Genomic DNA, 115,343 nt, shown 5'->3' on the forward strand with positions numbered 1-115,343 from the left:
TCCCGTCCGTCCCCACCCGCCCCCCCCCCCCGCCGCCTGCTGACTCGTGTCAGGGTCGCGGATGACTCGTGTCAGGGTTGCAGAGGAAGGGTGGCGCAGTTGGACGTGGCCGGCCTGCCGTTGAGCCGGTCGGCCAGCCAGGAGATCGCGTCGCCCTGGTCGACGAGCAACGGCGTGAAGTGGTTGATCAGGGACCGGCCGAGCCCGGGCAGGATCACCGGCTTGTAGGTGACGTCGGCGCCCTTGGCGCACCAGGCGACGGCGAGAGCCCGCGCCTGCGCGTGCGGTACCAGGTCGTCGGCGGTGCCGGTCGCCACCCGGACCGGAGACGCAGGCTTCAGGGTGCCGATGCGCTGGTCGGCCAGGAACGCCTTGAGAGCCGGCTCGGACTGGACGACGTCGCTGAGCGAGCGCCCGTCCGTGGTCCAGGCGGTGCTGCTCGCCGAGTTGTAGGAGAGGAGGGCGTCGCCCACGCACATCGTCGACAGGTCCTTGAGCGCGGCGCGGCCGGCCGCGTTCAGGTGCGCCTCGGCGATCGGCACGAGCGCGGGATCGGACTCCAGGAAGCCGTTCACCGACCAGCCGAGGGCGCCGGCCAGGTCGCTGCCGTCGATGGCCTCGGTGACGGCGACCAGGTCGGCGGGCGGAGCCCCGGCGTAGGTCCCGGAGAGGGTGACGTCGGGGGCGTACGAGGGCTGGAGTTCGGCGGCGGCGGCCGTGGCGCCGCCGCCCTGGCTGTAGCCGAACAGCGCCACGCGGGAGCCGGCCGTCAGCGATGTGGTGTCGAGGGAACGGGCGGCGCGCACGGCGTCCAGGACGGCGTGGGCCTCGTCGACCCGGTTGACGTAGGTGTGCAGCCGGTCGGTGGCGCCCAGCCCGGTGTAGTCCGTGACCACGACGGCGATGCCCCGGGCGAGAAGGCGGTAGATCGCCAGGTCCTCGTAACCGACCGACAGCGTCTGGCCGTTGACGAGGAGCGGGTGTTCGAGGCCGAGGGAGGCGGCGCACTGGTCGCCCTGGCCCATCGTGCCGGGGGCCACGGCGACCAGCGGCCGTGGTCCGCTGCCCGTCCAGCGGGCGGTCGGTTCGATGTAGGCGCCGGTGACCGCCGTGGGGCGGCCGGCCGAGTCCGTGGACTTGTACATGAGGCGGGTCGCGGTGCCCGGCAGCGGTCCGTCGACGCCCGGCAGGCTCAACGCCAGGGCGAGCGGTTCGGAGCGGATCAGGGCGCCGTCGGCCGCCGGAAGGGCTGCGGGCGGGTTGTAGAACGTGGGGATGGTGACGCCGCGCGAGACGACGGCGTCCGACTGCGAGGTCGCGTCGGCGGGTACGGCGGTGACGCCGAGGCAGGCGGCAGCGGTGACGGCTGCGGCCAGCAGGCGGGTGGGGGCGGGCATGGCGGACCTCCGGTGAGGGGGAGGCCGAGCCTTCGTCTGCGGCTCGGGTGACGGACGGCCCGGTGGGGTGCGGACCGTGACGACCGAGCGGTACGGGGCTCCGGTCGTCCACCGCTGCCCCGTACCGCTCTTAGACGAACTGTCAGGACCGTAGCGAGGGTGAGGTTACCTCGGGTAGCGGTCGGTAGGTTACGGTTCAGTAATATGACTGCGCGGTAGCAAGTCCGAAGCCTTGCGCTCGCCGGTCACGGGCATCGCAACGAACGCCCGTAAGTGGCCTCTTGACGGCAATCTCGGACAAAACAAGACCGCGGGGTTGCCTGTCGCTAGCGTCCCGAGCCATGAACACCGACCGCACGCGCGGCGCGCACCTCGGCGACCACGACTCCCGCGACGACGCCTTCGTGCCGCCCCAGCCCGGCACCCACCACTCCTCGACACAGACGGCTACCGCGAGCGGCAGCGCCAGGATCACGCAGAAGAACACCCAGCTGAAGTTCTCCATCCCGGTGATCGGACCCCTGCTCAGCCTGGCGTACGCCCATCCGCTGATCGCCGGACTCACCGCGGTGGCGGTCGTCGGGGGAGGAGGCGCGGCGGTCACGGCCGCCCTGCCCGACTCGGCGCCCTCGCCCTCGACCGCGCTGGTGCGCGGCTTCGTCATGGAGCAGACGGACAGTCAGAAAGCGGCCACGGGCTACGACTTCACCCCCACGCCGCCCGTGGTCGCCGACGCCGGCACGGACGCCCTCTACATCCAGGGCGGCTTTCTGATGTCCACCAGCGGCAGACTGGCCTCGTGGGCTTCGTCCGAGGCGCCCACGGCGGAGGGCTGCCGGAAGGCCGTCGCCGACAACCCGGTACGGAAGACGTCCGTCTCCACCGGGTACGCGATGTGCTTCCTCGACCGCAACGGCGATCCCGGCTACCTCACCGTCACCGCCTCCAGCCCCGACTCCGTCACCGTCGACACCGCCCACCTGGGCTGACGCGACCGCTGCCAAAAGGCCCGTGACGCCGGTGTGGTTGACTACGTTCGTGCTGCACGAGTCGGTCTTCCGCACCACGGACCTGCCGGTGAGCGACCGGTTCGAGGCGTGGACGGAGCGCATGGGCCGGACCCACGCGCCCATGCAGCTCAGCAGCGACCGCCACGCGGACTACCGCGGCTCCCAACGCCTGATCGCGCTGGGCGACGTCGTCGTGTGGCCGGCCACCTTCGACCACCTGGTGTTCCGTCGCACGCCGAAACTCATCCGTCAGTCCGACCCCGAGTCGTACCACCTGTCCCTGCTGTTGAAGGGCGAGGGAGCGGCCGACTGGGGCAGACAGCAGGCCGCCTACCGGATGAACGACTTCCACATCAACTCCTCCTCGCGGTCGTGGGAGGTGCTCACCGGCTCCGAGCCGGTCACCGTCCTCGGCGTCGAGGTGCCGCGTGCCCTGGTGGCCGTGCCCGGGCAGCGAGCGGACCAGGTCCTGGGGAGCCTCCTGTCCGGCCGCGAGGGGATCGGCGCACTGCTCTCGCAGTTCCTCCGCCAACTGGTCGCCGACACCTCCCCGTACCAGCCCTCGGACGGACCCCGGCTGGGCACGGTCGTCGCGGACCTGGTCACGGCCCTCTTCGCGCACACGGTGGACGCCGACCTCCGGCTCCCGCCGGAGACCCGCGACCGCAATCTCACCCTCCACGCCAAGTCGTTCATCCAGCGGCGTCTGAACGATCCGGACCTGACCCCCGCCGGGATCGCCGCCGCGCACCATGTCTCCCGCAGCTATCTGTACCGCCTCTTCCAGGCCGAAGGACTCACCGTGGCCTCCTACATCCGCGACCAGCGGCTGGAGAACGCGCGCCGCGACCTCGCCGACCCCCGGCTGCGCGACCTGCCCATCCGCGCCGTCGCCGCCCGCTGGGGCTACCCCCGGGCGGCCGAGTTCAGCCGGGCGTTCCGCACCGCCTACGGCCTCCCGCCCAGCGAACTGCGCGAACAGGCGCTGACCGAGGCGTAGGACGTCCTCCCCCCGGCACCGCCGTGGACGCTCCGCCAAGCGGTTGTGGACCGTCGGCCAACGACACACCACCCGCCCCTCCCGCATGCTGGTGATCACCGCGGCACACCGCCGCGACACCCGGGGCCGTGCCAGGACGACGGGGGAGTCCTGGCACGGCGCGGAGACGCCCGGTCGCGCGCACCGCGCCCACGGAGGGACCCCGGACGGCCCACGGATGATCGAGTGGTGACGGTCCGGCCACGGGCGTAGCGTCTAACGGTGGACCCGACAGCGGACGCCTCCGTCCACTGACCTCTCCCAGGGCCCGCCGCCGAGCGGGCGACACGCCATGAGCAGCCTCCCGCAGCCGACCTCAGCGCCCCGGACCACCGCCCGACAGGACGGCGGGGGCAAGGCGATGGCGCTGTTGGTCATCGCCTCGTGCCAGTTGATGGTGGTCCTGGACATCACCATCGTGAACATCGCGCTGCCGGACATCCAGCGCTCCCTGGGTTTCTCCACCACCAGCCTGGCGTGGGTGGTCAACGCCTACACCCTCACCTTCGGCGGCCTGCTGCTGCTCGGGGGCCGGGTCGGCGACATCCTCGGCAGACGGCGGGTGTTCATCTTCGGAGTGCTGCTCTTCGTCCTCGCCTCCCTGCTCGGCGGACTCGCCCAGAACGAGGCCCAACTCCTCGCCGCGCGCGCCCTGCAGGGCGTCGGCGGCGCCATCGCGTCCCCGACCGCCCTGTCCCTGGTCAGCACGACGTTCCGGGAAGGGCCCGAGCGCAACCGGGCGTTCGGGGTCTTCGCCGCGGTCTCGGCGGGCGGCGGCGCGATCGGCCTGCTCGCGGGCGGCATCCTCGTCGAGTATCTGAACTGGCGCTGGGTGCTGTTCGTCAACGTTCCCATCGGACTGCTCATCGCCGTCGCCACACCGCGCTACATCAAGGAATCCGAACGCCACCCCGGCCACTTCGACATCCTCGGCGCGCTGACGTCCACCGTGGGCATGGTGCTTCTGGTGTACGGGTTCATCAGAGCCGCGCAGGAAGGGTGGCGGGACTCGCTCACGGTGGCCTCCTTCGTGGCGGCCGTCGTCGTCCTCGCGTTGTTCATCCTGGTCGAGCGGCGCTCCCGGCAGCCGATCACACCACTGCACATGTTCGCCGACCGCAACCGGGCGGGCACCTACGGCATCATGCTGTGCCTCGCCGCCGCGATCTTCGGCATGTTCTTCTTCCTCACGCTCTTCGTGCAGAACGTGCTCGGCTTCAGCCCGCTCGCGGCCGGGTTCGCCTTCCTGCCGGTCAGCGCGGTCATCGCGGTCGGCGCCGGCCTCGCCTCACGGTTCCTGCCCACGTACGGTCCCAAGCCCTTCATGGTGGTGGGCGCGATCCTCGCGGCCGCAGGCCTGTCCTGGCTGACCCTGACCGACATCCACTCCACGTACGCCGGCAGCGTCCTCGGCCCGATGCTCGTCTTCAGCCTGGGCATGGGCATGGAGTTCGTGTCGCTCACGCTGATGGCGCTCTCCAACGTGTCCCCGCTGGAGACCGGCGCGGCCTCCGGACTCCTCAACGCCACCCAGCAGGTAGGCGGTTCGCTCGGCCTGTCCATCCTGGTCACGATGTACGGCACGGCCAGCCGCAACGAGGCCGAGAAGCAGGTCTCCGACTTCCTGTCCCAGGCGACCCCGGCCGAGCGGCTGAGCTTCCGGCGCACCGGGCAACTGCCGTCCCCCTGGTCCGACGAGGTCCTCACGGCCGGCGTCTCGGCCGCCTTCGTCATGGCGGCGATCTTCACGGTCCTGGCCGCCCTGATCGCCATCGTGGTGATCCAGGTCCGCCCCTCGGACCTGGAACGCCTCAAGGGCGGCACGGCCCCGGACGGCGGCTGAGACCCGACCGGTCGTCAGCCACGGCGCGGGCGAAGGACCGTGCGCGCCGACGCCACCACGACGGCTGGACCGGCCAGGGTGCCGTGACCCGTGACCCGTGACCCGTGCGCTGTGCGCCGTGATCCGGGATTCGTGGTCCGTTGTCCCTGCTCCGTGCTGCGAGGGGCGACCTGCCGGTTAGGGTCCGCACATGGGGCATCGAGACGTGGGGATTCTGCATCCGGGAGCCATGGGCGCTCGCGTGGCGGCGCAGGCGGTGGCTGCCGGAGCCGTGGTCCGGTGGCTGCCGCAAGGGCGGTCGGCGGCGAGCCGGGACCGGGCCGCCGCGTGCGGGCTGCGGTCCGCCGCGAGCATCCGGGAACTGGCGGAGACCTGTGAGGTCGTGCTGAGCGTCTGTCCTCCCGCTGCCGCGCTCGACGTCGCCGGACAGGTGGCGGCGGCCGGCTTCCGGGGCGTCTACGTGGACGCCAACGCGGTGAGTCCGGAGCGCATGGCCGAGATCACCGGCGTGTTCGAGGACGACGCCGTGACCGTGGTGGACGGCGGGATCACCGGACCGCCCCCGCGCGAGGCGGGGCGGACCCGGCTCTATCTCTCGGGCGACGACATCGCCGTGGCACGGGTCTCGGCCCTGTTCGACGGCACCGCGCTCACCCCGGTCACCCTGGCAGGGCCGGTCGGGCGGGCGTCGGCGCTCAAACTGGCCTTCGCCGCGTACAACAAGATCTCCTACGCGCTTGCCGCCCAGGCCTGCGCGCTGGCCGACGGGCACGGAGTGCTGGACGACCTGCTCGACCTGGCGGAACAGATGCTGCCGGACACCCCGCTGGCCGGGACGGCGCACCTGGCCGCCGCGGGGCAGCGGGCATGGCGCTGGGCGCCGGAGATGCGCGAGATCGCCCGTGCCTGCCAGGCGGCGGGCGTGTCGTCCGGCTTCGCCGAGGCGGCCGCGGAGACGTTCGCCCGGTGGGACGCGCACAAGGACGACCCGGCCGTGACCGGTGAGCAGTTGATCGCCGATCTCGTCCAGGGGACTCCGTCGTCCACGTCGGGCGGCCGGAGGGGTTTGCCGTCGCGTCGAGCGGCAACGCGATGTCCATGAGTGAACCGAACAGGAAGACGAATGAACAGTCCGCAGCCGAGTGGGTGACCGCGTCCAACGCCCGGCGCGTCGCGGACAAGGCGACCGCTCCGGCGGCCAGGGCCGCGGAGAGCGCCGCGACGAAGACGGACGACGCCGCGTCGGCCACCAGGTCCGGAGTCCAGCGCTCGGCCGAGGCGACGACCGGTGCCGTGCAGAGCGCGGCGCACAGTGCCTCGCGCGGTGTCGAGGCGGGCCGTCAGGCGATCGTCGCGACCTCGGGTCAGGTCGCCGCGACCGCGAAGACGGCCTGGACGGTCATCGCGCACAGGAAGCTGATCGCCGCCGGTGTCGGCGCCGGCCTCTCCGCGCTGACCGCGGCCTCGTACGCCGTGGGCCGTCGCTCGGGCCGTCAGCCGCAGGGCCCTCTCACCCGGCTCACCGGCGGTCGGATCTGACCCTTCTCGGTCGAGGTCAGAAGATCGGCCCCCGGCGGGGAACCCGTCGGGGGCCGGGCCGTGTCAGGACCTTGCCCGACGCGGTCGTGTCAGGACCTTGCCCGGCTCGGGCGTGCCGGGGCCGTGTCCGGCTCGGTCGTGCCGTGCCAGGGCTCGGTCGTGCCGTGCCGCGCCGTGCCGCGCCCGGCTCGGTCGTGCCGTGTCCGGCTCGGTCGTGCCGTGCCAGGGCCGAGCCCGACGCGGTCGTGCCAGGGGCGCCGGCCAGTTCTTTGCTTCCGGGAACCCGCACGGGACGCGCTCGCCGTCCCGCTGTCCGCCGCGCCGATGCTGTCTCTCGGGCGGCCGGGCCCCGCTGTCCCGCACGCGCGTCCACGGGGCGCGTACGACGGCCAGGGCCGTTCGGGAACGGCTGAGTTGTTTCCGTACCCCGCGTCCACCCCGCGTTCTTTCCGTGACTTGATCCGTCCGACATCTTGACCTTGCTCAGGACCGAGGCTTAGCGTTCCCGCGTCGAGTCGAATTGAAACGATTCAATACCGAGAACGATCATCTGGGAGCGCTCATGCGGGAACCGGTCGAGCAGGGCGACGGCATGTCACGGCGAGCGGTACTCGCCGCCGGGGCGACGACGGGCATCGCCGCCGGGATCGTCGCCGCCCTGGGATCCGGGACGGCCGCCGCGGCGCCGTCCGCCGCCGGGGCGCCCGGGCCGGCCGCCGACTGGTTCGCGGCCCCCGCCCGTTCGGTGCGGCCCAAGTTCCGCTGGTGGTGGCCGGACGGCCTGGTGAACACCGACGAGATCGCCCGCGAGGTCGACCAGATCGCGGACGCGGGATTCGGCGGCGCGGAGATCGCCGCCGTCCACCACAGCGTCAAGGACAAGTCGGTCCTGGACACCGCGCACCACGGGTGGGGCAGCAGGCCGTGGCGCGACGGCGTCGAGGCCGCGCTGCGCCGGGCCGCGAGACGGGGCCTCACCATCGACCTCACGCTCGGCCCGAGCTGGCCCGTCGCGGTCCCCGGCGTCACCCCGGACGACGAGGCGGCCGCCAAGGAACTCGTGCACGGCCGGGCCTCGTTGAGCGGCGGAGCCACCTTCCAGGGGCCGGTGCCGCCACCCGTGCAGGCCCCCGCCGCCGGGGTGACCCGGCAGCAGCTCCTCGCGGTCCAGGCCGCCCGCGTCGAACCCGCGTACTCCACACGCAAGGAGACCGGACTCGACCCCTCCAGCGTCCGCGACCTCACCGCCACCGTCGACAAGGACGGCGCCATCACCTGGACGGCCCCCGACACCGGGGACTGGGTGCTGATCTCCTACTGGACGCGCGGCAGCGGCCAGCAGCCCGAGTCCGGCCCGCACTCCGCGCCCGCCGCCTACGTCGTCGACTACCTCGACCCCGCGGGCACCGCGGCCGTCACCCGCTTCTGGGAGCAGCAGGTGCTGACCCCCACCGTGCGGAGCCTGCTGAAGGCGGCGGGCGGCGCCTTCTTCGAGGACTCCGTGGAACTGGAGACGGACGGCCTGACCTGGACGCCCTCGCTGCCGGACGCCTTCGCGAAGCACACCGGCCGGCCCCTGCTGCCCTACCTGCCCGCCCTCGTCCTCAGCGACAGCAACCAGGTGTTCGCCTTCGAGGCCCAGCTGACCCGGCAGATCAGGCACGACTTCTGGGAGACCTTCTCGGAACTCTTCAACCAGCACCACCTGCGCGCCCTGCGGGACTGGGCGCACTCCCTCGGCATGACCCTGCGCGCCCAGCCCTACGGACTCCAGACCGACGCCATCGAGTCCGCGGCGATCCTCGACATCCCCGAGGGCGAGTCCCTCGGCTTCAAGAACCTCGACGACTACCGCTGTCTCGCGGGCGGCAGGGACATGGCGGGCCACACGGTGCTGTCGTGCGAGGCGGGCGCCTACAACGGCTCCGCGTACAGCACCACCTGGGACCGCTTCCTGCGCACCATGGGCGGCGCCTACGCGGCCGGCGTCAACCAGACCGTCGTCCACGGGTTCTCCTACGCCACCGTGCCCGGCGCGAGCTGGCCCGGCTTCGCCGCCTTCAGCCCCTACAACGGCGCCTCCGGGTACGGCGAGTCGTGGGGGCCGCGTCAGCCCTCCTGGCAGCACGTCGGGGACATCGCCGCCTACCTCGGCCGGGTGCACGGAGTCCTGCAGTCCGGCACCGCCCGCGCCGACGTCGCCGTCTTCCGGCAGACCGGCTACGCCGCCACCGGCATCGGCGCGTCCTGGTTCACCGCGACCGGCATCCCGCTCGGCTGGACCCACCAGTTCCTCAGCGGTCCGCTGCTCGACCTGCCGAACGCCACCGTCTCGGGCGGCCGGCTCGCCCCGAACGGACCGGCCTACAAGGCCCTCTTCGTCGAGGGGGACTTCTTCTACTCCTCCACCCCCACCCTCGCCACGGCCGACGCCCGCCGTCTGCTGACCCTCGCCGAGGCCGGGCTGCCGATCGTCCTGCTGGGCGCCTTCGACCAGCCGCTCACCCCCGGAGTCCCCGACGACGGCGAGAGCGACCGGCTGCGGGAACTCCTGGCCCGGCTGCTCGCTCTGCCCCACGTCACCCGGATCACCGACAAGGCCGCCGTGGGCGACGCCCTCGCCGGGCTCGGAGTCACCCCGGACGTACGCCACGCCACCGCGTCCACGCTCCTGAACGCACACCGCGTCACCCGGGACACCGACTTCTACTACTTCTGCAACGGCAAGCACGCGGAGACGGTCAAACCGGCGGTGGCCGCGATCGACCACGAGGTGACGCTGCGCCACACCCGCCGCACCCGGGGCGGGACGACGATCCCCTACCTGCTGGACCCCTGGACGGGGGAGGTCACCCGGATCGCCCGGTACACCGAGGACGACGGCGACGTCACCGTGCGGGTCGCCCTCCAGCCCGGCCAGTCGACCATCGTCGCCCTGGGCCGTCCGGGACTCTTCGGCGACCGCAACGGGGCACGGCCGCACGTCGTCGACACGGACGCGTCCGAAGCGCTGTTCCACGGCGGCAGGCTGACGCTCCGTTCGGCCGAGGCGGGAACCCGCACGGCACGGCTGTCCTCGGGCCGTACGGTCACGGCGACCATCCCGTCCGTACCCGCCCCCCTCACCCCGAGCCGTTGGCAGCTGGAGGTCGACGACTGGTACCCCGGATCCGCCGCGACCCGTACCGACCACGTCCAGCGCACGCTGACCCTCGACACCCTGCTGCCCTGGTCGGGGATCCCGGAACTGGCCGACTCCGCGGGCATCGGACGCTACCGGACGACGATCGACCTGCCGACCGGGTGGACCTCCGCGCACGGCGCCCACCTGGAACTCGGCCAGGTCTCCGACACCGCCCGGGTCACCGTCAACGGCACCCGCGCCCCGGTCGTCGACCGTCTCCACCCGGTCGTCGACGTGGGCCCGCTGCTCCGGCGCGGCCGCAACACCATCGAGGTGGAGGTGGCGATCCCCCTCGTCAACCGGCTCCGGGTCGCCCAGCCCGCGGTCTTCGGTGCCCTCGCCCGACAGGCCTTCGGCCTCGTGGGCCCCGTACGACTCGTGCCGTACGGGCAGGCCACGGTCGGCTGAGGAATCGGGGGCCGGGCCGCGGCGCATTCCGGGCGGCGCCTTTCGGACGCGTCCCGGCCGCCGGAACGACCACCGGCCCGGCCCTCGCACCGACCTTCGTCGCGACGGTCCGGACCATCGGCCGACTGTGTTCCGCGCGCGCCTCCAGCACCGTAGGGGCATGGAGCAAACGAATCGGATCAGCCGGGCCAGGTTCCTGGCCGGGACGGCGGCGGTCGGCGCGGCGGCCGTGCTCGGGCCGACGGGACAGGCGCACGCCACGGGACGAGGGCGCGGGCTGCGGCGTCGGGGTGTCGTCTACACGGTGGGGGAGGGCGAGACCGCCGCCACGGGGTGGACCGCCGAGCGGATGCGCGCGGACCTGCGCGCCATCCGCCACGAGCTGCACGCCGACACGGTGGACGTCACCGGCGACGGCGTGGAACGCCTCGCGGCGACCGCGACCGAGGCAGCCGAACACGGCCTGCACGTATGGCTTCAGCCCACGCTGGGCGACGTCCCCGCCCGGGACGTCCTCGAGCATCTCGCGGAGACCGGCCGGGTCGCGCAGCGACTGCGCGGACAGGGCGCGAGCGTCGACTTCAGCGTGGGCTGCGAGTTCTGGCTCTTCGTGCCCGGCATCGTGCCGGGGGAGACGGTGCCGGAGCGCATACGCAACCTCATGGACGGCACCTACGACCCCGTGGTCATGCAGCGACGTCTGGACGCCTTCACGGCCCGGGCCGCCAGGACCGGCCGCTCGGTCTTCGACGGCCGGCTGTCCTACGCCGCCGCACAGGACGACCAGGTCGACTGGTCCCTGTTCGACGTCGTCGGGATCGACTACTACTCCTCGTTCCCGCGAGCCGCCGACCATGCGAGGGAACTGCGCCGCCACACGCGCTGGGGAAAGCCGTTGGCCATCACCGAGTTCGGCACCTGCGCCTACGTGGGCGCCCCGGACTCGGGCGGCATGGGCTGGGACGTGGTCGACCACGACAAGGACCCCGAGGAGATCAAGGGCCACCTGGTCCGCAGCGAACGCACCCAGGCCGACCACGTCACCGCACTCCTCGACGTGTTCGAGTCGGCGGGACTGTACGCGGCGATGGCGTTCGAGTTCGTCACCCCGGACGCCCCGCACCGCGCCGACGATCCCCGCCACGACCTCGACATGGCGTCCTACGCCGTCACCAGAACCGTTCACCGGCGCCCCGGTCACCCGGAAGCCGGCTGGCACTGGGAACCGAAGCAGGCCTTCCACGCCCTGGCCCGCCACTACGGCCGCCGCGCCGCCCCGCGTTGAGCCGCCCCCGACGGGTTCCGCGCGCCCCCGCGCGTCCGGGAAGCCGTCGTCCACCGGCGGCCCGTGGGTAGAGTCTGGGCGATACGCGGGCGGGCGGGTCCGGCGGACGCGGCGGGTGCGGAGGGCTGAACGGCGCATGAATTACGCGATGTTGGTGGATCCCAGGGCCGAGGGCGCGGGCGCCCCGTGGCTGTCGCTGCCCGCCGGGACCGCCCTGAACGACGCCGCCGAAGCCCTGGAACAATTGCTGCAGGCGGAGGGACGACCGGACCGGCTCCTGCTCGTCGTGGGCGACGAGCGGATCGGGGCCACCTCGAGCACCTATCTGCGCACCGTCCTGGGGTTGCAGCCGGACCGCGGACCGGGCGACGAGGTGCGCGCCGCCGCGCCGGGGGAGTCGACCCGGTTCAGTGTGATCGCGTTCCGCTGCGCGGTGTGCGGGAGTTGTGCCTACACCGCCTTCTACGACGACCGGTACCGCCCGGTGTGCCGGGCCGGCGACCACGGACCGATGGAGCTGAGGTGAGCCCGGCGTGAGCCTCGGGCCCGTCGTCCCCAAGCCGCTCGACGGCTCGGCCAGGTTCTTCGTGGTCGCCTATCTGCCGACCTACGCGGCGACGGTCTCCGTCCTGTTCCTGGTCTGGGCGGGGGCGCCCGGAGCCGATGTCTCCCCGCGGCGGGCCTGGCACACCGCCGGCGCGGTCGGTGCCGGGCAGGCGGTGTGGCTCGTCGTCGGGACGACCGTGGCCGCCGTGGTGTTCCAGCCGTTCCAACTGGCCGTCGTGCGGCTGCTGGAGGGCGGATGGCCCGAGGCGCTCGGGGCCGGTCCGCTCCGGGCGCTCCAGCGCCGGCGCAGAGCACGGCTGGTGGCACGAACCGAGCTGGCCGGGCCGGCCGGCGAGCAGCCGCCCGCGCTCGTGCAGCGGGCGGGCGCCGCCGCGGCCGTCCTGCGGCGGCGGTATCCGCTCCCGGACCACCTCGTCCGGCCGACGGCCCTGGGCAATGTGCTGGCGGCACTGCGGGACACGGCCGGCCGGGACCACGGCTGGGACTCCGCGGTCGCCTGGCCGCGGCTGTACCCGGTGCTCGCGGACCGTGCGCGTGCCGTCGTCGACGACGGCCGCGACTCCCTCGACGCGGCGGCACGACTGTGCGTCACCACCGCGGTGACCGCGCTCGTCAGCGCGGTGCTGCTGCTGCGCTCGGGCTGGTGGGTCCTGCTCGCCCTGGCTCCCGCCGCCGTGGCCCTGCTCGCCTACCACGGGGCCGTCCAGGCGGCGCTGACCTACGGCGACGCCGTCCGCTCGGCGTTCGAACTGCACCGCTTCGACCTGCTCCGGGCCCTGCACCTTCCGCTGCCGGAAACCCTCCAGGAGGAGCGGACCCTGGCGGAGGCGCTGTGCCTGCACTGGCGTCAGGGCCTGCCGCCCCCGTCGCGGTACCTGCATCCCGTCGACTCCCCGCCCCCGCCCGGGACTTGAGGGAACCGGGACCGGCGGGGGCGACGCCCGCGGCACCCTGCCCCGGGCCGCCCCGCGACCCTATGGTGGGGGAATGGGCAACGACGTTCCCCGCTTCGGGCGGCCGCCAGGGCCGTCCATCGACGAGCTGCACCGCCAGGGCTTACGGGAGTTGGAGCTCTACCACCGCACGGGGGACGTCGCCGCCCTGCGCCGGGCGCGCGACCTCGACCGGCGGGTCGTCGACGCCACCTCCCGCGACAGCCCCGGCCGGGACGTGCACCTGCGGAACCTCGCCTACGCCGAGGCGCAGCTCTACGAACACACCCAGGATCTGCCGACCCTGGAGCGCGCGATCCACGGCTACCGGCGCGCCCTCGACGCGGCCCCCGACGGCCATCGCTACCGCGAGATCTACCTCTACGGTCTGGGCCGCGCCCTGCGCCGGCTCCACCAGCGCACCGGCGAACTCCAGCCGCTGGAGGAGGCCGCCGAACAGCTGCGCCGTTGTGTGGCGCTGCCGCCCGCGATGCCCGGCGAGCGGGCCGCCCAGCTCGGCGGCCTCGCCGAGACGCTGGGGGAGCTGTACGACCTCGACGGGGGTCGGGAGCACCTGCGCGCAGCCGTAGCCACGCAACGGCAGGCGCTGGCCCACACACCGCGGGAGAGCCCGGAGCGACTGCCCAGGCAGATCAATCTCGCCTCGTTCCTGAGCAGTTGGTACGAGCTGACCCGGGAGCGGGCCGCGCTGGACGAGGCGGTGGACGGCCTGCGCAGGGCCCGCGACGAGATGCTCGGGAACGGCGGCCCGGAACCGTGGCAGCTGGCCGCCAATCTCGCCCAGGTCCTGACGGAGCGGTTCCGGCTCGACGGCCGGCTGGACGAACTGGACGAGGCCGTCGCCCTCCTGCGGCACGTCGTCGAGGCCGACCTCTCGCTCGACGACTTCGACCACCTCGTGATGACCCTGAGGGCAGCCGCTCTCGCGTTGCAGCGTGCCGGGCACTCCGGCGAGGTGCGGTGGGCCGACTGGGCCGTGCGGATCCTGGGGGAGACCGCCCGGACGTCGTCGCACGCGTCGTCGCACGGACATCCCCACCACGGCGTGGTGCTGTTGGAGCTGGGCAAGGCCCATGCGAGGCGGTACGGCCTCACGGACGATCCGGCCGACCTCGAATCGGCCATCGCCGTGCTCGGCGCCGCCCTCGACGCGTTGCGCCCGCAGGAGGGTTCCGCGGAGAACGCCAGGGCCGCCGCGGCGGAACTCGCCACCCAGCTGGCCGCCCGCCACACCCGCACCGGCGCCGCCGCCGACCTGGACCGAGCCATCGAACTCCAGCAGGGCGCGGTCCACGACGTCCCGCGGCACAGCCCCAACTTCGCGACGCTGCACGTGGCCCTCGGTCAGACCCTGCTCCAGCGCTTCCACACCCGCAACGACCTCGGTGACCTCGACGGGTGCGCCGGCCATCTGCACCGGGCCCTGGCCGCCCTGCCGCCGCACGCGCCGGACCGCCCCGCCGTGCTGTCCACCCTCGGCAGCGTCCACCTCGCCCGCTACGAGCACACCGGCCACCGGCCGCATCTGCACGAGGCGGTCGAGACCCAGCGTGCGGCGCTCGCCGGATGTCCGGCCGGGGACGTGCAACGGCCCTTCCTGCTGGGCAACCTCGCACTTCTGTTGCGACTGCGCCACGACGCCGTCGGCGTCGGCACCGCCGATCTCGACGAGGCGGTGGGCCTGTTCCGCCAGGTGCTCGCGCTGCGGCCGGGCCGGTCCGGAGCGGGCCGGATCACCCTGCTGCAGCTGGCCGAGGCGCTGCGGTCCCGCGCCGAGGTCCTGGGCGGCGAGGCCGATCTGACGGAATGCGTCGAACTGCTGCGCACCCTCGTCGACGGCTACCCGGCCGAGCACCCCGCCCAGATCTCCGCGCGCACCGCGCTCGCCGAGGCGCTGCACGAACTGTTCCTGGCGACGGACGACGAACGGCTCCTGGCGGAGGCCTTCGAGGTGGCACGGGGCTCGGTCGAGGTGCGGTCCGCGCCCGTCCACGACCGGCTGCGCGCCCGCGCCACGCTCGGGCAGGTGTGCGGCACCCGGCACGACTGGGAGGCCGCTCGCCACTGGCTGACGGAGGCGGTGCGGCTCCTGCCGCGGCTGGCCGCCCGCGATCTGAACCGCACGGACCAGCAGTATCTGCTGGCCCGTGAGCACGGACTGGCCGCCGAGGCGGCCGCGTACGCCCTGGAGGCCGGGCGGCCCGAACAGGCCCTGGAGGTACTGGAGCACGGGCGGGGCGTGCTGCTCGGCCGTCTCCTGCGGTCCCGGGAGACCGACGTGGCCCGGCTGCGGGAACGCGCGCCGGCGCTGGCCGAACGGTTCGTACGGCTGCGCGACGTCGAGGATCCGGAGCCGCTCGGCACGGACACGTACTCCGTGGCGGGGGAGCGGGAGGCCGCCGAGCGGATGCGGACCCACGAGGCCGAGTGGGACGAACTGGTCGACGAGATCCGGTCCCTGCCCGGGATGGCCGACTTCCTGCGTCCGCCGCCCGCGGCGGAGATCGTCCGGCGCGCCGGGGCGGGACCCGTCGTGGTGATCAACATCAGCATCCGCTGCGACGCCCTGATCGTGGCCGACGGATCACTCGACGTCGTCCCCCTGGGGATCACCGCCGAGGAGGTCCGGAGCAGGGTGGCCGGATTCCTCTCCGCGGTCGACGCCCCGGCCGACGGCTCGGACGGCTCGGACGGCTCGGGCCGATCCGGTGCCATGGCCGGTCTCGACGGGCGGCTGGCCCGGCAGGAGACGGTCGCCGAGACCCTGGAGTGGCTCTGGGACACGATCACCGGACCGGTCCTGACACGGCTCGCCCGTCTCCTGCCGTCCGGCCCCGGCGGTACTCCCGCGCGCGTGTGGTGGTGCCCCCAGGGACCGCTGGCCTTCCTGCCCCTGCACGCGGCCGGCTACCACGGCCCCCGGGCCGGCGCCGACGACGAGCGGTGCGTGCTGGCACGGGTGGCCTCCTCGTACACGTCCACCGTGGCCGCGCTCCACCACGCGCGCACCCGGCGCACGGGCACCACCGCGGGCGGACCGGGACAGCTGATCGTCAGCATGTCGCGGACTCCGGGGGCGGGGGACCTGCCGAACGCGGACGCCGAGGCGCACGTCGTGGCCCGGCACCTGACGAACGGCCGCGCACCCGTCCTGCTGGCCGACGAGGGGGCGACCCGGGACGGCGTGCTGGAGGCGCTGCGGCACGCGCGGTCCGTGCACTTCGCCTGCCATGCCGTGGCCGACACCCAGGACCCCTCGGCATGCCGCATCCTGACCCACGACCACACGACACGTCCGCTCACCGTCACCGACGTCGCCGGGCTCCGCCTCGACGGCGCCCACCTGGCCTACCTGTCCGCGTGTGCCACGTCGGCCACCCGGCAGGATCTGGTGGACGAGGCCGTCCACATCACCGGCGCCTTCCAACTGGCGGGATTTCGGCACGTGGTGGGCACCCTGTGGCCGGTCGGGGACGAACTGGCACCGGAGATGGCCACGTCCTTCTACGCGGCCCTCGCCGAACGGGCGCAGACGTCCACCGGACCGGCCGGGGCGGATTCCCGCACGGAGGACGACCGGGTGGCGCTCGCCCTGCACGCCACGGTGACCGACCTGCACCACCGGTACGCCTGGTTCCCGGCGTTGTGGGCCGCGCACATCCACGTGGGCGTCTGACCGGCACCGCGACCGGCACCGCGACCGGCGCGGGCATCGGTCAGCCGTCGGCCTCCATGACCAGGCGCAGGTTCGCCCGCGCCTGGGCGGTGCGGGGGTCGCCGGGCCCGAACCGGCGCTCGTAGACGGCGACCACCCGGCGGCACAGCGCCTCCGCCTCCGCGCGGCCGCCCCGGCGGTGCACCATCGCGGCCAGGTTGCTCATGCCGGCGACCGTGCGGGGATGTTCGGTGCCGAAGACCTTGGAGTATCCGGCCACGACCGTCCGCATCAGCGCCTCGGCGTCGGACACCCTGCCCGCCCCGTGCAGGACCGAGGCCAGGTTCTGCTGTGCCGACAGCGTGTCCACGTGGCCCGCGCCCTTGCTCCGCGCACGGAAGTCCACCACCGTCCGGAAGTGCCGCTCCGCCTCGGCCCACCGGCCCTGGTCGGCGAGAACGGCGGCCTGATTGGCCCGCGCGTCCATGCTCAGCTCGTCGGCGGACCCGAACAGCCGCCCGGCGTCCTCCGCCACCTGGCCGTACAGCTGCTCGGCATCCTCGACGCGGCCCTGGGCGCGCAGGGCGCCGGCCAGGTCGTTGCGGCTGCGCAGGGTGGACCGGTGCCCCGGGCCCAGGACGCGTTCGCGGGCCGCCAGCGCCTCGCGGGCCAGTCGCTCCGCCTCGGCCGGCCGCTTCTGCCGGAGAGCGAGGCGAGCGAGCCGGGCCAGGCTCGTCAGGGCGTCCGGGTCGGCGTCACCGGCGGCCCGGACCTGTTCGGACCACACCGTCCGGGTCAGCTGCTCCGCCTCGGACAGCTGACCGGTCTGCTCCAACGCCCCCGCCAGGGACGAGGTGGCCGCCAGGGTGTCGGGGTGGCCGTGGCCGAGCACGGTCCGGCGTCCGGTCACGACATGGCGGAACAGCCCGACCGCCTCGTCCGCGGAGCCCTGCCCCCACAACACCTCGGCCAGTTCGTATCCCGCGGTGAGCGTGGCGGGGTGCGTCTCGCCCCGTTCCTGGTACGCGGCACTCAGCGTCCAGCGCGCCTTGGCCTCCGGCGTCATCGTGTAGGTGATGTTCACTTCGGGGATGCCGTCGGCCCCCTCCCGTCGTGTGACGCGGTAGGAGATGCCCTCGGCCAGCTCACCGCTCCCGACGTTCTCGGGCTCCACCGGACCGGGCTGTTGTGGGTCCGACTTCCGCCGGCGTCCCCGCCCTCGCCGTCCACCACTCATCGACCGCCCCTCCCCCTGGCGCGATTCCCGACCCGTCCCCCCATGGTCGCGCAAAGCACCGCACCCGCCCAGGGCGAGTCCCCGCCAGGCTGGACGCTCCGTCAGGACTCGACCGGGGTCGGCCGCCACCCCGGCCGACGCATGGATCGGCCGGTTGCGGCTACTCCGTCGTCATGGCACGCACATCGACATCCGGCCCTGACGACTCCACGGCGTCGACGACCGGTCGGGAGCCCACGGCGGGCCCGGCCGACCAGGTGGAGCGACGGGCGCCGGACGGGCCGGGACAGTTGCCGAAGCGCTCCTGGCCGGCCGTGCTCAAGGGAGTGCTGCGGGAGTTCAAGGACGACGAACTCACGGACCGGGCCGCGGCACTGACGTACTACGGGGTGCTGTCGCTGTTCCCGGCACTGCTGGTGCTCGTGTCGCTCCTGGGGCTGGCGGGGAAGTCGGCGACCGACGAGGTCCTGGACAACCTCCGCAAGGTGGCGCCGGGTTCGGCCCGCGACATCATCAGCGACGCGGTGCAGCAGTTGCAGGGCCGGGGTGGCGTCGGCTCGGTCATGGCGATCGTCGGTCTCGTGCTGGCGGTGTGGTCGGCTTCCGGCTACACGGCCGCTTTCATCCGCAGCGCCAACGCGGTGTACGACATGCCCGAGGGGCGGCCGGTGTGGAAGGTGCTGCCGCTGCGCGTGGGGGTGACGGTGGTCCTTCTGGTGCTCGCGGTCGCCAGTGCGCTGGTCGTGGTGTTCACCGGCGGTCTGGCCCGTCAGGCCGGTGCCGCCCTGGGCATCGGGGACACGGCGCTGACCGTGTGGTCCATCGCGAAGTGGCCGGTGCTGGTGGTCCTGGTCACGATCATGATCGCGCTGCTCTACTGGGCGACGCCGAACGTCCGGGGGCGCGGTTTGCGGTGGATCACGCCCGGGAGCGTGCTGGCGCTGGTGATCTGGCTGATCGCCTCCGCCGGCTTCGCCTTCTACGTGGCCGGTTTCGGCTCGTACAACAAGACGTACGGGACGCTCGCCGGAGTGATCGTCTTTCTGGTGTGGCTGTGGATCAGCAACATCGCGATCCTGCTGGGCCTGGAGTTCGACGCCGAACTGGCCCGCCAACGGGCCGTGGCCGGCGGGCTGCCGCAGGACGAGGAACCCTACGTCCAGCCCCGGGACACCCGGGCCTGGAGCGAGGACGACCGGCGCGGCGCGGAGTGAGCGCGCGATCAGCGCACCGGGAAGCCGAAGGAGTACCCCTGCTCCCGCAGCCACGGCAGGACCTCGCGCAGGGCCGCCACGGTCTGTGCGCGGTCCCCGCCCGCGTCGTGGAAGAGGATCGTCGGGCCGTTGGACACCTCGTTCTCGACGGTGGTGACGATGGCGGCGGCGCCGGGCCGCTCGAAGTCCTTGGTGTCGACGTTCCAGCCCAGCGGGCGCATCCCGCGGGAGGCGGCGAGATCGCGGCTGTAGGGGGTGAAGGCGCCGCCCGGCGCCCGGTAGTACAGCGGGCGGACGCCCCCGGAGGCCTCGGTGATCATCCGTTCGGCGTCCAGGATCTGCTGCTTCTGGTAGGACTCGGGCTTGGTGTCCATGGTGGTGTCGTGCGAAACGGTGTGGTTGCACAGCCGGTGCCCGTCCGCCACCACGGCCTTGACCAGGTCCGGGTGGGCCTGGGCCTGCGTGCCCACCATGCAGAACGTCGCCTTCACATGGTTCTCCCGCAGCACCTGGAGGACCTGCGGCGTCCAGTCGGGGTCCGGACCGTCGTCGATGGTGATGTTGACGCCGCGGGCACCGTGGTCCGAGGCGTGGGCGATGTCCACCGACACCCGGGCGGGCACGGAACCCGCCGCGGAGGGGCGCGCCGAGGCGCCCGCTCCCGCCTGCCCTCCGTCCACCGGCCCGGCCTGCGCGGTCCACACCGAGGCGGCGGCGGCCACCGCCGTCACACCGACCGCCGCCGCGAGAACCCGGCCGTACCATCCCCGCCCGCCATGCCGCGCCATGTCTGCCCTGTTCGTGTCGTGTCGGCGGATCCCCTGCCCCGGTGATCCCCTGCAGCTGTCAGGACGGTGAAAAGGCGCGCCGGGATCCCTCTGTTACCGATCACGGACAATTTCGCGGAGGTTCCGGGACGCCAGGGCGTCCGAGCCCGCAACGGAACGGTGTGCGCCGCCCGTTGCGGGCTCGGTGTTCACGGGCCCAGCGGGACGCACAGCAGGGCGGCGGGGCCCGGCGTGCTGCCGAACCGGGTGGTGAAGGCGATGCCCGCGGCGTACTCGTCGGCGGCGCACTGCCCCTTGTAGCGGCCCTGGGCGAAGTCGCCGCCGGTGTCGACGGGCCGGTTGTCGGAACGGTCGAACCAGACGGTCCGTCCGGCCCGGCCCGGCGTCGTACGGGCGGGCACGCACAGCGCGGCCGACACGCGTTCCCCGCGGCGGCTGTAGCCGATCAGGAACTGCCCGGCGGGGCACTGGAGTTTGGTGTAGCCGCCGGCCCAGTCGCCGCCGGCGGGGACGTGGCGTTCGTCCGTGACGACCGTCTGCGTGTCGCCCGAGGCTCGCAGGTCGCCGGCGGTCGTGTCGGTGCACAGACCCCGGCCGCCGGTGTGGCTCAGGCCGATCAGCCGGAGGCCGTCCGGGCAGGCGGCCTTGGAGGCCCCCGGGTCCCAGTCCCCGCCGGCCCGCACCCGCCGGGACTGCACCGCGTCGCCGTGGTCGGTGGCGAGCATGCGCCGCACGGGCACCGGCGGGACGGTCCCGGTGCGGGTCGCGGACGTCATGAGGTGATCCCAGCCGGCGCCGCGCCAGTCGGCCTGGTCGAGGATGCCGGACCGTCGCCCCGTGGTGTCGTAGCGCAGCAGTGCCCAGTCGTCGTGGCCCTCCCAGCCGACCAGGGGCCAGTAGGCGAAGTCGGCGTCGTGGTCGGCGAAGTAGTCGGTGAGGTTGCCGAACCAGGTGCGGGCGGCGGCGCCGGTCTCCTGGGCGCCGATGCCGAACTCGCTGATCCACACGGGCGCGGTGTGGTGCTGTCCCTCCGTGGTGACGAAGAAGGCCTGGTCGGTGAGGACTTGGGACAGCTGGTCGCGGGTCAGGTCCTGGTAGCGCGGGTCGTGGGTCTCGCCGATCCCGGTGGCACCGCTGTGCCGGGGGCCGGTGTAGCCGTAGAAGTGGGCGGAGTAGACCAGCTTGTGCGCGTCCAGGAGGGTGTGCGAGAGCGTGCGGACGGGCGTGAGGGTGGGGCGCTCGTGCGGCAGCCCGTCCACGGGCAGACCGGTCCAGTTGATGCCCTCGACGACGATGAGGAGGTCCGGGTCGGCCTCGGTGAGGATACGGTCCGCGGCGAGCTGGGCGGCCGCGTACCAGTCGTGGTCGTCGCCGAGGCCCCAGTTGGGGTCGTCCAGTACGTCACGGCGTACCTCGTTGTAGAGGTCCGCGCCGACGACACGGGAGTCGGCGGAGTAGCGGCGGGCCATGAAGACCCAGTCGTCCGTCCACTGCCGAGTGGTCCGACCGCTGTTCCACCGTTCGTTGCCGTCCACGCCGCAGCACCAGCGGGTGGTGTTGGTGTGGTTGTTGAGGATGACCGCGAACCCGTCCCCGGTGAGGGCGGCCACGACGGCGTCGAAGACCTGAAGCGGGGTGTTGCCGCGCAGTTGCGGGTTGGCCGCGACCGCGCTGTCCGGCACCGGGGCCGTCGTGCGGATCATCTCGTTGGAGAACGGCAGCCGGATGCTGTTGATGCCGAGCCGGTGGAAGTCGGCGAGCAGGTCGGCCAGCGGGGCTCGGTCCAGGCCGAGGGGTATGCCGGACGAGTTCTGGCCGGCGTGGTGGTTGGCGGGATCGGCGGTGCTGCCGCTTCCCGACCACGAGCCCTGGGCGCCGTCCCAGTTGGCGGACTTCAGGCGGAAGCGGCGCCCTTGCGCGTCGACGATGTAGCGGCCCCGGGTGGACAGGGGCGGCTGCCAGTCCTCCGCCGCCGCCGGGGGAGCGGCCCCGGCGGCGGCGGAGGCCGCGATGGCGTCTTGGGTGGCGGCCGGGACGGCGGCGGCCGCGGTCGGTGCCGGGGTCAGCAGCGCGAGAGCCACGGCTGTTGATGTCAGGTACTTGACAATTCTGAGGGTCTGCATCCGGTCCTCTGCGGGGCGCGGTGGGGGTGGCGAGCGGCGACCGACAGCCTACGAAATCCCGGCCCGGATGTCCCGGGGGCCGCAGGAACACGCTCGCGCCGGCGCCGGGCGCACCCGCGCCGCGCCCGGCGCCGGCCTCGGGGAGGCCGGACGCCGGGGATCGGTCGGGCGGCCGGTGTCACCAGGTGTGCGCGACGTCCACCACGAGGTGGTCGGCCAGATGCAGTACCCGGAACGGCAGGCGCGCCCGGACGCCGAGCCCGAACTGCGTCACACCCTCGAAGCTTCCGGCGTACCGGGTGTCACGGAAGGTGCTGTAGCCGGTCAGGTCGACGCCCGGCAGCGGCTGCGCCACCCGTCCCGGATAGGTGGGTGTGCCGGTCTCGGGGTCGTAGGAGGGCGCGTTGACCCGCACCTCCAGGACGGCGCCGCCGCCGACGGTGATGGGGCGGCCCGAGCCGTCCTGGTAGAGCCGGGTGACGTACGCGACGGAGAAGCCGAGTTCGGCGGCGCCCGCGCCCGGGACGTCGACGACGAACCGGTCGTAACAGTCGTGGCGGCCGGTCCTGACGTTGGTCAGCGGTGTCGCCGTGCCGGCGGAGTACGTCTTGGCCAGGCTGCCCCAGCCGGTGGCGCAGGCGGCGGCGGCCCGGGTGGCCGTGACCGGGGCGGCGGTGGCCGGGACCGCGGCCACACCCAGCGTGGTGGCCAGCAGGGCGGCGGTGACCCAGAGGGTTCTGTTTCGCACCATGATCTCCCCCGAAGGACGTGTGTGGTGATGTGTGTCGGATAAAAACAGAGACAGCCGGAATGCCCCGAAGGTTGCACTGTTCTCCGTCCCGATGTGACGCCGGTGTGCCAGACGGCCTCCTGCGGTCGCCGACGATCACCAGCCGGTCAGCAACAGGTGGTTGAGCAGCAGGGCCAGGGCGGCCTGGGCGGCCAGCCAGGCACGCGGGCGGGTGAGGAACGCGCAGGCCGGGAGGAGCCACACGGCGAAGGGGAGCCAGATGCGTTCGGTCTCGGCCTTGCTCATGCCGGACAGGTCGGCGACGAGCAGGGCGAGCAGGGCGGCGGCCACGAGGAGGGCGAGGCGGGCGTCCGCGCCCGAGCGGCGCGGGCCGTCCGGTCCCGGCGCGAGGAGCCGGCCGCGGTGACCCAGGCGGCTGTGGTGGCCGAGGCGGGAGCGGTGGCCGAGGCGGTGGCGTTGGCGGAGGAGTGTCGCGCCGGTCCGCCGTAGACCGGCCGCCGTCGCCAGACCCGTGATCAGGACCGTGCAGGCGAGGTCGGCCCACATCCAGTAGCCGTAGGGGCGGACACCGCCCGCGCCCTGGTGGTAGCGGGTGACCAGCAGCCGGTACGCCTCCCACCAGTCGAATCCGGCGAGGGTGAACACCGCCGGCACGACGGCCGCCCCGGCGAGCAGCAGGACCAGCAGGTCGGGCCGCTCCCGCACCCGCCCCCGGCCGAGCAGCAGCACCGCCGCGCCGATGAGCGCGAACAGCGTGAGGCCGTAGGAGAGATAGCAGGTCAGGCCGAAGAGCAGCCCCGAGCCCAGCGCCCCGCTCCGGACCCGTCGTCCCGTGACCGCGAGGGCCAGCAGCGCCACGGACCACGCGGCGACCGCCGCGAAGTACGCGTCGGCCGACGTCCCCATCCACACCGCGGCCGGAGCCAGCACCAGGAAGGGCGCCGCCCGCCGCGCGAGCCCCTCGCCGGCCAGCGCCCGCACCGCCACCAGCACGGCCGCACAGGCCGTCGCGCCGACGACGATGCACCACATGCCGGCCCAGCCCCCGCCCCGCAGCCCGATCCGGTCGAGCAGGACGAAGGTCAGCGTGGCCGCCGGGGGATGACCGGCGACATGCGCGGGCCAGTTGTCGGGGGACTCCAGAAGGATGTGCCCGGTGAAGTCGCGCAGTGTCGCCGGGACGTCGTGGAAACGGTCGACGACCTGGAGGTACTCATGGCGGGTGGTGAGCCGGCCGGCCACGCCCCGCCGCCAGCCGTCGATCAGGGCGAGGGAGAGGATCCAGGCCGTGCTCGTACCCCAGGCCGCAACGAGCAGGGCCCGCCAGGGCAGGCGGGCGGCCAGGGCGGGACCGTATCCCACCGTCGCGGCCGCCAGCGCGACGGCCGCCGGCGTGCCCGGCCCCGCATGGGGGCCCCAACTGGCGAGCAGCGGTGGCCAGTCGACCCGGAGGGTGTGCCGCGTGTGCTGGATGTGGTGGCCGATCAGCACGGCCGCCGTCACGAGCAGGACGGCGGCGCCCGCCGCGTACAGATCACGGCGGAGGTCGTGGCGGAGGTCGCGGGTGATGCCACCGGAGCGCGGGGCTCGCGGCTCGGCGGAGCGCAGGGTGCGGGTCACATCGGCACGCTAGGCCGAGCGGCGGGCCAGGAGCCGCCGTCCGGGCCGGACGTCAGCGTTTCGTCATGGGTCGTGCGCCCTTTCCCGGGGGTGCCGCGGCCTACGGTCGGGACATGCGAGACGACTCACGGCTCCCCACCTCCCCCGGCTTCTGGCGCAGCCCGCTGCGCGGCCCCTGGTTCACCTCGGTGCTCGGCCTGGTGCTGCTCGTCGGCATCACGGTGCTGTTCGTGACGGGCCTGGTCTCGTACGCCGCCTACAACCCGGACCTCTCGCCGGTGAACGACAAGACCCCGGACAAGGGGATTCTCGGCTCCTACCTGTTCGCCTGGCCGACCGGCCCGCACTGGCTGTACCGGGTCACCCAGAGCGTCCACGTCACCCTCGGCATCACCCTGATCCCCGTCCTGCTGGCCAAGCTGTGGTCGGTGGTGCCGAAACTGTTCACGCTGCCGCCCGCCCGCTCCCTCGCCCACGCGCTCGAACGGATCTCCCTGCTGCTGCTGGTCGGCGGCGGGCTGTTCGAGTTCGTCACCGGCGTCCTCAACGTCCAGCTGGACTACGTCTTCCCCGGCTCCTTCTACCCCCTGCACTTCTACGGCGCGTGGGTCTTCTTCGCCGCGTTCGTCGCCCACGCCGTCCTGAAGGCCCCGGCGGCCGTACGCAATCTGCGCCGCCTGCGGGAGGAGGCGGAGCCGGTCTCGTCGCGGACGCCCGCGTCCTCGCGCGATTTGGTCTCCCCGCGCCCGGATCCCGCCACCGTCTCCCGGCGCGGAGCGCTGTGGTTCGTCGGGGGCGGCTCGCTGCTGCTGTTCGCCACGACGGCCGGCCAGAGCTTCGACGCGCTGCGGGGCACGGCCCTGCTCGCTCCGCACGGCGGAGCCGATCCGGGCAGCGGTCCGAACGGCTTCCAGATCAACAAGACGGCCGCGTACGCCGGGATCGACGCGGCGCGGACGGACGAGGACGCCTGGCGCCTCGTCGTCACGGGGCGCACCGGCACCCTTCGTCTCAGCCGCGACCGGCTTCGTGGACTCCCGCTGCACAGTTCGGCGTTGCCCATCGCATGCGTCGAGGGCTGGTCGACCTCGGACCAGTGGTGGCGGGGCGTACGGCTGCGGGACCTGGCCGCGCTCGTCGGCTACGACGACGACCCGCCGGACGTCTTCGTCGAGTCCCTCCAGCAACACGGCGCCTTCCGCCACGCGGCCCTGCGCGCCAACCAGGTCGCCGACCCGCGCTCCCTGCTCGCCCTGTACGTCAACGGCGAGCCGCTGAGCCCCGACCACGGCTACCCGGCGCGCGTCATCGTGCCCGCCGCGCCCGGCGTGCTCAACACCAAGTGGGTGGCCCGGATGACGTTCGGAGAGACGCGATGACGCCCGTGCGACGACGGCCGGTGATCGGCAGTCCCTTCCAGATCCTTCTGCTCGCCTGCTCGTTCGCGCTCGCCGCCTACGCGGGCGTACGTCTTCTCGCCGACGACTGGTTCGGCGTCGTGCTGTGGTGGGTGGGGGCGGCGCTGCTGCACGACCTCGTGCTGCTGCCCCTGTACGCCGTGGCCGACCGGGCTGTCGTCCAGGGGTTCGGCGCGACCGGTCACCGGCGGTGGGCGATGTACGTCCGGGTGCCGGCCGCGTTCTCCGGGCTGCTGCTGCTCGTGTGGTTCCCGCTGATCAGCGGGAGGGTGGACCTTCGTTACCGGTCGGCCACCGGCCGCTCGGCGGACGGGTTCCTCGCCCACTGGCTGCTGATCACCGCGGTGCTCTTCGGCGGCTCGGCGCTGCTGCTCGCGCTGCGACTGCGCAGGGCGACGAAGCAGCGGTCGCCGGCCGTCCACTGACCGGCCGTCCGCCAGTCCTCGCGGCCCGCGTACCGCGCCAGGGCGGCCGTACCGAGCCGCGCCCAGGGGAACGCCCGGCCGGTGCCGCCCGCCCCTGGCCGGTCGACGACCTCGACCTCGGCCCGCTCGTCCACGTCCACCGGTGCCGTCTCGGCGATCAGCAGGCCGCCCGGGACGAGCAGGGCGGCCGCCCGGCGCAGCAGGGCGAGCGGGTCGCCGCCGATGCCGACATTGCCGTCGATGAGCAGCACGGTTCCCCAGCGCCCCTCGCCCGGCAACAGGTCGAAGACCGATCGCCGCAGCGCCTGTCCGCCCAGCTCCAGGGTGTGGGCGACGGCGGCCTCGGTGACGTCGATGCCCAGCACGGTCCGGCCCCGGGCGGCGAGTTCGGCCACCAGCCGGCCGGGGCCGCAGCCCACGTCCAGCACGGCTCCCTCGCACCGGTCCAGGATCGCCAGATCGGCCGGGTCGGCGCGGGCGCACCACCGCTCCACCTCCAGCGGCAGCAGCCAGCCGTCGGCGCGCCGCAGGAACAGCGGGCCCCGGCCGGTGCGCAGTGCGGCGCTGTACGGGTCGGCGGCGGCCCAGTCGGCGACGGCCCCCGCGGCTCCCGGGGCCCCCGCGGCCCCTGTACCTCCCGCGACTCCCGCGACCCCTGCACGTCCCGCGCCCCCCGCGGCATCCGCCACGCCGCCGTCGGCGGGGCCGGCCCCGGTCCCGGCCCCGGCCCCGGCTCCGGTTCCGGCGAGGTCGTACGCGGTGCTCATCGGCTCACCGCCGCCGCGCACTCGGAGAGGCGGGCGGCGAACCGGCCGTGCGGGACGAGCGCGGCTACGGCCGCCGCGTCCGGGGCGGTGTCCACGTCCCGCAGACACGGCAGGTCGCGCACCCGCAGCCCCGCGCCGACGAGCCGCGCCCGCTGCACGGCCCCCGTCCAGGGCGTCGACATGGGCACGCCCCGCAAGAGACCGGGATCGGGCTCCGCGAGCCCCAGGGCCCAGAAGCCGCCGTCCCGAGCCGGGCCGAAGTACACGTCACAGCCGTCGAAGTCGGCGGTCAGCAGCTCCGGCGTCACCTGCGGCGTGTCCATCCCGATGAGGAGGGCCGGCCCGTCGCACCGGGAGAAGGCGTCCGCGAGCCGTTCGTCGAGTCCGCCCGCGCACTGCGGCACGACGTCGAATCCGGGCGGCAGCCAGGGCCCGGGGGCGCCGTCCAGCACCAGGACGCGGCGGGACGCGGGCGTGGCCGCCACCGCCCGCAGGGTGTCGGACAGAGCCGCCTCCGCGAGCGCCGCCGCCTCCTGCGGGGTGAACGGCGGGGTGAGCCGGGTCTTCACCCGCCCCGGCAGCGGTTCCTTGGCGATGACGAGCAGAGTGGTCACCGTGCGGCCCCTTCGCGCGCCGGAACGCCGTTCAGGACGCGGCTCATGTCCCGGACGGCCTGCCAGGTGCCACGCCAGGTGCCCGTCACCTTCGAGACGCCCGTACGGGGCAGGTAGGGGACGTCGTGCTCGGCGATCCGCCAGTCCGCGTCGGCCGCGCGCACCACCATCTCCAGCGGGTAGCCGCTGCGCCGGTCGGTGAGGCCGAGGGCGAGCAGCGGCTCCCGGCGGGCGGCCCGCAGCGGGCCGAGATCGTGCAGGCGCAGTCCGGTGCGGCGGCGCAGCAGCCGGGCGAGCGCGAGATTGCCGGCCCGGGCGTGCGCGGGCCAGGCGCCCCGGCCCTGCGGCCGGCGGCGGCCGAGCACCAGATCGGCCGTGCCGGCGCGGACCTCGTGGACGAACGGCACGAGCAGCGTCGGGTCGAGGGAGGCGTCGCAGTCGCAGAAGCAGACGACATCGGCGGTGGCCGCGGTCAGCCCGGCGTGGCAGGCGGCGCCGAAGCCCCGGCGGGGCTCGTGGACGACTCTCGCGCCGAGTGCGCGGGCGATCTCCGCCGAGCCGTCGGTGGAGCCGTTGTCGACGACGACGGCCCGCCAGCCGCTCGGCACGCGGGCGAGCACCCAGGGCAGTGCCTCGGCCTCGTTGAGGCAGGGGAGCACGACATCTACTTCTACGTCCGTTACTTCTACGTCCGTGGTCACGGTCCTCACCCTACGAACGCGAATAGGACGAAACGGGCTTCGGCTCCTTACGAAACGCGGACGTCCGGCCGCCGGGGCGCCCGCGGCGCGGCAGGGAACGGGGCGCGGTGCGAGGCTGGGCGCATGCAGCAGCACGAGCCCCCACCCCCTTCGCCGGGATCGGCCCGGGTCCTGGTCGTGGACGACGACCCCACGGTCTCGGAGGTCGTCGCCGGGTACCTGGACCGGGCCGGCTATGTCGTCGACCGGGCCGACGACGGCCCGACCGCGCTGACCCGGGCCGCGGCGCACTGGCCCGACCTGGTGGTGCTGGACCTGATGCTGCCCGGCATGGACGGTCTCGAGGTGTGCCGCCGGATGCGCGGGCACGGGCCCGTGCCGGTCATCATGCTGACCGCGCGCGGCGACGAGGACGACCGCATCCTCGGCCTGGAGGTCGGCGCCGACGACTACGTCACCAAACCCTTCAGTCCCCGCGAACTCGTGCTGCGGGTCGAGTCGGTGCTGCGCCGCAGCCGGCCCGCCACCGGTGCGCGGGTGCTGACCGCGGCCGGCCTGACCCTCGATCCCGGCGCCCGCCGCGCCACCAAGGACGGCACCGAACTCGCCCTCACACTGCGCGAGTTCGACCTGCTCGCGTTCTTTCTGCGGCATCCCGGGCGGGCGTTCGGCCGGGAGGACCTGATGCACGAGGTGTGGGGCTGGGAGTTCGGCGACCTGTCCACCGTGACCGTCCATGTGCGCCGGCTGCGCGGCAAGGTCGAGGACGACCCGGCCCGGCCGCAGCTGATCCGTACGGTGTGGGGCGTGGGCTACCGCTTCGAACCCGGACCCGGCCGAGAGGGGGAGTGACCGTGCGCGACACCCTGCTGATCGCCCTGTTCGCCTTCCTCGGCGCCCTGCTCGCCGGACTGCTCGGCGCGGGCGCGCTGTGGCTGCTGCGCCGCCGTTCGTTCACCGCGTCGCTCACGGTGGTGGCGGCCGTCGCCGTGACCGCGATGCTGGCGGGCACGCTGGCCGTGGCGCAGGCGATGTTCCTGTCCGGGCACGACCTGAGCGTCGTGACGACCGTGGTGGCGATGGCCGCGGTGGTCTCCCTGGCCACCGCCCTTCTGCTCGGCCGCTGGGTGGTCGCCCGCAGCCGTGAACTCACCCGTGCCGCCCGCTCGTTCGGCGACGGCGGCGCCTTCACCGCCCCCGACGGCCCGACCACCGCCGAACTGGACGCGCTGAGCCGTGAGCTGGCGGCGACCAGCGGGAAGCTCGCCGAGTCCCGGGACCGCGAACGCGCGCTGGAGACGTCCCGACGCGAACTCGTCGCCTGGATCTCGCACGACCTGCGCACTCCGCTGGCCGGGCTGCGCGCGATGTCGGAGGCGCTGGAGGACGGTGTCGCGGCCGACCCCGCCCGCTATCTGCGGCAGATCCGCACCGAGGTGGAACGGCTCAACGACATGGTGGGCGACCTGTTCGAGCTCTCCCGCATACACGCCGGGGCGCTCGCGCTCTCCACCTCCCGCATGTCCGTGTACGACCTGGTCGGCGACGCTCTCGCCGGCGCCGACCCGCTGGCCCGCGAACACGGCGTGCGGCTCGTCGGCGGCCGTGTCGAGCCCCTTCCGGTCGAGGTGGACGGCAAGGAGATGAGCCGGGTGCTCGGGAATCTGCTCGTCAACGCCATCCGGCGCACGCCCGCCGACGGCACGGTCGCCGTCGCCGCCGAGCGCTCGCCCGCCGGGGTCGTGCTCTCCGTCACCGACGGCTGCGGCGGCATCCCCGAGGAGGATCTGCCGCGGGTCTTCGACACCGGGTGGCGCGGGACGCACGCCCGGACGCCGCCGGCCGGGGCGGGGCTGGGGCTCGCCATCGTGCGGGGGATCGTGGAGGCCCACCAGGGGTGGGCCACGGTACGCAACATCCCGGGCGGCTGCCGTTTCGAGGTGACCCTGCCGACGGCCCCCTGAGGGCCGACGGCCTCCGCCCCGGCCCGCTCACTCCCCGCGCAGTCCGGCGCGTGCGAACTCCCGCATCCCCTCCTGGAACCCGACCCGGGGCTTCCAGCCCAGCTCGGCCCGCAGCCGGGCGGAGTCCGCCGTGATGTGGCGGACGTCGCCCAGCCGGTACTCACCGGTGACGACCGGCTGGGGTCCGCCGTACGCGGCGGCCAGGGTCCGCGCCATCTCGCCGACCGTGTGCGGCTCCCCGCTGCCGGTGTTGTACGCCGTCAGCGCGCCCTGGGGCGGGTCGGCGTCCAGCGCGGCCAGGTTGGCGGCGGCCACGTCCCTCACGTGCACGAAGTCCCGCCGCTGCCGCCCGTCCTCGAAGACGCGCGGGGCCTCGCCCCGGGCCAGCGCCGAGCGGAAGAAGGAGGCGACGCCGGCGTACGGGGTGTCACGGGGCATCCGGGGCCCGTACACGTTGTGGTAGCGCAGCGACACCGCCGTCCCGCCCGTCGACCTGGCCCAGGCGGCGGCCAGGTGCTCCTGGGCCAGCTTGGTCGTGGCGTACACGTTGCGCGGGTCGGCGGGGGCGTCCTCGGCGACGAGCCCGGGGGCGAGAGCCAGGCCGCACCGCGGGCACGGCGGCTCGAACCGTCCCGCGTCCAGATCGGCGACGGCCCGTGGCCGCGGCCGCACCACCCCGTGCTCCCGGCACGCGTAGCGCCCCTCCCCGTACACGACCATCGACCCGGCCAGCACGAGCCGCCCGACGCCCGCCCCGGCCATGGCGGCGAGCAGGACGGCCGTGCCGAGGTCGTTGCGCGACACGTATTCCGCCGCGTCGGCGACCCCGTCGCCGAGCCCGACCATCGCCGCCTGGTGGCAGACGGCGTCGACGCCGCCGAGGGCGCGGGCGACGGCCGCGGGGTCGCGCACGTCGGCGGCGGGGTCCTGGCGGACGTCGTACACGAGCGCCTCGTGCCCGCGCGCACGCAGGGCGTCGACGACATGGGACCCGATGAAGCCGGCACCGCCGGTGACCAGTACACGCATACGGCCACGCTAGGGCCGTGGCCGGGCCGTGCCCCGTGACCCGCCCGGCACGTCATCACTCCGTAAGACGCAGTACCGCGCGTCGGACCGGGACGCGGCGGGCTCTCCGAGAGACGCTTCGCACGCCTTCAGCAAGGGAGACCGTCATGGCAGCCTCGCCCGCCTCCGGCGACACGTACCGCTTCACCGACCTCAGCGCCCTGTTCGTCAACTGCACCCTCAAACCGTCCCCGCAGCTCAGCCACACCCAGGGCCTGGTCGACAAGAGCCGGGCCGTCATGGACGCGCACGGGGTGAGCACCGACGAGATCCGGGCCGTCGACCACGACATCGCCCCCGGTGTCTACCCGGACATGACCGCACACGGATTCGCCACCGACGCCTGGCCGGCCCTCTACGAGCGGGTGATGGCGGCCGACATCCTGGTGCTGGCCGGGCCGATCTGGCTCGGCGACAACAGCTCCGTGACCAAGAAGGTCGTCGAGCGCCTGTACAGCTGCTCCGGCCTGCTCAACCCGCAGGGCCAGTACGCCTTCTACGGCCGGGTCGGCGGCTGTCTGATCACCGGCAACGAGGACGGCGTGAAGCACTGCGCGATGAACCTCCTCTACAGCCTCCAGCATCTCGGCTACACGATCCCGCCCCAGGCGGACGCCGGCTGGATCGGTCCCGCGGGTCCCGGTCCGTCGTACCTGGATCCCGGCTCGGGCGGTCCGGAGAACGACTTCACCAACCGCAACACGACCTTCATGACGTGGAACCTGATGCATCTCGCGGCCCTGCTCAAGCGCAACGGCGGCGTCCCCGCCCACGGCAACCAGCGCTCGGAGTGGGACGCGGGCTGCCGCTTCGACGCGCCCAACCCCGACTACCGCTGACGTCCGACGCGTGGTTCACCGGCATCGAGACCCCGGTGAACGCTGCCGGATTCCGGCAGTGCGCGGGCCCGTGCCGGTCGCCCATCATGACTCGCGGGGAGCACTACGGAGGGTTCCGGTGCCCGGCGGCAACGGCTGCCGGGCACCGGAACCCGGAGGTCAGACCGCCGCGGTCGGCCCGCGCCGGGTCAGCCTCGCCACGACGAGTCCCAGGACCAGGACCGCGGGCACGGTCAGCTGGAGCCAGACGGACGTGGTCGCGTCGCCGCCGATGAGGGTGGTGAAGTTCTCGATGATGAGCCAGATCGCGCCGGCGATGCCGAGCGCGCCCAGGATCGGTGCGACCAGTGTGTTCCAGGGCCGGGTGTCGGCACGTGAGCGGCGGAAGAAGACGATCACGGAGACCGACGTCAGGAAGTAGAGGAGCATGATCCCGAGGACGGCGACCCCGCTGAACCACGAGAAGAGGGTCAGCACCGGGTCCTTCCCCAGCAGCGCGAACGGCATGACCAGGGCCACCGAGATCACCGTCTGGACGATGCCGGCCGCCCAGGGGGAGTGGCGGCTGTTCAGCCCGGTGAGGCGGTGCGGCAGCAGGCCTTCGCGGCCCAGGGAGAACAGATAGCGGTTTGCGGAGTTGTGGAACGCCAGGATGCCGGCGAACAGCGAGGTGGCCAGCAGGACCGGCAGCACGTCGCCGGTCCACGCGCCGAACTGCGCCGCGATGGGGGCGAAGACGAAGGTCGTGGCATCGCCGGACTCCAGCGCCTTGCCCGCCTCGGCCGTCGCCGCGGACGCGCCGTGCGCGGAGACCAGCATCCAGGAGGTGAAGGCGAAGAAGCAGGTGATCACCGCGACCGACAGGTAGGTGGCGCGGGGCACCGTCTTGCGCGGCTCCCGGGCCTCCTCGCCGTAGATGGCGGTGGCCTCGAAGCCGAACATCGACGCCACCGCGAACATCAGGGCCACGCCGGGAGCACCCTGGAGGGCGGCGTGCGGCGAGAAGCTGTCGCCGAAGCCGAGGCCCTCGGGGCCGCCGCCCTTGAAGAGGGTCACCAGGGCGAAGACGATCAGGACGCTGAACTCGGCCAGGACGAACACGGCCAGCACCTTGGCGCCCATCTCGATCCCGGCGGCGCCGAGGACCTGGACGACCACCATGGTGACCAGCGTCCAGATCCACCACGCGATGTGCACGTCGGTGTAGTGCTGGACCAGTCCGCTCACCGTCGCTCCGTAGAGCCCGTACATGGCGGCCTGGATCGCGCAGTAGGCGAAGAGGGCGACACCGGCGCTGCCGGAACCGGCCGAACGGCCCAGTCCCTTGCCGATGTACGTGTAGAAGGCGCCGGCGTCCACCACATGGCGGCCCATGGCGACGAAGCCGATGGAGAACAGCAGGACCACGACGCCGGCCGCGAGATACGCGGCGGGGGCGCCGGTCCCGTTGCCGATCGCGATGGCGATGGGGACGGCCCCGGCGATGCCGGTCAGCGGCGCCTGGGCGGAAAGGACGAAGAAGAGGATGCCCAGGACGCCGAGCGAATCGGGTTTGAGCCTGCCTGCCATGGATGAATCGTGCGCGGTGTGCGATGCGACCGCCGTCTGACTGTCCACTCGGATCACCTGTCGGGGGACGGGGAGGATGGGGATTTTGATTTGAAGCCAAACGAGTTGCCTCATGGTGGGTTCGAACTATCCGTTTGGCAAGGGGGTGCGACCGGAAATTTCCGCCCCGCCGCCCGTCTTTTGCACAGCCGTGACTCCGGTGCCGGCACGCCCTGTCACCCGGCCCGGCGGCGCGGGGCGCGGGACGGCGAAAGGCCCCGGACGCGATGACGTCCAGGGCCCGGGAACCCGAAGGCCGGACGGTCAGGCGGGAGCCTTTCCGGCGGCATCGCCGTCGGCCGCGAGGAGCCTCAGCAGGGAGCGCAGCTCCTCCAGGGCCGCGTCCGTGACCCCGGGCTCGCCCAGCACCAGCTGATGCAGCACCAGACCCTCCAGCGCCGCGAAGACCAGCCGCGTCAGCGCCGTGTCCGCACCCGCCGGCAGCATCCGGCCCAGCTCGCGCCGGGTGGCGTCGAAGTACTCGTCGTACAGTGCGCGGATCTGCGGGAGCAGCTCCGGCCTGCGGCGCGCCTCGAGCAGCAGCTCGTACTGGAAGGCCTGGGTGTCCGGGTCCGCCGTGACCATGTCGGACAGCCCGGTCGAGAAGTCCGCGACCTTGCCGGTGCCCGGTTCGAGGGCGCTGATGCTCAGCGAGGTGCGGATGGTGTGCGCGAGCGCCTCCTCGATCAGGGCGTCACGCGAGCCGAAGTGGTGCACGACCAGACCGTGGGTGACCCCGGCCTCCTGCGCGACGGCCCGGTAGGTCAGCTTGCGCAGTCCGCCCCGGGCCACCACCCGCACGGCCGCCTTCAGCAGGGCCTCACGTCCCTCGCCGTAGTGCAGACGCCGGCGCGGCTGTCGGCTCTCGGGGGCGTCGTCTGCGGAATCGGCCATGGCGGTGACCCTACCCGGGCCCGTTCGGACGGCCGCTTCGAGCCGTCGGCGGTGCTTCTCCGGCGGCATCAGCGCCGGGGCGGACGGATGCCGCGGAACTCCCAGTCGCCGCCGAGTGCGGTGGAAAGCACCTCCTCGGACTCGGTGGGCTGCGCCCCGACGTCGGCGCGGACCGGGGTCGGGCCGGTCACGACGTGGTTGGTGAGCCGGCCGAGGCCCTCGACCTCGACCTCGACGACGTCCCCGGGCCGGACGGGACGCGAGTTGGCCGGGGTGCCCGACAGCAGGACGTCACCGGGGTACAGGGTGATCGTCCGCGCGATGTCGGCGACGAGGTAGTGCATGTCCCACTGCATCTCGTCGGTCGAACCGTCCTGCACGACCCGGCCGTTGACGTACGTCCGCAGGCGCTTGCCGCGGAAGTCCCAGTCGGTGACCAGGCCGGGGCCGAGCGGGCACAGGGTGTCGGAGCCCTTCACCCGGAGCATGGACCCGGCGTCCGTGTCGCGGAAGTCGTGCAGCCCGTAGTCGTTGGCGATCGTGTAGCCGGCGATGTACTCGCCCGCCTCGGCCGGGGAGATGTTGCGTGCCGTCCTGCCGATGACGATGGCGACCTCGCCCTCGTAGTTGAGCCACTTGCACCCGTCGGGGCGGACGACGGCGCCCTTGTGGGAGTTCAGGGAGGAGGTCGGCTTGTGGAAGTAGGTCGGGGTGGCCGGGAGGTCGATCCCGAACTCCTCGACCCGGCTGCGGTGGTTGAGGTGGACGGCGATCACCTTGGAGGGAACGACCGGGGGCAGGTGCAGCGCCTCGTCGATCTTGACGCGGCGGCCGTCCCCGGCGGCGAGTTCGTCCCCGTCGACGGTGACCTGGACGGCGGCGCCGTCCAGGAGGATGCGGCGGTACTCGGGAGAAGCGGCCATGGCGGGCCTTCCTAGGAGCGGCGGTGGGGGTGGTGCGGGGCGGCGGGCGCCGGAAGTCCGGTGCCGGTCCAGCCGTCGGCCGGCCGGTCGAACCACAGGTGGACCTGGCCGGTGCCGACGGAGTTCTCGTACTCGCCGTACTGGCGGGCCCGGGCGGTGCAGGCCTGTTCGCCGAGGGCGCCGGCCATCATCAGATAGTGGAAGAACTTCGCCTCGGGCCTGTACTTCCAGAACGCGTCCATGGTGTCCAGGACCTTGTCGTGGCGGCCCTCCTTGAACCAGGCGATGCGTTCCCGGTCCGCCTCGCGGGCTTCCGGGGTGCGGATGTGCACCGGGTCGCTGGCCTCGTGGTCACGGATCTCGCGCAGCGGCCAGAAGGTGTGGGAGAGGGCACCGGAGGCGATGACGAGCACCCGGCGGCCGGGGGTCGCGGCGATGCCGTCCGCGAGCGCGCGGCCCAGCCGCAGATGGTCCTCCATGTCGCCGGTCTGACAGACACCGATGGTCACCCACCGCTTGTCGGCCAGCCCCTCGCCCAGGAACTTCCAGAGGTTGATGGTCGCGTAGTAGATCGGCAGGTGGTCGTCCTCGATCGCGGTGATCCAGGTGCCGTGCCTGTCGGCGAACCTCTCGATGTTGTGGGCGAGTTCGGGATCGCCCGGGAAGTCGTACGGCATCCGGCACATGCCGCGCGGCAGCTCCTCGGAGGTGAAGAGCCCGGCCCGGCGCCGCTGGGCGGTGACGACGAACTCGACGGTCGTCGCCCAGTGGGAGTCGAGGACGACGACGGTGTCGTAGTCGTCGGACTCGAAGACGTCCTCGCGCAGCCGGCGCAGGCCGGTGACGAGGGTGATCTCCTTGCCCTCGTTGAGTTCCAGCCGGTCGGCCTCCGGCAGCACGATGGTGGGGACGTGGGCGAGGAGCCCCGCCCCGACGATCTCACCCATGGTTCTTCCATCCGTTCGGCGCGGTGACGGTGTTCTTGAGGTCGCAGTAGAAGTCGAAGCTCCAGCTCCCGCCCTCGCGGCCGACGCCGGAGTGGCGCGCGCCGCCGAAGGGTGCCCGCAGGTCGCGTACGAAGAAGCAGTTGACCCAGACCGTGCCCGCGGCCAGCTGGGCGGTGACCCGTTCGGCGCGCTCCCGGTCCCCCGTGGCGACGGTGGCGGCGAGACCGAAGCGGGTGTCGTCGGCGAGCCGGACCGCCTCGTCCTCGTCGGCGAACGTCTGCAGGGTCAGAACCGGCCCGAAGACCTCCTCCTGCACGATCTCCGAGTCCTGGGCGACATCGGTGAGCAGGGTCGGCGCGTAGTACCGGCCGTCCTTGCGGTGCCCGCCGATGACCGCGCGCGCTCCCGCGGCGATCGCCCGCCGGACGAAGCCGTCGATCTTCTCGAGCTGGCGGGCGTGGATGGTGGGGCCGATGTCGGTGTCCTCCTCGCGGGGATCGCCCTGGGTGAGCGCGCCGGCCTTCTCGACGAACCGCCGGGTGAACTCCTCGGCGACCGACTCCTCGACCAGGAGCCGGGTGGCGGCGAGGCAGACCTGCCCGGCGTTGTCGTACTGCTCCACCGCGAGGTCCACGGCGAGGTCCAGATCCGCGTCCGCGAACACCAGCAGCGGTGACTTGCCGCCGAGTTCGAGACTGAGCGGGGTCAGGTTGGATGCCGCCGACTCCGCGATCCGCCGGGCCGTCGGCACCGAGCCGGTGAAGCTGATGCGGCGCACGTCCGCGTGCGAGGTGAGGGCGTCACCGATCTCCGAGCCGTAGCCCTGGACCACGTTCAGCACGCCGGCAGGCAGTCCCGCCTCGGCGGCGATGTCGGCGAGCAGGGAGGCGGTCAGCGGGGACCACTCGGCGGGTTTGAGGATCACGGTGTTGCCCGCGGCCAGGGCCGGGGCGACCTTCCAGGTGGCCAGCATCAGCGGGGCGTTCCACGGGGTGATGAGCACGCTGGGGCCGGCCGGGTCCCACGAGACGTGGTTGGTGTGGCCGCGCGTCTCGAAGTCCTCGTGGTCCAGCTTCAGCAGCCAGTCGGCGAAGAAGCGGAAGTTGTGCGCCACGCGGGGCATCACGCCCCGGCGGTGCGAGCGCAGCAGGGCGCCGTTGTCGGTGGTCTCCACGATCGCGAGCTCTTCGAGCCGCTTCTCGACCCCGTCGGCGACGGCGTGCAGGACGCGGGCGCGTTCGGCGGGGGCGGTGGCGGCCCAGGAGGGGAAGGCGGCCTTGGCGGCGGCGACGGCGGCCTCGGCCTCGGCGGGCCCGCCGCGGGCGATCTCGCCCAGGGTGCCGCCGTCGATCGGTGAGATGTCGGTGAACGTCCGGGCGGAGGCGACGCGTCGACCGCCGATCCAGTGCCGGGTGTCGACGGAGACACCGGCGACGATGACCTTGTCAGCCATGAGAACGGTTCCTTTCGGGCGAGGGGACGGGGGACCACCCGGGGGCGCGGGCCGTGTCGGTGTGCGGGTCCGCCGCGGGGGCGCGGCCGGCCGCGCGGCATCCGTACGTCGACGAGGACCTCATCCGGCGCCCACCTCCGACGTTCCCGACGCCAGCAGCCGCCCCCCGTCCCACACCACCCCGACCTGCCGGTAGTACGCGGCGATCGGTTCGCGGATCTCCAGTCGGGCCAGCTCCTCGGTGGGCGCCTCGAAGAGCTCCAGCTCGGCGTCGCCTCTCCAGGCCGGTCCCGCCTCGAAGGAGGCGGCGCCGGACTCGATCAGCTCGTCCAGGGCGAAGCCCTTGCCCTTCTCGATCGACGGCAGCAGGCGGTGGTGCGCCATGGGATGCCCGTTGACGAATCCGTTCGTCTCCGACGGCTCCCGCAGGGTCACCACGGCCTGGGCCAGCCGCCGGTCGGCGGCGGCGAGGGTCGCGCCGAACCGGGCTCCCGCCTCGATGCGCGGAGCGGGTCCGTACGGGTGCGGCCGGGTCTGGTGGATCGAGCCCAGCTTCTTCGGGTAGCCCTGGTGCAGCCCGCGGGCGATCGCGAAGTCCTTGTCGACCCAGATGTACACGCAGCGCGAGTACGTCCGCCCCCGGTAGGTGCAGCGGACGACCGCGAAGGCCTCCTTGTACTGGGACAGCACGGGGTCGAGCAGCTCCGTCCCCGAGGCGGAGCAGGACTGCCAGTCGGCCCAGACCAGCGCGACCGCGCCCGGGTCCTCGTCGGCCAACTCCAGGGGTGCGGGCAGCAGTTCACGGACGCGGGCGGGGTCGGTGCGGTACTCGACGGTGAGCAGGTCACCCGAGTAGCGCCACGGCGGGGACGGGATGAGCGACGAGGAGCCCGTCGCCGTTCTGGGGTGGAAGTATCCGCGGACGGTGGTCATGGTCAGGGGGTTCCTTAGGCGGTGGGAGCGGGCTGCCTGAGCAGTTCGGCGCGATGGCGGGCGGCGGCGGACACGGTGGCGGGGCCGCCCAGCGCCACGACGCCGACCAGCCGGTCGTCGTGGTGGTAGCCGACCAGGACGTCCGCGTCCGGATCGCCGTCCAGGACCCGCACGTCGTCCCTGCCGAGCGCGGGCGCGCCGAAGGACTGGAGCCGGAAGCCGTGCTGGTCGCTCCAGAAGGAGGGCAGGGGCGCGAAGGGCGCCGGCTCGGGTCCCTCACCGGCGAGCCGGGCCACCAGCACCTTCGCCGCGTGCTTGGCGGTGTCGGTGGGGATGCACCAGTGCTCGACCCGGCGCGGTACGCCGTCGTAGCGGGCGTTGGGGAAACGTGCCACGTCGCCCACCGCGACCACGTCCGGCCGTCCGCCGACGCGCAGCTGCTCGTCGGTGAGGACCCCGTCGGACAGGTCGAGGCCGTTGCCGTCCAGCCACTCGGTGTTCGCGAGCGAACCGACCGATTCCACCACCACGTCGGCGGGCAGGACGGTCCCGTCGCCGAGCACCACGCCCGTGACCCGGTCCTCGCCCTCGAAGCCGGCGACGCCCGTGCCGAGCACGAAACGCACCCCGTGCTCCTGGTGCCGCTTCAGCAGCGCGCGTCCGAGCAGTTCTCCGAGCGGCCCCACCATGGGCAGGGGCAGCGGGTCGACGACGGTCACCTCGGCGACGCCGAGATCCACGGCGGTGGCGGCCACCTCGCAGCCGATGAACCCGGCGCCCACCACGACCACCCGCACGCCCGGCCCGGTCAGCTCGTCGCGCAGCGCCCGGGCGTCGTCGACGGTGCGGATCGCGTGGCGGCCGGCGAGCGGGCCGGGGCAGCGCAGCCGGCGGGGCCGCATGCCGGTGGCGACGACCAGAGCGTCGTACGCGAGCTCCGAGCCGTCGTCGAGAGTGACGGTCCGCTCGTCGAGGCGGGCGGCGACGGCCCTTCTGCCGAGGCGCCACTCCGCGTCGGCCACGCTCGCGCGGGGACGGAAGGCCAGCGACTCGAAGGACGCCTTCCCGGCCAGCACCTCCTTGGAGAGCGGCGGCCGGTTGTAGGGCATGTGCGGCTCGTCGCCGACGAGCGTGATCGCTCCCGCCCAGCCGGCCGACCGCAGCTGTTCGGCGGCGCGCAGGCCGCCCATGGAGGCGCCGGCCACGACGACGCGTGCACGGTGCGAGGTCATGATCAGGCCTCGATCCGGATGGCCTGGAGCGGACAGACGTCGGCGGCTTCCTCGACCTCGTCGAGCAGCGCGTCGTCGGGGTCGCTGACGTAGGCCAGGCGCCCGTTCCCGTCGAGCTGGAAGACGTCGGGAGCCGCGAAGACGCACTGGCCGTGGTCCTGGCACTTGTTCATGTCGACGACGACCTTCATGGCCGGTCCTCCTGGGAGTGTGGGGGCCCGACCGCTGTCGGCCGGGCCCCGGCCAGGAGGTCCGAGGACCGGACCTCCAACTCATTTGGCTTCAAACAACATAGGAAGCCGCACACCCCTGGTCAATACCTGTCCAGGTGGATAATTTTTTGCTGCCGACCCCTTGCGGGCCGATGGGGCCGTTCATATCGTTTGGCACCAAACAACTGGCACCAGCCGCCGAGGAGACCACGGTGAGCGCAACGCAGACACCGGACCCCCGCCAGTACCAGGAGCGGCTCGCCGCCGAAGGCATCGACGTGGTCCGGGTGACCTATCCCGACCTCATCGGCACCGACCGGGCCCGCGACGTCCTGCTCGACCAACTGCCGACGGTCTGCGAGCACGGGCTCGCGTTCTGCCGGGCCGTCTACCACACCTCGCCCCAGGGGGACGTCGTCCCGGTGAGCGGCGGCCTGGACGCCGGCCTGCCCGACGTCACCGTGCGCCCGGACCTCGACACCCTGGTCGCACTCCCCTGGGAGCCCGGGGTCGCGACCTGTCTCGGCGAGGTGATCGACCCGGCGACCGGGGCGCCCGCCGCCGAGTCACCCCGTGACCTGCTGCGCTCGGTACTCGCCCGGTGCGCCGAACAGGGACTGCGCCCGGTGGTCGGCCCCGAACTCGAGTACTTCCTGTGCGACGCGGACCCGGCGTCCGTGAGCGGGTACCGGCGCTACTCGGGAGCCACCGGTGTCGTCTACACGGCCGGCCTGCGCGCCGACCCCGACAACCACCTGCTGCGCACCCTGCGCCTGCTGCGCGACCTCCGCATCGGTGTCACCAACGGCAACCACGAGTTCGACGGCGGCCAGTTCGAGATCAACCTGACGCACTCCGAGGCCCTGTCGGCCGCCGACCGCGCCTTTCGCTTCAAGGCCGCCGTCAAGGAACTCGCGCGCAGGGAGGGACGGCTCGCCACCTTCATGGCCAAACCGTTCAACGACGCGGGCGGCTCCGGCTTCCACCTCCATCTGTCCTTCGAGGCATCCGACGAGGACGGCGGGCGCAACGTCCTCGACGACCCCTCCGGCCCCTACGGCCTGTCCGCCACCGCACGCCACGCGATCGCCGGCCTCCTCGCCCACGCCCCGGCCCTCGCCGCACTCGCCAACCCCACGGTCAACTCCTACAAGCGCTTCGGCCCGGACACCCTCGCGCCCTGGCTGATCGACTGGGGGCTGGACAACCGCAGCGCCATGGTCCGCATCCCGCCCGAGCGCGGCTCCGGCGCCCGTCTGGAGCTGCGGCTCGGCGACGCCGGCGCCAACCCGTACCTGCTGATCGCGGGCACGATCGCCGCCGCCCTGCTCGGTGTGCGGGCGGGGGAGGAGCCGCCCGCCCCGCTGGAGGGCTACGGCTACGACACCAGCCGGGCGGCCGTCCTGCCGACGGACCTGTCCGCCGCCCTCGACGCGCTGGAAGCGGACACCGCCCTCAGCGACGTGCTGGGCAAGGACTTCACCACCTCGTACCTCGGCTACAAGCGCAACGAGGTCGAACGCTTCCGACGGCATGTCACCGACTGGGAGTTCACCGAGTACGCCTACCACCTGTGACGTCCAGGAGACCGAACACCATGACCACTTCCGCCCCGCTCCCCTCCGTGCGCGAAGCCGTGCCGGCACCCATGCCGCTGGACGAGGTGAACCTCGCCGACCTCGACAACTTCACCGACGGGGTCACGCCCTGGCGCATGTTCCACACCCTGCGCCACCAGGACCCGGTGCACTGGCAGCCCGAAGAGGCGCCGAACAGCGGCTTCTGGGCGCTGACCCGGCACGCGGACATCGCCCGCGTCGACCGCGACGCGGAGACCTTCACCTCGACGCGGTTCGTCAACCTGGAGGAGGTGGACGACGACCAGATCAAGAAACGCGCCTCCATCCTGGAGCTCGACGGAGTGCGTCACCGGGCGCTGCGCAGCCTGATCCAGCGGCAGTTCGGCGCGGGCGTGATCAACGGCTACACCGACTTCCTGCGCGGCCTCACCGCCACCACCCTGGACAAGGCGCTCGCGAAGGGCACCTTCGACTTCGTCGCCGACGTCTCCGCCGACTTCCCCATCAACGTCCTCGCCCGGCTCCTCGACGTGCCGCCGGAGGACAACCAGCGGCTCATCGACTGGGGCAACCGCATCATCGGCAACACCGACCCCGACTACGCGGACGTCCTGCTGCACAGCGCGGAGAGCGAGCAGTACCGTGACCTGCCGTTCCGCTCGCCCGCCTCGCTGGAGGTCTTCGACTACGGCCGGGAACTGGCCCGGCAGCGGCGCGGCGAGGACGGCACCGACCTGGTCTCGCGCCTGGTCAACACCCCACCGCGCGACGGCGTCCCGCTCTCCGGGCAGGACTTCGACAACTACTTCCTGCTCCTTGTCGTGGCGGGCAACGAGACGACCCGGCACACCATCACGCACTCGATGCTGGCCCTGCTCCAGCACCCGGAGCAGCTCGCCCGCCTCCAGCAGGACCCGTCGCTGATCCCGGTCGCGGTCGAGGAGTTCCTGCGCTGGGCGTCGCCCGTCTACCACTTCCGCCGCACGGCGACCCGGGACGTGGAACTGGGCGGCAAGCGCGTCAAGGAGGGGGACAAGGTCGTCATGTGGTTCGCGTCCGGCAACCGCGACGAGGAGGTCTTCGGCAACCCGTACGACTTCGACGTCAGCCGGCGGAACAACGACCACGTCACCTTCGGCAAGGGCAGCCCGCACCTGTGCCTGGGCAACCTGCTGGCCCGCACCGAGATCCGCATCATGTTCGAGGAGCTGATCCCGCGTCTCGCCGGCATCCGGCTGGCCGGGGAGGTCCCGCGCGTGCGGTCCAACTTCGTCAACGGCATCAAGAAGCTGCCGGTAGAGGTGACCCTGGCCTGATCACGTCAAGCGCGCCCGTGCCTTCGCGCTCGGGTGTCCGCGCCCGGTACGACGGCGCTCGCGCCGCCGGCCGGGGGAGGACCCCCGGCCGGCGGGCGCTCGATGTACCGGTCAGAGCTGGCCGGACGACGCGATGGTGATCTTCGCCGAGGTCTTGCCGCTGCCCGAGCCGTAGGACTCGATCTTCTTGACGAGGGCCATGCTGTCCTCGTCGGCGACCTCGCCGAACACCACGTGCTTGCCGTCGAGCCAACCGGTGACGACCGTGGTGACGAAGAACTGCGAGCCGTTGGTGTTGCGGCCCGCGTTGGCCATGGAGAGCAGGCCGGGACGGTCGTGCTTGAGCGTGAAGTTCTCGTCGGCGAACTTCTCGCCGTAGATGCTCTTGCCGCCCGTGCCGTCGCCGCGGGTGAAGTCACCGCCCTGGAGCATGAACTCGGGGATGACCCGGTGGAAGGAGGAGCCGGCGAAGCCGAAGCCCTTCTCGCCGGTGGCCAGCGCGCGGAAGTTCTCCGCCGTCTTGGGGACGACGTCGTCGAACAGGTTGAAGTTGATCCGCCCGGCGGGCTTGTCGTCGATGGTGATGTCGAAGTAGATCTTGATGGTCATGGTTACATCCTGCACGGTCTCGCGAGCGCTGCCGAATCGAGGGGTCGTGTCGGCCCTCACACTCGCCGTCCGGGACGGTCGCGGAGGGCTCCGCTCAGTCGACAGGCCAGGTGTGGGCAGGGGCGTTGAGGTGCATGTAGTCGATGTAGAGCTGCGTCATCCGCCGCAGTGCCTCATGGCGCCCGGCCTGGGCGGAGGCGGTGATGCGATGGAACATCTCCTTCTGCCAGACGGCGCCGTTACGGCCCGTGACACACCGCTGCTCGATGATCCCGAGCAGCGGCTCCCGCCATGCCGCGTCCATCCCGGAGAGCTCCAGTCCCCGGTGGGCCAGCGGCAGCAGGCGACGCAGGACGAGCTCGGCCACCGGCGCCTCTCCCATGCCGGGCCAGTACAGCCGGGCGTCGATGCCGTCCCGCGCCGCCGTGTGCAGATTGTCCTCGGCGGCCCGGAAGGACATCCGTGACCACACCGGCCGCTCGTCCTCCACCAGGGCCCGGGTGAGCCCGTAGTAGAAGGCGCCGTTGGCGAGGGTGTCGGCGACGGTCGGTCCGGCCGGCAGACAGCGGTTCTCCACCCTCACGTGCGGCTGGTCGTGGGCGACGGCGTAGACCGGGCGGTTCCACCGGTAGATGGTGCCGTTGTGCAGGGTCAGCTCACCCAGTTCCGGAACGTCCCCTCCGGCCAGCGTCTCGCGCGGATCCTGCTCCTCGCACAGGGGCAGCAGCGCGGGGAAGTAGCGCAGGTTCTCCTCGAAGAGATCGAAGACGCTGGTGATCCACCGCTCGCCGAACCAGACCCGGGGCCGTACGCCCTGCACCTTGATCTCCTGCGGGCGGGTGTCGGTCGCCTGCTCGAACAGCGGGATGCGGGTCTCGTGCCACAACTCCTTCCCGAACAGGAACGGTGAGTTGGCCGCCAGCGCCACCTGCACGCCGGCGACCGCCTGCGCCGCGTTCCAGTAGGCGGCGAACTCGTCGGGGGAGACCTGGAGATGGAACTGCGTACTGGTGCACGCGGCCTCCGGGGTGATCGTGTCCGCGTAGGTCCGCAGCCGGTCCACACCGTCCAGCTCGATGTGCAGGTCCTCGCCCCGCGCGGCGAACACCTGATCGTTGAGCAGCCGGTAGCGGGCGTTCTCCGACAGCGCCGACTCCCCGACGTCGTCCTGCCGCAGCGTCGGGAGAATGCCAATCATGATCAGATGCGTGCCGACCGTCCGGGCACGCTGCTCGGCGTGGTTGAGCGCGGCACGGATCTCGGCTTCCCAGGCGTCGGGGCCGCCCTGCGTCAGACGGCGCGGCGGCACGTTGATCTCGAGGTTGAAGCGGCCGAGCTCGGTGGCCCAGGCAGGATCCGCGATCGCGTCGAGCACGTCGTTGTTGCGCATCGTCGGCTCGGCCTCGTCGTCGACCAGGTTCAGCTCGATCTCGAGACCCACCTGGGGCCGCTCGGACTCGAACCGCGACTCGCGCAGCATCTGCGCGAACACGTCGAGGCACTCCTGCATCTTGATCCGGTACCGGCGGCGGTCCTCGCGGGTGAAGACCAGCGCCGGGACATCACGTCCCATCGGTCCTCCAGGCTTGTCCTGGGTCGGACGCCCTCACCTCCAGCGTCGCACCACCGGACGCCCCTCACCATGCGGGCGGCGCGGCCCGCGGCGCGGCCGCCGGGCGACCCGACACCCCGGGGGTCTATGTGATCGGTTCGGTCAGCCGGGCCACCTCCTGTGCGGCGTCCCGGGCCGCCCGCTCGGCCCGGTCCACCGCCTCGGCGGCGGTCCGCAGCCGTTCCTCGGCCTCCTCGCGCTCCCGCTCGGCGCGCCGGAGCTCCTGCTGCGCCGCGCGCAGCCGCTCCTGCGCCGCGGACTCGTGCGCACGGGCCCGCTCGTGCCGGTCGCGGGCCCGCCGCAGCGACGCGTCGGCGTCGGCCTGTCCGGCGCTCAGCTCCCGCAGCCGGTGATCGGCGGCCTCGGCCGACCTGCGGGCCCGGCCGAGCTCCTGCTTCCGCCGGCGGCGCCGCTCGGCGAGTTCGTCCTTCGCCCGGGGACGCGATTCCGGCGGCGGGGACGCCGGCCGGGCCGCCCGGCGCGCGGGGCCGGCCGCCGTGGCGTCGACGGACGGAAAGCCGGACGGCGGGGTGAGGGCGCTCACCAGGCGGCCGGCGGCCCACTGCTCCGCCGCGTCCTCGTCGGCCAGCACGGCGCGCAGGGTGGTTTCGACGTCCTGCTGAGCCGCGCCCGACAACCGGTGCCCGGCCTCACGAGCCAGCTGGGCGGCCTGTCGGGCGAGCGCGGAGACGACGCTCCGGCGCTGCTCGGACAGCTCCTTGACCCCGTCGGCGTCCAGGGTCCGGTACGCCTCGCGCAGCGCCCGCCCGAGCTCCAGGAACCGCCCGCTCTCCCGTGGCTGCGAGCGCAGCAGCAGGTTCGCCGCCCAGGCCGCGAGCGTGGGGCGCCGGGCGCCATGGATCCGACGGGCATCGTCCCCGCGCCCGTCGCGCTCGGCTTCGGCGGCCAGCTGCTCACGGCGGGCCACGAAGCCGGACGGCGGTGTCGCGTAGAGCTCGTCGAGCACCCGCTCCACGTCGTGCCCCGCGGCGGCTCGCGCGGGCCGAGCGGGTCGTACACCCTTTCGCGCCATGATCGTCAGAGTCCACCCGGCCCGGCTCCCGCGCATCCCGGCGGAGGGAGGCGGGAGGCGGGAGGCGGGAGGCGGGTCGGTGGGGGCTGGGTTCCGGCCAACCTGATCGCTCCTGAGTACGCGTACTCAGGTCCGGGGGCGATCACCCCGGCAGAGTGTGGGGTTCATGACATCTCACGGAGGAGCGAACATGAACCGAGCGAGAAAAGCCCTGGTCATGACGGTGCTGGCCGCCTCTGCCCTGACGGGCGCCGGCGCCGTGCCCGCCGCCGCGGCCGGGGACCCCCTGCTGCCGCACCCCGGTCCGGACGGCCTGGTGTGGGTGCCGGAGTGGACGGGCGACGGCGGGGTCGCGTCGGGGGGCGCCTGGGAGGGCCTGCCGACCGTCCTCACGGTGGCGTGCGAGGGCGGTGGCAGCGTGCGGGTGACGATGCGGCAGGAGGCCGAGGTCGCCGCCTTCTCGGTCGACTGTCCGGCCGGAACCGCCGGGGTGGGCGCGGTGACCATGGCCGCCGGCGTCGTGCGACCGGGGTCCTTCACCGTGGGAGTCGACGCCTCGGCGGACGGCGTCCGGTGGTCGCTGACGGTGACTCAGCCGGAGTAGCGGGCCGCCCCCGGAGCGGCGGGCGCCGCGGAGCAGCGGGGCCGCCCCCGGAGCTGCGGGCGCCCCGGCAGCGGTACGGAGACCGCCTCCGTCGGTCGCCCGGGTGCACAGGATGCGTCGTCAGAGGAGCGGGTTCAGACTGAGGGCGTGACTGGCATGTACACCAAAAAGCGGTCGGGGAGTGCGCAGGAGGGCCCGCGCCGGCCTTCGCAGTCGGTGGCGCTCGCGGCCATGATGTTCGCGGTGGCGATGACGTTCATCGACCAGACGATCGTGTCGATCGCCGCCCCGGACATCGTCAGCGAACTCGGCCTGTCCGCCTCCGGGATGCAGTGGATCGTCAACGCCTATCTGCTGTCGTTGGCCGCGTTCTTCGCCCTCGGCGGACGCCTGGCGGACCTGCTCGGACCCCGCCGCGTCGTCGTGGCGGGCACCCTGGTGTTCGTCGTCTCGTCGGTCCTGTGCGGCTGCGTGCCCAGCGGCGACTTCGCACTGACCTGGCTCATCGTCTTCCGGTCGACTCAAGGGCTCGGCGCGGCCCTGCTCTTCCCCGCGGCGCTCGCGGTGGTCGTGGCGGTCTTCCCGGTGGAGCGACGCGGTCGCGCCCTGGCCCTGTTCTTCGGTGTCACCGGCGCCCTGACCGCCCTCGGGCCGCTCCTCGGCGGCTGGCTCACCGAGTGGACCTGGCGGGCGATCTTCTGGGTCAACGTGCCCGTGGCCGTCGTCGCGTTGATCCTGACCGCCCTCGCCCATGTGTCCGATCGCCGCCGTGACGAGCCCCTGGACGTGCGGGGCGCGGTACTGATCGCGGTCGGCATGGGCGTGAGCGTGCTCGGCTTCCAGCAGGCGTCGGCCTGGGGCTGGGACAGCGTGCTCACCTGGGTCTGCATCGTGGGCGGTCTGGCGGTGCTGTGGCTGTTCTGCCGCTACGAACTGCGCACGGCCCACCCGTTGGTCAAGCTCGCGGTCTTCCGGGACCGCGCCTTCGTGGCCGACGGACTCGTGCTGTTCTTCGCCATGTTCGCGTTCGTCCCGCTGTTCTTCTTCGCCTCCGTCTACGCGCAGGTGTCCCTGAGCGCCTCGCCCAACCAGGCGGCCCTGTACCTGCTGTACTTCTTCGTGGGCTTCGCGCTCGCCTCGCAGTGGGGCGGGCGGATCCTGGACAAACGAGGCGCGCGGCCGGCCATGAAGATCGGTTGTGTGGTCGGAGCGGTGGGCTTCGCGCTGTGGGCGGGGAAGCTGACCGATCTGTCCATGCACGACCAGTGGCCCTACGCGGCCCTCGCGGGCGCCGGTATCGGCTTCATCCTCGCGCCCGCCTCCACCGACGCGGTGAACCGGTCGATCGACGCCTCCTACGGTGAGGTCACCGGCATCACGCAGACGATCCGCAACTACGCCGCGAGCGTGGGCCTGGCGCTCTTCGGCACCCTGCTGACCCACCGCATGACCGACAACGTCACCGACACGCTCCAGTCGCGTGGCGTGCCGTCCGGGGCCGCGGAGGGCGCGGCGAGGAACGTCGCCGAGGCGATCACCGGCAACGCCGACGACCGGCAGCTCAGCGGCAGCGGCCCGGTCGCGCGGACGGTGCAGGACTCGATGGCCGCGATCCGGATGGACTTCGCCGAGGCCAACCAGTGGGTGTTCTACGGGATGGCGATCGCTCTGGGCATCGGCTACCTGTGCGCGCTCCGGCACCCCGGCGGCACCAGCGGCACGGAACGGACCGACGAGCCCTCGGACGACCGCTCCCACACCCCTGACCGGTCCCCCTGACGACGACGGCGGATGGCTGACGGCCGATAGCTCACGGGCAATGGCCGTCGGGTGACGGACGACGGGCGTCGGGCGTTGGGCGGAAGCCGGGAAGACCCGAGGGCTTTCCCGGCTTCCGGGTCTCAGCGGCTGCGAACGGCGCTGGTGGTGAAGAATCCCACGGCCGCGGCGCTGAGCAGGGCGCAGAAGGCGAGGAGGGCGGTACGTCGCATCGAGGGGCCTTTCCGGTGATGACGGATGGGTTCTGCACAACGCCGGTCGGCCCCGTGTCGCTTCGCCCCCGGACCGACCCCACCCGTACGGACGCGGCCAAGCGTGTGCGCGCGTCGCCCGATCCCGTGAGACCGAGCCCGAGCCCGTTCCCGTGGGACCGGTGCCGCGAGCCCGGTGCCGGACCCCGGTGCGCGATGCCGGCGTCCGGCGGCTCGGGCGTTCACGTGCCCACCCGTGCGGGCCGTGGCGTCACGTGCCCACCCGTACGGGCCGCCGGAGCAGATAGGCCCCCGCCGCCGAGACGAGGACGGCCATGCACGCGATGAACACCAGCCCGGCACCCTCCAGGCCGAGCGGACCCACCAGCACGCCGACGCCGATCACCGGCACCGAGATGCCCGCGTAGGCCACCACGAAGAGCGTCGAGATCACCGCCGCGCGCCGGTCCTCGGGAGACGCCCCGGCCACCGCGGACAGCGCCCCGCGGAACGCCAGCCCCTGCCCCATCCCGCCGACGATCGCGCTCAGCACCACCAACGGCAGCGACTCCCACCGCAACGCGCCCGCGAGCAGCGCCAGCCCGGCCAGGAGCGCGGCGCAGCCCACCGGCAGCGACCGCCCGACACCGACCCGGCCGACGACCAACTGCCCGGCGGTCGAGGCGAAGAAGGCCAGCGCGACGATGAGACCGCTCACGGCGTGGTTGCGCACATCGAGGGAGTCGGCGAGGAACGCCGGACTGACCGACGTGAACACGCCGAACAGCGCGAACCCCACGAACGAGGCGATCGCCGCCGGCGCGAACACCGTCCGCACCTCCGGGGGGAGGCCGGGCCGCTGCGGCCGTACGGTGCTCAGCGGTGCCCGGTGCCGCACGGTCTCCGGGAGCCACGCCACGACGGCGACCGAGCAGGCCACCAGGACGAGATGCACGGCGAACGGCAGGTACAGCGGCCGATCGGCGTACTGCGCGAGCACTCCGGCGAGCAGCGGACCGCAGCCCAGCCCGCCCATGTTGGCGGCCGTCGCGACGAACGTGGCCCGCGAGGCGCCGCCGGGCGGCGCCAGGTCCATCACGTACGCCGTCGCGGCCCCGGTGAACAGCCCGGCGGACAGCCCCGACAACAGCCGCCCCGCGTACAGCCAGCCCAGCCCGGTGGCGGCCAGGAAACACACGGCGCTCGCCGCCGCGCATCCCAGGCCCGCCATCAGCACCGGACGTCTGCCCACGGTGTCCGAGGCGTTGCCCGCCAGCAGCAGCACACCGATGACTCCGAAGGCGTAGACCGCGTACACGACGGTGACCGTCAGCTCGGAGAAGCCGAACTTCTCCTGGTAGAGGCCGTAGAGGGGAGTCGGCAGCGTGGTGCCGGCCATGCACACGGCGAAGACGGCTCCGCCGAGCAGACAGGGGAGCCATCCTCGGTGATCACGGTCCATGCCGGGGACAGTAACCCCGCGCGGGGCCGCGCCGAGGCCCGACGTGCCCGACATCCCGCGAGTCGCCGCCGCCGTCCCGGCCGCCCCGCCGTTCCCGCAGCCGGCGGGCGACGCGGGCGACGCGGGCGACGGGGGCGGTGGCGAAGTGAAGCGTCAGTCCACCGGCGATAGCCGCGCGCGCCCGAACCACTCCCTGGTCGCCCCACCGCTGGAGAGAGCCACCAGCACGGCGCCCAGCGCGGCGCCGGCGCTCCAGGCGAAGTGCTGGGCCAGGGCCGCGACCGAGCCGCCCAGGACGATCACCCAGCCGACGGCGACCGCGCCCCCGCGCACCGCACCGCCGCCGCCGGCGAACCTCGCCGAGATGACCAGCGACGCCACGGCGAGCCCCGCGCACCCCGTCGCCGCGAGCAGCAGCATCCCGACGACCGGTGCGCCCAGAGCGCCGGACTCGAAGACGGCGGCTGCCACGGCCAGTCGTATCGAGCAGGCGATGCCCGACAGGCCCAGGGCGACGAGCAGCATGCGGGCATATACGGCGGTAACAGGCATACGAGTCATAGGGATTCCTTGTGCCGTGCGGGCGTCGGTCGCCGGGGGCGTGGGACACGGCGGGCCGGCCGGGCCACCGTAGTCGTCGAGGTCAGCGGGCCGACACCCCTTCGACGAAGGCGGCGACGACCCGTCGCGCGCTCTCGGGACGTGACGCCGCGGCCGAGGCGCCGCGCCGGATGTGACGGCTCCCATTGCACTCATGGCACCGCAGCGGTGAGTCTCTCCTCGCACGAAATTCCGAAGAACTGTTATCCGGTGGGACCGCGGAGATCCCCCATATGACGGACAGCACCGTTCGGCGACGAGGACAGGGAAGTCTCAATGAGTACACGGCACACGGTGGAGGCGGTGGCGCTGGTCACCGCTGCCCGAGCGGGCGACCAGGCGGCCCAGGACGCGCTCGTCGGCGCGTACCTTCCGCTCGTCTACAACATCGTGGGCCGGGCGTTGAACGGATCGGTGGACGTCGACGACGTCGTACAGGACACCATGCTGCGCGCCCTCGACTCGCTGGGCACGCTGCGGGATCCCGCGAGCTTCCGCTCCTGGCTGGTGGCCATCGCGATGAACCAGGTCCGGGCGCACTGGAACCGGCAGCAGCCCGCCCGGGGCGCCCTGGAGGAGGTTGACGACGTCGCCGATCCGGGCGCCGACTTCGTCGACCTGACGATCGTGCAACTCCAGCTCTCCGGCCAGCGGCAGGAGACCGCGCGCGCGACGCGCTGGCTGGAGCCCGACGACCGGGGACTGCTGTCCCTGTGGTGGCTGGAGTGCGCCGGCGAACTGACCCGGGCCGAGATCGCCGCGGCACTCGACCTGTCGCCCGAGCACACCGCGGTCCGCGTACAGCGGATGAAGGCACAACTGGAGGCGGCCCGTGTCGTCGTGCGGGCCCTGGACTCGCGGCCGCAGTGCCCGGAACTGCGCGGCGCTCTCGCGGGCTGGGACGGCCGGCCCTCGGCGCTGTGGCGCAAACGCACCGCCCGGCACGCACGCGGCTGCGCCCACTGCTCGGGCCTGTGGAGCGGACTGATGCCCGCCGAGGGCCTGCTGGCCGGCCTGGCGCTGGTCGCGGCGTCGTCCGCGCTCCTGGCGAGGACGAACCAGGCCACCGACACCGTCGCCATGGCCGGTTCGGCGTCCCCGCTCGCCGGGGGAGAGGACCTGGGCGGGTCCCTCCCGCCGGTGAACCGCCGTGCCACGAAGGACCGCACCACCTCCCGCAGCGACGCCCGCCGCAGGCGGCGCACCCGCCGACGGGCGGTGGGCGGCGCGGTCGTGGCCGCCTGCGTGGCCGGCGGCGGCTTCTACTACTTCGGCACGCAGCCGGACGGCGGGACGGGGGAGAGCACCGCCGTACAGCCCGCGAACGACGCCCTCGCCTCGGACCGTCCCACGCCGGACAGCGCCCGCAGCGGCTCGCCGTCCCCGTCCCCTTCCCCGACGGCGTCCGCGTCGAAGTCGCCGAGCGCGAGCGCGAGCGCCTCGCCGACTCCCCGCCCCAGCAGGACCGTGGTCGCCGCGGCCCCGGCGAAGTCGACCGAGCCGAAGCGGACCGCCTCCAAGACGCCGACCGCGCAGGCGGGTTCGTCCGATCTCGAGACCCAGGTGATCGCCCTGGTCAACAAGGAGCGGGCGACGGCCGGCTGCGGCCCCCTCACCCAGGACGGCCTGCTGCACGACGCCGCACAGGGCCACTCCGACGACATGGCCGCCCGCGACTTCTTCGACCACACCAACCCCGACGGCGCCGACCCCGGCCAGCGCATCACGGCAGCCGGGTACCGCTGGTCCACGTACGGCGAGAACATAGCCAAGGGGCAGCAGACGGCGTCCTCGGTGATGACGTCGTGGATGAACAGCGAAGGCCACCGGGCCAACATCCTGAACTGCTCCTTCAAGAACATCGGCGTGGGGATCCACGACGGCGCCGGCGGCCCGTGGTGGACACAGAACTTCGGCGCCAAGCTCTGACCCGCGCACCGGCCTGCGCGTCAGGCCAGGTGGCCTCCCGGATCCCGCAGGAGTCCCGCGTTCGTCGCGTCGGCCAGCAGGCGCCGCACCGCGGGCGCGGGCATCCGGACGACCACCGGCTCCGGCAGGGTGACCTCCTGCACGGCCGTCCCGCGGCGGCCCGAACGCACCCGGTCGCTCACCTCCGCCACCGCCCGCACGTCCAGCGTGAACTGCACCAGTACCGACTCGGACTTGGGCTTGTGCAGCGGCAGCGACCCGGCGGCGTTGGCGGCGGTCGCCGTGCCGCTGCCGGAGCCGTCCACGGTGCCGAGGAGCTGGTTCAGCCGGAACTCGTCCGCGTTCAGCACCCCCGCGCCCAGCAGTCCGCGCGCCGACCTGCCGTGCTCGTCGGCCTGCTGGCCGTCCGTGCCCGACGGACGCGGCGCGTCCAGTCCGCTCTGCGCGACGGTCTCGAAGGTCATCTTGTCGCCCACGCCCAGCACCCGGCCGGCCCGCAGCCTGGCGTGCAGCGAGGCGCGCAGGTCCTGACCCGACGCGCCCGTCGCGTGCACCGGCGGAAGGTCGACCCCCGCGGCGGTCAGCAGCGGCAGCGCCGCGATCAGCCACTCCGTGGAGACGGCCTCGCGCAGCAGGTGATAGGCCGCCTCGCCGCCGGTCCTGAACCGCGCGCCGCCGCCTGCCCGCCGCACCGCGTCGTCGACCGCCTGCTGCACCCTGGGCGTCCCCCGGAACCCGTTGACCTGGGCCTCCATCGGCAGCCGCACTCCGGAGTCACGCCAGGGGCCGAGCCGGTCGGCACCCGCGTCGTCGGCGGCCACCGCGTGCACACCGACCTGCTGGGGCGGTACCGGGGCGATCTGCGACAGCGCACGCAGATCCGCGGCCAGGACCCGGTGGGTCAGGCTCAGGCCCTTCAACGGCGCGAGGGCCACCCGGCGGTTGCCGGAGAACACCTCCAGGGTCGCCTCGATCGGCACGTTCATCCGGGCCGACGGGGCGGAGGCCGCCTCGGCGACGGTCTTCACGCCCAGCTGGGCACGCCCGACACCCACGGAGCGGCGCGAGTCGCTCGCGCCGAGACCCAGTCCCGCGGCCGCGCCGACGCTCTTCAACTGGCCCGCGCCCCCGTCGGGTTTCCCCGAACCGGCCACGACCGCCTCGACGCCCCGGCTGTCGCTCTCGTCGTGAGCGGTGGCCCGCTGGGCGGCGGCGGAGGTGATGTACTCCATGTCCCGGCCGTCCGACGCGGTCTCGACATAACTGCCCGGCCCGGTCCTGCGGATGCGGAACAGCGCCCGGTAGGGCCGTTTGCGCCCGTCGAGCAGCTCGACGCCCACCCCGCCGTCCATCGCGCTCGACAACAGGCCCGCCGAGCCGTCCCGGTCGAGCACCCGCAGCAGCCGCTGCACGTTGTCGTTGCGGTCCGTCAGACGGGTGCGCGGCAGCAGGTCGTCGGCGAGGGACGCGCCGAGGCGGCCCCGGACCGCTTCCAGCAGCGGCACGAAGTCGGGCAGGTCCTCGATCATGCCGAAGCCGAGCGGAAGCGACTCGGCCAGGGCGGGAACCGGGGCCGGGGGCACCAGCGGCGCGCTCTTCGGGGCATCGCCCGGAGCCGACGTCGAGGCCGCCGACGTCTCCGCCTCCGTGCCGGCCCGTACCGTCCCGGCCGGGCGCGAGGACTTGCCGGATTTCCCGGATTTCCCGGACTCCTCGGACGTCCCCGCCGACGTCGTGCCCGAACCCGAGGCCGCGTCCTCGCGCCTCTTCTCGCCCGGTACCTTCAGTCCCGCCGCCCGCAGCTGACGCTCGGTCAGCCACACCGCGACCGCCCCCGGCACCGTACGGCCACCGCGCGCGACGTACGGGCCGCCGCCCGTCACCGCGACCTCGGCGACCATGCGCACCACCAGATCGCACTGCACCAGATAGAGCGGGCTCTTGCGGGAGGTGTGCGCGTTGCGTTCGACGGTGCCCACCAGCGTGGACGCCGTCGTGTCACCGCTGCCCAGGGTCCGGCCGGCCGCCACCCCCTCGGCGAGACGCCACTCGGCGCCGTTCTCCGCGCCCGTCAGGCCGCCCTGCACCGAGACGTTGTGACTCGTGCCCTCCTGCCCGGTGACCTGATGTCCGCCCAGCACGAAGGTCTCGGTCCCCGCCCCCGTGCCCTGATGCACGACCCGCCCACCGGTCAGCGCGAACCGCGTGCCGACCGCGCCGGTCAGCCCGGCCAGCCGCCGCGCGTGCCGCAGGTTCTGCACCACCCACCCGGCCGAGACGGCCTGTCGCAGCGCCGCCGTCACCGCCTGCGGGCTGAACCGGTCCTCGATCGCGAGTCGCGGCGCGAGCCCCTCCGTCTGCAGCGCCCGGTCCTCCCGCGCCTCCTTGTTGCGGGCGGCGGCCCGAGCCAGCAGCTCGAAGGCCAGGTCCCGCACCGGCTGCCCGTCGCCCACGGTCTCCACCAGCGTCCAGTCCCGCACACCCCGCCTGCCGCCCAGCTGCCGCGACGCCAGACCGGCCAGGTCACCGATGCCCGCCGCCGCGAACTCCGTCCGCGTATCACGATGACCCGCCCGGCGGGCGGCGCTCTCCTCGTCCAGGTGCCGCTTGGCATCGCCGTCCAGGGTGAACGCGGTCGGGGTGAGCAGACGCACGTCCTGCGCGTCGAGGGGGAGCGTCCCGATCCGCTCGGCGTCGGGCGCGTCCCGGCCCGGTGCGCCGGGAGTCAGCGCCCGAGCCGCCTTGCGCTGCCGGGACGTCATGGTCACGTCGACGTTCAGGCTCAACGCCCCGCCGAACACGCTCGCGTCCTCGGAACCGTTGGTGAGGACGTCGGTGCGCAGGGTCGGCCCGGCCAGCCCGCGCCGGGTCGTCGTACGGCCCTTCTCGGCACGCGCCGACAGGGTCAGCGCGCCGGGGATCAGCCGGAACTGGCCGAGTGCCATCCCGCCGACCGTGCGTGAACTCGCGCGCCCGCTCTGGAGGTTGCTCGTCACGCCCGCGTGGCTGCGGACGAGCCAGTCCTTGGTCTCGCCGAGGTGACCGGTCTCCCGCAGCGAACCGGTGACCTTCAACTGCACATCGTGCGCGTGGAAACGGGACTTGCGGCGCAGCCGCACCCGCACGCCCGCGGACAGCAACTGGTCCTTGTTGACCCGCAGGTTGGTCTCCGACAGCACGGTCACCAGCTCGCGGTAGTTGCGCCGCTGGACCTCGGCGTCCTCGGGGCTGAGATCACGCGGCTGCTCCTCTTCCCCGAAGGCGGGAAGATACCCGGCGAGCCGCGCATCGGTGGCGAACAGCCGCGTCACGGCCCGCATCATCGGCGCGGTGTCCAGTTTGCTGATCGCCACGCTGGAGCCCATCGCGCCGAACGGCAGATGCCGTACGTCGGCCTCGGCGGCCCCGTCCTCGGCCGTCCGCTCGTCGCCCTCCGCCAGGTCCTGCCCGGTCGCCGTGGCCTTCCCCTTGCCCTTGACGTCCGCCCCCGCACGCTCCGGACGCTTGATGAACGCCCCGGCCGTCACCCCCTCGGGCAGGGGCAACCCCAGTTCCTGCGCCTCGTCGGCCCGCAGCGAGACCCAGACGCGCATCGTGTGGTGCGCGGTACGGCCGCCGCCCCGCGCCCGGGTCAGGGGCGAGGTGGGACCGGTGCCCTCGACGGTGAACAGCACGGTGCCCAGATACAGCACCTTCTCGCCGCGGACCTCCGCCCCCTGCCGGCTGGACACATTCTGTTCGGCCACGCTGAACCGCGCCTTGCGCGCCCCGGCGACGGGCATGACGGTGCCGCGGACGGCGGCCGCGTTGCCGAGCACGCCGAACCCCGCCGCCGGACCTGCGCCGAAGGCACCGCCCCGGCCCTTGCCCGCGGTGTCCGTCACCGCGTGCTGCGCCTGCTGATGGGTGCGCAGCTGCGTCTTGCCGGTGCTCCACCCGGGGGCCAGCTCGGTGATCGCCGCCCGCATCCGGTAGGTGCCCGTGGTGCTGCCGTCCCTGCTGGTCAGGTCCTCGCCGACGACCCCGTCGCGCAGCAGCCGGGGCATGTCCTCCAGCACGGTCGCGGTGGCGGTGGCCTCGTACAGCCTGGCCCGGCCGGGAGCGCCGGGCCAGGTCAGGGACGGATGCAGCGCCGAGGCGACCGCGTCGAAGAGTCCGCCGCCGCCCTGGTGCGGCGCGGCCCGGTCCGAAACGGCCAGCGGGGCCATGGAGTCGGCCAGTGACACGGCCCGGGCGGTCTCGGCGGTCACCGGACGCGGACGGGGCACCGGCCCGGCGGCCGTCGGCACCAGATGCTCCACCGGCACCCGCATCGTCAGTCCGCCGGACCCACCGGCGTTGCGGGCCGTGCGCTCGCCGTCCTTCATGATGCGCACGTTGTAGCGGACCCGGCGCGGCACCTCGACCGACCCCTTGTCACTGCGGAGCACCCGCGGCTCCGCAGTGTTCCGCTGGGTGCGGGAGTCCCGCGACGACTGGAAGGGCTGGGCATTGACGGTGGCCGCCCCGCCGACCCAGACGCCGGGTGCGACCGGGGCCAGCCCGAACCCGGTGAACGCCACGCCCTTCGACGCGGACCCGCTCGTACTCTGCGCGGCGGTGGCGGCCGTGTTGTGCTGGACGTCGATCTTGGTGGCCGCGCCCTCGCTGTCCGGACCCGCGACGGAGAAGACCCCGGGACGGTCGTCGTCGGCGGGCGAGACGCTCACCGTGACGTCGTAACGGTCCGTACCCCGCACCCCGGTGACGGCGAAGGCCCGGCCGCGCCCGAAGAAGGACTCGGGCCGCCCGGCGAGCTCCGCGGCGATCTCCGCGACCACGCCGTCGCGCCTCCCGACGGCGTCGGACAACGTGGTGGTGACGAACTCGTGGCCGGTGAGCCCGTACGCCGTGGACAGCCCCGGCGCCTCCATGTCCCGCAGATACGCCGGGAGTTCGAGCGAGTCGTCCCCCACCTCCTCGATGACGTCCGGTACCTGAGGCGGCCTTCGGCGAGCGGTGGACGGACCGGCCCCGTTGAGCGCGGCGACGGTCGCCGCGTTCCCCGCGGTCTGCTGAAGCCCCAGCAGGGGGTTGTGGCCACTGCTGCGACCGGCCACCCGGGCCGCCCGGGCCGTCCGTGGGGACCGCTCGGGGGCACTGCTGTGACGGTCGTCGCCCGCCTGCCGCTGTTCTCGCACGCGCGTCAGCGTAAGGACGCCCCGACGGCCGGACAGGCAGCGCGCGAAGTGTTCAACTACCGTACGCCTGACGGTCGTCGGACCCGGCTCGCGATCGATGCGACGACCCCCGGCACGGCGTCCCCTCCCGGCCCGCACGGCCCGGGAGGGGCTCCGGTCACCGGACGCCGCCGGACGCCCGCCGGACGCGAACCGGAAGCACGGAACCCCTCAGGACGTCGCCCTTCGCGATCAGTAGGTGTGCAGGGTGAGCCCGTAGCGGCTGAGGATCTCGTTCACCGGCTGGAACCATGTCTCGCCGCCGCCGGTGCAGTTGCCCCAGCCGCCGGAGGTGACGCCCTGTGCCTGATCGCCGCTGATGAACGAGCCACCCGAGTCGCCCCCTTCGGCGCAGACACTCGTCTTCGTCATCTGGTGCACCGCCCCCTGGCTGTAGTTGACGGTCTCGTTCTTCGCCAGCACCGTGCCGCAGTGCCAGTGCGTGGTCGACCCGGACCGGCAGACGGAGGCGCCCACCGGCGCCTCGGCCGAGCCGCGCACCAACTGGTCGGAGACCGTTCCCCAGCCGAGCACGACCGGCACCGTCCACCAGCCGCTGCCCACGTTGACCCAGGCGTAGTCGTTGTCGGGGAACGAGGAGCCCTGGAAGTTGCCGATGTACGAGCCGTCCCAGCCCCGGACACCCGCACCCGCCTGGCCGCAGTGACCGGCGGTGACGAACCCGCCGTAGACCGAGAAACCGATCGAGCAGCGGACGTTGCCCGTGTAGTAGGGGTCGCCGCCGACCGTGCCCGCCGCGAAGGTGCGCGGAGCCGCGGCGACCGTCTCGACGGTGACGGGCCCTGCGGCACGGGCCTGCTTCAGGAACCGCTGGACATCGTTGTCGGCGCTCTTGCCGCGGACGACCGTGACGACCACGGTGTTCGCCGCCGCGTCGACGTGCCAACCACCCACCGCGGAGGGGGCGGAGAGCCGGTCGAGGCGGGACTTCGCCGCGTCCAGTACCCGTGCGCTGTGCCGGACGACCCTGACACCGGCTCCCTCGGCGCGGATGGCCGCGCGCGTGGCCTGCGTGCTCTGCGGGGTGACGGCCACCGTCAGGCGCCCGTCGGCGGCGTCGAACCAGGACCCCGCGTACGCCGCCCCCGCTGTGCGCCGCGCCTTCGGCTCGAGCGCGGTGGCGTCCCGCTCGGCCTCGAGCCGCGCGACCGCCTGCTCCTTGCTGAGCCCGAACTGCTGCCGCATGGCGTCGAGCAGCGCGGCGGAGGCGGGGGCGGCGTCGGCGGCCGACGGGGAGGAGGCCGTGGCACCGTCCCCGCTCGCCGCCGCGGGCAGCGTGCCCGCGCCACCGAGCCCGGCCAGCGCCAGAAGCGCGGCCAGACAGACGTGCTTGAACCTTGTGCGTCTCATGACAGTTGCCCTTCGTCGTTCCAGGAAGTGGGGGTGGAACAGCGGATGGGTGAGAGCGCTCTCAGATGTGGCGCGGCAGAGCCTAGCCCGGTCCGCTTGTCAGGTCTAGGCCAACGACAGGCAGCCGCCGAAGAGGCACTGGGGCGGGCCTGCCGAGCGACTGCAAGGCGACGTTCGTCCGTCTACGGCGCGGGCGGCACCCTAAATAGCAAGGCCCGCGCCCTCGCGCGCCCGCCGCGTCGGCCGTGAAAATCGCTGTCCGGTTGCCGGAGCACGGTGTTAGACAACCGGAGTGGGGGAACGGCGGCGACGATGCGCAGGCAACGGGTTCGACGACTGGGGAACGGGATGCTGACGGGGATCGTGATGGACGCGCTGGATGTGGCGCGCATGGACCGCTTCTGGCTGGACGCGACGCGAGGCCGGACGGGCGGACTGCGGCTGCGGTTCGTGCCGAGCGCGACGCCGAAGGCGGCACTCAAGAACCGGATCCACCTCGACCTGGCCGGGGGGCCGGACTGGGAGGCCGAGGTGGAGCGCCTGCTCGCACTCGGTGCGGCGCGGGTCGACATCGGCCAGGGGGACGTCCCGTGGGACGTGCTGGCGGATCCCGAGGGCAACGAGTTCTGCGTGCTGCGTCCCGGTCACCCTGGTGTGCTCGCCGACTCCGGCCTTGTCGCGATCTGCCTCGACGTCGCCGAGGAGGACCGCTACGCGCAGTGGGCTTTTTGGGAGTCCCAGGCTGTATGGCACGCGGTCGAGTCCCACAACTGGGGCGTCCGGCTGCGACGGAGGCCCACCAGTACGGTCTCCCTGGTGATGGGGCCGCCTGCGGCGCAGAAGGCGGGGCGCAACAGGCTGCGGCTGGAGGTGACCCAGCGAGACTGGGAATCCGGCGAGTTCCTCGACGCGGGTGGAAACGAGTTCCACGTCACGGGTTGATTCCCGCCTTCCACGGCCTGTTCTGTGCTCGCCACCAGGCGAGTTGGGTTGCGGGTCCTGCGTTGGGCGATCTTGGGCGGCAGGTGTCGGCGCTGCTTGCCGATCTCGACCCTGACGACCTGTGGAGCGGGTGGCCCCGCTGCCGCCGCCCGCTCCCGCACGGCGCCGCCGCTACCCCGGGTGGCTGCGTGTTCCCGACCGGCGGTACCGGCCGGCGTGTGCGGACGGCCGAGTGCCGACCGGTTCGGCATGGCGGCCGGGACACCTTTCTCCCGACGCCGGCGCTCACTGCGTGCGCCTGTCACCGCGACAGACCTGCCCTGCTCCGTACCGATGTGAACAAGCTCTACTCGGCCCGAGGGTCCAGCAGTGCTTCGGCGAGGTGGTCCACCGACAGGCGGACGACGGCGTCCACGTCGGCGCACTTGAGGAAGATGTGTTCGGCGCCGTCCACGGGCACCAGCCGGACCGACACCCCGGACGCGGCGAGCGCGGCGGCGAGTGCCTCGCTCTGCGCGTAGGGCACGATCCAGTCGGCGGTGCCGTGCACGAGCAGGAACGGCGGTGCGTCCGGCGTGACGTGCGTGATCGGGCTGGCGTCGGCCCGGCCCCGGTCGTCCAGCCCGCGCAGGAGTTGGTCCTCGGGCGCGGTACGCAGTTCCTCCGGCAACTTGGCGAGCACCTCCTGTGGCACCGACATGCGCGGCATGGTGGACAGGTCGGATGGGCCGTACCAGTTGAGAACGGCGTCGACGGCGCTGGACGGACCGACGACACCGTGCGAGCCCTCCAGGTCGGGACGGTGCGCGGTCAGGCCGACGAGGGCGGCGAGATGGCCGCCCGCGGATTCGCCCGCGACAGCCACGCGCGATGTTCCGATCCCCAACTCGTCGGCGTACGACCGCAGATACCGGACGGCCGCCTTCGCGTCATGCAACTGGGCCGGGAAGGACGCCTCCAGCGCGTGCCGGTAGTCGATCGACGCGACGGCGAGGCCGGCGGCGAGCAGTTCGTCGAAGATCTGGTGGGGGCGCAGCGTCTCCGGCAGGACGCGCCGATCGCCGAACATCCAGCCCCCGCCGTGGATCCATACGACCAGCGGCGGGCGTTCGGCGCCGTCCGGCACCCAGAGGTCCAACTGCAGTGGCCGGTACCCGAACGCGACCGCGTAGGTCACACCGGCGTAGTGGCGGCTGCCGTCCGGGCGCACCACGGGTTCGACCGGCGGCAGAGAGCGAGCCGGGCCGGACCAATCGTCGGTGTGTGTCTCACCGCTGTCGAGGCGCTGGGTCTTAGTCATCCGGGTGGGGCTCCGTCCGGTTCCTTCGGTGGGGCGCGAAATACCACGTCCGGCAGGGCACCGCGCCGAGTGAGCCGATCCTGCATCGGCTCAGGCGCAGCACCCGGCACGCGGGGTCCGCGGGGTCCGCGGGTGTGTTCTGTGCCGCGCGCCGGCCCACGTGAAGTGATGATGGACCCTAATGCCTAGTGGATACTAGGTTTTCGGTCTGTCGTCTGCGCCACACTCCGGCGGGCGTAAGGGTGCCAGGAGAGGCGGGCGGTCGGCGACGTCACGGGTCAGCTGTTCGGCTTCGGGGTGGGGCGGGCGCGCGTGCCCTGGCGGTTGAGGATGATGCACGCGCGGCATGGTGCAGCAGCCGGTCGGGGCGATGGTCCTGAAGCGGCCGTCCTCTCTTTGCCCAGATATGATCATGGGCATGTCGAATGAGTATCCGGCCCCGCAAAATCCCTATGGTCAGCCCGCTGGGCAACAAGGCGGTGACGTCGGACCCCAGGGCGGTCAGCTCGGACCCCAGGGCGGTCAGCTCGGAGCCCAGGGCGGTCAGTTCGGACCGCCACCGGGAACTCCGCCCCAGGCCTACCCTGCGCCGCCCACCCACGGCACCCCGGGGGCGTACGGCGGTCCGGCTCCTCACGGCATGGCGGGAGGAGCCGGGGCTCCCGGTCCGTACGGCGCCCCGTACGCCTACGCGCCCATGCCGCCGATGACCATGCCGGGCAGCGTGCGGGCTGCTCAGGTGGTCATCTGGGCCATGGCGGGGTTGACCATGTTGGTCGTGCTGCTGTTGGGCTTCGGTTCCGGTGCAGAGACCGGGGGCCGGCTCCTCGCCACGAACCTGATGGGTTGGGTGCTGTTCTTCATGGCGTTCAGCTATCACAAGGCGGGCAGCGGCCTACGGACCACGTCGGTCGTGTTGGCGGGCGTGCAGATCGTGTTCTCGCTGGGCGGCCTCGCCAACGGAACCGGAGGCGGAGGCTTGGCCCTCGTCGGCGCGATCAGCATCGCCGTCCTGCTGAACCAGGACAGTGCGAGGAACTGGTTCAATCGGCCACGCGGAAACCACCCGCCCTACGGCCACTGACCGACGGCTCACCGCCCGCCTTCCGACCGGCCCGCAACTGCGACCAGCACGGACACTTCCGTAGCTGGTCGCAGGTGACGGAGGCGTTGGGGACCGACGGCAGATGGTGTGGGGGACGGGCGCGCCGATTCCGGCCGGCCGCAGGGCCGCCTTGGCGCCTGCCTTGACGCACTGGACGCACACCATCAGCGCGCAGCTCGCGTCTGACCCGCCCTGATCGCACACTGGCACCCGCACAGCGGCGGACGGCATGATGCTCACTCAGAGTCCGAGGGGGAGTCATGAGATCACGACTGCAATGGATCCACGGCCGTGGAGAGCATGTCAGCGTCGAACGCAAGCAGACGTACGCGGCTGAGATCGTCGTCAAGTTCCTTGTCCTGGCTGGCCTGCTGTATATGCCGGTTGTTCTCATTCTCCATTGGGGCGAGTGGATACCGTTCGCCGGAGCAAGCGTCTACCTGCTGTGGGAACTCGGCCGCCTCAACAGCGCGCTCGGCGAGCTCGCCGACCTTTGGAACGAGCAGTACCAGCAGCGGCAGGAACCGGCTCGAAGCGACTTCCTTCAGTGACACACCGGTCGGCTGGACGGTCTCGCGGTCGAACCGAGGCACGTGCCTGCGGTGGGCTGCCGCCCATGCACCCGACTTGAACCCTCAGGTGGGCGTTCGGTCGCTGGTCGAACGCGACCTCTGCAACCTCGCCGCAGTTGACCTCGCCCGGACCACCCGGGCCGTGAAGCGCAGGCTCAACCAGATCCAGTACCGGCCCGATCTGGTCGACGGCCGGCTGGCCGGCAGCGGCCTGATGATGGGTGGCTGACCGACATGCCCGCTCCTGTCCGTGAGGTGCGTGGGTATTCGATGGCAGACCCGGCCTGCCGACTGCCAGGCTTTGCCCATGAGTCTCCAGCCCAACGGCGTATCCGGCCCTTCCTGGCTGGGCAAGCCGATTGACGCTCGCCCGCTGTTCGGGCCAGAGCTGGCATCGCTCCTCGACCTGCTACGCGGTCTGCGGCGCAAGGATTGGAGCAGGACCGCGGTCCCGGGCTGGACCGTGCACGATCTTGCCGTCCACATCCTCGGCGACTACCACGGTCGCCTCGGCTGGAGCGCGGAGAGCCACCAGCGCGCCATGGCCTTCGGGGAGACGCTGGAAGCGTTCATCCACCGGGCCAACCAGGAGTGGATCGACCTCCACGCCGATCACAGCCCAGCCGAGATCATCGAGGCCCTGGAACTGGCCGGGACCCAGGTCGCCCGTCAATTCGAGGGTGACGACCTCGACACAACAGGTCTGGGAGTGTCCTGGGCAGGGGCCGACCCGGCGCCCAAGTGGCTCGATGTCGCCCGGGAGTTCACCGAGTACTGGACCCACCGTCAGCAGCTCCGCCGTGCCACCGGCCGCGACACCGATCCGGAGCCCCACGCTCTGTCCACGGTCCTGGACACCTTCATGAGGGCCTTGCCCCACACCCTGCGTGACACGCCCGCACCCGCCGGGACACAACTGCAGGTGGTCATCGATGAGCCGGCCTTCGGCACCTGGACCGTGACCGCCACCGCGGACCGCTGGTCACTGGCCGAAGCACCCGGCGGCCGGCCCACCGCATCAGTGCGTCTGGACCCGGAGACCGCCTGGCGACTCTGCACCCGCGGCATCGATCCTGGCACCGCCCTCGCCCGGGCCCGCATCAGCGGAGACCGCCAGATTGCCGAAGCCGCCTGCCAGATCGTGTCCATCGTCTACTGATGGACGCGACGCACGTTGCCCGTCGAGGTCCCTCGCCCTGGTGTCGGCAGCTCTCGTAGACGGCAGGCCGACATCGCGCACTCAAGTTCAGTAGCCTCGAAATGAAATTCTCCCGTCGCCCGCGGAACTCGTTGCGGACCACGTACGGGATCTTGAGGCCATGGTCAGCCCATGGCAGGCTCATGCCGCATGATCGATGAATTCGCGAAGGGCAACCTGCACGGGAGACTGCGGCGGGACCGCAAGGCGCTGCTCTGGAAACTCGACGGCTTGTCCGAGTACGACGCCCGTCGGCCTTTGACAGCGACCGGGACCAACCTCCTCGGCCTGGTCAAACACGTGGCCACCGTCGAGGCCAGGTACTTCGGCGAGGTCTTCGACCGACCTTCCCCGGAACCGCTGCCCCGGTGGCAGGACTACGACGGCAACGATCTGTGGGCGACCGAGGACGAGACCCGCGATCAGATCATCGGGTTCTACCGGCGCACGTGGGAACACTCGGACGCGACGATCGACGAGCTGCCCCTCGACGCCCCCGGCCACGTGCCGTGGTGGCCGGAGCCTCGCCCCAACACGAACCTGTTCGCCGTCATGGTCCATGTCCTCGGCGAATCCATCCGGCATACCGGGCACGCCGACATCCTGCGCGAGGGCCTCGACGGCCGGACCGGGGTGCGCGCCGAACACGAGTCGCGGATCGACGAGGAAGCCCGTGCGGCCTACTGCGCGAAGATCGAGCAGGCCGCCAGGTCGGCCGTACAGATCAAGGCTTAGCGGTGGCTCAGAGCCTCTCTCGCAGAAGGGCAGCAAGCTGCACGTGCTGGAGCTCCGACTGCGCGCCGGCCGACGTGCACACGACGCCCGCTGCTGTGAGCCCGTCGCGGATACCCGCTGATTCTTCCTGGCGGCCGGTTCTGCTCACAGATCCTCTGTGTCCCGAACGTCGATCTCGCACTCAAGATCGGGAATCACATCGAGCTGGTTCTTCACTGCCTCACGGACATCGCCCGCCAGGGATACCGATACGCCGGCGGGGACGTCGGGGGCGTCCGGGCGGTTGACGGATGACACGATCGCGTCGGGATCCATTTCCTCCAGTGCGTGGAGCACCTCGTCGACTCGGTCGCTCCGCACGGTCGTCGAGACGTAGGTACGGACAGTCATGGTTGTCTCCCTTGCCGTAATCGGACTCCTCCGCCTGCCGTCCGTGTCCTCGTCCGGCGGGTGCGAGACCACGGGCGTCACGGAACCCATGCCGCCAGCCTCGCTCCTCTTGAGACCTTCCGCATTCGCACTCCTCCACGCGGGCGTCAGACGCTGGGCCATCCGCATCTCGGACGGAGCGGAACTCGGAGGGGGCGGAGAGCCCTCCCCATGGCCGGCTCACGTCCCGCGTATCTCGTCACCTTCGGCTGGGGGAATTACGCAACCCGTGGGTGATCAGTTCCGCGTGAAGGCAAGCTCGACGCTTTTTGTGGATGACAGGGAACCCGCAACCGGAAGGGTTCCTTCATTGTTGGAAATTATCGCATTTGCAATTTTGGCAGTATTCGTGAGTGCTGCTGCCCGGACATTTCGGGCGGTGGCTTGTCGTCCGCGGCCGCGATGGCCCGGGCGAAGGGGCGGGCCGTCACGACGGCGCTCTTGTGGAGGTGTGACGAGCTCACCGGAAATGATTTGAGCGAGGCGGTGCCCCACTGCTATTTTCGTGGCGGACCGTGAAATCGTCGTATGGAGGTGAGCCCCGTGAACGCAGTTACCCGTGGGTGCTCCCTCGATCCGTCACGGTCCGGCGGCTGACGTTCGGTGTCGCCAGGAGCGCCTGAGATCTAGGCACTCCTGGAAGAGAGACTCCGATGAACACAAAGCCCTTCACCTCTGGCCTGAGCGAGAACGCGGTGATGATCACGCGCGTCGCGGACAGGCAATGGCATGCACTGGACGACGACCTGGTGGTCGGCCGCGGGCATGCGGAGCACCGGCCCGACGGACGCTTGTTCGTCAGCATCGACGCCTGGCACGACGCCGCCTTCGACCGGCTCGCCGAGGCGATGCTGGCGGAACTGCCGTCGCCGCTGTACACGGTGGTCGACGAAGCCGACGTCGAGTTGACGGCCGGCTGGCGGCGGGCCGGGTTCACGATCCGGCGCCGCGAGTGGGAGTACGTCGTGCCGACCGACCCGCGGGTCACAGGGCTCGAAGCAGTCCTGCCGCCTTCGGGCGTGACGATCGTGCCCGCCGGCCGGGCGGACGAGAGTCTGCTGCGGGCGGTGGACCGCGCGATCCGTGACGAAGTCGAGGCGGCCGTCGGGTGGCAGTCGATGCCCGCGGAGGTGATTCGCCGCCCCGAAGGCGACACCGTCGTCGACCCGTCGAAGTACGCGGTGGCCGCGGCACAGGACCGCTACCTGGGTCTGATCCGGGTGGTGACGGCGAATCGGCCGCGCATCGGGCTGGTCGCGGTCCGGGCCGGCGAGCAGCGCCGCGGCATCGCGCGGGCGCTGCTGGCCCACGCGCTGGGGACGCTGCACCGCTCCGGGTTCGCCGCGGCCTCGACGGAAGTCCACGAGTCCAACCAAGCAGCCTCGGCGCTGTTCGAGGGCATCGGCGCCCGGCCGATGAGCAGCAACCTGGAACTGGTGCGATGACGAAGAACAGGAACGTCATCGAAGTCGAGGGCAAGGTCGTCGAGTGCCTGCGCAGCGCCATGTTCACCGTGGAGCTCGAGAACGGCCACCATGTGCTCGCGCACATCAGCGGGAAGATCCGCAAGAACTACATCAAGATCATGCTGGAGGACCGGGTACTGGTGGAACTCCCGCCGTACGACCTGACGCGCGGCCGGATCGTGTTCCGGTACCGGAACTGACGGCGGTCGGCGTCCTCCGCGGAGGCTGATCCTGGGGCCCCGGTCACGGCGTTTCCGTGACCGGGGCCCCGTTGACAGCTCCCACGGCCGCGGCGGCCACCGCTTCGGCCGGCGCCTGGTGGGCCATGGGCTTGGGATTTCTTCCCCGGGCCTCCTGCGGCGCAAAACTGCTGCTCACGTGGGCGAGGAGTCGCGCCAGGGTCTCCCGTGCCCCTCTTGGGCGGCGGCGTGGGATTCGGCAGGGCTGGCGTTCGTCCAGCCGGCGAGGAGGGCGATGGCTTCCGCGGAAGGGGAAGCGGGTTCGGGGGTGTAGAGGATGAGGGTCTGGTCCGGGTCGCCTTCGACGGCGAGGACCACGTATTCGAGGGTGAGGTCGCCGACGAGCGGGTGGTGGAGGCGTTTCGTGCCGTTGGTGTGGGCGAGCACGTCGTGGGTTGCCCACAGGCGCCGGAAGGTGTCGCTGTTCAGGGACAGCTCGCCGATCAGCTCCGTGAGCCGGGGATCGTCGGGACGGCGTCCGGCATCCAGGCGCAGGGTGGCCACGCAATCGCCGGCGACCTGCTCCCAGTCGGTGTAGAGGCTGCGGGCGGCGTCGTCGAGGAAGACGAAGCGGGCCGCGTTGCGCTCCCGGTGGGGGCGGGACCGGAAGTCGGCGATGAGGGCGTAGCCCAGATCGTTGGCCGCCAGGACGTCCATGCGACGGCCCTGCACCACGGCGGGGACGCCGAGTGAGTCCAGGGCCCGGTACACGGCCGGCCGGACCTTCTGCGGGGCCGGTGGCCGTGGACGGCGGGCTCGTGTCCGGGTGGGTTGGGCGAGGTCGAAGAGGTGGGCGCGTTCGGTGTCGTCCAGTTGCAGGGCGCGGGCGACGGCGTCCAGGACGGTCTCGGAGACGCCTTGGGTGCGGCCTCGTTCCAGGCGGACGTAGTAGTCGAAGCTGACCCCCGCCAACTGGGCGACTTCCTCGCGGCGCAGCCCCGGCACCCGGCGGGCCCCGGTAGGGGGAGCCAGACCGGCCTGCTCGGGAGTGATCCGCGCCCGGCGCGTGCGCAGGAACTCGCGGATCTCGGTGCTGCGGTCCATGGGTCCACCGTACGGCGGACCCGTGGTTCCCCCAGGTCGTGAAAGGGGTACTGCCGGACCCCCGGAAGGAGGGACACCCCTACGGGCCTCCACGGTGGGCCGACGGGTGGTTGCCTGGATGGCGGGTCCACTGCATCGAACGCCTCGAACTGATCATGAAATTCGCGGGCCGGCGGGCTCATCCAATTGATGGGACGCACCCGATGGGACGCATCCGACGGGACGCATCCGAGGGGACGTACCCGAGGGGACGCAAAGGAGAATCCGATGAAGCACGTATCGCTGGGCGGGCTCGATGTCTCGCGCATCGGCCTGGGTGCCATGACCATGGCCGGCACCTACACCACAGGCGGAGAACTCGATGACGCCGAGTCGATCCGCACCATCCACCGGGCACTGGACCTCGGGGTCACCCACATCGACACCGCCGAGATCTACGGTCCCTTCCACAGCGAGGAGATCGTCGGCAAGGCCGTCAAGGGCCGACGCGATGACGTCGTCGTGGCGACCAAGTTCGGTCTCGTTTCGCACTCCGCGGGGGGTCCCGGCGTCACCGACAGCAGCGCCGGCAACGTGAAGGCAGCCGTCGAGGGCTCTCTCAAGCGGCTCGGTACCGACTACATCGACCTGTACTACCAGCACCGCGTCGACCCCGGCACGCCCATCGAGGAGACCGTGGGTTCGCTGGCCGAGCTGGTGGCGCAGGGCAAGGTCCGCCATATCGGGCTGTCCGAGGCCGCCCCCGCCACGATCCGCCGGGCGCACGCCGTGCATCCGGTGGCCGCGCTCCAGACCGAGTACTCCCTGTGGACCCGCGATGTCGAGGCCGAGATCCTCCCGCTGCTGCGCGAGCTCGGCATCGGGTTCGTTCCCTACTCTCCGCTCGGGCACGGCCTGTTGACCGGTCAGATCCGCTCCGTCGACGACTTCGCCGACGACGACTGGCGCAAGACCAATCCGCGTTTCACCGGTGAGAACTTCCGGCGCAACCTGCAGATCGTCGACGAGGTGCAGGCCATCGGCGCCGAGATCGGAGCGACCCCGGCGCAGACCGCGCTGGCCTGGCTGCTGACCCGGGGCGACGACATCGCCCCCATCCCCGGAACCCGGCGCGTCGCACGTGTCGAGGAGAACTGCGCCGCCGACGGCATCGAGCTCAGCCGCGCTCAGCTCGACCGCCTGAACAATCTCGCGCCGGCCGCGGGCGAGCGCCACGACGGAGCGAACATGGCCGGCGTCGACCGCTGACCGCCCGCGTCGTCGCCCGCTTCCACCGGCAGCGCCGTCCGGCGTACGACGAAACAGGCGCCCGAGAAGCACGGGTGCGGGCGCGCCCGGGCCCAGGCACAGGTCACCGCCTGGGGCCTCGTCCGCCATCGCCGCCCGGCATGCTGACGTGCGAGGTCAGCGGATCGGGTCGAGACAACGTCTCGGGCAGGCAGAACACTCGTTTTCCCGGGCCGTCGGTCCGTCATCGACAATGTCGTCACCCCCGTACCCTGTTCCGGGTGTCGTCCTCCCACCTGCAACGTGTCGCCGTCCTTGTGCTCGAGGGTGCCAAGCCGCTCGACGTCGGCATTCCCGCGCAGGTGTTCGCGACCCGCGCGAGCATGCCGTACGAGGTGCGGGTGTGTGGCGCGGCGCCCGGGCTGGTGACCGGCGGGGACGGGTTGTCGTATCACGTGGCACACGGCCTGGACGCGCTCGAGTGGGCCGACGTCGTGTTTCTCCCCGGCTACCGTTTTCCGGACCTCGACGACCCGCCGCGGGAGGTCCTGGGCGCGCTGCTGGCGGCCCACGCCCGAGGCGCTCGGCTGGCGGCCATCTCTACGGGGGCCTTCGCGCTCGCCGCCACGGGCCTGCTCGACGGCAGGCGCGCCACGACCCACTGGCACTACACCCGGGCACTGGCGGCGAAGCACCCGCTCGTCCGGGTCGACGAGAACGTCCTGTTCGTCGACGAGGGCAGCGTGCTGACGTCGGCCGGCGCCGCCTCCGGGATCGACCTGTGCCTGCACATCCTGCGCCGCGACCTCGGAGTGGCCGCCTCGAACCACGCGGCCCGGCGCCTGGTCGCGGCGCCCTACCGCAGCGGAGGTCAGGCGCAGTACGTACCGCGCAGCGTGCCGGAGCCGCTGGGCGAGCGGTTCGCCGCCACCCGCGAGTGGGCTCTGCACCGCCTGGACGAGCCCCTCACCCTCGAGGCGCTGGCCCGGCACGCCGCGGTCTCCGAACGCACCTTCTCGCGGCGCTTCGTCGAGGACACGGGGTACACGCCCATGCAGTGGGTCATGCGCGCCCGTATCGACAGGGCCCGTGAGCTGCTCGAACGCTCCGAGCGTGGCGTCGAGCAGATCGCGGGCGACGTCGGACTCGGTACGGGGGCGAACCTGCGGACGCACTTCCAGCAGATCCTCGGCACCACGCCGAGCGAGTACCGGCGCACCTTCACGAAGGGCGAATAGCCCCTACGCCGGACGGACGGGGCACGCCCGAACGGGCCGGGTGCGCCGCGTGGCGAGATCCTTTCGAACCATGGCGCTCACGCCCGGGTCACGGATCGGCGCCGCACGCGAGGCTGGTGGCGAACCGAAGGGACATCACTCATGACTCGCATCGCCGTCAACGGATTCGGCCGCATCGGACGCAACGTGCTGCGCGCGCTCCTCCAGCGCGACAGCGACCTCGAGATCGTCGCCGTCAACGACCTCACGGAACCTGCCACGCTCGCGCGACTGCTCGCCTTCGACTCGACGGCCGGCCGACTGGGCCGCCCGGTCGACGTGGACGGCGACGTCCTCGTCGTCGACGGCCGCCGCATCAAGGTGCTCGCCGAGCGCGAGCCGGCGCGACTGCCGTGGGCCGAGCTCGAGGTCGACATCGTGCTGGAGGCGACCGGCCGGTTCACCTCGGCCAAGGACGCCCGCGCCCACCTCGACGCGGGCGCGAAGAAGGTCCTGGTCAGCGCCCCCTCGGACGGCGCGGACGTCACGCTCGCGTACGGCGTCAACACCGACGCCTACGACCCGGAGCTGCACACGGTCGTCTCGAACGCCTCGTGCACGACCAACGCGCTCGCCCCGCTGGCCGCCGTACTCGACGACCTCGCAGGCATCGAGCACGGCTTCATGACGACGGTGCACGCCTACACGCAGGAGCAGAACCTCCAGGACGGTCCGCACCGCGACCCGCGCCGTGCCCGTGCCGCCGGTGTCAACATCGTGCCGACCACGACGGGTGCCGCCAAGGCGATCGGCCTCGTGCTGCCGAACCTCGAGGGCAAGCTGTCGGGGGACTCGATCCGGGTGCCGGTTCCGGTGGGTTCGATCGTCGAGCTCAACACGACCGTCGCCCGCGACGTGACGCGCGAGGACGTGCTGGCGGCCTACCGCACCGCGGCCGAGGGCCCGCTCGCCGGTGTCCTCGAGTACTCGGAGGACCCGCTCGTGTCGTCCGACATCACCGGCAATCCGGCCTCGTCGATCTTCGACTCGGCCCTCACCCGCGTCGACGGCCGTCACGTCAAGGTGGTCGCCTGGTACGACAACGAGTGGGGCTTCTCCCACCGTGTGATCGACACCCTCGAGCTCCTCGCCGCGCGCTGACGGCAGGCCTCGCAGGCCTCGTAGGTCCCGTCGGTCCCGTCGGTCCCATCGGCCGTTCGCGGAGTGATTCGCGAACGGCCCGTGGGGGTGCCGACGGGCACGTCCACGGGGGGACTCCCGGCGCGAGCGGCGGTGGCCGGACGCACGCGAGCCCGTCCGTGGGCGGTCAGAAGGCGCGCGTGGGGGCGTGCGTGGGGGTGGGCGCGACGATGTCGGTGGCCAACGCGAGTCTCAATCCGGCCGCGTGCGCACTGCCGGGCACCGCGCTCAAGATCACGATCTTGAGGTCCGACTCGCCGTCGGTCAGGACGTCGCAGTCCACTTCGACGGGCCCGGCCCGCGGATGTTCGATCGTCTTGCGGTCCTCGCGATGGGCGCCCACCGCGCCGCTCGCCCACAGCCGGGCGAACGTCGGACTGCCCACGGTGAGGACGCGGATCAGCTCGGCCAGGCGTACGTCGTCGGGGAAACGGCCGGTGGCGCGGCGCAGGTCGGACACGATGGCGAGGTCCGAGTCGGCGCTGTTCTCCACGACCACCGGCCACGAGGCGATGCGCACGGTGTCGGAACCGACCGGGAACCGCTCACGGGCGAAGTTGCGCGATTCCGGCGGCGTGTTCGACGGATCGCCGAGCAGCGCCGCCCATCCGGGGTTCCACCAGATCATCTGCCAGTCCGCGGCGAACACGGCGACCGCGACATCGGTCAGCCGGTTCAGCACGCGGTGCACGCCCGGCGGGATGTCTTCGGGGATGAGGCTGTCGTGCGGCGGGACCAGCCCGGCCAGGAGATACAGGTGGTCGCGCTCGGGAACGGTCAGTCGCAGAGCACGTGCGAGAGAGGCGACGACCTGGGCCGAGGGAGCCGTGGCCCGCCCCTGCTCGAGGCGCACCACGTAGTCGACCGACACACCTGCGCGTTCGGCGAGTTCCTCGCGACGCAGACCGGCCGCGCGGCGGGTACGGGCCGAGGGCAGCCCCACGGTCGACGGGGACAGCCGCTCTCGCCAGGCGCGGATCGTCGCGCCCAGTCCGGCTTCCGCTTTCGTCGCCATGGCTCCCATCCTGCCCCACTCCCTCCCCGAACGTGACCGCGGTGACCGCGGTGATCGTGGTACTGCCGTTCCTACGGTCGAGGCGTCCCTGGCCCCGCTCCGGCACGGTGTGGACCATCGACGCATGACCACCACGTTCATCACCGGAGCCAACAAGGGCCTCGGCCACGAGACCGCCCGCCGCCTCATCGAACTCGGTCACACCGTGATCGTGGGAGCCCGTGACCCGGAGCGGGGCGCCGCGGCCGCGGACGCGCTGGGCGCGCGATTCGTCCGTATCGATGTCACCGACGACGCCTCCGTCGCCGCCGCGGCGGCCGATGTCGCCGCACACGAAGGCGTACTCGACGTCCTGATCAACAACGCCGGCGTGCACGGTCCGCACGGCGACCCCGGCGACCTGACCGGCGCGGACGCTCTGGGTGTCTTCGACGTCAACCTCTTCGGGGTGGTCCGGACGACCACCGCCTTCCTCCCGCTGCTGCGCCGGTCGCCCGACCCGGTCGTCGTCAACGTCAGCAGCGGCATGGGATCGCTCGCCCTCACTCACGACCCGTCACGGATCGAGTCCTCCGCCGTCGCCCCTCTCTACGCCGCCTCGAAAGCCGCCCTCACCATGTTGACGACGCAGTACGCGAAGGGGCTGAAGGACGTCCGCGTCAACGCCGCCGATCCCGGCTACACGGCGACCGACCTCAACGGCCACAGCGGCCCGCAGTCCGTCACCGAGGGCACCGACGCGATCGTCCGCCTCGCGACCGAGAGGCCCGGCGCCGGCTCGGGACGCTTCGTCGACCGCAACGGGCCGATCGGCCTGTCCTGAGCCCTCCGTCGGCCGGCCTGATCCGCCGGGTGCTCGGCGCCGTCGCCGCTCGGGCTTGCGGCGTACGGCGGCGGCCAGACGGAGCGAGACAGGAGCACGACGGGGAGATCCGCCGACTGGTCGACGCGGAGGGCCGTCGCCGAGCCGGTGGGGGATCGTGGGGGCATGCGGGAGCGACGCGACATGTGGGCGGTCGGGGATGCCTACGAGCGGTACATGGGCCGGTGGAGCCGGCCGGTCGCGGAGGGGTTCGTGGCCTGGCTCGGCTGCGGAGACGGTCTGCGCTGGCTGGACGTGGGGTGCGGGACGGGAGCCCTCACGGCAGTGGTGGCCGCCCGGTGCCGGCCCTCGGCCGTGGTCGCGCTGGACCGCTCCGCGGGGTTCGTGGCCTCGGCCCGCGACAGGGCCCGTGACACCGTTCCCGCACCGGTGTGCTGGGTGAGGGGAGACGCACTCTCGCTGCCGGTGCGGGGCGAGGTGTGCGACGTGGCCGTCAGCGGACTTGCGCTCAACTTCCTTCCCGCGCCGGGCGTGGCGGTGACCGAGGCGACCCGGGTGGTCCGGCCGGGCGGACCGGTCGCGGCGTATGTGTGGGACTACGCCGAGGGAATGACGTTCCTGCGGCGTTTCTGGGATGCCGCGATCGAGGTGGACATCGCCGCCGTCGCGCTCGACGAGGGCCGCAGGTTCCCGCTGTGCCGACCGGAACTGCTGCGAACGCTGTGGACGGAGGCGGGACTTGAGGATGTGGAGGTCGCCCCGATCGAGGTGCCCACCGTCTTCGCCGACTTCGCGGATCTGTGGGAACCGTTCCTCGGCGGCCAGGGCCCCGCCCCCGACTACGTCGCCGCTCTCGCTCCGGCGGCCCGGGACCGGTTGGGTGACGTGTTCCGCCGGGCCCTGCCCGCACGGCCGGACGGATCGATCGCGCTCACCGCTCGCGCCTGGGCGGTGCGGGGCCGACGCCCGTAGGCCGTCACATGGGGAGAGAGCGCAGGCGTACTGCTCCCGGAGGCCAGCTCGCGTGATCGTGCAGGGGCGTCACCATCGTGCGCAACGGCATCGTCACCAGGCGGGTTTCGGGTTGCTCGACGAGTACGGCCTCGTCGAGCGGATGCCACCCGAGGCGCCGGTAAAGCGGCACGAGCGGGGGCCGGCAGAACAGGAGCGCGTGGCGAGGACCCATCGTACGAGCGTGTTCGAGCGCCGCCGCGATCACCTGACGGGCCAGGCCCCGGCCGCGTACATCGGGTGCGACGGCCACTCCGCCGACGCCCACGACCTCCGTCTCGGTGTCGCCGACCGAGACGGACAGCCGGAGCAGGCCCGCGTGTGCCACCAGCCGGTCGCCGTGTCTGACGCCGAAGTGGTCCTCTTTGGGCAGCCAGCTCAAACCGGTCGCGGCGACACCGAAGGGATCGTCGCCGCCGCCGAGGATCTCGTCCTGCTCCGCCCTCGTGTACCGAAGGAGCCGCACTGCGGCCGGAGTTGCGGAGGCAGAGGCTGGGTTCTGAGGCATCCTCACATGATGATCTCTCCGTGTACGGGTGTGCCAGGTGTTCACTCGGCCGAGCATCCCGGGGCAGGGTCTGGCGGGGCGCCCGTCCCCGTGGAGAATGCCTTGAGCCGGGCCTCCTGACACGACTCGCCACTGAGGTCATGCTCGGATTCGCGCGAAACGGTGTGTTTCGCCTCCGGCGCGTCTTCACCGCGTCGAACGGCTCCAGAGAAGGGCTCTCCAGATGAACGACCCAGCCGGTTCCATCCCCCCGAGCCGCCTCGCCGGCCCGGCGCCGACCTTCCGGCTGGGGGCGCTGCAGATCGCCGCACCCCTTCTGTGCGGCCTGCTGGTCGGCACCGCGCTGGCGTATGTCCTCGTGGAGGCCACCGGGGGGCACATGACGGCGGGTGAGCTGTGGACGTGTGTTTCGGCGGGCGTGATCGCGAGCGTGGTCGTTCCCGTCCTGCCCCCTCGCCAGGGCGTCGAGCTCACCCACGGTCGACTCGTCCTCCTCGGGGGCGGGCGCCGCGAGATCGCGTGGGAGGACATCATCGGCATGGAGATTCGGAAGACGCTGGGAGTCCGGATGGTCGTCGTGCAGGTGTCCGATGGGCGCCGGACAGCGTTGCGTGCGCCGATGTCCCTGCTGGACCGGGGCTTCGACGACAAGGTCCAGGTCCTCACGGACTGGTGGACCGCCCGCCGAGGTGGCCCCGGCCGCGGGTAGCCGCTGCTGTTCACGCTCGCTGTCGGAGTGAGCCGCTGTCGGAGTGAGCACCGTCTGTGCCGTCCGGGGTTTCCGATGACGGGGGTCGGGGCGGCGGGGGCCGGAGCGCAAAACCGGCCCCCGCCCCCTCCTCCCGTCCGTCAGTTGTTGCCGAGGAGCTTGCTCATCTCGGCGATCTCAGCCGTCTGCGCGGTGACGATGTCGTCGGCCATGGATGTGGCGGGGCCGTACTCGCCCTTGTTCTTCTCGGTGGTGGCCATGTCCACGGCGCCCTTGTGATGGCCGATCATCAAGGTCAGGAACATGGTGTCGAAGTGTGCGCCGGAGGCCTTCTCCAGTGCGTCCATGTCCGATCCGGCCGTCATCCCGGGCATCGCGGATCCAGCCGAGTGGTCCATGCCGGGCATCGGGTCCGCCGTGCTGCCGGATGTCGTCGGGACGTCCTCGCCCCAGGACGTCAGCCAGCCGCCGATGGTCTTGATCTCCGGGTCCTGTGCCGCTTCGATGCGCGAGGCGAGGTCCTTGACCTCTTCGGACGAGGCCCGGTCGACGGCGAGTTCCGCCATCTCCAGGGCCTGCTGGTGGTGGGGGATCATGCCCTGCGCGAAGGACACGTCCTGGGCGTTGTGCGCTCCGGCCGTGGCGTCGGCGCTCGCCGGCGACGACGCGGAACCGCGACCGCCCGTGTGCGCGCCGCCGCTGCTGTCGTCGCTGTTGCCGCAGGCGGCGAGGACGAGTGCGGCGGTGACGAACGCGGCCACCGTGGTGGCCCGGCGGGTCAGGGTACGAGTGTTGCGCATGCTGAAACTCCTGCTGTGCTGTGCGAAGAGGGATCTGGACACGAGGAGGCGCACCGCGTCGCCGTACCGGTGACGTGGTGCCGCGCGGTGTCTAGATCCGCAGGAGCTGGAGTTCCGCCAGGGAGGGTGGCGCGCGTGCGCTGTCCGGGGACCCGACCGCGTACGGGCGGACGGCGTCGGCGCGCACGGGGACGGTCACCGGGTCGGGAACGAGCGCGGGCAGGGCCGGTGCGCCGCTCACCGCCGCGGCCACGCAGGTCGGATCGGCGTGATGGAGGTGTCCTCCGCCGCAGTCCCCGTCCCCGCCTTCGTCCCCCGCGCAGTCGTCAGGAGCGCTGGCCGAGACGGCCGTCAGGTGCCGCGGCCCGGCGTGTTCGTGGACGGTGCCGCCGGGGGCCAGGGCGTGCATGGCCAGTAGCCCGGCGAGCAGTCCGAGCACGAGCAGCGCCCGCCACCGCCGCACGGGCGGTCGCGAAAGGTGCTGCTGCTCGCGGCTCTTCATCGGGATCATCCTAGGCGGCCCCCAGCGGGGGCACCGATCGCGGTGGGCGGGTGATGGGCGACGGTCTGCCGGACACCGGGGCTGGACACCGGGGCTGGGCACCGGGGCTGGACACCCGGGCTGGACACCCGGGCTGAACACCCGGGCCGGACACCGGGGCCAGGTGCCCCGTCGCGGCTCGGGGCGCTGCCACCGTAGGTGTCCGATCCCGTACAGTCCGCACAGCGTCAGCGCTCCGTCGTACAGCCCAGCACAGCGGTCGACCTGGAGAAGAATCATGGAAACCGAAGCCGGTCAGGGCTCTCTCCCGCTCGATTCCGGAACGGGGCGGCCGGTCCCCGAAGCCGAGCCCGCGCTCGTGGCGCGCTGGCGTTCGGAGGGAGGTGAGCTGGTCGAGTTGCTGGCCCGGGTACGCGAGCGGTTCGGCGGCGTCGCCGCGTTCCGGCTCGGGCCGTCTCCCACCGTGCTCGTCACCGACCCGTCGGCGGTCCAGCACGTGCTCGCCCGCTACCCGGAGCGGTACGTCAAGCGCTCACACCGCGCCCGGCTGCTGATCGGCGACGGGGTCCTGGCCGCCACCGGTACGGCGTGGAAGAGCCAACGCCGCTTGTTGCAGTCCCAGTTCACCGGTACCGGGATGCGCCGCTACGAACAGCGGATCACGGCGGCCGCCCGGACCACCGCCGAGCGCTGGGCCGGGTACGCCCGAACCGGGCAGAGCGTCGACGTGGGGCGGGAGATGCGCCGCTTCGCCCTGGACGCCATCTGGCGCTCCCTCACCGGGGACGCCCTCGACGACGGGACCGAGCGCGAACTGGACGCCGTGGCAACCGTGGCGACCGCCCTTCCGACGTTGCCCGCCGAGCCTGCCGACGCCCGGGACGCCGTCGCCGCCGATCTCGCCCGGATCGACGCGGTCGCCCGGCACGCCATCGAGGTCGCCCGGAACGGGGCGGCCGGCCCGGACGGCCCGGGCCTGCTGCACGTCCTGACCGACGCCGCCGACGAGCATCCCGAGTACACCGACCAGCTGATCCGCGACGAGCTCGTCACGCTGCTCGCGGCCGGGCACGAGACCACCGCGACCACTCTGACCTGGCTGTATCTGCTCCTCGACCGGTACCCCGATGCCCGCGAAGAGGCTCTCGCCGCCGGCGGCGAAGGATCGGCGCAACGCCGCGAGGCCATCCAGGCCCTGATCCACGAGACGCTCCGGCTCTATCCGTCCGCGTGGATCCTGCCCCGCCACGCCGCCGAGGACGACATCCTCGCCGGCCACACCGTCGCAGCGGGCACCGACATCCTCGTCTGCCCGTACCTCACGCACCGCGACCCCGAACTGTGGCCGGAACCGGAGCGGTTCGATCCCCGGCGGTTCGTCACTCCGGGCGGTCGGCCCACGCACCTGGGGGCCTACTTCCCCTTCGGTATCGGTCCCCGTGCGTGCCTCGGAGTGCAGTTCGCGCTCCGCGAGTCGACCGTCCTGCTCGAACACCTGCTGCCGGCCCACACCCTGGCCTTCTCCTCCACCCCCACCAGGGCGGCTTACGGCATGACCGTCCGGCCCGACGGCCCCACCGTCGCGACCTTGACGGCCTAGGGCCCGCGGGTCGACGACCGTACCGCCGCCGCGGAGCGTCCCGGACCGCGGCCGTTCAGGAGGCGGCGGTCCGGGTCGTCCGTCGGCCGGTGTCGGCGCCGGTGTCGGGGCCCGCACCCGCACCCGCACCCGCGCCGGTGCTCGTTCTGAGGTCCGCTGCGAGCGCGTCGAGCCATACCTCGATGTCGGTCAGGAGGGACAGGACCCGGGGCGGGGCCTCGGACAGCAGGGAGGGCGGCGGCGTCAGCCGGACATGGATGCCGCCCGGGGGGAAGCCGGCCGCCCGGACGATGGCCGTCGCCGCCTCCTCGCTGATGTCGCGGGCCCAGCGCAGCGCGGCGGGAGGCAGCTCGGCCGGACGGTCCGTCCGGGGCAGCCAGTACGCGCCGACCAGCACCCTGGAACCGAAGTTGAGGGCGGCGAGGTAGTCGGTTTCGGGTGCGCGGGCAGGAGCGGAGGGCTCGGTGCGGTACTGCGCGTACGACCCCTCCGCGATGCGAAGCCGGTGCAGGGTGAGCCGGACGGCCTGTTGGGCGGCGTCACCGTGGCCCGCCGGCCCGTCGCCGGTCGCGGCGGCGGTGGTGGCCCGCACCACGGGCGCGGCGGACCGGAGCAGCGCCGCCATGCTGCGCCGCGTCTCGGCGCGGGCCCCGAACGGCCAGGCGAGCACACCGCACAACAGCCCGACGGCGCTTCCCGTCAGCACGTCCACGACCCGCATCTCCGCGAGCCGCCAGGTCACGGGTTCGATCTGCGCGAACGCCGTGGAGACGACCAGGGTGAACAGTCCCTGCGCCCAGGCCGGTCCCTCCAGGGGCCCCACCGCGAAGGCGATCAGCATCATCGGTACGAGCAGGTACGCGTACACCTCGGTGGCCTGGCCCGCCCCGATGAGGAGCAGCCCGGCGGCGAGCGCTCCGGCCAGTGTGCCCACGACGGCCGCACGCACCGCGGACCAGGTGGCACCCGCCGTGGTCCGCCCCAGGGTCAGCACGGTCAGCAGCACCCAGAAGCCGTGCGACAGGTCGAGTGAGCCCGCCACCAGGCGGGCGAGTGCGAGACCGCACGCGCTGCGCAGCGCGTTCTGGAAGACGACGGACCGCCGCGTCAGGTTGCCGGTCAGGCGGACGGCGAACAGGCGGGCCGTGGGCGTCCGCGCGTACCAGAACTGCTCCCGGGGCAGACCGTGCACCGGCCGACGGCCGCCGAGCGCCAGGGCGGCGGCGGTGCGTACGGTCACCGCGGAGATCGCGATCGTCAGTACCGTCGACTGCCGCAGCAGCACCTGACGCGGGCGGGCGACGCGCTGGGCGGGGTCGCCGTCGCGGGCGGCCAGGAACTGGGCGATCATCTCCTCGATCAGCTCGGGCCCTGCCGCGGGGCGCGACCGGCGCAGCGCGCCGGCCGTTTCGGCGCAGGCCGCCGCGGTGCCGCGCAGCAGGTTCTGCGAGGCCATGTCCGAGGGCGTGGAGTGCATGTCGGTGAGGGCGGCCAGCTGGTCGACGAGCCGCCGGGCGGCAGAGCCCGCCTGGGCGAAAGCGCGGTCCGCCCTGCCCGCCCCGGTCGGGCGGGCACCGGCAGGCTGCTGCGAGAAACGCAGGCCCCGGCCGGCCGCCCTCAGCCGTCCGGCCAGACCGGGCTCCGGCCCGCCGCTGTGGATCAGGGAGCGGGCGGCGCGGTCCGCTAGGTCCAGGGTGTCGGCGATCCGGTCGCGGTACGACGGATCCGGTGGATCCGGGAGCACCACCACCTCGCACAGGACGAGGAACACCCCGCCGGCGGCGACCCCGGTCAACCTCTGGGGCAGAGTCTCCGGGGCGAAGGGCGGGAAGCAGGCGAGGATGTAGAACAGCTGAAGCCCGGGGACGGTCCCGGCCAGCCGGGGGCCGCACACCGAGCCGAACATCAGCACGAACCCGACGATCAGCATGCCCGCCACGGCCGACCAGGTCTGTACGGCGAGGGCCGTGCCGGCGGCGGTGAGGCCGGCGGCGGCCGGCAGGGCGCGCAGCACGGTGGCGGCGCGTCGGCGTCCGGACCCCGGCACCGGCGAGAGGACGCCGAACGCGATGGGCGTGAACAGGGCGTAGACCGCGGTCACGGGCTGATCGAGGAGGTACGCCGCCGGATAGAACCCGGCCGCCGCGGCGACCGCGACACGCGTCGCACGCCGGCCGGCCCGGACGGATTCGGCGAGCGACGGCCGCTTGGGCATCAGCGCTCCTCTCCGCGCCACCCGAGGATCATCCGCGGCTTTCAGTGTCGCGCGGGTCGAGTGGTCACGCAGGCGGGCGCGGTCGTGCCGCTCCCACCGCTGCCGCCTTCCCCGAGAGAGGGGAGATCGACCGCCCCGCTCCGGGGTATGCGGGAGGGAGCCCGAGGACCCGAGGAAGGGAACACCATGACGACCTACGTGATCACCGTGCCCGGCACCTTCACCGCCGGGGTCGACGACGAGACGCGCACCCGGCTGAGCCGGGCCCTGCGCCCGGCCGATCCGCACCGCACGCGGATGGGCAGCGAGCAGGACCTCGACCCGCTCACCGTGAACGAGGACGACACGTTCACCATCCGGCTCGCCGTGGAAGCGGACAGTGCCCCGCTCGCGGAGGAGGACGCCCGCAGGCTGGCGGACTCCGCCCTGCACGCCGCGGGGCTCGACGACACCGGAGCGCCGCTGGGGCCGGCGGTGGTCACGGGTATCGACTCGGACGTGTGAGCCGACCGCGCGAGGCGGGGCCGGGGCGCGGCCCCGCCTCGCGCGGTCGGCGCGCGGGGAGGGGCCGCCCCGGATGTCCGCAGCCTGCCGTCCGACGTCTGCCGCCTACCCGGTCAGTGGCCGCCCCGCCCGTGCGACAGGCGCTGCCACAGGGCCCCCGCCATGGCTTCCTCGCCCTTGGCGTTGGGGTGCGCGGGAGCCGCCGGGGACGTGGGCTGCAACGGCTCGATCCACCGCTCCGCCGGGGGCTTGCACATGTCGTGGCCGATGGTCGGGCCGTAGGTGTCGACGTACTCGGCGTGGTTCCAGCGCGCGACCAGACGGAGCATCAGGTTGAGCCGCTTGCCGGTGTCCCGGAGGTAGGGGAAGTCCTGTGTCGCGAACGGCACCGAAGGCGCGCAGCCGCTGCCGTCGTCGGGCAGCAGGTCCGGGTAGCCGACGACGAGGATCCGGGCGTGCGGGGCCCGGTCGTGCACGGCCTGGAGCACCCGGGCGACCTTGGGGGCGGCCTTGGCTGTCGCCAGCGTGAGCTGGTCGACGCCCGAGGCGCCGTAGTGACGCTGGCACGGGTTGCCGGTCGGGTCCTGTGCGGACAGTTGGGCGCAGGTGCCGATGATGGAGCCGAAGCCGATGTCGTTGCCGCCGATCTGGACGGTCACGATGTCGCTGTTCCGTCCCACCGCGTCGAGTTGGGGGCCGTTGGTTCCCTGCGCCTTCCACATGTGCTCGGTCGTCGCACCGCTGCAGCTGACGTCCTTGAAGGTGGTCGCCCGCAGCCGCGCGGCCACGATCGACGGGTAATTGTGGTCGGAGCGGGCGCAGTTGGCGTCCACCTGCCGGGGGATGAGGGGACCGGAGGTGTAGGAGTCGCCGAGCGCCACGTACCGGCTGCCACCGCCACCGCCACCGTGCGCCGCGGCCGGTGCCGCGGAAGCGGCGACCAGGGCGCAACTTCCCAGTGCGGCAAGGAAGGTGACGCTCTTTCGGCGGTTACCGGCCGGTCTTCCCGTGCGTATGTCGCGCTGCATCGAGTTCCTCCCCCTTGAAGCCCAGGCCCCGTCGACGACGCCGCCCCGTACGGTCGGCATACCGTTCGACTGGGCTTGTATACCGCCCAGTAGGTCACCGGGGCCAGAGCCGGGAGCGAACGCGTTGCCGGAGGAGGCGGGGCACCCGGGTCCGGAGAGGGGAGCCGCGCCGGTGGTCCTTCGTCCCGTGTCAGGTGCGGACGCCGCGCAGCAGGTTGGCGATCAGGCTCGTCGCGAACTCCTCGGTGACGGGCAGGCTGGGCATCAGCAGCCGGTGGTAGCAGGCGCCCCACAGCTGGTCCACCAGCACCTCGGGATCGACGTCGGGGCGCAGTTGACCGTCCGCCTGCGCCCGTCGCATCCGCCGGACCGCCAGTTCCCGCCGGGGGCCCGAGTACCGTTCCAGCAGGGCCGCGGACAGCTCGGGGTCGGTCTGGGCCTGGCCGATGAGCTCGGCGATCACCCGCCCGGCGGGCGTCTCGGTGAGTATCCGCACGAACGCGTGGAGCTGCGCCGTGAGGTCGGCCTCGAGGTCGTCGCTGTCGGGGAAGGCCAGCACGGACTCCACGGCGTGGAAGTAACCGTCGAGGGCGAGCGCGCCCTTGGAAGGCCACCATTTGTAGATCGTCGTCTTGCTGACCCCCGCGCGCTCGGCGACCGCCTCGATGGTGAAGGTGCCCATGCCCCTGTCGAGGAGCAGGGCGCCGGCCGCGTCGAGGACGTCCGCGCGCACCTCGCCGGTGGGGCGTCGGCCCCGGCCGCGCCGAGGCCTGGGGGCGGTTTCGGTTTCCGACCGTTCCTGCATTGCGCCGACCTCCGGGCATCGTCCGACGGCCCACAGCCTGGCATATGGACGCGGCGTTCACAATGTGGTTATATGGACTCAGCGTTCATAAATGAACTGGAGGCAGCATCATGTCCGAGACCACACGCGTCGCACTCGTCACCGGCGCTTCCGGAGGGATCGGCCGGGCCGTGGCCCGGCGGCTCGCGGCCGAGGGCATGGCCGTCGGTGTGCACTACGCGGGCAACAAGGCGGCGGCGGAGGAGACCGTCGCCGCCGTCGAGGCGGCCGGCGGCAGGGCGGTCGCGGTCACCGGTGACGTCGCCGACGAGGGCGCGATGGCCGACGCCTTCGGCGCGGTCGAGGGGGCGTTCGGCGGGATCGACGTCGTGGTCCACACCGCCGGTGTGATGACCCTGGGGCCGATCGCCGAATTCGATCTCGACGCGTTCGACCGGCTGATGCGGACCAATGTCCGCGGCGCCTTCGTCGTGGCCCGGGAAGCGGCGCGCCGAGTCCGTGACGGCGGGGCCGTGATCACCTTCTCCACCTCGGTGACCCGGCTGGCCTTCCCCGGCTACGCCCCCTACGCGGCGAGCAAGGGGGCGGTCGAGGCCATGACGCTGGTGCTGGCCCGCGAGCTGCGCGGCCGGGACGTCACCGTCAACGCCGTCGCGCCCGGGCCCACCGCCACCCCGCTCTTCCTCGAGGGCAAGGACCAGGAGACGATCGACCGCCTCGCCGCGCAGCCCCCGCTGGAGCGGCTCGGCACGCCCGAGGACATCGCCGAGACCGTGGCCTTCCTGGCCGGCCCGGGGCGGTGGGTCAACGGACAGGTCCTCTTCGTGAACGGCGGCATCGCCTGAGTCCGCAACTCGCCCTGCCCAACTGGGACTTCCAGCCCCAGTGGCGTTTGGGGGGACATCATCCTGTATAAAAATACCAAACGCGCGGTTTACTTGTAGATCATCGGTGGGATGCTCTCCACGTTTCGGACGGGCCGGCCCGCCCCGCGTCGTCGTCCTGTACAGGTTGAGGGAGGGAGACCTGATGGTCATGCAGGCGCGAGCGGTGCGCACTCGTCAGTCTCTTGTCCAAGCGGCTGCCGAGCTGTTCGCCGCCGAGGGGTACGCGCGGGCTTCCCTTCCCGTCATCAGTGAACGGGCGGGTGTGAGTACCGGGGCCCTGCACTTCCATTTCGCGAGCAAGAGCGATCTCGCCGGGGAGGTGGAGAGGGCGGCGGCGGACTCCGTGGAGGAGCTGGCGGAACGATGTCGCAGCGGTGCGGACACGCTGTTGCAGTCCCTCGTGCACACGGCGTGCAGCCTCCTCCTGGCCGTGGTCACCGATCCCGTGATCAGGGCCGGATTCCGGCTGAGCGGTGATCCGTCCCGGAAGAACGGGGCTCAGATGCTGCAGTGGTGGCGGGCGTGGGTGCACGATCTCATCGTCCAGGCACAGCGCGAGGGGGAGCTCGCTCAGGACGTCTCGGTCGACGCAGCGACGACCGTGATCGTGGCGGCGACGGCGGGGTTCGAGGTGTTGGGCGCGGCTGACCGCGACTGGCTCTCGGTGGACCGGGTGACGCAGCTGTGGACCTTCCTCCTGCCATGGCTGGCGGGCTCACCGGACCACGCCCCGCTCCTGTCGGGGATCGGGGAGGCCCTGGACGAACTGTCCGAATAGCCGACGCGTTCCTGCGCGTGGCCGCCTCCCTTTCCCGCGACTCCCTCGTCCAGGACGTCCGTATCCACTGAACGGTGATCTCCATACGTTGTGGGCGACACCGAAGGCGCTCCGCTTTATGTCATGACGAGACAGGCGGACGGGAGATGGCTGCCGCACGCGTGCCAGAACACCGAAGTACGGGACCACCGGCGCCCGAGCGGTCGCGAAACTCGCTCGTCTCAGATTCGGAACGCCGTGCCGTCGCCGTAATCCGGACCGCCCTCGTGAGCCTCGTCGAGCAGGGTGCGCAGGAGTTCCTTGTCCCGCGGACCGAGGTCGGCGACGAAGCGGGCGAGGACGGTGTCGCGGTCGGCGTCCTTGTCCAGTTCGGCGTGCATACGGCGGGCCGTGAGGCCGGGCGGGTCCTGGGCGGGAGCGTAGACGTAACCCCGGCCGGCGTGCGTACGGGTGACCGTGCCCTTGGCGTGCAGACGCGTCAGGATCGTCGTCACCGTGGTGCGTGCCAGGTCCGTTCCGAGTGCCAGCCGGACCGCGACCGGGGTGAGCGGGCCGTCGGCGGCCCGGAGCGCGGCCAGGACACTCGCCTCCAGCCCGCCCGCGGGCCGACGGTCCGGCCGCCCGTCGGCCGACCGGTCTTCGTGTCCTTCTGGCATCGGAACGCCCTCGACTCTCGTCCGTCCACAGTGCGGGAGACCGTCTACGCGGTTGTAGTCGGTCAGTCGGTCGGACTGTAGTCGCCCGGGGAGGGTCGGGTTCCCGGGTCGGGCCCCGGTCGGCGGCCGGACGGCCGGGTGGGCCGACCGGCTACCTCCCGGTGCCGGGGGCTGGAGTCAGCCCAGGTGGACGGCGGGCGCGCCCTCGGCGTGCTGCTGCTTCTTCGCGTCGATGGCGACCGCGGTGACGGCCAGTGCGGCGAGGAACATGACGGCGGTGAGGGCGAAGGCCGCCGTGTAGCCGTGGGTCAGCGCCTCGCTCGCCTTCCCGATCAGGGTCGGGTCCCCGGTGGCCAGGCCCCGGTAGAGGGCGGCGGCCGCCCCGGGGAGCCGGTCGTCGGCGGCGCTGGTGGAGACGGTCGACAGGACGGCGAGGCCGAGCGCGCCGCCGATCTGCTGGGCGGTGTTGAGCAGCGCGGAGGCGATGCCCGTCTCGTGATGCTCGACGGCGTGGACCGCCCCGAGGGTCATCGGCACGAAGCTCATGCCGAGACCGAGCGCGGTCACGAACATCGCGGGCATCAGGTGGGTCGTGAAGGACGAGTCCGGGGTGAGGGCGGCGAACCAGAACATGCCGCCGGCGGCGACCAGCAGACCCGGTGCGGCCACGATCCGCGGGGCGACGTGCGTGACGAGCTTGGAGCTCGCGGCCGCGGCGATGCCCATGCCGAGACTGAAGGGCAGGTAGGCGAAGCCCGTCCTGACGGCGCTGTAGCCGAGGATCAGCTGCATGTAGAGGGTGAGGAAGTAGAAGAAGGCGATCATGCCGGCGCCGATGAACAGCATCGTCGCGTAACTGCCGGAGCGCGTACGGTCCCTGAACAGGTGCAGCGGCATCAGCGGGTGCTCGGTGCGCCGCTGGACGAAGAGGAAGACAACGAGCAGTACGGCGGCGGAGAAGAAGGACACGAGGGTGAGGCTGTCGGTCCAGCCGTGCTCGCCGCCCCGGGTGATGCCGTGGACCAGGGCGATGAGACCGCCGGTTCCGGTGACCGCGCCGGGGACGTCCAGACGCCCCGGGTGGCGCTCGGCCTCGACGAGCAGCCTCGTGCCGGCCAGGACCGCCACGCCGATGGGGAGGTTGACGAAGAACACCCAGCGCCAGTCCAGCAGGTCGGTCAGCACCCCGCCGAGCAGCAGACCGACGGTGGCGCCGATGCCGGCCATGGCCGCGTAGACGCCCATCGCCTTGTTCCGTTCCCTGCCCGCCGGGAACGTGGTGGTGATGAGGGCCAGCGCGCTGGGCGCCGCGAGCGCCGCGCCGACGCCCTGGAGTACGCGGGCGAGGATCAGCAGACCCTCGTCGGGGGCGAGGCCGCCGAGCAGGGAGGCCAGGGTGAACACGGCGATGCCGGTGCGGAAGAGCCGGCGCCGCCCGTAGAGGTCGCCGGCCCGGCCGCCGAGCAGCAGCAGCCCGCCGAAGGCCAGGGCGTAGGAGTTGACGATCCAGGCGAGGTTCGCGTCGGACACGTCGAGTTCGGTCTGGATGCTCGGCAGGGCGATGTTGGTGATGGTGGCGTCGAGGATCAGCATCAACTGGGCGGCGGCGATCACGATCAGGGCGAGGCCCAGACGGTGTCCGCCCGGGGAGCCGGAACGCGTGTCCGCGTCGGCCGGAGCGGTGACAGTCGCGCTGTCGGAAGGCATGGGAGAACTCCATCGAGTGGTGGGTGAATGCATTCCCGAGAGCGCCGGATGGGGAGAACGCCCCGCTGATCCGTGGGAATGGGCGAGCCAGACCATAGCACTCCATTCGATTCCGATGAGGCGCGGTAATCGGTCCGGTGGATGTGGTCTTCGTCGCCCTTGACGTATCCGTCGACATCCGCTCAACAGGCCGGAGAGCATGAGCTGTTGGGATTTGCTTTTTCAGGCGCACTGTGGGCAACGAGGATTTCTCGGAAACGGTATTGCCCACACTTTCCCGGGTTTTGCAAATCAATTCGGGACCCGTTCTTCTCGGATTTTCCGCGGCGCGATCTCCGCCATGGGTGAGGGTCGGTTCCCGCGCCTGGATGCCTGCTCCTCGCCCGAGTGTCGTCGGGCTGTGGAGGCCTTGACCTCCGTCTGGCGCTCGACGATGCTTTGTTGCGGCACGTGAGATGCGTGTCGTAATGAGCAACATCAGCCGAGGTCTCGTACCAGCCGAGGAGTGGCCATGACGCACCAGGTCCGTGCTGTCGTCGCGCGGGGCAAGGGCGCCCCCGTCAGCCTGGAAACGATCATCGTGCCGGATCCCGGTCCGGGCGAGGCGCTGGTGAAGATCGAGGCCTGCGGGGTCTGCCACACCGATCTGCACTACCGCGAGGGCGGCATCAACGACGACTTCCCCTTCCTGCTGGGGCACGAGGCCGCGGGTGTCGTGGAGTCGGTGGGGGAGGGCGTCACCGATGTCGCGCCCGGCGACTTCGTCATCCTCAACTGGCGCGCGGTGTGCGGCCGGTGCCGCGCCTGCCGGCGCGGGCGGCCCTGGTACTGCTTCGACACCCACAACGCCGAGCAGAAGATGACGCTCGCCTCGACCGGGCAGGAACTGTCCCCGGCGCTCGGTATCGGCGCGTTCGCGGAGAAGACGCTGGTGGCGGCCGGACAGTGCACGAAGGTCGACCGGGCCGCGTCGGCGGCCGCCGCGGGACTGCTCGGCTGCGGGGTGATGGCGGGCATCGGCGCCGCCATCAACACCGGGAACGTCGGACGCGGTGACAGCGTGGCCGTCATCGGCTGCGGCGGTGTAGGGGACGCGGCGGTCGTCGGGTCGCGGCTGGCGGGCGCGGCGAAGATCATCGCGGTGGACATCGACGACCGGAAGCTGGCCACCGCAAGGAAGCTGGGCGCGACCCACACCGTCAACTCCAGGGAGTCCGACCCGGTCGAGGCGATCCGCGAGCTGACCGGCGGCTTCGGCGCCGACGTCGTCATCGAGGCGGTGGGCCGCCCGGAGACGTACCGGCAGGCCTTCTACGCCCGCGACCTCGCCGGCACGGTCGTCCTGGTCGGCGTGCCGACCCCGGAGATGAAGCTCGAGCTGCCCCTGCTGGACGTCTTCGGACGCGGCGGCACGCTGAAGTCGTCCTGGTACGGGGACTGTCTGCCCTCGCGCGACTTCCCCTTGCTCATCGACCTCTATCTGCAGGGGCGACTGGATCTGGACGCCTTCGTGACGGAGACCATCGGCCTGGACGAGGTCGAGAAGGCCTTCGACCGCATGCACGGGGGCGAGGTCCTGCGTTCGGTGGTGCTCCTCTGATGGCCGGTGCCCGCATCGAACGCCTGGTGACCGCGGGGACGTTCGCGCTGGACGGCGGCACCTGGGACGTCGAGAACAACGTGTGGATCGTCGGGGACGACGAAGAGGTGATCGTCGTCGATGCCGCGCACGACGCCGAGGCCGTCGCCGAAGCCGTCGGCGGACGCACCCTGCGGGCCGTCGTGTGCACCCACGCCCACAACGACCACATCGACGCCGCGCCCGCCCTCGCCGCGCGCACCGGGGCCCCGATCCTGCTGCACCCCGACGACCTGCCGCTGTGGAAGCAGACCCACCCCGACCGGGCGCCCGACGGCGAACTGACCGAAGGGCGGGTCCTCGAGGTGGCCGGCGTCTCCCTGACCGTGCTGCACACCCCCGGCCACGCCCCCGGGGCCGTCTGCCTGTACGCGCCGGCCCTGACGGCGCTCTTCGGCGGCGACACGCTCTTCGCCGGCGGGCCGGGGGCGACGGGACGGTCGTACAGCGACTTCCCCACGATCGTCGGCTCGATCCGCGACCGGCTGCTCACGCTGCCCCCGGACACCGTCGTGTACACCGGGCACGGGGAGACGACCACCGTCGCCGCCGAGGCGCCGCACCTTCAGGAGTGGATCGACCGGGGCTTCTGACCGGCCGGCAGGCAGAGGGCGACGCGCCCGTTTCCTCGCCCGTCACGGGGCGAGGAGGCGGGCCGCCTTCATGTCCTCGGAAGAAGGGGACACCCGCTCGTCATGTTGCCTATGGCGCATTGCATTGCGTCAGCTGCAACTCCGTGTGCCGAGTTGTACGGCCCGTGAATGCCTTGACAAGGATTCGGGCCGACTTCAGACTGATGTTGCGCTTACCGCAATCCGTTTCGCTATACGCACCGAGGTGTCATGAAGATTCCCGCGTGCCGTCTCGCGGATCTCCCGCGAGGTGAGGCCTTCCGGCTCGACATCGATCCGCCGGTCTCGGTGTTCCATACCGACGACGGCGAGCTCTTCGCCATCGACGACACCTGCACCCACCAGGACGCCTCGCTCGCCGACGGCTGGCTGGAGGGCTGCGAGGTGGAATGCCCGCTGCATGCCTCGAAGTTCGACCTGCGCACCGGCGCCGTCGACGCCCCGCCGGCCAAGCTCCCGGTGCGCACGCACGAGGTCGTCGTCGAGGACGGCATGATCCATGTCCGGGTGTCGACGGACGCCCCCAACCTGCCGCCCTGTGTCGCGTCCCGGCTCGCCGGGGGTTCCGCGTGAGGACCGTGGCCGTGGTGGGCGCCTCGCTCGCCGGACTGTCGGCGGCGCGATCGCTGCGGAAGCAGGGCTACGACGGACGACTCGTCGTCATCGGCGACGAGCTCCATCGCCCGTACGACCGGCCGCCGCTGTCCAAGGAGTTCCTGGCCGGCACCCTCGGCGAGGCGGATCTCGCGCTGGAGGCGCACGACGAGGACCTGGGCGCGGAGTGGCTGCTCGGCGCCCGGGCCACCGGTCTCGACCGCTCCGACCGTGCCGTGCGGCTCGCCGACGGGCGCGAGGTCCGCGTCGACGGCCTCGTGATCGCGACCGGCGCGGCCGCGCGCAGGCTCCCCGGCGCCGACGGCCTGGCCGGCGTGCACGTCCTGCGCACCCTGGACGACGCCCGCGCCCTGCGCGACGAACTGGCCCGGGGCGGACGGCTGGTCGTGATCGGCGGCGGGTTCATCGGCGCCGAGGTGGCCTCCACCGCCTACGCCCTGGGGCTCGACGTGACGGTCGTCGAGGTGGCCCCGACGCCACTGGCCGGGCCGCTCGGCGCGACCATGGGCGGCATCGTCTCCGGCCTGCACGCGGACCACGGTGTACGGCTGCTGTGCGGAGTGGGTGTCAAGGGGCTGAGCGGAGAGCGGTGTGTGGACGCCGTGCTGCTCGAGGACGGCCGTAGCGTACCGGCCGACATCGTCGTCGTCGGTGTGGGCGCCCGCCCGTGCGTGGAGTGGCTGGAGGGATCCGGCGTCGAGCTCGACAACGGCGTCAAGTGCGGCGCCGACGGCCGCACCGGCCTGGCCGGGGTGGTCGCGGTCGGCGACTGCGCCAACTGGTACGACCCCCGGGCCGGCGCCCACCGCCGCGTCGAGCACTGGACCGGCGCGCGAGAGCGCCCGGACGCCGCCGTCGCCACGCTGCTGGCGGGGGGCGCGGTGAAGCCGGGTGTGCCCCGGCCGCCGTACTTCTGGTCCGACCAGTACGGCGTCAGGATCCAGTTCGCCGGCCATGCGGCCGGCGCCGACAGCGTGACCGTCGAGGAAGGCGCCGTGGACGACCGCAACGTGCTGGCCGTCTACCGGCGCGCCGGAGATCCGGTCGCGGTGCTCGGCATGAACCAGCCGCGGCTGTTCATGCGCTGGCGCAAGCAGCTCGCCGCCGCGACGTCTTGACACCGCCCCTGTGGCATTCCATGCTGCGGTTGCATATGGCACGCAGCGTTGCTTCATGCACAACGCCGTCCGGAGTCGCTCTTCCCGGCGCGTGAATGTCCCCTCCACGACGTTTCCCGAGGAGTGCCCTGTGACCTCGACCAGTCTGCCGGACAGCCTGATCGCCACCCTCCCCGGCTCCTCCTACACGGATCCGGCGGTCTTCGCCCAGGAGCAGGAGCGCATATTCGAGACCATGTGGTTCTGCGTCGCGCGCGCCTCGGAGCTGGCCAGGCCCGGCGCGTTCCGCACCGTCGACGTGGGCCGCGAGAGCATCCTCGTCACCCGCGCGCGGGACAACGCCGTGCGCGCCTACTTCAATGTGTGCCGGCATCGCGGAGCCAAGCTCTGCACCGAGGAGACCGGTGAGGTCAAGCGGGCCTTCCAATGCCCGTACCACGCCTGGACGTACGACCTGAACGGCAAGCTCGTCGCGGCGCCCAACCTCACCAAGATGCCCGATGTCGGGCGCACCGAGTACGGCCTGGTCCCCGTGGCGGTCCGTGAATGGCTCGGCTACGTCTGGGTGTGCCTCGCGGAGGACCCGCCGTCCTTCGAGGAGGCCGTCATCGGCGACGTCGTCGCCCGCCTCGGCGATGTGGAGTCGATCGAGCGCTACGACATCGACAACCTCTCGGTCGGCAGGCGCATCGTCTACGACGTGAAGGCGAACTGGAAGCTCATCATCGAGAACTTCATGGAGTGCTACCACTGCGCCACGATCCATCCGGAACTCACCGAGGTGCTCCCCGAGTTCGCCGACGGATACGCCGCGCAGTACTACGTCGGCCACGGCGCCGAGTTCGGCGAGGAGGTCCAGGGGTTCACCGTCGACGGCTCCGAGGGGCTGGACCGCATCCCCGGGGTGGCGGAGGACCAGGACCGCCGCTACTACGCGATCACCGTCAGACCGCAGGTCTTCGTCAACCTCGTCCCCGACCATGTGATCTTCCACCGGATGTACCCGGTGGCCGTCGACCGCACGATCGTCGAGTGCGACTGGCTCTACCTCCCGCACGTCGTCGAGAGCGGCAAGGACGTCAGCCGGTCCGTGGAACTCTTCGACCGGGTCAACCGGCAGGACTTCGACGCGTGTGAGCGCACGCAGCCGGGGATGAGCTCCCGCATGTACGCCAAGGGCGGGGTGCTGGTGCCCAGCGAGCACCACATCGGCGCCTTCCACGACTGGGTGAACGAGCGCCTGGGCGGCGGGCCGCAGTAACCGGGCGGGTCAGCCCAGGTAGCCCATCCGGTGACTGATCTCCTGGGCGCCCTTGAGCAGCACCGGGGAGAGCTCGTGCAGGCGCTCCTCGGTGAAGCGGTACGCGGGCCCCGAGGCGCTCAGCGCCGCGATGACCTCTCCGTCACGGTTGCGGACCGGTGCGGCCATGGCGTGCAGGCCGACCTCCAGCTCCTCCAGGGTCCAGGCGTAGCCACGCTCCCGGGCCTCGGCGAGGTTCTTCTCGATCTTGGTCTTGGCCGTGATGGTGTGCGGGGTGACCTTCTTCAGCCCGGCCTCGGCCAGCAGCGTGGCGCGCTCCTTGGCGGGGAGGTGGGCCAGCAGGATCTTGCCGCTGGACGTGGCGTGCAACGGGGTCAGCTCGCCGACCCAGTTGTGCGCGGTGACCGCGCCGGGGCCGCGTACCTCGTAGAGGTTGATCGCGTAGTGCTCCTGCATGACGGCGATGTTGACCGTCTCGCCGATCTCCTCGGCGAGACGCTCGCAGACCGGGCGGCCCTGCTGGGTGATGTCGATACGCCCGGTGACCGCGCCGGCCAGGCGTACGATGCCGAAGCCGAGACGGTATTTGCCGCGCTCGCCCGCCTGCTCCACCAGGCCGCGCGTCTCCAGGGCGCCGAGCAGACGAAACGCGGTGGACTTGTGAACATCGATCTCGGCGGCCACCTCACTGACGCCCGCCTCGCCGCGTTGCGCGAGAATCTCGAGGACGCTGATGGCGCGGTCGACCGACTGCACTCCGCCGGCCTGCGAACTTGTCGTTTCGGTGTCTTGGCTGTGGTTGCTCACGACACAACTATACGCGCAGTAAACAACACGACTGCAAGCAACGAAGCCGAAACAAAGACCTTGCAAGTTGCGTCGTTCGCAACCTGGTGCGCATGACGCTACCTCTATTAGCATGCCTCGCGTATCTACGGCGCGAGCGAGACGAGGCACCATGGCTCCCCTGCAATACGACTTCGTCATCGTCGGCGGCGGATCGGCCGGCAGCGCACTGGCGAACAGACTCTCCGCGGACCCGGCGAACCGGGTGCTGGTGCTGGAGGCCGGCCGTCCCGACTACCCGTGGGACGTCTTCATCCACATGCCCGCGGCGTTGACCTACCCGATCGGCAGCCGGTTCTACGACTGGAAGTACGAGTCCGAGCCCGAGCCCCACATGGGTGGCCGGCGCGTCTACCACGCGCGGGGCAAGGTGCTGGGCGGTTCCAGCAGCATCAACGGCATGATCTTCCAGCGCGGAAACCCGATGGACTACGAACGCTGGGCGGCCGACCCCGGGATGGAGAGCTGGGACTACGCGCACTGTCTGCCGTACTTCCGGCGCATGGAGAACTGCCTCGCCGCCGACCCGGACGACGAGTTCCGCGGCCACGACGGCCCCCTCGTCCTCGAACGCGGTCCCGCGACCAACCCGCTCTTCGGCGCCTTCCTCGAGGCCACCCGGGAAGCGGGCTACGCACCCACCGACGACGTCAACGGGTTCCGCCAGGAGGGCTTCGCCAAGTTCGACCGCAACGTCCACCGCGGACGTCGGCTGTCGGCCTCGAAGGCGTACCTCAAGCCGGTCAGGAAGCGGCCCAACCTCACGGTCAGGACCCGCGCCCTCGTCACGCGGGTGCTCTTCGAGGGCAAGCGGGCCGTCGGCGTCGAGTACCGGCGCGGCAAGGGCGCACCCCAGCAGGTCCGCGCCGCGGAAGTCATCCTGTGCGGCGGCGCCATCAACTCCCCGCAGCTGCTGCAGCTCTCCGGCGTCGGCAACGCGCGCGAGCTGAGCGCCCTCGGTGTCGACGTCGTCCACGACCTTCCGGGCGTCGGCGAGAACCTGCAGGACCACCTGGAGGTCTACGTCCAGTACGCCTGCAGACAACCGGTCTCCATGCAGCCGTACATGGCGAAGTGGCGTGCTCCCTTCATCGGGCTCCAGTGGCTCTTCCGCAAGGGGCCCGCCGCGACCAACCACTTCGAGGCCGGCGGCTTCGCCCGCAGCAACGAGGACGTGGACTACCCCAACCTGATGTTCCACTTCCTGCCGATCGCGGTCCGCTACGACGGCTCCTCGCCGGCCGGCGGCCACGGCTACCAGGTGCACGTGGGCCCCATGTACTCCGACGCCATCGGCTCGGTGAAGATCAAGAGCAAGGACCCGCGCGAGCACCCGGCACTGCGCTTCAACTACCTCTCCACCGAGCAGGACCGCCGCGAGTGGGTCGAGGCGATCCGGGTGGCCCGCAAGCTCCTCGCGCAGCCCGCGCTCGCCCCCTACAACGACGGGGAGGTCTCGCCCGGCCCGAAGGTGGCGTCGGACGAGGAGATCCTCGCCTGGGTCGCGAAGGAGGGCGAGACCGCCCTGCACCCGTCCTGCACCTGCAAGATGGGCACCGACGAGATGTCCGTCGTCGACCCGGCCAGCATGCGGGTGCACGGCATGGAGGGGCTGCGCGTGGTGGACGCCTCGGTGATGCCGTACGTCACCAACGGCAACATCTACGCCCCGGTGATGATGATCGCCGAGAAGGCCGCCGACCTGATCCTCGGCAAGGAGCCGCAGGCGCCGTCGAAGGCCGTCTACTACCGCCACCGTGACGACCGGCAGCAGGCCGGGTAGACGTTGGCCGGCTCAGGGCTGAGGGCGCTGCTGGACAGCGTCCGCTACGAGGTGCTGCCCGCGAAGGCGACCGAGGACAAGGTCCTCGCCCATGTCCCGCGCGAGGTCGTCGTCACCGTGACGGCGTCGCCGGTCAAGGGCCTGGAACCGACGCTCGACCTCGCCACCCGGCTCGCGGCGCACGGTTACCGCGTCGTCCCGCACGTGCCCGCGCGGCTGCTGCGGGACCGGGTGCACCTGAAGGAGGTCGCCGAGCGGCTGCGCGAGGCGGGCGTGGACGACGTCTTCGTCCCGGCGGGCGACGCCGACCCGCCGGCCGGGGCCTACGACGGGGCGCTGCCGGTGCTGCGCGCGCTCGGTGAGCTGGGCAGGCCCTTCGCGCGGGTCGGCATCGCCGGCTATCCCGAGAGCCATCCGCTCATCCATGACGACATCACCGTTCAGGCCATGTGGGACAAGCGCGAGCACGCCACGTACATCGTGAGCAACCTCTGCTTCGACCCGCGGGTGCTGGGGGACTGGGTCGTCCGGATCCGGCGCCGGGACATCACCCTGCCCGTCCACCTGGGCGTCGCGGGGCCGGTGCAACGGGCGAAGCTGTTGTCCATGGCGACGAAGATCGGCGTGGGGGAGTCGACCCGCTTCCTGACCAGGCACGCCTCGTGGTTCGTGCGGTTCGCGACGCCCGGCGGGTACTCACCCGACAGGCTGCTGGCGCGTACCGAGAAGGCGCTCACCGCGCCGTCGGCGGGGGTGGCCGGGCTGCACCTGTTCACCTTCAACCAGATCGCGGAGACGGAACGGTGGCGTCGCGCCGTGCGGGAACGGCTCGACGGCTGAACACCTCTCGCATACGGAGTTCGCACGCGGAGTTCGTATACGGAGTTCGTATACGGAGATCGCGTACGGCGTACGGCGACGTGCGGCCACGGAATCCGTGTACGGAAACGAGGGGGCGGGCCGGAACCCGGCCCGCCCCCTCGTGCCGTATCGCTCAGCGGAAGACGACCGTGCGGTTGCCGTACACCATGACGCGGCTCTCGCTGTGCCACTTCACCGCGTGCGCGAGCACCTGCGCCTCCACGTCCCGGCCGACCGTGACCAGGTCCCCGGGGTCGAGCGAGTGGTCCACCCTGACCACGTCCTGCTCGATGATCTGCCCCTCGTCCAGGTCGGGGGTCACGTAGTGCGCCGTCGCGCCGACGAGCTTCACGCCACGGTCGTAGGCCTGGTCGTAGGGTCGAGCGCCCTTGAAGCTGGGGAGGAAGGAGTGGTGGATGTTGATGGCGTGACCCTCGAGCTGCTTGCAGAGGTCGTCGGAGAGGATCTGCATGTAGCGGGCCAGCACCACCAGGTCGACGTCCAGCTCCCTCACCAGCTCCAGCAGGCGCGCCTCCGCCTCGGCCTTGGTGTCCCTGGTGACGGGGATGTGGTGGAAGGGGATGCCGTACGTCTGCGCCAGGGCCTCGAAGTCCCGGTGGTTGGAGACGATCGCCGGGATCTCGATGTTGAGGGCGCCGGTGCTTCGGCGGAACAGCAGATCGTTGAGGCAGTGGCCGAACCTGGACACCATGATCAGCGTCCGGGTCGGTGTCGACGCCTCGCTGAGGGTCCAGGTGATGCGGTACGCCTCGGCGACGGGACCGAAGCGGTAACGCAGTGTTTTCACATTCGCGTCGGGATCGGAGACGTCGAAGTGAACCCTCATGAAGAAACGGCCCTGGAGCCGGTCGTCGAACTGCTGGCTTTCCAGGATGTTGCCCGAGTTCCTGACGAGGAAGCCGCTCACCGCGTGGACCAGTCCGGCGCTGTCGGGACACGAGAGGGTGAGGACGTACTCACGGTCGGGCTGCGGTCGAGGGTACTTAGGGGACACAGCGACCTCCGTCGGTGCGTATTGCACAACATGGTGAGCGATACGCAACATGGTCGACTCGGCGCCGCTTTCGGTCAAGGGCGGCCGCACAAGTACCCGCATGGCGAAATCGTCATCCGCCAACCCCTTGACGCAGGTCTGTGGCGTTCGTCAAGGTGTTCCACCACAAGCAATTGAATGCATGATGCGCAACGCATTTCGGCTGAAGGGCATTGGCGCGTGGCAGACCTGTATGTGGCTGGGGAATGGCGGGACCCGTCGGCCGGTGGGTCCCGGGAGATCCGCTGTCCCGCTGACGGCTCGCTCACCGCGACCGTCTCGGAGGGGACGCGTCCCGACACCGAGGCGGCGATCGCCGCCGCCCGCCGCGCCTTCGACGAGGGACCCTGGCCGCGCACCGCCGAGCGGGAGCGCGGCGCGCTGCTGCTGCGCACCGCCGACCTCGTCGAGCGCGATGCCAAGGAGTTCGCCCGCGCGGAGTCGCTGGACACCGGCAAACGGCTGGTGGAGAGCGAGTACGACATCGCCGACGTCGTCTCCTGCTTCCGCTACTACGGCGGGATCGGCGGCACCGACGCCGGCCGGGTGATCGACACCGGCCGCGACGACGCCGTCAGCCGCGTCGTCTACGAGCCGATCGGCGTGTGCGGGCTGATCACCCCGTGGAACTACCCTCTGCTGCAGGCGAGTTGGAAGGTCGCCCCGGCCCTCCTGGCCGGCAACACGATCGTCCTGAAGCCCAGTGAGCTCACCCCCTCCACCTCGATCCTGCTGATGAGGGCGCTGGCGGAGGCCGGACTCCCGGCCGGCGCCGCCAACCTCGTGCTGGGCGCCGGGCCCGAGGTCGGCGCCCCGCTCTCCGAGGACCCGGCCGTCGACATGGTCTCCTTCACCGGCGGCCTGGAGACCGGCAAACGGATCATGGCCACCGCCGCGGCGACCGTGAAGAAGGTGGCGCTGGAACTCGGCGGCAAGAACCCCAACGTGATCTTCGCCGACGCCGACTTCGAGACGGCCGTGGACTTCGCTCTCACGGCCGTCTTTCTGCATTCCGGGCAGGTCTGCTCGGCCGGCGCCCGGCTGGTCGTGGAGGACTCGCTGCACGACCGGCTCGTCGACGAGATCGTCCGCCGCGCCCGGCGGATCCGCCTCGGCGGGCCCTTCGACCCCGAGGCCGAGACCGGCGCGCTGATCTCCGCCCAGCACCGGGAGAAGGTCGAGGCGTACGTCGCGGCGGGCGTCGCCGAGGGCGCGGTGCTGCGCTGCGGCGGTGCACGGCCCGACGACCCGGCCCTCGCCGACGGCTTCTACTACCCGCCGACCGTCCTCGACGAGTGCCGGCAGGACATGCGCGTCGTGCACGAGGAGTCCTTCGGACCCGTGCTCACCGTCGAGCGCTTCACCGACGAGGACGACGCCGTGCGGATCGCCAACGACACCGAGTACGGACTCGCCGGGGCCGTGTGGACGCAGGACGCCGGCAAGGCCCAGCGGGTGGCCCGGCGGCTGCGCCACGGCACGGTGTGGATCAACGACTACCACCCCTACGTGCCGCAGGCGGAATGGGGTGGCTTCGGGCATTCGGGCGTGGGCCGGGAGCTGGGACCGACCGGCCTGAACGAGTACCGAGAGCCCAAACACATCTGGCAGAACATCCAACCCAGGCCGCAACACTGGTTCCGCGGCTGAATGCCGAAGAGAGGTCGATCATGACCCCAACACAGACCGAGGTGCCGCAGCGGCCCGGCGCGCCCCAGGATTCGGACGGTACTCCGGTCATATCCGTGCGCCGGCTGTGGAAGGTGTTCGGGCCGAAGGCCGACCAGGTACCGGACTCGGAGGAGCTGTGCGGCCTCACCCGCCGCGAACTCATGGACCGTACCGGCTGCACCGCCGCCGTGCGCGACGTGAACTTCGACGTCCGCAAGGGCGAGGTGTTCGTCGTGATGGGCCTGTCCGGTTCGGGCAAGTCCACCCTGGTGCGATGTCTGACCCGGCTGATCGAACCCACCGCCGGTGAGCTCGTCTTCGAGGGCGAGGACATCCGCGAAGCGGATGCCTCCCGCCTGCGTGACCTGCGGCGCCACAAGTTCTCCATGGTCTTCCAGCACTTCGGGCTGCTGCCGCACCGCCGGGTCGTCGACAACGTGGCCTTCGGCCTGGAGATCCGCGGCATGAGCCGGGCCGAACGCAGCAAGCGGGCCCTGGAGGTCGTCGAACTGGTCGGCCTCTCCGGCTACGAGAACTCCTACCCCGACCAGCTCTCCGGCGGTATGCAGCAACGCGTCGGCCTCGCCCGGGCGTTGGCCGGCAACCCGGACGTGCTCTTCTTCGACGAGCCCTTCTCGGCGCTCGACCCGATGATCCGCCGTGACATGCAGAACGAGGTCATCCGGCTGCACCACGAGGTCGGCAAGACCATGGTGTTCATCACCCACGACCTCTCCGAGGCGCTCAAGCTGGGCGACCGCATCCTGATCATGCGCGACGGCAAGATGGTCCAGTGCGGCACCGGCGACGAGCTGGTGGGCGCCCCGGCCGACGACTACGTACGCGAGTTCGTCAAGGACGTGCCGCGCGGCGATGTGCTCACCCTGCGGTGGATCATGCGTCCGGCGGAGCCCGGCGATGCCCTGGACGGTCCCGAGCTGGGCCCGGACGTCGTGGTGAAGGAGGCCACCCGGGCGGTGCTGGCGGCGGACAGGCCGGTCAAGGTCGTGGAGGACGGCAAGCTGCTCGGCATCGTCGGTGACGAGGAGATCCTCGCGGTGGTCGCCGGGCACGAGGGCGGGGCGTGATGGCCGTAGCCCTGGAGAAGTCGGCGCCCCTGGCCGGTGTGCGCAAGGTCCGCCGGCGCACGGTGGTGGCCGCGATCCTGGTGGCCTGGCTGCTCCTCTTCGTCGTCCTGCGCGGGAAGCAGACCCTGACCCTGGCGGCGGCGGACCTCACCGACCTGCACCGGTGGTTCAACGACGTCAACGACTCGATCGGCGCGGACCGCAACTCCAACCCGCTGTTCCTCTACTTCTTCAACGAGATCCGCCTGGTCATCGACAACCTGGTGACCTTCATCCAGCACCTGATCTCACAGCCCTCCGCCGGCCGTCCCCTGCCGCAGATCGGATGGCTCGGCGTCGTCGGCATCGTGGGCTACGTCTCCTGGGCCGTGGGCAACTGGCGGGTCGCCCTGCTGGCCGTGGCGGGCTTCACCTTCCTGGGCCTGCAGGGTCTGTGGCAGGAGAGCATGGACACCCTGTCGCTCACCCTCTCCGCGGTCTTCGTGGCGCTGCTGTTCGCGATCCCGCTGGGCGTGTGGGCGGGGCTGTCCGACCGGGTCAACCGGATCGTGACGCCCTTCCTGGACTTCATGCAGACGATGCCGACCTTCGTCTACCTCGCCCCGCTGACCCTGTTCTTCCTGATCGGCGGGGCCTCCGCCACGATCGCCACCGTGATCTACGCGGCACCGCCCGCGATCCGGATCACCGCGCACGCCATCCGTTCCGTGCCGGAGACCACCGTCGAGGCCGCCGAATCGCTGGGCGCGACACGGCGGCAGGCCTTGCTGAAGGTCCTGCTGCCGATGTCCAAGCGGACCGTGGTGATGGGCGTCAACCAGTCGATCATGGCGGCCCTGGCCATGGTGACCATCGCGGCCCTGATCGACGCGCCCGGCCTCGGCAAGACCGTCGTCCAGGCGCTCCAGTCGCTCGACGTGGGAACGGCCTTCAACGCGGGGCTCGCCATCGTCGTCATGGCGATCGTCCTCGACCGGGTCACCACCGCGGCCAGTGCCCGCGCGGAGACGGCCCGGGGGTCGAAGAACCGCTTCCTGGAGTGGCGCAGGCCGCTGCTGGTCGCGGGCGCGGTGGTCGCGGCGGTCCTCGTCTATCTGTCGCACACCTATCTGTGGGCGGCGGAGTTCCCCGGCGACGGCGGCACCGGCAGTTCCATCGCGAGCGCGGCGGACTCCGCGACCGGCTGGGCGCAGGACAACCTGTCGGGCCTGACCAACGCCTTCCGTGACGGCATCACCAACGGCCTGCTCAACCCGTTCCAGTCGCTGCTCACCGACTCCCCGTGGTGGCTCGTCGGGGCGGTGCTGATCGCGCTGGGCGCCGTGCTCGGCGGCTGGCGGGCCGGGGTCACCACGGCCGTCTGCCTGGGCCTGCTGGTCGGCACCGGCCTGTGGTCGGACGCCATGACGACGCTGGCGTCGACTCTCGTGGCGACGGTGCTGGTCATGCTGCTCGGCATCGTCCTCGGGGTGTGGATGGGGCGCAGCCCGCTCGTGGACCGGCTGCTGCGGCCTTCCCTGGACGCGGCGCAGGTCATGCCGCCGTTCGTCTATCTGGTGCCGTTCCTGGCGCTGTTCGGCGCGACCCGCTTCACGGCCATCGTCGCCGCGATCGTCTACGCGGCGCCGGTCGCCATCAAGATCATCGCTGACGGGGTACGGGCCGTGCCCGAGACCACCGTCGAGGCGGCCACGTCCGCCGGGTGCAACACCTGGCAGATCATCACCAAGGTTCAACTGCCGATGTCACGCAGTGCCCTGACGCTCGCGACCAACCAGGGCCTGATCTACGTGCTGTCGATGGTTGTTGTGGGCGGCCTGGTAGGAGCGGGCGCCCTCGGCTACGACGTCGTGGCCGGCTTCTCGCAGGGGCAGCTGTACGGGAAGGGGCTCGCGGCGGGACTCGCCATCGTCCTTCTCGGAGTCATGTTCGACCGGATCACCCAGGCAGCGGCGCGACGCGCGAGCGCTTAAGGAGCACCAGCATGGCAACACAAGTACGACAGTGGAGAACCGGCGTGGCCGGCATAGCCGTCGTGACTGTCATCGGGCTGACCCTCACCGCCTGCGGCGGCGCGAAGGTCGGTGACGACTCCGCGGATTCGGGCAGCTCGGGCAAGTGCGGCACCTTCAATCTCGCCGTCAACCCGTGGGTGGGCTACGAGGCGGACGCGGCGGTCGTCGCCTACGTCGCGCAGCACGACCTCGGCTGTACGGTCAACAAGAAGGACCTGAAGGAGGAGATCGCCTGGCAGGGCTTCGGGACGGGCGAGGTCGACGCCGTCCTGGAGAACTGGGGCCACGACGATCTGAAGAAGAAGTACATCACCGACCAGAAGACCGCCATGGCGGCCGGCTCGACCGGCAACAAGGGCATCATCGGCTGGTACGTGCCGCCGTGGCTGGCCAAGGCGCACCCGGACATCACCGACTGGAAGAACCTCGACAAGTACGCGGCGAACTTCAAGACCTCCGAGTCCGGCGGCAAGGGCCAGCTGCTGGACGGGGACCCGTCGTACGTCACCAACGACGAGGCGCTGGTGAAGAACCTCAAGCTGGACTTCAAGGTGGTGTACGCGGGCAGCGAGACCGCGCTCATCCAGTCCTTCCGCAAGGCCGAGAAGAACAAGGAATGGGTGATCGGCTACTTCTACGAGCCGCAGTGGTTCCTGTCCGAGGTGCCGTTGGTGAAGGTTGATCTGCCCGCGTACACGACGGGATGCGACGCCGACGCGGCGAAGATCGCCTGCGACTATCCCGTGTACGACCTCGACAAGATCGTCAGCGCGAAGTTCGCCAAGTCCGGCAGCCCGGCCTACGACCTGGTGAAGAAGTTCAACTGGACGAACGACGACCAGAACACCGTGGCCAAGTACATCGCGGTGGACAAGCTGTCGCCCGACGCGGCGGCCAAGAAGTGGGTGGAGGCCAACCGCGCGAAGGTCGACGCCTGGATCAAGTAACCCGCGTCGACCAGACGGTCCGAGATGCCCGGCGGGCGGTGTGCACCTGTGTGCGCCGCCCGCCGGGCATTGCCGCGTTTCGGGCGGTTTCCCGACGTCACCGGACCTCTTGACACCCCCTGTCCGCGCCAGGCACATTGAGTTGCGCAACCTGAACCATGTTGCGCAGCAAGCAACTCGACTGGTTTTCGATCCGGAGGTGCGGCGATGGCGGGACCCCGAGTGGTGATCATCGGAGCGGGTGTCGTGGGAGCGGCACTCGCCGACGAGATCTCCGCGCGCGGCTGGACCGAAGTGACCGTGGTCGACCAGGGCCCGCTCCCCGCGACCGGGGGCTCCACGTCGCACGCCCCGGGCCTGGTCTTCCAGACGAACTCCTCCAAGACCATGACCGAACTGGCCCGCTACACCGTCGAGAAGTTCTGCTCCCTCGACGTCGACGGCAAGCCCTGCTTCCTCCAGGTCGGCGGCCTCGAAGTGGCCACCACCCCCGAGCGCCTCACCGAACTGCACCGCCGCCACGGCTGGATCACCGCCTGGGGCATCGAGGCGCGCCTGCTGAGCGCCGACGAGTGCGTCGAGCGGCACCCGCTGGTCAACCCGGACAGGGTCCTCGGCGGCCTCCTCATCCCGACGGACGGCATAGCCAAGGCCGTCCTCGCGGTCGAGGCCCAGATCCGCCGGGCCACTGAGCGCGGCGTCACCTTCCTGGCCCGCCACGAGGTGCTCGACGTCCGGCAGAACGAGGGCCGGGTGACCGGAGTCCTCACCGACCAGGGAGAGCTCGCGGCCGACATCGTGGTGTGCTGCGCCGGCATCTGGGGCCCGAGGATCGCCCGCATGGCCGGCATGAACCTCCCGCTGACCCCTCTCGCCCACCAGCTCGCCTGGACCGGACCGGTCCCGGCGCTCGCGGGCCAGACGGAGGAGGCGGTACGGCCGATCCTGCGCCACCAGGACGCCGACCTCTACTACCGCGACCGCTTCGACGGCATCGGCATCGGCTACTACGGCCACCGCCCGATGCCCGTCTCGGCCGACGACATCCTCTCCGCCGACGCGGCCGACGGCATGCCGTCCGTCCTGAAGTTCACCGAGGACGACTTCGCCGACGCCTGGACCGAGACCAGGTCCCTGCTCCCCGTGACCCGGGAGGCCAAGGTCGAGGAGGGCATCAACGGCCTGTTCTCCTTCACCACCGACAACTTCCCGCTGCTGGGCGAGTCCCCGGACCTCAAGGGCTTCTGGGTGGCCGAGGCGGTCTGGGTCACCCACTCCGCGGGCGTCGGGCGCGCCATGGCCGAATGGCTCGTCGACGGCTTCTGCTCGTCCTTCGACCTGCACGAGTGCGACGTCAACCGCTTCGAACCGCACCAGCTGTCCCCGGAGTACGTCCTGGCCCGCGACTGCCGCAACTTCGTCGAGGTCTACGACATCCTCCACCCCCTCCAGCCGTCCGGTGACCCCCGCCCGATCCGCACCAGCCCCTTCCACGCCCGTCAGCGGGAGCACGGCGCGTTCTTCCTGGAGGCGAACGGCTGGGAGCGCCCCCAGTGGTACGAGGCCAACGCGGGGCTGACCGAGGGCCGTACCATCCCCACCCCCGACGACTGGGCCGCGCGGTACTGGTCGCCCATCGTCGGCGCCGAGGCACAGGCCACCCGCGAGACCGTCGCGATGTACGACATGACCGCCCTCAAGCGGCTCGAGGTCAGTGGCCGGGGTGCCGCGGACTTCCTGGAGGGGCTGACCACCGGCAAGGTCGCCAAGTCCGTCGGCTCGGTGACGTACACCCTGCTCCTGGACCACGACGGCGGCATCCGCAGCGATGTCACCGTCGCCCGTCTGGCCCCCGACCTCTTCCAGGTCGGCGCCAACGGCAACCTGGACCTCGACTGGTTCACCCGCCGACTCCCCGCCGACGGCACCGTCCAGGTGCGCGACCTCACCCCCGGCACCTGCTGTATCGGCCTGTGGGGTCCCCTGGCCCGCAAGGTCCTCCAGCCGCTGACGGACGAGGACTTCTCGAACGACGGCCTGAAGTACTTCCGCGCCAAGCGCGCCTACATCGGTTCGGTGCCGGTCACCGCGATGCGGCTGTCGTACGTGGGTGAGCTCGGCTGGGAGCTCTACACCACCGCCGACCAGGGCCTGAAGCTGTGGGACACCCTGTGGCGGGCGGCGAAGCCGCTCGGTGGCGTCATCGCCGGCCGCGGCGCCTTCAACAGCCTCCGCCTGGAGAAGGGTTACCGCTCCTTCGGCACCGACATGACCTTCGAGCACGACCCCTACGAGGCAGGCGTCGGCTTCGCCGTCAAGCTCGACAAGGGCGACTTCCTCGGCAAGGCCGCCCTGGAGCGCCGCAAGGAGGGCGTCCGGCGCAAGCTGACCTGCCTCACCATCGACGACCCGCGGTCGGTCGTCCTGGGCAAGGAGCCGGTCTACGACGGCGACCGCGCGGTCGGCTACGTCACCAGCGCCGCCTACGGCTACACGATCGGCAAGGGCATCGCCTACGCCTGGCTCCCCGCGGAACTCGCCGTCCCCGGGACAGCGGTCCACATCGGCTACTTCGACCGGCGCGTCGAGGCGGTCGTGGCCGAGGAGCCGCTGTTCGACCCGACGATGTCCCGCCTCCGTGGCTGAGCGAAGGGGCGCCGCGATGAGCCGTCGTTCATCTGCGGGCGCGTCGTGGCCGGCCGCGCAGTTCCCCGCGCCCCCCGGGGGCGTCGCAGCTCAGGCCCGCAGGAAGGAGGACCCGGGCAGTCGCGCCTGTGTCACCGGCCGGCTCGCGCCGACGCCCGGGGGAGTGGGACCCACGACCGGGGCGATGCCGCTCGCAGACGTCTTCGAGGCCGCCGAGAGGAACGCGAACACCCTATGAACGCGCTCAACACCCCCCTGGCGGAGCTGGACCCCGAGGTCCACGCCGCGCTCCGCGCCGAGCTGCACCGCCAGCAGTCCACCCTCGAGATGATCGCCTCCGAGAACTTCGCGCCCTCCGCCGTGATGGAGGCCCAGGGGTCGGTCGCCACCAACAAGTACGCCGAGGGCTACCCCGGCCGGCGCTACTACGGCGGCTGCGAACACGTCGACGTCACCGAGCGGCTGGCCATCGAGCGCGTCAAGTCGCTCTTCGGCGCCGGCTTCGCCAACGTCCAGCCGCACTCGGGCGCGCAGGCGAACACCGCCGTCTTCTTCGCCCTCCTGCAACCCGGCGACACCGTCCTCGGCCTCGACCTCGCGCACGGCGGCCACCTCACCCACGGCATGCGCATCAACTACAGCGGCAAGATGCTCAAGGTCGTGCCGTACCACGTCTGTGCGACGGACCACCTCGTCGACATGGCGGAGGTCGAGCGGCTCGCCCGGGAGCACCGGCCCAAGATGATCATCGCGGGCTGGTCGGCGTACCCCAGGCAGCTGGACTTCGCGGCCTTCCGCCGTATCGCCGACGAGGTCGGGGCCCTTCTCATGGTCGACATGGCGCACTTCGCGGGCCTGGTCGCCGCCGGACTGCACCCCAACCCCGTCCCGCACGCCCACGTCACGACCACGACGACCCACAAGACCCTCGGCGGCCCGCGCGGCGGCGTCATCCTCACCGACGACGCCGACCTCGCCAAGAAGATCAACTCGGCGGTGTTCCCCGGGATGCAGGGCGGCCCGCTGGAGCACGTCATCGCCGCGAAGGCCGTCTCCTTCAAGGTCGCGGCAACGCCCGAGTTCGCCGAACGCCAGGCCCGCACACTGGCCGGCGCCCGCATCCTCGCCGAGCGCCTCACCCGGCCCGACGCGGCCGCGGCCGGGGTGAGGGTCCTGACGGGCGGCACGGACGTCCACCTGGTCCTCGTCGACCTGCGGGACTCCGCACTCGACGGAAGGCGCGCCGAAGACCTCCTGCACGGGATCGGCATCACCGTCAACCGCAACGCCGTCCCCTTCGACCCGCGCCCGCCCATGGTCACCTCCGGCCTGCGCATCGGCACCCCGGCGCTGGCCACCCGAGGCTTCACCGAGGAGGACTTCGCCGAGGTCGCCGACGTGATCGCGCTGGCCCTCCGGCCCGAGCCGGACGTCGCCGCACTGCGCGCCCGCACCGAAGCCCTCGCGGCCGAGCACCCGCTCTATCCGCACCTCTCGCACGACGGAGACGTCCGATGAGCCCCAGCACCCCCGGCGCCGACCTCCCCGACCACCCCGACCGGCTCTGGCGCAACCCCGAGCCCAAGCGGTCCTACGACGTGATCGTCGTGGGCGGCGGCGGCCACGGCCTGGCCACCGCCCACTACCTGGCAAGGAACCACGGCATCACCGACGTCGCGGTCCTGGAGAAGGGCTGGCTGGGCGGCGGCAACATGGCCCGCAACACCACGATCATCCGCTCCAACTACCTGTGGGACGAGAGCGCCGGCATCTACGAGCACGCCCTCAAGCTCTGGGAAGGGCTGGCGGAAGAGCTCGACTACCCGATCCTCTTCTCCCAGCGCGGGGTGCTGAACCTCGCCCACAGCCCGCAGGACGTCCGCGACAGCGTGCGCCGTGTCGAGGCCAACCGGCTCAACGGCGTCGACGCCGAGTGGCTCGATGCGGAGCAGGTCAAAGAGGTCTGCCCGATCGTCAACATCTCACCCGACGTGCGCTACCCGGTCCTCGGCGGCACCTACCAGCCGCGCGCCGGCATCGCCAAGCACGACTACGTGGCCTGGGGCTTCGCCCGCTCCGCGGACGCCGCCGGCATCGACATCATCCAGAACTGCGAGGTCACCGGCCTGGACGTGGTCGGCGGCCGGGTGGTCGGGGTGCAGACCACGCGCGGACCCATCGCCGCCGGCAAGGTGGCCCTGTGCTCGGCCGGCCACACCTCGGTCCTCGCCGCCATGGCCGGCATCGAACTGCCGCTCCAGAGCCACCCGTTGCAGGCACTCGTGTCGGAGCTGCTGGAGCCCGTGCACCCGACGGTCGTCATGTCCAACGCGGTCCATGTGTACGTCAGCCAGGCGCACAAGGGCGAGCTGGTGATGGGCGCCGGCATCGACGCGTACAACTCCTACACCCAGCGCGGCGCCTTCCACATCATCGAAGAGCAGATGTCCGCCGCCCTGGAACTCTTCCCGGTCTTCGCCCGCGCCCATGTGCTGCGCACCTGGGGCGGAATCGTCGACGTCAGCCCGGACGCCTCGCCGATCGTCGGCCTCAGCCCGGTCGACAACCTCTACCTCAACTGCGGGTGGGGCACGGGCGGTTTCAAGGCCACCCCGGGCGTCGGCTGGGTCTACGCCCACACCATCGCCCACGACGCCCCCCACTCCCTCAACGCCCCCTTCTCGCTCGACCGTTTCACCACCGGCGCGCTCGTCGACGAGCACGGCGCGGCCGCGGTGGCCCACTAGGGAGCCGAACGATGCTGCTCATTTCCTGCCCGTGGTGCGGGCCCCGCGACGAGGCCGAGTTCCACTACGGCGGCCAGGCGCACGTGCCCTATCCCGAGGACTCCGCCGCCCTCACCGACGAGGAGTGGGCGCGCTACCTCTTCTTCCGAGACAACCCCAAGGGCCCGTTCGCCGAGCGCTGGAGCCACGCGGCGGGCTGCCGCAAGTGGTTCAACGCGGTGCGCGACACGTCGACGAACGAGATCCTGGCGGTGTACCGGACGGGAGAGCCCCGCCCGACGATCACACGGTCCGGCCCGGCCACTTCGGCTCCTGTCCCGGTGATCCCCACTCGTACGGTCGCTTCGGACCCCGGTTCAGCAGTTCCGGCCCGTCCGGCGATCGAGGACGAGGCCCCTCCAGGGTCGACCGGAGGTCCGGGGGCGGAGCCCCCGACACCGCTCGCGAGCCAACCGCACCGCCTGGCCACCGGCGGCCGCATCGACCGCGACACACCCCTCACCTTCACCTTCGACGGCACCGAACACCAGGGCTTCCGAGGCGACACCCTGGCCTCCGCGCTCCTCGCCGACGGCGTCATCGCGGCAGCGACCAGCATCAGACGAGGCCGCCCCCGCGGCATCTTCTCGGCCGGGGTCGAAGAACCCAACGCGGTCGTCCAGATCGAGGAACCCTTCCCCGAGCCGATGCTCCCCGCGACGACGGTCGAGCTGTACGACGGCCTCGTCGCGACCAGTCTCCCCGGCCAGGGCCGACTGTCCACCGAACCGGACCCCGCCCGCTACGACGCCGTACACGCCCACTGCGACCTGCTGGTCGTCGGCGCCGGACCGGCCGGCCTCGCGGCCGCGGCTGCGGCAGCACGCAGCGGCGCGCGCGTCATCCTCGCCGACGACCAGCCGGAACCCGGCGGAAGCCTGCTCGGCGCCGGCGAACACCTCGACTGGGTGCAGGCGACGCGCGCCCTGCTCGAAGCCGCCCCCGAGGTAAGGGTCCTGGCGCGCACCACCGTCTTCGGCCACTACGACGACAACCACCTCCTCGCCGTCGAACGCCGCACCAACCACCTCGGCGCCGAGGCCCCGGAGCAGGTCTCCCGCGAGCGCGTCTGGCGGATCCGCGCCCGCCGCGTGGTCCTCGCGACCGGCGCCCACGAGCGCTCCCTGGCCTTCGGCGACAACGACCGGCCCGGCGTGATGCTGGCCGCCTCGGCCCGGACGTACCTCCACCGGTACGCGGTGCTGCCCGGCCGGCACGCCGTCGTGTTCACCACCAACGACAGCGCGTACGCCGCCGCGCTCGACCTGGCGGCGGCCGGAGCGGACATCGCGGCGATCGTCGACACCAGGTCCGAGCCGGGGGAGTGGGCCGAGCGCGCCCGGTCCGCCGGGATCGAGGTGCTGGCCGGACACGCGGTCACGGACACGGAGGGCGGGGCCCGCCTCACCTCCGTGACGGTCGCCCCGTACGGGGAGTCCGCCGGACAGCACACGGCGTCGGGGCAGCAAGTGGTGTCGGGGCAGCAAGTGACCTCCCCACAAAGGGAGTTCGCCGTCGATCTGCTCCTGGTCTCCGGCGGCTGGAACCCCGTCGCGCATCTGTTCAGCCAGGCGGGCGGCAAGCTCCGCCACGACGACGTGCTCGGCACGTTCGTTCCCGACAGCTGCCGTCAGGCGGTGGAGGTCGTGGGCGGGGCGAACGGGGCCTTCGAGCTCGCCACGGCCCTCGCGCAGGGCGCGGCGGCCGGCGCCCGCGCGGTCGAGGCGGAGGGCCACCCCGCCGAGTCGCCGGCGCTGCCGGCCGTCGCCACCACGCCGTACCGCCCGCCCATGCAGGTGTTCGCCGTGCCCAGCTCCACCGGAGCCCCCCGGTTCGTCGACCTCCAACGCGATGTCACGGTCGACGACCTGGCGCGGGCGACCGGGGCGGGCCTGCGTTCGGTGGAGCACACCAAGCGCTACACCACGGCCGGCACCGCCAACGACCAGGGCAAGACGGGCGGGGCGCTGGCGAGCGGGATCGTCGCCGGACTCCTCGGCGTGGACCTCTCGGCGCTCGGCCTGCCCACGTTCCGGCCGCCCTACACGCCCGTCTCCTTCGCCGCCCTCGCCGGCCGCGACCGCGGCGCACTGTCCGACCCGGTCCGCACGACCGCCGTCCACCCGTGGCATGTCGCGCACGGTGCCCTGTTCGAGAACGTCGGCCAGTGGAAGCGGCCCTGGTACTACCCGCGGGACGGCGAGGAGATGGAGGCCGCCGTGCTGCGCGAGTGTGCCGCCGCCCGCGAGAGCGTCGCCTTCATGGACGCCTCCACCCTCGGCAAGATCGACGTCCAGGGCCCGGACGCCGCCGTCTTCCTCGACCGGCTCTACACCAACATGATGAGCACGCTGAAGGTCGGCATGATCCGCTACGGCGTCATGTGCCGTCCGGACGGCATGATCTTCGACGACGGAACGGTCATCCGCCTCGCCCCGGACCGCTTCCTGGTCACCACCACCACGGGCAACGCGGCCGCCGTACTGGACTGGATGGAGGAGTGGCTCCAGACCGAGTGGCCCGAACTCCGCGTCCACTGCACCTCGGTCACCGAGCAGTGGGCCACCGTCGCCCTGGTCGGCCCGCGGTCCCGTGAGGTGCTCGGCTCGCTCGCGCCCCGACTCGCCGTCGCCAACGACGAGTTCCCGTTCATGGCATGGCGGGACACGACGGTCGCGGGCATCGAGGCGAGGGTGTGCCGGATCAGTTTCTCCGGTGAACTCGCCTACGAGATCAATGTGTCACCGTGGCAGGCGCTCGACCTGTGGGAGGCGCTGTACGAGGCGGGCGCCCCGTACGGCATCACGCCCTACGGCACGGAGACCATGCACGTCCTGCGGGCCGAGAAGGGCTACCCGATCATCGGCCAGGACAGCGACGGCACCGTCACCCCGCAGGACCTCGGGATGGGCTGGGCGGTGTCGAAGAAGAAGCCCGACTTCATCGGCAAGCGCTCGTACGCCCGCGCCGACACCGTCCGCGCCGACCGCAAACACCTGGTGGGTCTGCTGCCCGAGGACCCGGGAACCTTCCTGCCCGAGGGCACCCACCTGGTCGCCGACAGTGTGCTGCCCGAGCCGCCCGTCCCGATGCTCGGCCACGTCACCTCCAGCTACCGCAGCGCCGCCCTCGGCCGCACCTTCGCGCTCGCCCTGGTCAAGGGCGGCCGGGACCGTATCGGCGAACGTCTCTACGCCCCCGTGGGCGACCGGCTGGTTCCGGTGACGGTCGCAAGCCCCGTCCTCTACGACCCCGAGGGAGCCCGCCGCGATGGCTGACACCGCTCCGACCGCACGTCGGCGCAGCCCGCTGGGGCATGCCGCCGACCGCCTCGCCGCCGCGACGCGCTCCTCCGGGGGCGCGATCCGCCTGGCCGAAGTCCCTTTCCTGGCCCAGCTGAACGTCCGCCTCGACGCCAAGAGCCCGGCGGCGGACGCCGTGGGACTCGCCCTGGGGCTTCAACTGCCCCTGGAACCCGACACCGTGGTGCGCGGAGGCGATCTGCGCGCGGTGTGGCTCGGCCCCGACGAGTGGCTGGTGGTGGGCCTGCCCGGCACCGGGCGGGACCTGGAGAGCCGGATCCGCGCGGCGGCCGGGGACGCGCCCGTCTCCGTCACCGACGTCTCCGCCCAGCGCACCACCGTCCTGGTCGGCGGACCGCGCGCCCGTGATCTGCTGTCCCACGGCTGCCGGTTGGATCTGCACCCGCGCGCCTTCGGCCCCGGCCGGTGCGCCCAGACGACGCTGGCCCGCACCCAGGTCGTCCTGGTGGCTCGCGACCGGCCCGGGGCGGGGTTCTGGGTGCTGGTGCGCTCCTCCTTCGCCGACCACCTGACGAACTGGCTGCTGGACGCGGCCGTGGAATACGGGTGAACGAGCAGGAGTGAACGCATCCGGGTGAGCGCACACGCGTGGACGACCCGGCACGGTGGAGCCGCCGTGCCGGGTCGTCGTGTCCTCAGGCGTCGGGCGCCGCGTGGACGCGCCTGCCCTCCACGAAGGTCTCCAGGACCCGGGTGGCCGCGATCTCCCCGGGCGGCCCGGCGAACGGGTCCCGGTCGAGGACGACCAGGTCGGCGGCCTTTCCGACGGTGATGCTGCCGGTGAGGTCGTCGAGGTGGTTCACATGGGCGCTGCCCGCTGTGTACGCGGCGAGGGCGGCGCCGAGGTCGAGGCGTTGGCCGGGAAGGAACCGCGGGGTGCCCTCGGGGGCGTCGGGGGAGACGCGGTTGACGGCGACATGGACGGCCTGGAGCGGGTCGGGGCTGCTCACCGGCCAGTCGCTGCCCGCGGCGAGGGTCGCTCCCGCGCGCAGCAGGTCGCCGAACGGATACTGCCGGGCCCCGCGTTCGGGGCCCAGGAACGGCAGGGTCAGTTCGTCCATCTGCGGCTCGTGGGCGGCCCACAGCATCTGGAGGTTGGCGGTCGCGCCGAGTGCCCGGAAGCGTCGTACGTCGTCGGGGTGGACGACCTGGAGGTGCGCCAGGTGGTGGCGGGTGTCCAGCGTCCCGTTGGCGGTCCGGGCGGCCTCGACGGCGTCCAGTGCCTCGCGCACGGCTCGGTCGCCGAGGGCGTGGAAGTGGACCTGGAAGCCGAGCGCGTCGAGTTCGGTGACGTACTTCTTCAGCTCGCCGGGTTCGACGAAGCTGATGCCGCTGGTGTCCGCGGCGCAGCCGCAACCGGTGAGGTACGGGTCCAGCATGGCCGCGGTGTGGTTCTCGGCGATGCCGTCCTGCATGATCTTCACCGTGCCGGCCCTGAACCGTCCTCCGCTCAACTCCTCGCGTCGTGCGACGAGTTCGGGAATCTGCTCGGCGCCGCGTTCGCGGTCCCACCACAGCGCGCCGACGACGCGCGCGGTGAGCAGCCCCCGGTCCAGGGCCGTGCGGTAGGAGGGGGCCGGGTCGGTCATGTTGGCGTAGGCGCCGACGATGGCGTCCTGCCAGGCGGTGACACCGTGCGAGTGCAGCACGGCCTGGGCGCGCAGCAGGGCGGCCAGTTGTTCCTCGGGAGTGGGGTCGGGCACCAGCCGGCCCACCAGATGGACGGCTCCCTCCTGGAGCATGCCGGTCGGGTTTCCGGCGGCGTCGCGTTCGATGCGGCCGTCGGCGGGGTCGGGGGTGCGGGCGTCGATACCGGCCCGCTCCAGCGCCCGGGTGTTGACCCAGGCGCCGTGGTGGTCGCGGTTGGGCAGGAAGACCGGCCGGTCGGGGACGACCGCGTCGAGGGCCGCGGCGGTGGGGGCGCCGCCGGGGAAGGCCTCCAGGGACCAGCCGCCGCCGGTGATCCATTCGACGTCCGGGTGCCGGTCGGCGTAGGCCCGGATCCGCCGCAGGTACTCGGCGGGGTCGACCGTGTCGGCGAGGTGGCACAGGCCGAGTTCCAGGCCCGCGCCCTGCGGGTGCACATGGGCGTCCTGGAAGCCGGGCAGCAACAGCTTGCCGGCGAGGTCGACGACCTCGGTACCCGGACCGATCAGCGCGTGCACCTCGTCGTGGCCGACGGCCGTGATCCGCCCGTCGCGCACGGCCACGGCGGTGGCGCGGCTGCGGGCGGGATCGACGGTGTGGACGGGCCCGCCGGTGAGGACGAGGTCGGCGGGGCCCGTGACCTGGGACTGCGACATGGGTGTGGACTCCAGGAGGGGGATGAGGGCGGAGGAGGAGTGGAGCGGTCGGCGTCCGGCGCGGAGCGGGCGGGGGCTCAGACGGCCGTGCGGTCCATCGGCAGGACGATGGCCTCGGCATCGGTGCCCTGTCCGGTCGTGAAGTACGGCGACCGCCGGACGTACTTGGCGACCGCGGCCATACCGAGGCCGGCGAGGACGATGACGGCGGGCAGGGAGAACATGAACCACCCGTTGTCGGGGCTCAGTTCGAAGTGGTCGCTCATGGTGAGGTACGAGTACCCGAGATAGCCGCCGAGGCCCAGCAGCACCAGACCGGACACGGCGGGCACCCCCACGGCGAGCACGGCCGTCCGCAGCCCTTCGTGTACGGCGGAGCGGAAGCGGACGGCGCACGCCAGCGCGGTGAGCCCGTAGTAGAGGGCGACGAGCAGACCGATGGCGTTGACGGCGGCCAGCAGCATGTCGCTCAGCCGGGGCAGGGCGACGGCGAGCAGGGCGATCGCGGAGCCGATGACCAGCACCACGACCGTGCCGGCGGCGGGGGTGCCGTAGCGCGGGTGCACCCGGGTCCACACCGCTCCCATGGTGCGGTCCCGGCCCATCGCGAGCAGTCC

At 72.1% G+C, this 115,343-nt stretch carries 94 protein-coding genes and 2 pseudogenes (1 of these 96 running past the window's edge); 55 read left to right on the forward strand and 41 right to left on the reverse strand.

Annotated features, from left to right (window positions below):
* Nucleotides 1-71: 71 nt before the first annotated feature.
* Entirely contained in the window at nt 72-1,397 is a 1,326-nt protein-coding gene (locus ABT070_RS30115) for an alpha/beta fold hydrolase (RefSeq protein ID WP_351765097.1), read from the reverse strand.
* A gap of 341 nt (nt 1,398-1,738) precedes the next feature.
* Between ABT070_RS30115 and ABT070_RS30120 the strand changes: the two genes are divergently transcribed.
* The 10 genes from ABT070_RS30120 (at nt 1,739) to ABT070_RS30165 (ending at nt 16,901) form a co-directional block, all read left to right on the forward strand.
* Entirely contained in the window at nt 1,739-2,386 is a 648-nt protein-coding gene (locus tag ABT070_RS30120; protein ID WP_351765099.1) for a hypothetical protein, read from the forward strand.
* A gap of 49 nt (nt 2,387-2,435) precedes the next feature.
* A complete protein-coding gene (locus tag ABT070_RS30125; protein ID WP_351765101.1) occupies nt 2,436-3,407 on the forward strand; it encodes a helix-turn-helix domain-containing protein in 972 nt (323 codons plus the stop codon).
* A 331-nt stretch (nt 3,408-3,738) separates the two neighbouring features.
* A complete protein-coding gene (locus ABT070_RS30130) occupies nt 3,739-5,289 on the forward strand; it encodes an MFS transporter (RefSeq protein ID WP_451101884.1) in 1,551 nt (516 codons plus the stop codon).
* A gap of 190 nt (nt 5,290-5,479) precedes the next feature.
* Nucleotides 5,480-6,391, forward strand: coding sequence for an NAD(P)-dependent oxidoreductase (locus tag ABT070_RS30135; protein ID WP_351765103.1), 912 nt, complete (start codon nt 5,480-5,482; stop codon nt 6,389-6,391).
* On the forward strand, nt 6,382-6,828 hold the full coding sequence (locus ABT070_RS30140) for a hypothetical protein (RefSeq protein ID WP_351765104.1): 447 nt from the start codon (nt 6,382-6,384) through the stop codon (nt 6,826-6,828). Before ABT070_RS30135 ends, ABT070_RS30140 begins: the two co-directional genes overlap by 10 nt.
* Before the next feature lie 562 nt (nt 6,829-7,390).
* On the forward strand, nt 7,391-10,420 hold the full coding sequence (locus tag ABT070_RS30145) for a glycosyl hydrolase (protein WP_351765106.1): 3,030 nt from the start codon (nt 7,391-7,393) through the stop codon (nt 10,418-10,420).
* 160 nt (nt 10,421-10,580) lie between these two features.
* The gene (locus tag ABT070_RS30150) at nt 10,581-11,705 is read left to right on the forward strand and encodes a glycoside hydrolase family 113 protein (protein ID WP_351765107.1); all 1,125 of its coding nucleotides are present in this window, start codon (nt 10,581-10,583) and stop codon (nt 11,703-11,705) included.
* 148 nt (nt 11,706-11,853) lie between these two features.
* Entirely contained in the window at nt 11,854-12,231 is a 378-nt protein-coding gene (locus ABT070_RS30155; RefSeq protein ID WP_351765109.1) for a hypothetical protein, read from the forward strand.
* A gap of 7 nt (nt 12,232-12,238) precedes the next feature.
* Nucleotides 12,239-13,186: a hypothetical protein gene (locus tag ABT070_RS30160; protein WP_351765111.1), complete on the forward strand. Its 948-nt coding sequence runs from the start codon at nt 12,239-12,241 to the stop codon at nt 13,184-13,186.
* A gap of 73 nt (nt 13,187-13,259) precedes the next feature.
* Entirely contained in the window at nt 13,260-16,901 is a 3,642-nt protein-coding gene (locus tag ABT070_RS30165) for a CHAT domain-containing protein (protein ID WP_351765113.1), read from the forward strand.
* Nucleotides 16,902-16,941: 40 nt separating this feature from the next.
* Here ABT070_RS30165 and ABT070_RS30170 read toward each other — a convergent pair whose 3' ends face one another.
* Complete coding sequence (locus ABT070_RS30170; protein ID WP_351765115.1) at nt 16,942-18,054, reverse strand: tetratricopeptide repeat protein; 1,113 nt, start codon at nt 18,052-18,054, stop codon at nt 16,942-16,944.
* Between the two features lie 236 nt (nt 18,055-18,290).
* Here ABT070_RS30170 and ABT070_RS30175 point away from each other — a divergent pair, with 236 nt between their 5' ends.
* Nucleotides 18,291-19,331: a YihY/virulence factor BrkB family protein gene (locus ABT070_RS30175; RefSeq protein WP_351765117.1), complete on the forward strand. Its 1,041-nt coding sequence runs from the start codon at nt 18,291-18,293 to the stop codon at nt 19,329-19,331.
* A gap of 8 nt (nt 19,332-19,339) precedes the next feature.
* Here the strand turns inward: ABT070_RS30175 and ABT070_RS30180 are convergent, their stop codons facing one another.
* The 4 genes from ABT070_RS30180 to ABT070_RS30195 form a co-directional block, all read right to left on the reverse strand.
* Nucleotides 19,340-20,119: a polysaccharide deacetylase family protein gene (locus ABT070_RS30180; protein ID WP_351765118.1), complete on the reverse strand. Its 780-nt coding sequence runs from the start codon at nt 20,117-20,119 to the stop codon at nt 19,340-19,342.
* A 188-nt stretch (nt 20,120-20,307) separates the two neighbouring features.
* Nucleotides 20,308-22,242 carry a glycoside hydrolase family 5 protein gene (locus tag ABT070_RS30185; protein ID WP_351765120.1) on the reverse strand — a complete coding sequence of 645 codons (1,935 nt, stop codon included), beginning with the start codon at nt 22,240-22,242 and terminating at the stop codon, nt 20,308-20,310.
* Between the two features lie 178 nt (nt 22,243-22,420).
* On the reverse strand, nt 22,421-22,993 hold the full coding sequence (locus tag ABT070_RS30190; protein WP_351765122.1) for an AMIN-like domain-containing (lipo)protein: 573 nt from the start codon (nt 22,991-22,993) through the stop codon (nt 22,421-22,423).
* A gap of 135 nt (nt 22,994-23,128) precedes the next feature.
* Nucleotides 23,129-24,613, reverse strand: coding sequence for a hypothetical protein (locus ABT070_RS30195; RefSeq protein ID WP_451101879.1), 1,485 nt, complete (start codon nt 24,611-24,613; stop codon nt 23,129-23,131).
* A 113-nt stretch (nt 24,614-24,726) separates the two neighbouring features.
* Between ABT070_RS30195 and ABT070_RS30200 the strand changes: the two genes are divergently transcribed.
* Nucleotides 24,727-25,992 (forward strand): molybdopterin-dependent oxidoreductase, encoded by a 1,266-nt coding sequence (locus ABT070_RS30200; RefSeq protein ID WP_351765124.1) that lies wholly within the window; start codon nt 24,727-24,729, stop codon nt 25,990-25,992.
* A 319-nt stretch (nt 25,993-26,311) separates the two neighbouring features.
* On the opposite strand, the gene ABT070_RS30205 is transcribed toward ABT070_RS30200, so the two are convergent.
* The 3 genes from ABT070_RS30205 to ABT070_RS30215 are packed head-to-tail and all read right to left on the reverse strand — an operon-like array spanning nt 26,312 to nt 28,538.
* Nucleotides 26,312-27,223 (reverse strand): class I SAM-dependent methyltransferase, encoded by a 912-nt coding sequence (locus ABT070_RS30205; RefSeq protein ID WP_351765126.1) that lies wholly within the window; start codon nt 27,221-27,223, stop codon nt 26,312-26,314.
* The gene (locus ABT070_RS30210; protein WP_351765128.1) at nt 27,220-27,837 is read right to left on the reverse strand and encodes a TIGR04282 family arsenosugar biosynthesis glycosyltransferase; all 618 of its coding nucleotides are present in this window, start codon (nt 27,835-27,837) and stop codon (nt 27,220-27,222) included. Before ABT070_RS30210 ends, ABT070_RS30205 begins: the two co-directional genes overlap by 4 nt.
* Nucleotides 27,834-28,538, reverse strand: a complete 705-nt coding sequence (locus ABT070_RS30215) for a glycosyltransferase family 2 protein (protein WP_351765129.1) — start codon at nt 28,536-28,538, stop codon at nt 27,834-27,836. The genes ABT070_RS30210 and ABT070_RS30215 overlap by 4 nt, the downstream gene beginning before the upstream one ends.
* A gap of 123 nt (nt 28,539-28,661) precedes the next feature.
* Between ABT070_RS30215 and ABT070_RS30220 the strand changes: the two genes are divergently transcribed.
* Both ABT070_RS30220 and ABT070_RS30225 read left to right on the forward strand, forming a co-directional pair.
* Nucleotides 28,662-29,390 carry a response regulator transcription factor gene (locus ABT070_RS30220; RefSeq protein WP_351765131.1) on the forward strand — a complete coding sequence of 243 codons (729 nt, stop codon included), beginning with the start codon at nt 28,662-28,664 and terminating at the stop codon, nt 29,388-29,390.
* A 2-nt stretch (nt 29,391-29,392) separates the two neighbouring features.
* A complete protein-coding gene (locus tag ABT070_RS30225) occupies nt 29,393-30,502 on the forward strand; it encodes a sensor histidine kinase (protein ID WP_351765133.1) in 1,110 nt (369 codons plus the stop codon).
* Nucleotides 30,503-30,529: 27 nt separating this feature from the next.
* Here the strand turns inward: ABT070_RS30225 and ABT070_RS30230 are convergent, their stop codons facing one another.
* The gene (locus tag ABT070_RS30230; protein WP_351765135.1) at nt 30,530-31,531 is read right to left on the reverse strand and encodes an NAD-dependent epimerase/dehydratase family protein; all 1,002 of its coding nucleotides are present in this window, start codon (nt 31,529-31,531) and stop codon (nt 30,530-30,532) included.
* Between the two features lie 146 nt (nt 31,532-31,677).
* Here ABT070_RS30230 and ABT070_RS30235 point away from each other — a divergent pair, with 146 nt between their 5' ends.
* Complete coding sequence (locus ABT070_RS30235) at nt 31,678-32,409, forward strand: flavodoxin family protein (RefSeq protein ID WP_351765137.1); 732 nt, start codon at nt 31,678-31,680, stop codon at nt 32,407-32,409.
* A 159-nt stretch (nt 32,410-32,568) separates the two neighbouring features.
* On the opposite strand, the gene ABT070_RS30240 is transcribed toward ABT070_RS30235, so the two are convergent.
* From ABT070_RS30240 to ABT070_RS30275, 8 genes are all read right to left on the reverse strand, one after another.
* Complete coding sequence (locus ABT070_RS30240; RefSeq protein ID WP_351765139.1) at nt 32,569-34,026, reverse strand: APC family permease; 1,458 nt, start codon at nt 34,024-34,026, stop codon at nt 32,569-32,571.
* Between the two features lie 255 nt (nt 34,027-34,281).
* Complete coding sequence (locus ABT070_RS30245; RefSeq protein ID WP_351765140.1) at nt 34,282-34,911, reverse strand: TetR/AcrR family transcriptional regulator; 630 nt, start codon at nt 34,909-34,911, stop codon at nt 34,282-34,284.
* A gap of 68 nt (nt 34,912-34,979) precedes the next feature.
* Nucleotides 34,980-35,834, reverse strand: coding sequence for a fumarylacetoacetate hydrolase family protein (locus tag ABT070_RS30250; RefSeq protein WP_351765142.1), 855 nt, complete (start codon nt 35,832-35,834; stop codon nt 34,980-34,982).
* 11 nt (nt 35,835-35,845) lie between these two features.
* On the reverse strand, nt 35,846-36,781 hold the full coding sequence (locus ABT070_RS30255; protein WP_351765144.1) for a 3,4-dihydroxyphenylacetate 2,3-dioxygenase: 936 nt from the start codon (nt 36,779-36,781) through the stop codon (nt 35,846-35,848).
* Complete coding sequence (locus ABT070_RS30260; protein ID WP_351765145.1) at nt 36,774-38,234, reverse strand: aldehyde dehydrogenase; 1,461 nt, start codon at nt 38,232-38,234, stop codon at nt 36,774-36,776. Before ABT070_RS30260 ends, ABT070_RS30255 begins: the two co-directional genes overlap by 8 nt.
* A 120-nt stretch (nt 38,235-38,354) precedes the next feature.
* A complete protein-coding gene (locus ABT070_RS30265) occupies nt 38,355-39,167 on the reverse strand; it encodes an acetoacetate decarboxylase family protein (protein WP_351765147.1) in 813 nt (270 codons plus the stop codon).
* Between the two features lie 14 nt (nt 39,168-39,181).
* Nucleotides 39,182-40,399, reverse strand: coding sequence for an NAD(P)/FAD-dependent oxidoreductase (locus tag ABT070_RS30270; RefSeq protein WP_351765149.1), 1,218 nt, complete (start codon nt 40,397-40,399; stop codon nt 39,182-39,184).
* Between the two features lie 2 nt (nt 40,400-40,401).
* On the reverse strand, nt 40,402-40,590 hold the full coding sequence (locus ABT070_RS30275) for a ferredoxin (protein WP_086755097.1): 189 nt from the start codon (nt 40,588-40,590) through the stop codon (nt 40,402-40,404).
* Between the two features lie 233 nt (nt 40,591-40,823).
* Between ABT070_RS30275 and ABT070_RS30280 the strand changes: the two genes are divergently transcribed.
* Nucleotides 40,824-42,188 carry a glutamine synthetase family protein gene (locus ABT070_RS30280; protein WP_351765151.1) on the forward strand — a complete coding sequence of 455 codons (1,365 nt, stop codon included), beginning with the start codon at nt 40,824-40,826 and terminating at the stop codon, nt 42,186-42,188.
* A gap of 20 nt (nt 42,189-42,208) precedes the next feature.
* Nucleotides 42,209-43,507, forward strand: a complete 1,299-nt coding sequence (locus tag ABT070_RS30285; RefSeq protein WP_351765153.1) for a cytochrome P450 — start codon at nt 42,209-42,211, stop codon at nt 43,505-43,507.
* A 111-nt stretch (nt 43,508-43,618) separates the two neighbouring features.
* Here the strand turns inward: ABT070_RS30285 and ABT070_RS30290 are convergent, their stop codons facing one another.
* The 3 genes from ABT070_RS30290 to ABT070_RS30300 all read right to left on the reverse strand — a co-directional run bounded on the left by ABT070_RS30290 (nt 43,619) and on the right by ABT070_RS30300 (nt 46,761).
* Complete coding sequence (locus ABT070_RS30290) at nt 43,619-44,116, reverse strand: peptidylprolyl isomerase (protein WP_351765154.1); 498 nt, start codon at nt 44,114-44,116, stop codon at nt 43,619-43,621.
* A gap of 94 nt (nt 44,117-44,210) precedes the next feature.
* The gene (locus ABT070_RS30295) at nt 44,211-45,689 is read right to left on the reverse strand and encodes a glutamate-cysteine ligase family protein (protein ID WP_351765156.1); all 1,479 of its coding nucleotides are present in this window, start codon (nt 45,687-45,689) and stop codon (nt 44,211-44,213) included.
* A gap of 124 nt (nt 45,690-45,813) precedes the next feature.
* Entirely contained in the window at nt 45,814-46,761 is a 948-nt protein-coding gene (locus tag ABT070_RS30300; protein ID WP_351765157.1) for a hypothetical protein, read from the reverse strand.
* A gap of 190 nt (nt 46,762-46,951) precedes the next feature.
* On the opposite strand from ABT070_RS30300, the gene ABT070_RS30305 reads away from it, so the two are divergent.
* Nucleotides 46,952-47,365 (forward strand): hypothetical protein, encoded by a 414-nt coding sequence (locus ABT070_RS30305; RefSeq protein ID WP_351765159.1) that lies wholly within the window; start codon nt 46,952-46,954, stop codon nt 47,363-47,365.
* 156 nt (nt 47,366-47,521) lie between these two features.
* Nucleotides 47,522-49,144, forward strand: coding sequence for an MFS transporter (locus tag ABT070_RS30310; RefSeq protein ID WP_351765297.1), 1,623 nt, complete (start codon nt 47,522-47,524; stop codon nt 49,142-49,144).
* A 462-nt stretch (nt 49,145-49,606) separates the two neighbouring features.
* Here the strand turns inward: ABT070_RS30310 and ABT070_RS30315 are convergent, their stop codons facing one another.
* Both ABT070_RS30315 and ABT070_RS30320 read right to left on the reverse strand, forming a co-directional pair.
* Nucleotides 49,607-50,797, reverse strand: a complete 1,191-nt coding sequence (locus tag ABT070_RS30315) for an MFS transporter (RefSeq protein ID WP_351765161.1) — start codon at nt 50,795-50,797, stop codon at nt 49,607-49,609.
* A 153-nt stretch (nt 50,798-50,950) separates the two neighbouring features.
* On the reverse strand, nt 50,951-51,358 hold the full coding sequence (locus ABT070_RS30320) for a hypothetical protein (RefSeq protein ID WP_351765163.1): 408 nt from the start codon (nt 51,356-51,358) through the stop codon (nt 50,951-50,953).
* Between the two features lie 315 nt (nt 51,359-51,673).
* Here ABT070_RS30320 and ABT070_RS30325 point away from each other — a divergent pair, with 315 nt between their 5' ends.
* Complete coding sequence (locus ABT070_RS30325; RefSeq protein ID WP_351765164.1) at nt 51,674-53,326, forward strand: sigma-70 family RNA polymerase sigma factor; 1,653 nt, start codon at nt 51,674-51,676, stop codon at nt 53,324-53,326.
* 20 nt (nt 53,327-53,346) lie between these two features.
* Here ABT070_RS30325 and ABT070_RS30330 read toward each other — a convergent pair whose 3' ends face one another.
* Nucleotides 53,347-58,506, reverse strand: a complete 5,160-nt coding sequence (locus ABT070_RS30330) for a hypothetical protein (protein WP_351765166.1) — start codon at nt 58,504-58,506, stop codon at nt 53,347-53,349.
* A gap of 231 nt (nt 58,507-58,737) precedes the next feature.
* Nucleotides 58,738-59,916 (reverse strand): S1 family peptidase, encoded by a 1,179-nt coding sequence (locus ABT070_RS30335; protein ID WP_351765167.1) that lies wholly within the window; start codon nt 59,914-59,916, stop codon nt 58,738-58,740.
* A gap of 348 nt (nt 59,917-60,264) precedes the next feature.
* On the opposite strand from ABT070_RS30335, the gene ABT070_RS30340 reads away from it, so the two are divergent.
* Nucleotides 60,265-60,858 carry a VOC family protein gene (locus tag ABT070_RS30340; RefSeq protein ID WP_351765169.1) on the forward strand — a complete coding sequence of 198 codons (594 nt, stop codon included), beginning with the start codon at nt 60,265-60,267 and terminating at the stop codon, nt 60,856-60,858.
* Between the two features lie 346 nt (nt 60,859-61,204).
* Here the strand turns inward: ABT070_RS30340 and ABT070_RS30350 are convergent, their stop codons facing one another.
* Complete coding sequence (locus tag ABT070_RS30350; protein WP_351765171.1) at nt 61,205-62,158, reverse strand: alpha/beta hydrolase fold domain-containing protein; 954 nt, start codon at nt 62,156-62,158, stop codon at nt 61,205-61,207.
* Nucleotides 62,159-62,864: 706 nt separating this feature from the next.
* Here ABT070_RS30350 and ABT070_RS30355 point away from each other — a divergent pair.
* From ABT070_RS30355 to ABT070_RS30375, 5 genes and pseudogenes are all read left to right on the forward strand, one after another.
* The gene (locus ABT070_RS30355; protein ID WP_351765173.1) at nt 62,865-63,242 is read left to right on the forward strand and encodes a hypothetical protein; all 378 of its coding nucleotides are present in this window, start codon (nt 62,865-62,867) and stop codon (nt 63,240-63,242) included.
* Between the two features lie 281 nt (nt 63,243-63,523).
* The gene (locus ABT070_RS30360) at nt 63,524-63,814 is read left to right on the forward strand and encodes a hypothetical protein (RefSeq protein ID WP_351765175.1); all 291 of its coding nucleotides are present in this window, start codon (nt 63,524-63,526) and stop codon (nt 63,812-63,814) included.
* Nucleotides 63,815-63,878: 64 nt separating this feature from the next.
* Nucleotides 63,879-64,064, forward strand: a pseudogene (locus ABT070_RS30365) (IS630 family transposase); the annotation flags it as partial.
* 78 nt (nt 64,065-64,142) lie between these two features.
* Nucleotides 64,143-64,994 (forward strand): maleylpyruvate isomerase family mycothiol-dependent enzyme, encoded by an 852-nt coding sequence (locus ABT070_RS30370; protein ID WP_351765177.1) that lies wholly within the window; start codon nt 64,143-64,145, stop codon nt 64,992-64,994.
* A gap of 189 nt (nt 64,995-65,183) precedes the next feature.
* Entirely contained in the window at nt 65,184-65,768 is a 585-nt protein-coding gene (locus ABT070_RS30375; RefSeq protein ID WP_351765178.1) for a DinB family protein, read from the forward strand.
* A 144-nt stretch (nt 65,769-65,912) separates the two neighbouring features.
* On the opposite strand, the gene ABT070_RS30380 is transcribed toward ABT070_RS30375, so the two are convergent.
* The gene (locus ABT070_RS30380; protein ID WP_327186726.1) at nt 65,913-66,158 is read right to left on the reverse strand and encodes a hypothetical protein; all 246 of its coding nucleotides are present in this window, start codon (nt 66,156-66,158) and stop codon (nt 65,913-65,915) included.
* A gap of 692 nt (nt 66,159-66,850) precedes the next feature.
* Here ABT070_RS30380 and ABT070_RS30385 point away from each other — a divergent pair.
* Both ABT070_RS30385 and infA read left to right on the forward strand, forming a co-directional pair.
* A complete protein-coding gene (locus ABT070_RS30385) occupies nt 66,851-67,642 on the forward strand; it encodes a GNAT family N-acetyltransferase (protein WP_351765179.1) in 792 nt (263 codons plus the stop codon).
* The gene (infA, locus tag ABT070_RS30390; protein WP_351765180.1) at nt 67,639-67,863 is read left to right on the forward strand and encodes a translation initiation factor IF-1; all 225 of its coding nucleotides are present in this window, start codon (nt 67,639-67,641) and stop codon (nt 67,861-67,863) included. The genes ABT070_RS30385 and infA overlap by 4 nt, the downstream gene beginning before the upstream one ends.
* 174 nt (nt 67,864-68,037) lie before the next feature.
* Here the strand turns inward: infA and ABT070_RS30395 are convergent, their stop codons facing one another.
* Nucleotides 68,038-68,946: a helix-turn-helix transcriptional regulator gene (locus tag ABT070_RS30395; protein WP_351765181.1), complete on the reverse strand. Its 909-nt coding sequence runs from the start codon at nt 68,944-68,946 to the stop codon at nt 68,038-68,040.
* Nucleotides 68,947-69,213: 267 nt separating this feature from the next.
* Here ABT070_RS30395 and ABT070_RS30400 point away from each other — a divergent pair, with 267 nt between their 5' ends.
* The 3 genes from ABT070_RS30400 (at nt 69,214) to gap (ending at nt 72,551) form a co-directional block, all read left to right on the forward strand.
* Entirely contained in the window at nt 69,214-70,194 is a 981-nt protein-coding gene (locus ABT070_RS30400) for an aldo/keto reductase (RefSeq protein ID WP_351765182.1), read from the forward strand.
* Nucleotides 70,195-70,454: 260 nt separating this feature from the next.
* On the forward strand, nt 70,455-71,411 hold the full coding sequence (locus ABT070_RS30405; RefSeq protein ID WP_351765183.1) for a GlxA family transcriptional regulator: 957 nt from the start codon (nt 70,455-70,457) through the stop codon (nt 71,409-71,411).
* A 141-nt stretch (nt 71,412-71,552) separates the two neighbouring features.
* Nucleotides 71,553-72,551, forward strand: coding sequence for a type I glyceraldehyde-3-phosphate dehydrogenase (gene gap, locus ABT070_RS30410; protein ID WP_351765184.1), 999 nt, complete (start codon nt 71,553-71,555; stop codon nt 72,549-72,551).
* A 166-nt stretch (nt 72,552-72,717) separates the two neighbouring features.
* On the opposite strand, the gene ABT070_RS30415 is transcribed toward gap, so the two are convergent.
* Entirely contained in the window at nt 72,718-73,614 is an 897-nt protein-coding gene (locus ABT070_RS30415; protein ID WP_351765186.1) for a helix-turn-helix transcriptional regulator, read from the reverse strand.
* Between the two features lie 115 nt (nt 73,615-73,729).
* On the opposite strand from ABT070_RS30415, the gene ABT070_RS30420 reads away from it, so the two are divergent.
* Nucleotides 73,730-74,428 carry an SDR family NAD(P)-dependent oxidoreductase gene (locus tag ABT070_RS30420; protein ID WP_351765188.1) on the forward strand — a complete coding sequence of 233 codons (699 nt, stop codon included), beginning with the start codon at nt 73,730-73,732 and terminating at the stop codon, nt 74,426-74,428.
* Nucleotides 74,429-74,593: 165 nt separating this feature from the next.
* Nucleotides 74,594-75,400, forward strand: coding sequence for a class I SAM-dependent methyltransferase (locus ABT070_RS30425; protein ID WP_351765189.1), 807 nt, complete (start codon nt 74,594-74,596; stop codon nt 75,398-75,400).
* Nucleotides 75,401-75,404: 4 nt separating this feature from the next.
* Here ABT070_RS30425 and ABT070_RS30430 read toward each other — a convergent pair whose 3' ends face one another.
* Nucleotides 75,405-75,947, reverse strand: coding sequence for a GNAT family N-acetyltransferase (locus ABT070_RS30430; protein ID WP_351765191.1), 543 nt, complete (start codon nt 75,945-75,947; stop codon nt 75,405-75,407).
* Between the two features lie 223 nt (nt 75,948-76,170).
* On the opposite strand from ABT070_RS30430, the gene ABT070_RS30435 reads away from it, so the two are divergent.
* A complete protein-coding gene (locus tag ABT070_RS30435) occupies nt 76,171-76,656 on the forward strand; it encodes a hypothetical protein (protein ID WP_351765193.1) in 486 nt (161 codons plus the stop codon).
* A 140-nt stretch (nt 76,657-76,796) separates the two neighbouring features.
* On the opposite strand, the gene ABT070_RS30440 is transcribed toward ABT070_RS30435, so the two are convergent.
* A complete protein-coding gene (locus ABT070_RS30440; protein ID WP_351765195.1) occupies nt 76,797-77,456 on the reverse strand; it encodes a DUF305 domain-containing protein in 660 nt (219 codons plus the stop codon).
* 91 nt (nt 77,457-77,547) lie between these two features.
* Nucleotides 77,548-77,958, reverse strand: a complete 411-nt coding sequence (locus tag ABT070_RS30445) for a DUF6153 family protein (RefSeq protein ID WP_351765196.1) — start codon at nt 77,956-77,958, stop codon at nt 77,548-77,550.
* Nucleotides 77,959-78,235: 277 nt separating this feature from the next.
* On the opposite strand from ABT070_RS30445, the gene ABT070_RS30450 reads away from it, so the two are divergent.
* The gene (locus tag ABT070_RS30450; protein WP_351765200.1) at nt 78,236-79,558 is read left to right on the forward strand and encodes a cytochrome P450; all 1,323 of its coding nucleotides are present in this window, start codon (nt 78,236-78,238) and stop codon (nt 79,556-79,558) included.
* A gap of 55 nt (nt 79,559-79,613) precedes the next feature.
* Here ABT070_RS30450 and ABT070_RS30455 read toward each other — a convergent pair whose 3' ends face one another.
* Entirely contained in the window at nt 79,614-81,773 is a 2,160-nt protein-coding gene (locus tag ABT070_RS30455; protein WP_351765202.1) for an FUSC family protein, read from the reverse strand.
* A gap of 186 nt (nt 81,774-81,959) precedes the next feature.
* Between ABT070_RS30455 and ABT070_RS30460 the strand changes: the two genes are divergently transcribed.
* Entirely contained in the window at nt 81,960-82,277 is a 318-nt protein-coding gene (locus ABT070_RS30460) for a hypothetical protein (RefSeq protein WP_351765204.1), read from the forward strand.
* Between the two features lie 113 nt (nt 82,278-82,390).
* Here the strand turns inward: ABT070_RS30460 and ABT070_RS30465 are convergent, their stop codons facing one another.
* The gene (locus ABT070_RS30465; RefSeq protein WP_351765206.1) at nt 82,391-83,305 is read right to left on the reverse strand and encodes an SGNH/GDSL hydrolase family protein; all 915 of its coding nucleotides are present in this window, start codon (nt 83,303-83,305) and stop codon (nt 82,391-82,393) included.
* Between the two features lie 190 nt (nt 83,306-83,495).
* Complete coding sequence (locus ABT070_RS30470; RefSeq protein ID WP_351765208.1) at nt 83,496-84,110, reverse strand: TetR/AcrR family transcriptional regulator; 615 nt, start codon at nt 84,108-84,110, stop codon at nt 83,496-83,498.
* Nucleotides 84,111-84,220: 110 nt separating this feature from the next.
* Here ABT070_RS30470 and ABT070_RS30475 point away from each other — a divergent pair, with 110 nt between their 5' ends.
* The 3 genes and pseudogenes from ABT070_RS30475 to ABT070_RS30485 all read left to right on the forward strand — a co-directional run.
* Nucleotides 84,221-84,955 (forward strand): SDR family oxidoreductase, encoded by a 735-nt coding sequence (locus ABT070_RS30475; protein WP_351765210.1) that lies wholly within the window; start codon nt 84,221-84,223, stop codon nt 84,953-84,955.
* A 190-nt stretch (nt 84,956-85,145) separates the two neighbouring features.
* The gene (locus ABT070_RS30480; protein ID WP_351765212.1) at nt 85,146-85,775 is read left to right on the forward strand and encodes a ScbR family autoregulator-binding transcription factor; all 630 of its coding nucleotides are present in this window, start codon (nt 85,146-85,148) and stop codon (nt 85,773-85,775) included.
* Nucleotides 85,776-85,868: 93 nt separating this feature from the next.
* Nucleotides 85,869-85,958, forward strand: a pseudogene (locus ABT070_RS30485) (SgcJ/EcaC family oxidoreductase); the annotation flags it as partial.
* A 38-nt stretch (nt 85,959-85,996) separates the two neighbouring features.
* On the opposite strand, the gene ABT070_RS30490 reads toward ABT070_RS30485, so the two are convergent.
* Both ABT070_RS30490 and ABT070_RS30495 read right to left on the reverse strand, forming a co-directional pair.
* Nucleotides 85,997-86,431 (reverse strand): BlaI/MecI/CopY family transcriptional regulator, encoded by a 435-nt coding sequence (locus tag ABT070_RS30490; RefSeq protein ID WP_351765213.1) that lies wholly within the window; start codon nt 86,429-86,431, stop codon nt 85,997-85,999.
* Nucleotides 86,432-86,608: 177 nt separating this feature from the next.
* Nucleotides 86,609-88,138, reverse strand: coding sequence for an MFS transporter (locus tag ABT070_RS30495; protein WP_351765215.1), 1,530 nt, complete (start codon nt 88,136-88,138; stop codon nt 86,609-86,611).
* Between the two features lie 511 nt (nt 88,139-88,649).
* Between ABT070_RS30495 and ABT070_RS30500 the strand changes: the two genes are divergently transcribed.
* The 5 genes from ABT070_RS30500 (at nt 88,650) to ABT070_RS30520 (ending at nt 93,403) form a co-directional block, all read left to right on the forward strand.
* Nucleotides 88,650-89,738, forward strand: coding sequence for an S-(hydroxymethyl)mycothiol dehydrogenase (locus ABT070_RS30500; protein ID WP_351765216.1), 1,089 nt, complete (start codon nt 88,650-88,652; stop codon nt 89,736-89,738).
* Nucleotides 89,738-90,370 carry an MBL fold metallo-hydrolase gene (locus ABT070_RS30505; RefSeq protein ID WP_351765218.1) on the forward strand — a complete coding sequence of 211 codons (633 nt, stop codon included), beginning with the start codon at nt 89,738-89,740 and terminating at the stop codon, nt 90,368-90,370. Before ABT070_RS30500 ends, ABT070_RS30505 begins: the two co-directional genes overlap by 1 nt.
* Nucleotides 90,371-90,619: 249 nt before the next feature.
* On the forward strand, nt 90,620-90,982 hold the full coding sequence (locus ABT070_RS30510) for a bifunctional 3-phenylpropionate/cinnamic acid dioxygenase ferredoxin subunit (RefSeq protein ID WP_171395036.1): 363 nt from the start codon (nt 90,620-90,622) through the stop codon (nt 90,980-90,982).
* Complete coding sequence (locus ABT070_RS30515) at nt 90,979-92,142, forward strand: NAD(P)/FAD-dependent oxidoreductase (RefSeq protein WP_351765220.1); 1,164 nt, start codon at nt 90,979-90,981, stop codon at nt 92,140-92,142. Before ABT070_RS30510 ends, ABT070_RS30515 begins: the two co-directional genes overlap by 4 nt.
* A 130-nt stretch (nt 92,143-92,272) precedes the next feature.
* A complete protein-coding gene (locus ABT070_RS30520; protein ID WP_351765221.1) occupies nt 92,273-93,403 on the forward strand; it encodes an aromatic ring-hydroxylating oxygenase subunit alpha in 1,131 nt (376 codons plus the stop codon).
* Nucleotides 93,404-93,412: 9 nt separating this feature from the next.
* Here the strand turns inward: ABT070_RS30520 and ABT070_RS30525 are convergent, their stop codons facing one another.
* Entirely contained in the window at nt 93,413-94,159 is a 747-nt protein-coding gene (locus ABT070_RS30525; RefSeq protein ID WP_351765299.1) for an IclR family transcriptional regulator, read from the reverse strand.
* 202 nt (nt 94,160-94,361) lie between these two features.
* On the opposite strand from ABT070_RS30525, the gene betA reads away from it, so the two are divergent.
* Together betA and ABT070_RS30535 are read left to right on the forward strand one after the other, a co-directional pair.
* On the forward strand, nt 94,362-96,032 hold the full coding sequence (gene betA, locus ABT070_RS30530; RefSeq protein ID WP_351765223.1) for a choline dehydrogenase: 1,671 nt from the start codon (nt 94,362-94,364) through the stop codon (nt 96,030-96,032).
* A 3-nt stretch (nt 96,033-96,035) separates the two neighbouring features.
* Nucleotides 96,036-96,872 (forward strand): methylenetetrahydrofolate reductase, encoded by an 837-nt coding sequence (locus tag ABT070_RS30535; RefSeq protein ID WP_351765225.1) that lies wholly within the window; start codon nt 96,036-96,038, stop codon nt 96,870-96,872.
* Between the two features lie 154 nt (nt 96,873-97,026).
* On the opposite strand, the gene purU is transcribed toward ABT070_RS30535, so the two are convergent.
* Complete coding sequence (gene purU, locus ABT070_RS30540) at nt 97,027-97,908, reverse strand: formyltetrahydrofolate deformylase (RefSeq protein WP_351765227.1); 882 nt, start codon at nt 97,906-97,908, stop codon at nt 97,027-97,029.
* A gap of 219 nt (nt 97,909-98,127) precedes the next feature.
* Here purU and ABT070_RS30545 point away from each other — a divergent pair, with 219 nt between their 5' ends.
* From ABT070_RS30545 to ABT070_RS30585, 9 genes are all read left to right on the forward strand, one after another.
* A complete protein-coding gene (locus ABT070_RS30545) occupies nt 98,128-99,597 on the forward strand; it encodes an aldehyde dehydrogenase family protein (protein WP_351765229.1) in 1,470 nt (489 codons plus the stop codon).
* Nucleotides 99,598-99,617: 20 nt separating this feature from the next.
* Nucleotides 99,618-100,706: a quaternary amine ABC transporter ATP-binding protein gene (locus ABT070_RS30550; protein ID WP_351765230.1), complete on the forward strand. Its 1,089-nt coding sequence runs from the start codon at nt 99,618-99,620 to the stop codon at nt 100,704-100,706.
* Nucleotides 100,706-102,679, forward strand: a complete 1,974-nt coding sequence (locus ABT070_RS30555) for an ABC transporter permease (protein ID WP_351765231.1) — start codon at nt 100,706-100,708, stop codon at nt 102,677-102,679. Before ABT070_RS30550 ends, ABT070_RS30555 begins: the two co-directional genes overlap by 1 nt.
* A gap of 11 nt (nt 102,680-102,690) precedes the next feature.
* Nucleotides 102,691-103,668 (forward strand): ABC transporter substrate-binding protein, encoded by a 978-nt coding sequence (locus tag ABT070_RS30560; protein ID WP_351765232.1) that lies wholly within the window; start codon nt 102,691-102,693, stop codon nt 103,666-103,668.
* A 207-nt stretch (nt 103,669-103,875) separates the two neighbouring features.
* Nucleotides 103,876-106,314 (forward strand): GcvT family protein, encoded by a 2,439-nt coding sequence (locus ABT070_RS30565; RefSeq protein WP_351765233.1) that lies wholly within the window; start codon nt 103,876-103,878, stop codon nt 106,312-106,314.
* Between the two features lie 234 nt (nt 106,315-106,548).
* Nucleotides 106,549-107,832: a serine hydroxymethyltransferase gene (gene glyA, locus ABT070_RS30570; RefSeq protein ID WP_351765234.1), complete on the forward strand. Its 1,284-nt coding sequence runs from the start codon at nt 106,549-106,551 to the stop codon at nt 107,830-107,832.
* Nucleotides 107,829-109,061 (forward strand): sarcosine oxidase subunit beta family protein, encoded by a 1,233-nt coding sequence (locus ABT070_RS30575; protein WP_351765235.1) that lies wholly within the window; start codon nt 107,829-107,831, stop codon nt 109,059-109,061. Before glyA ends, ABT070_RS30575 begins: the two co-directional genes overlap by 4 nt.
* 11 nt (nt 109,062-109,072) lie before the next feature.
* A complete protein-coding gene (locus tag ABT070_RS30580) occupies nt 109,073-112,378 on the forward strand; it encodes a sarcosine oxidase subunit delta family protein (RefSeq protein WP_351765236.1) in 3,306 nt (1,101 codons plus the stop codon).
* Complete coding sequence (locus ABT070_RS30585) at nt 112,371-112,973, forward strand: sarcosine oxidase subunit gamma (RefSeq protein ID WP_351765238.1); 603 nt, start codon at nt 112,371-112,373, stop codon at nt 112,971-112,973. The genes ABT070_RS30580 and ABT070_RS30585 overlap by 8 nt, the downstream gene beginning before the upstream one ends.
* Nucleotides 112,974-113,058: 85 nt before the next feature.
* Here ABT070_RS30585 and ABT070_RS30590 read toward each other — a convergent pair whose 3' ends face one another.
* Complete coding sequence (locus tag ABT070_RS30590; RefSeq protein WP_351765240.1) at nt 113,059-114,726, reverse strand: amidohydrolase; 1,668 nt, start codon at nt 114,724-114,726, stop codon at nt 113,059-113,061.
* A 77-nt stretch (nt 114,727-114,803) separates the two neighbouring features.
* Nucleotides 114,804-115,343, reverse strand: partial view of an APC family permease gene (locus ABT070_RS30595; RefSeq protein WP_351765241.1) — the 3' end only. 1,002 nt of this gene lie beyond the right edge of the window; only the last 540 of its 1,542 coding nucleotides appear in the window; its start codon lies off the right edge, out of view; it ends in the stop codon at nt 114,804-114,806.

The sequence above is a fragment of the Streptomyces sp. NPDC002884 genome (assembly GCF_040295245.1).
Lineage (GTDB): Bacteria > Actinomycetota > Actinomycetes > Streptomycetales > Streptomycetaceae > Streptomyces.

Excerpts from the sequence above, each read along its gene's own strand:
- ABT070_RS30415 (WP_351765186.1), bottom strand. The coding sequence starts at position 73,614 with ATGGGAGCCATGGCGACGAAAGCGGAAGCCGGACTGGGCGCGACGATC.
- ABT070_RS30235 (WP_351765137.1), top strand. The coding sequence starts at position 31,678 with ATGGCAGCCTCGCCCGCCTCCGGCGACACGTACCGCTTCACCGACCTC.
- ABT070_RS30155 (WP_351765109.1), top strand. The coding sequence starts at position 11,854 with ATGTTGGTGGATCCCAGGGCCGAGGGCGCGGGCGCCCCGTGGCTGTCG.
- ABT070_RS30480 (WP_351765212.1), top strand. The coding sequence starts at position 85,146 with ATGCAGGCGCGAGCGGTGCGCACTCGTCAGTCTCTTGTCCAAGCGGCT.
- ABT070_RS30165 (WP_351765113.1), top strand. The coding sequence starts at position 13,260 with ATGGGCAACGACGTTCCCCGCTTCGGGCGGCCGCCAGGGCCGTCCATC.
- ABT070_RS30230 (WP_351765135.1), bottom strand. The coding sequence starts at position 31,531 with ATGCGTGTACTGGTCACCGGCGGTGCCGGCTTCATCGGGTCCCATGTC.
- ABT070_RS30420 (WP_351765188.1), top strand. The coding sequence starts at position 73,730 with ATGACCACCACGTTCATCACCGGAGCCAACAAGGGCCTCGGCCACGAG.
- ABT070_RS30115 (WP_351765097.1), bottom strand. The coding sequence starts at position 1,397 with ATGCCCGCCCCCACCCGCCTGCTGGCCGCAGCCGTCACCGCTGCCGCC.
- ABT070_RS30250 (WP_351765142.1), bottom strand. The coding sequence starts at position 35,834 with ATGGCCGCTTCTCCCGAGTACCGCCGCATCCTCCTGGACGGCGCCGCC.
- ABT070_RS30400 (WP_351765182.1), top strand. The coding sequence starts at position 69,214 with ATGAAGCACGTATCGCTGGGCGGGCTCGATGTCTCGCGCATCGGCCTG.
- ABT070_RS30220 (WP_351765131.1), top strand. The coding sequence starts at position 28,662 with ATGCAGCAGCACGAGCCCCCACCCCCTTCGCCGGGATCGGCCCGGGTC.
- ABT070_RS30265 (WP_351765147.1), bottom strand. The coding sequence starts at position 39,167 with ATGACCACCGTCCGCGGATACTTCCACCCCAGAACGGCGACGGGCTCC.
- ABT070_RS30320 (WP_351765163.1), bottom strand. The coding sequence starts at position 51,358 with ATGACTCGTATGCCTGTTACCGCCGTATATGCCCGCATGCTGCTCGTC.
- ABT070_RS30500 (WP_351765216.1), top strand. The coding sequence starts at position 88,650 with ATGACGCACCAGGTCCGTGCTGTCGTCGCGCGGGGCAAGGGCGCCCCC.
- ABT070_RS30380 (WP_327186726.1), bottom strand. The coding sequence starts at position 66,158 with ATGACTGTCCGTACCTACGTCTCGACGACCGTGCGGAGCGACCGAGTC.
- ABT070_RS30575 (WP_351765235.1), top strand. The coding sequence starts at position 107,829 with ATGAGCCCCAGCACCCCCGGCGCCGACCTCCCCGACCACCCCGACCGG.
- ABT070_RS30120 (WP_351765099.1), top strand. The coding sequence starts at position 1,739 with ATGAACACCGACCGCACGCGCGGCGCGCACCTCGGCGACCACGACTCC.
- ABT070_RS30295 (WP_351765156.1), bottom strand. The coding sequence starts at position 45,689 with ATGGGACGTGATGTCCCGGCGCTGGTCTTCACCCGCGAGGACCGCCGC.
- ABT070_RS30490 (WP_351765213.1), bottom strand. The coding sequence starts at position 86,431 with ATGCCAGAAGGACACGAAGACCGGTCGGCCGACGGGCGGCCGGACCGT.
- ABT070_RS30190 (WP_351765122.1), bottom strand. The coding sequence starts at position 22,993 with ATGGTGCGAAACAGAACCCTCTGGGTCACCGCCGCCCTGCTGGCCACC.
- ABT070_RS30550 (WP_351765230.1), top strand. The coding sequence starts at position 99,618 with ATGACCCCAACACAGACCGAGGTGCCGCAGCGGCCCGGCGCGCCCCAG.
- ABT070_RS30145 (WP_351765106.1), top strand. The coding sequence starts at position 7,391 with ATGCGGGAACCGGTCGAGCAGGGCGACGGCATGTCACGGCGAGCGGTA.
- ABT070_RS30460 (WP_351765204.1), top strand. The coding sequence starts at position 81,960 with ATGACGACCTACGTGATCACCGTGCCCGGCACCTTCACCGCCGGGGTC.
- ABT070_RS30315 (WP_351765161.1), bottom strand. The coding sequence starts at position 50,797 with ATGGACCGTGATCACCGAGGATGGCTCCCCTGTCTGCTCGGCGGAGCC.
- ABT070_RS30395 (WP_351765181.1), bottom strand. The coding sequence starts at position 68,946 with ATGGACCGCAGCACCGAGATCCGCGAGTTCCTGCGCACGCGCCGGGCG.
- ABT070_RS30375 (WP_351765178.1), top strand. The coding sequence starts at position 65,184 with ATGATCGATGAATTCGCGAAGGGCAACCTGCACGGGAGACTGCGGCGG.
- ABT070_RS30590 (WP_351765240.1), bottom strand. The coding sequence starts at position 114,726 with ATGTCGCAGTCCCAGGTCACGGGCCCCGCCGACCTCGTCCTCACCGGC.
- ABT070_RS30585 (WP_351765238.1), top strand. The coding sequence starts at position 112,371 with ATGGCTGACACCGCTCCGACCGCACGTCGGCGCAGCCCGCTGGGGCAT.
- ABT070_RS30335 (WP_351765167.1), bottom strand. The coding sequence starts at position 59,916 with ATGAGACGCACAAGGTTCAAGCACGTCTGTCTGGCCGCGCTTCTGGCG.
- ABT070_RS30135 (WP_351765103.1), top strand. The coding sequence starts at position 5,480 with ATGGGGCATCGAGACGTGGGGATTCTGCATCCGGGAGCCATGGGCGCT.
- ABT070_RS30325 (WP_351765164.1), top strand. The coding sequence starts at position 51,674 with ATGAGTACACGGCACACGGTGGAGGCGGTGGCGCTGGTCACCGCTGCC.
- ABT070_RS30290 (WP_351765154.1), bottom strand. The coding sequence starts at position 44,116 with ATGACCATCAAGATCTACTTCGACATCACCATCGACGACAAGCCCGCC.
- ABT070_RS30430 (WP_351765191.1), bottom strand. The coding sequence starts at position 75,947 with ATGCCTCAGAACCCAGCCTCTGCCTCCGCAACTCCGGCCGCAGTGCGG.
- ABT070_RS30350 (WP_351765171.1), bottom strand. The coding sequence starts at position 62,158 with ATGACTAAGACCCAGCGCCTCGACAGCGGTGAGACACACACCGACGAT.
- ABT070_RS30445 (WP_351765196.1), bottom strand. The coding sequence starts at position 77,958 with ATGAAGAGCCGCGAGCAGCAGCACCTTTCGCGACCGCCCGTGCGGCGG.
- ABT070_RS30455 (WP_351765202.1), bottom strand. The coding sequence starts at position 81,773 with ATGCCCAAGCGGCCGTCGCTCGCCGAATCCGTCCGGGCCGGCCGGCGT.
- ABT070_RS30370 (WP_351765177.1), top strand. The coding sequence starts at position 64,143 with ATGAGTCTCCAGCCCAACGGCGTATCCGGCCCTTCCTGGCTGGGCAAG.
- ABT070_RS30140 (WP_351765104.1), top strand. The coding sequence starts at position 6,382 with ATGTCCATGAGTGAACCGAACAGGAAGACGAATGAACAGTCCGCAGCC.
- ABT070_RS30285 (WP_351765153.1), top strand. The coding sequence starts at position 42,209 with ATGACCACTTCCGCCCCGCTCCCCTCCGTGCGCGAAGCCGTGCCGGCA.
- ABT070_RS30205 (WP_351765126.1), bottom strand. The coding sequence starts at position 27,223 with ATGAGCACCGCGTACGACCTCGCCGGAACCGGAGCCGGGGCCGGGGCC.
- ABT070_RS30475 (WP_351765210.1), top strand. The coding sequence starts at position 84,221 with ATGTCCGAGACCACACGCGTCGCACTCGTCACCGGCGCTTCCGGAGGG.
- ABT070_RS30435 (WP_351765193.1), top strand. The coding sequence starts at position 76,171 with ATGAACGACCCAGCCGGTTCCATCCCCCCGAGCCGCCTCGCCGGCCCG.
- betA (WP_351765223.1), top strand. The coding sequence starts at position 94,362 with ATGGCTCCCCTGCAATACGACTTCGTCATCGTCGGCGGCGGATCGGCC.
- ABT070_RS30270 (WP_351765149.1), bottom strand. The coding sequence starts at position 40,399 with ATGACCTCGCACCGTGCACGCGTCGTCGTGGCCGGCGCCTCCATGGGC.
- ABT070_RS30175 (WP_351765117.1), top strand. The coding sequence starts at position 18,291 with ATGGCACGCACATCGACATCCGGCCCTGACGACTCCACGGCGTCGACG.
- ABT070_RS30255 (WP_351765144.1), bottom strand. The coding sequence starts at position 36,781 with ATGGGTGAGATCGTCGGGGCGGGGCTCCTCGCCCACGTCCCCACCATC.
- ABT070_RS30355 (WP_351765173.1), top strand. The coding sequence starts at position 62,865 with ATGACCATGCCGGGCAGCGTGCGGGCTGCTCAGGTGGTCATCTGGGCC.
- ABT070_RS30200 (WP_351765124.1), top strand. The coding sequence starts at position 24,727 with ATGCGAGACGACTCACGGCTCCCCACCTCCCCCGGCTTCTGGCGCAGC.
- ABT070_RS30305 (WP_351765159.1), top strand. The coding sequence starts at position 46,952 with ATGAACCGAGCGAGAAAAGCCCTGGTCATGACGGTGCTGGCCGCCTCT.
- ABT070_RS30130 (WP_451101884.1), top strand. The coding sequence starts at position 3,739 with ATGAGCAGCCTCCCGCAGCCGACCTCAGCGCCCCGGACCACCGCCCGA.
- ABT070_RS30560 (WP_351765232.1), top strand. The coding sequence starts at position 102,691 with ATGGCAACACAAGTACGACAGTGGAGAACCGGCGTGGCCGGCATAGCC.
- ABT070_RS30360 (WP_351765175.1), top strand. The coding sequence starts at position 63,524 with ATGAGATCACGACTGCAATGGATCCACGGCCGTGGAGAGCATGTCAGC.
- ABT070_RS30465 (WP_351765206.1), bottom strand. The coding sequence starts at position 83,305 with ATGCAGCGCGACATACGCACGGGAAGACCGGCCGGTAACCGCCGAAAG.
- ABT070_RS30340 (WP_351765169.1), top strand. The coding sequence starts at position 60,265 with ATGCTGACGGGGATCGTGATGGACGCGCTGGATGTGGCGCGCATGGAC.
- ABT070_RS30300 (WP_351765157.1), bottom strand. The coding sequence starts at position 46,761 with ATGGCGCGAAAGGGTGTACGACCCGCTCGGCCCGCGCGAGCCGCCGCG.
- infA (WP_351765180.1), top strand. The coding sequence starts at position 67,639 with ATGACGAAGAACAGGAACGTCATCGAAGTCGAGGGCAAGGTCGTCGAG.
- ABT070_RS30245 (WP_351765140.1), bottom strand. The coding sequence starts at position 34,911 with ATGGCCGATTCCGCAGACGACGCCCCCGAGAGCCGACAGCCGCGCCGG.
- gap (WP_351765184.1), top strand. The coding sequence starts at position 71,553 with ATGACTCGCATCGCCGTCAACGGATTCGGCCGCATCGGACGCAACGTG.
- ABT070_RS30565 (WP_351765233.1), top strand. The coding sequence starts at position 103,876 with ATGGCGGGACCCCGAGTGGTGATCATCGGAGCGGGTGTCGTGGGAGCG.
- ABT070_RS30510 (WP_171395036.1), top strand. The coding sequence starts at position 90,620 with ATGAAGATTCCCGCGTGCCGTCTCGCGGATCTCCCGCGAGGTGAGGCC.
- ABT070_RS30580 (WP_351765236.1), top strand. The coding sequence starts at position 109,073 with ATGCTGCTCATTTCCTGCCCGTGGTGCGGGCCCCGCGACGAGGCCGAG.
- ABT070_RS30470 (WP_351765208.1), bottom strand. The coding sequence starts at position 84,110 with ATGCAGGAACGGTCGGAAACCGAAACCGCCCCCAGGCCTCGGCGCGGC.
- glyA (WP_351765234.1), top strand. The coding sequence starts at position 106,549 with ATGAACGCGCTCAACACCCCCCTGGCGGAGCTGGACCCCGAGGTCCAC.
- ABT070_RS30440 (WP_351765195.1), bottom strand. The coding sequence starts at position 77,456 with ATGCGCAACACTCGTACCCTGACCCGCCGGGCCACCACGGTGGCCGCG.
- ABT070_RS30150 (WP_351765107.1), top strand. The coding sequence starts at position 10,581 with ATGGAGCAAACGAATCGGATCAGCCGGGCCAGGTTCCTGGCCGGGACG.
- ABT070_RS30555 (WP_351765231.1), top strand. The coding sequence starts at position 100,706 with ATGGCCGTAGCCCTGGAGAAGTCGGCGCCCCTGGCCGGTGTGCGCAAG.
- ABT070_RS30260 (WP_351765145.1), bottom strand. The coding sequence starts at position 38,234 with ATGGCTGACAAGGTCATCGTCGCCGGTGTCTCCGTCGACACCCGGCAC.
- ABT070_RS30495 (WP_351765215.1), bottom strand. The coding sequence starts at position 88,138 with ATGCCTTCCGACAGCGCGACTGTCACCGCTCCGGCCGACGCGGACACG.
- ABT070_RS30425 (WP_351765189.1), top strand. The coding sequence starts at position 74,594 with ATGCGGGAGCGACGCGACATGTGGGCGGTCGGGGATGCCTACGAGCGG.
- ABT070_RS30185 (WP_351765120.1), bottom strand. The coding sequence starts at position 22,242 with ATGCAGACCCTCAGAATTGTCAAGTACCTGACATCAACAGCCGTGGCT.
- ABT070_RS30310 (WP_351765297.1), top strand. The coding sequence starts at position 47,522 with ATGTACACCAAAAAGCGGTCGGGGAGTGCGCAGGAGGGCCCGCGCCGG.
- ABT070_RS30385 (WP_351765179.1), top strand. The coding sequence starts at position 66,851 with ATGAACACAAAGCCCTTCACCTCTGGCCTGAGCGAGAACGCGGTGATG.
- ABT070_RS30505 (WP_351765218.1), top strand. The coding sequence starts at position 89,738 with ATGGCCGGTGCCCGCATCGAACGCCTGGTGACCGCGGGGACGTTCGCG.
- ABT070_RS30180 (WP_351765118.1), bottom strand. The coding sequence starts at position 20,119 with ATGGCGCGGCATGGCGGGCGGGGATGGTACGGCCGGGTTCTCGCGGCG.
- ABT070_RS30450 (WP_351765200.1), top strand. The coding sequence starts at position 78,236 with ATGGAAACCGAAGCCGGTCAGGGCTCTCTCCCGCTCGATTCCGGAACG.
- ABT070_RS30275 (WP_086755097.1), bottom strand. The coding sequence starts at position 40,590 with ATGAAGGTCGTCGTCGACATGAACAAGTGCCAGGACCACGGCCAGTGC.